At 35.7% G+C, this 102757-nt stretch carries 86 protein-coding genes; 33 read left to right on the top strand and 53 right to left on the bottom strand.

Annotated elements, in window-relative coordinates:
• Positions 1–258: 258 nt before the first annotated feature.
• From GQ594_RS07485 to murA, 6 genes are all read right to left on the bottom strand, one after another.
• Positions 259–1329, bottom strand: a complete 1071-nt coding sequence (locus GQ594_RS07485) for an acyltransferase (RefSeq protein ID WP_160411938.1) — start codon at positions 1327–1329, stop codon at positions 259–261.
• 147 nt (positions 1330–1476) lie between these two features.
• Positions 1477–1728 (bottom strand): GNAT family N-acetyltransferase, encoded by a 252-nt coding sequence (locus GQ594_RS07480; protein ID WP_160411939.1) that lies wholly within the window; start codon positions 1726–1728, stop codon positions 1477–1479.
• Positions 1729–1946: 218 nt separating this feature from the next.
• Positions 1947–2909: a 6-phosphofructokinase gene (pfkA, locus tag GQ594_RS07475; RefSeq protein WP_160400751.1), complete on the bottom strand. Its 963-nt coding sequence runs from the start codon at positions 2907–2909 to the stop codon at positions 1947–1949.
• A gap of 96 nt (positions 2910–3005) precedes the next feature.
• Positions 3006–3899, bottom strand: a complete 894-nt coding sequence (locus GQ594_RS07470; protein ID WP_160411940.1) for a cation diffusion facilitator family transporter — start codon at positions 3897–3899, stop codon at positions 3006–3008.
• Positions 3900–3910: 11 nt separating this feature from the next.
• Positions 3911–4486 (bottom strand): protein deglycase YajL, encoded by a 576-nt coding sequence (gene yajL / locus GQ594_RS07465; protein ID WP_160411941.1) that lies wholly within the window; start codon positions 4484–4486, stop codon positions 3911–3913.
• A gap of 51 nt (positions 4487–4537) precedes the next feature.
• On the bottom strand, positions 4538–5791 hold the full coding sequence (murA, locus tag GQ594_RS07460) for a UDP-N-acetylglucosamine 1-carboxyvinyltransferase (protein WP_160411942.1): 1254 nt from the start codon (positions 5789–5791) through the stop codon (positions 4538–4540).
• Positions 5792–6115: 324 nt separating this feature from the next.
• Between murA and GQ594_RS07455 the strand changes: the two genes are divergently transcribed.
• The 4 genes from GQ594_RS07455 (at position 6116) to can (ending at position 9321) form a co-directional block, all read left to right on the top strand.
• On the top strand, positions 6116–6313 hold the full coding sequence (locus GQ594_RS07455; RefSeq protein WP_160400755.1) for a YbdD/YjiX family protein: 198 nt from the start codon (positions 6116–6118) through the stop codon (positions 6311–6313).
• A gap of 17 nt (positions 6314–6330) precedes the next feature.
• Positions 6331–7365, top strand: coding sequence for a CobW family GTP-binding protein (locus tag GQ594_RS07450; RefSeq protein WP_160411943.1), 1035 nt, complete (start codon positions 6331–6333; stop codon positions 7363–7365).
• A gap of 163 nt (positions 7366–7528) precedes the next feature.
• Positions 7529–8590, top strand: a complete 1062-nt coding sequence (locus GQ594_RS07445; RefSeq protein ID WP_160411944.1) for an FAD-binding protein — start codon at positions 7529–7531, stop codon at positions 8588–8590.
• A 71-nt stretch (positions 8591–8661) separates the two neighbouring features.
• The gene (gene can / locus GQ594_RS07440) at positions 8662–9321 is read left to right on the top strand and encodes a carbonate dehydratase (RefSeq protein WP_160411945.1); all 660 of its coding nucleotides are present in this window, start codon (positions 8662–8664) and stop codon (positions 9319–9321) included.
• Between the two features lie 13 nt (positions 9322–9334).
• Here the strand turns inward: can and nrdG are convergent, their stop codons facing one another.
• From nrdG to trxA, 5 genes are all read right to left on the bottom strand, one after another.
• Positions 9335–9799, bottom strand: a complete 465-nt coding sequence (gene nrdG, locus GQ594_RS07435; RefSeq protein ID WP_160411946.1) for an anaerobic ribonucleoside-triphosphate reductase-activating protein — start codon at positions 9797–9799, stop codon at positions 9335–9337.
• Positions 9800–9812: 13 nt separating this feature from the next.
• Positions 9813–11948 carry an anaerobic ribonucleoside-triphosphate reductase gene (nrdD, locus tag GQ594_RS07430; protein WP_160411947.1) on the bottom strand — a complete coding sequence of 712 codons (2136 nt, stop codon included), beginning with the start codon at positions 11946–11948 and terminating at the stop codon, positions 9813–9815.
• Between the two features lie 325 nt (positions 11949–12273).
• Positions 12274–13689 (bottom strand): NADP-dependent phosphogluconate dehydrogenase, encoded by a 1416-nt coding sequence (gndA, locus tag GQ594_RS07425; protein ID WP_160411948.1) that lies wholly within the window; start codon positions 13687–13689, stop codon positions 12274–12276.
• Between the two features lie 172 nt (positions 13690–13861).
• The gene (gene rho / locus GQ594_RS07420) at positions 13862–15124 is read right to left on the bottom strand and encodes a transcription termination factor Rho (RefSeq protein WP_160400762.1); all 1263 of its coding nucleotides are present in this window, start codon (positions 15122–15124) and stop codon (positions 13862–13864) included.
• A 389-nt stretch (positions 15125–15513) separates the two neighbouring features.
• Positions 15514–15840 carry a thioredoxin TrxA gene (gene trxA / locus GQ594_RS07415; protein ID WP_160411949.1) on the bottom strand — a complete coding sequence of 109 codons (327 nt, stop codon included), beginning with the start codon at positions 15838–15840 and terminating at the stop codon, positions 15514–15516.
• 153 nt (positions 15841–15993) lie between these two features.
• On the opposite strand from trxA, the gene rhlB reads away from it, so the two are divergent.
• On the top strand, positions 15994–17223 hold the full coding sequence (rhlB, locus tag GQ594_RS07410) for an ATP-dependent RNA helicase RhlB (protein WP_160400764.1): 1230 nt from the start codon (positions 15994–15996) through the stop codon (positions 17221–17223).
• Between the two features lie 114 nt (positions 17224–17337).
• On the opposite strand, the gene GQ594_RS07405 is transcribed toward rhlB, so the two are convergent.
• On the bottom strand, positions 17338–17964 hold the full coding sequence (locus tag GQ594_RS07405) for a TfoX/Sxy family DNA transformation protein (protein ID WP_160400765.1): 627 nt from the start codon (positions 17962–17964) through the stop codon (positions 17338–17340).
• Between the two features lie 321 nt (positions 17965–18285).
• Between GQ594_RS07405 and GQ594_RS07400 the strand changes: the two genes are divergently transcribed.
• Positions 18286–18927, top strand: a complete 642-nt coding sequence (locus tag GQ594_RS07400) for a hypothetical protein (RefSeq protein ID WP_160411950.1) — start codon at positions 18286–18288, stop codon at positions 18925–18927.
• A 7-nt stretch (positions 18928–18934) separates the two neighbouring features.
• Here the strand turns inward: GQ594_RS07400 and glnB are convergent, their stop codons facing one another.
• Together glnB and GQ594_RS07390 are read right to left on the bottom strand one after the other, a co-directional pair.
• Complete coding sequence (gene glnB / locus GQ594_RS07395) at positions 18935–19273, bottom strand: nitrogen regulatory protein P-II (RefSeq protein ID WP_160400767.1); 339 nt, start codon at positions 19271–19273, stop codon at positions 18935–18937.
• A 23-nt stretch (positions 19274–19296) separates the two neighbouring features.
• On the bottom strand, positions 19297–20901 hold the full coding sequence (locus GQ594_RS07390; protein WP_202112512.1) for an NAD+ synthase: 1605 nt from the start codon (positions 20899–20901) through the stop codon (positions 19297–19299).
• 120 nt (positions 20902–21021) lie between these two features.
• On the opposite strand from GQ594_RS07390, the gene aroB reads away from it, so the two are divergent.
• Both aroB and GQ594_RS07380 read left to right on the top strand, forming a co-directional pair.
• Entirely contained in the window at positions 21022–22101 is a 1080-nt protein-coding gene (gene aroB, locus GQ594_RS07385; RefSeq protein ID WP_160411951.1) for a 3-dehydroquinate synthase, read from the top strand.
• A gap of 312 nt (positions 22102–22413) precedes the next feature.
• Positions 22414–23499: a 3-deoxy-7-phosphoheptulonate synthase gene (locus GQ594_RS07380; protein ID WP_160411952.1), complete on the top strand. Its 1086-nt coding sequence runs from the start codon at positions 22414–22416 to the stop codon at positions 23497–23499.
• A gap of 54 nt (positions 23500–23553) precedes the next feature.
• Here GQ594_RS07380 and purL read toward each other — a convergent pair whose 3' ends face one another.
• The gene (purL, locus tag GQ594_RS07375) at positions 23554–27456 is read right to left on the bottom strand and encodes a phosphoribosylformylglycinamidine synthase (protein ID WP_160411953.1); all 3903 of its coding nucleotides are present in this window, start codon (positions 27454–27456) and stop codon (positions 23554–23556) included.
• Positions 27457–27814: 358 nt separating this feature from the next.
• Here purL and GQ594_RS07370 point away from each other — a divergent pair, with 358 nt between their 5' ends.
• From GQ594_RS07370 to GQ594_RS07360, 3 genes are all read left to right on the top strand, one after another.
• Positions 27815–30871, top strand: a complete 3057-nt coding sequence (locus GQ594_RS07370; protein WP_160411954.1) for a DUF2339 domain-containing protein — start codon at positions 27815–27817, stop codon at positions 30869–30871.
• Between the two features lie 78 nt (positions 30872–30949).
• Positions 30950–32350 carry a DUF3999 family protein gene (locus GQ594_RS07365; RefSeq protein ID WP_160411955.1) on the top strand — a complete coding sequence of 467 codons (1401 nt, stop codon included), beginning with the start codon at positions 30950–30952 and terminating at the stop codon, positions 32348–32350.
• Positions 32351–32379: 29 nt separating this feature from the next.
• Complete coding sequence (locus tag GQ594_RS07360) at positions 32380–32898, top strand: endonuclease V (protein ID WP_202112513.1); 519 nt, start codon at positions 32380–32382, stop codon at positions 32896–32898.
• A gap of 89 nt (positions 32899–32987) precedes the next feature.
• On the opposite strand, the gene glnS is transcribed toward GQ594_RS07360, so the two are convergent.
• From glnS to GQ594_RS07345, 3 genes are all read right to left on the bottom strand, one after another.
• Positions 32988–34664: a glutamine--tRNA ligase gene (gene glnS / locus GQ594_RS07355; RefSeq protein WP_160411957.1), complete on the bottom strand. Its 1677-nt coding sequence runs from the start codon at positions 34662–34664 to the stop codon at positions 32988–32990.
• A gap of 271 nt (positions 34665–34935) precedes the next feature.
• Positions 34936–36279, bottom strand: a complete 1344-nt coding sequence (locus GQ594_RS07350) for an ATP-binding protein (RefSeq protein ID WP_160400776.1) — start codon at positions 36277–36279, stop codon at positions 34936–34938.
• Entirely contained in the window at positions 36276–37004 is a 729-nt protein-coding gene (locus tag GQ594_RS07345) for a winged helix-turn-helix domain-containing protein (protein WP_160400777.1), read from the bottom strand. Before GQ594_RS07345 ends, GQ594_RS07350 begins: the two co-directional genes overlap by 4 nt.
• A gap of 159 nt (positions 37005–37163) precedes the next feature.
• On the opposite strand from GQ594_RS07345, the gene GQ594_RS07340 reads away from it, so the two are divergent.
• From GQ594_RS07340 to GQ594_RS07325, 4 genes are read left to right on the top strand one after another with little or no spacing between them, the layout of a single operon-like run.
• Positions 37164–37895, top strand: a complete 732-nt coding sequence (locus GQ594_RS07340; RefSeq protein WP_160400778.1) for an MtnX-like HAD-IB family phosphatase — start codon at positions 37164–37166, stop codon at positions 37893–37895.
• A 9-nt stretch (positions 37896–37904) separates the two neighbouring features.
• Positions 37905–38738: an alpha/beta hydrolase gene (locus tag GQ594_RS07335; RefSeq protein WP_160411958.1), complete on the top strand. Its 834-nt coding sequence runs from the start codon at positions 37905–37907 to the stop codon at positions 38736–38738.
• Complete coding sequence (locus GQ594_RS07330; protein WP_065635406.1) at positions 38738–39094, top strand: EamA family transporter; 357 nt, start codon at positions 38738–38740, stop codon at positions 39092–39094. Before GQ594_RS07335 ends, GQ594_RS07330 begins: the two co-directional genes overlap by 1 nt.
• A gap of 1 nt (position 39095) precedes the next feature.
• On the top strand, positions 39096–39497 hold the full coding sequence (locus GQ594_RS07325) for a DMT family transporter (protein WP_160411959.1): 402 nt from the start codon (positions 39096–39098) through the stop codon (positions 39495–39497).
• A 74-nt stretch (positions 39498–39571) separates the two neighbouring features.
• Here GQ594_RS07325 and GQ594_RS07320 read toward each other — a convergent pair whose 3' ends face one another.
• From GQ594_RS07320 to GQ594_RS07310, 3 genes are all read right to left on the bottom strand, one after another.
• Positions 39572–40444 carry an arginase family protein gene (locus GQ594_RS07320; RefSeq protein WP_160411960.1) on the bottom strand — a complete coding sequence of 291 codons (873 nt, stop codon included), beginning with the start codon at positions 40442–40444 and terminating at the stop codon, positions 39572–39574.
• Positions 40441–41490 (bottom strand): GNAT family N-acetyltransferase, encoded by a 1050-nt coding sequence (locus GQ594_RS07315; protein ID WP_160411961.1) that lies wholly within the window; start codon positions 41488–41490, stop codon positions 40441–40443. Before GQ594_RS07315 ends, GQ594_RS07320 begins: the two co-directional genes overlap by 4 nt.
• Positions 41491–41559: 69 nt before the next feature.
• Positions 41560–42969 carry an aspartate aminotransferase family protein gene (locus tag GQ594_RS07310; RefSeq protein WP_237397814.1) on the bottom strand — a complete coding sequence of 470 codons (1410 nt, stop codon included), beginning with the start codon at positions 42967–42969 and terminating at the stop codon, positions 41560–41562.
• 168 nt (positions 42970–43137) lie between these two features.
• Here GQ594_RS07310 and GQ594_RS07305 point away from each other — a divergent pair, with 168 nt between their 5' ends.
• The 7 genes from GQ594_RS07305 to gyrB all read left to right on the top strand — a co-directional run bounded on the left by GQ594_RS07305 (position 43138) and on the right by gyrB (position 52436).
• Positions 43138–43887 carry a MipA/OmpV family protein gene (locus GQ594_RS07305; RefSeq protein ID WP_160411962.1) on the top strand — a complete coding sequence of 250 codons (750 nt, stop codon included), beginning with the start codon at positions 43138–43140 and terminating at the stop codon, positions 43885–43887.
• Positions 43888–44011: 124 nt separating this feature from the next.
• Positions 44012–44920 carry a recombination-associated protein RdgC gene (locus GQ594_RS07300; protein ID WP_160411963.1) on the top strand — a complete coding sequence of 303 codons (909 nt, stop codon included), beginning with the start codon at positions 44012–44014 and terminating at the stop codon, positions 44918–44920.
• A gap of 201 nt (positions 44921–45121) precedes the next feature.
• The gene (ompA, locus tag GQ594_RS07295; protein WP_160411964.1) at positions 45122–46216 is read left to right on the top strand and encodes a porin OmpA; all 1095 of its coding nucleotides are present in this window, start codon (positions 45122–45124) and stop codon (positions 46214–46216) included.
• A gap of 167 nt (positions 46217–46383) precedes the next feature.
• On the top strand, positions 46384–47742 hold the full coding sequence (dnaA, locus tag GQ594_RS07290) for a chromosomal replication initiator protein DnaA (RefSeq protein WP_160411965.1): 1359 nt from the start codon (positions 46384–46386) through the stop codon (positions 47740–47742).
• Positions 47743–47756: 14 nt separating this feature from the next.
• Positions 47757–48860, top strand: a complete 1104-nt coding sequence (gene dnaN, locus GQ594_RS07285) for a DNA polymerase III subunit beta (protein WP_160411966.1) — start codon at positions 47757–47759, stop codon at positions 48858–48860.
• A 48-nt stretch (positions 48861–48908) separates the two neighbouring features.
• Positions 48909–49982: a DNA replication/repair protein RecF gene (gene recF, locus GQ594_RS07280; RefSeq protein ID WP_160400788.1), complete on the top strand. Its 1074-nt coding sequence runs from the start codon at positions 48909–48911 to the stop codon at positions 49980–49982.
• 42 nt (positions 49983–50024) lie between these two features.
• Positions 50025–52436 (top strand): DNA topoisomerase (ATP-hydrolyzing) subunit B, encoded by a 2412-nt coding sequence (gyrB, locus tag GQ594_RS07275; RefSeq protein WP_160411967.1) that lies wholly within the window; start codon positions 50025–50027, stop codon positions 52434–52436.
• Positions 52437–52706: 270 nt separating this feature from the next.
• Here gyrB and GQ594_RS07270 read toward each other — a convergent pair whose 3' ends face one another.
• From GQ594_RS07270 to gss, 13 genes are all read right to left on the bottom strand, one after another.
• A complete protein-coding gene (locus GQ594_RS07270; protein WP_160411968.1) occupies positions 52707–54164 on the bottom strand; it encodes a VWA domain-containing protein in 1458 nt (485 codons plus the stop codon).
• A 117-nt stretch (positions 54165–54281) separates the two neighbouring features.
• Positions 54282–55658, bottom strand: a complete 1377-nt coding sequence (locus GQ594_RS07265; protein ID WP_160411969.1) for a VWA domain-containing protein — start codon at positions 55656–55658, stop codon at positions 54282–54284.
• A gap of 85 nt (positions 55659–55743) precedes the next feature.
• Complete coding sequence (locus tag GQ594_RS07260; protein ID WP_160411970.1) at positions 55744–56226, bottom strand: hypothetical protein; 483 nt, start codon at positions 56224–56226, stop codon at positions 55744–55746.
• Between the two features lie 2 nt (positions 56227–56228).
• A complete protein-coding gene (locus tag GQ594_RS07255; protein WP_160411971.1) occupies positions 56229–56918 on the bottom strand; it encodes a hypothetical protein in 690 nt (229 codons plus the stop codon).
• Positions 56918–58501, bottom strand: a complete 1584-nt coding sequence (locus GQ594_RS07250; RefSeq protein ID WP_202112602.1) for an SUMF1/EgtB/PvdO family nonheme iron enzyme — start codon at positions 58499–58501, stop codon at positions 56918–56920. The genes GQ594_RS07255 and GQ594_RS07250 overlap by 1 nt, the downstream gene beginning before the upstream one ends.
• A complete protein-coding gene (locus tag GQ594_RS07245) occupies positions 58491–59711 on the bottom strand; it encodes an ABC transporter permease (RefSeq protein WP_160411972.1) in 1221 nt (406 codons plus the stop codon). Before GQ594_RS07245 ends, GQ594_RS07250 begins: the two co-directional genes overlap by 11 nt.
• Positions 59712–59714: 3 nt before the next feature.
• Complete coding sequence (locus tag GQ594_RS07240) at positions 59715–60431, bottom strand: ABC transporter ATP-binding protein (protein WP_160400832.1); 717 nt, start codon at positions 60429–60431, stop codon at positions 59715–59717.
• Between the two features lie 19 nt (positions 60432–60450).
• Positions 60451–62415: a vWA domain-containing protein gene (locus GQ594_RS07235; RefSeq protein ID WP_160400795.1), complete on the bottom strand. Its 1965-nt coding sequence runs from the start codon at positions 62413–62415 to the stop codon at positions 60451–60453.
• A gap of 12 nt (positions 62416–62427) precedes the next feature.
• Positions 62428–63429 (bottom strand): hypothetical protein, encoded by a 1002-nt coding sequence (locus tag GQ594_RS07230; protein WP_160411973.1) that lies wholly within the window; start codon positions 63427–63429, stop codon positions 62428–62430.
• A 132-nt stretch (positions 63430–63561) separates the two neighbouring features.
• Positions 63562–66234, bottom strand: coding sequence for a putative virulence factor (locus tag GQ594_RS07225; protein ID WP_160411974.1), 2673 nt, complete (start codon positions 66232–66234; stop codon positions 63562–63564).
• A complete protein-coding gene (locus GQ594_RS07220) occupies positions 66231–69257 on the bottom strand; it encodes a virulence factor SrfB (protein WP_160411975.1) in 3027 nt (1008 codons plus the stop codon). Before GQ594_RS07220 ends, GQ594_RS07225 begins: the two co-directional genes overlap by 4 nt.
• Before the next feature lie 9 nt (positions 69258–69266).
• Positions 69267–70817: an SrfA family protein gene (locus GQ594_RS07215; protein ID WP_160411976.1), complete on the bottom strand. Its 1551-nt coding sequence runs from the start codon at positions 70815–70817 to the stop codon at positions 69267–69269.
• Between the two features lie 196 nt (positions 70818–71013).
• Complete coding sequence (gene gss / locus GQ594_RS07210; RefSeq protein ID WP_160411977.1) at positions 71014–72888, bottom strand: bifunctional glutathionylspermidine amidase/synthase; 1875 nt, start codon at positions 72886–72888, stop codon at positions 71014–71016.
• A gap of 192 nt (positions 72889–73080) precedes the next feature.
• Between gss and ybeD the strand changes: the two genes are divergently transcribed.
• The gene (gene ybeD, locus GQ594_RS07205) at positions 73081–73347 is read left to right on the top strand and encodes a DUF493 family protein YbeD (RefSeq protein ID WP_085247195.1); all 267 of its coding nucleotides are present in this window, start codon (positions 73081–73083) and stop codon (positions 73345–73347) included.
• A 310-nt stretch (positions 73348–73657) separates the two neighbouring features.
• Here the strand turns inward: ybeD and adk are convergent, their stop codons facing one another.
• From adk to putP, 11 genes are all read right to left on the bottom strand, one after another.
• Positions 73658–74302: an adenylate kinase gene (adk, locus tag GQ594_RS07200; RefSeq protein WP_160400801.1), complete on the bottom strand. Its 645-nt coding sequence runs from the start codon at positions 74300–74302 to the stop codon at positions 73658–73660.
• Between the two features lie 39 nt (positions 74303–74341).
• The gene (locus tag GQ594_RS07195; RefSeq protein WP_160400802.1) at positions 74342–74596 is read right to left on the bottom strand and encodes a YfgJ family double zinc ribbon protein; all 255 of its coding nucleotides are present in this window, start codon (positions 74594–74596) and stop codon (positions 74342–74344) included.
• 3 nt (positions 74597–74599) lie between these two features.
• Positions 74600–76069 carry a ribosome biogenesis GTPase Der gene (gene der / locus GQ594_RS07190; protein WP_160411978.1) on the bottom strand — a complete coding sequence of 490 codons (1470 nt, stop codon included), beginning with the start codon at positions 76067–76069 and terminating at the stop codon, positions 74600–74602.
• Positions 76070–76101: 32 nt separating this feature from the next.
• Positions 76102–77274 carry an outer membrane protein assembly factor BamB gene (gene bamB / locus GQ594_RS07185; RefSeq protein ID WP_160411979.1) on the bottom strand — a complete coding sequence of 391 codons (1173 nt, stop codon included), beginning with the start codon at positions 77272–77274 and terminating at the stop codon, positions 76102–76104.
• A gap of 26 nt (positions 77275–77300) precedes the next feature.
• Complete coding sequence (locus tag GQ594_RS07180) at positions 77301–78023, bottom strand: tetratricopeptide repeat protein (protein WP_160411980.1); 723 nt, start codon at positions 78021–78023, stop codon at positions 77301–77303.
• Positions 78024–78039: 16 nt separating this feature from the next.
• On the bottom strand, positions 78040–79317 hold the full coding sequence (gene hisS / locus GQ594_RS07175; RefSeq protein ID WP_160400806.1) for a histidine--tRNA ligase: 1278 nt from the start codon (positions 79315–79317) through the stop codon (positions 78040–78042).
• 24 nt (positions 79318–79341) lie between these two features.
• Entirely contained in the window at positions 79342–80451 is a 1110-nt protein-coding gene (gene ispG / locus GQ594_RS07170) for a flavodoxin-dependent (E)-4-hydroxy-3-methylbut-2-enyl-diphosphate synthase (RefSeq protein WP_160411981.1), read from the bottom strand.
• 86 nt (positions 80452–80537) lie between these two features.
• On the bottom strand, positions 80538–80978 hold the full coding sequence (locus tag GQ594_RS07165; protein WP_160400808.1) for a helix-turn-helix domain-containing protein: 441 nt from the start codon (positions 80976–80978) through the stop codon (positions 80538–80540).
• A 69-nt stretch (positions 80979–81047) separates the two neighbouring features.
• Entirely contained in the window at positions 81048–81914 is an 867-nt protein-coding gene (pdxY, locus tag GQ594_RS07160; RefSeq protein WP_160400809.1) for a pyridoxal kinase PdxY, read from the bottom strand.
• A 4-nt stretch (positions 81915–81918) separates the two neighbouring features.
• Entirely contained in the window at positions 81919–83190 is a 1272-nt protein-coding gene (gene tyrS, locus GQ594_RS07155; protein WP_202112517.1) for a tyrosine--tRNA ligase, read from the bottom strand.
• A gap of 56 nt (positions 83191–83246) precedes the next feature.
• Positions 83247–84734: a sodium/proline symporter PutP gene (putP, locus tag GQ594_RS07150; protein ID WP_160400810.1), complete on the bottom strand. Its 1488-nt coding sequence runs from the start codon at positions 84732–84734 to the stop codon at positions 83247–83249.
• A 265-nt stretch (positions 84735–84999) separates the two neighbouring features.
• On the opposite strand from putP, the gene nth reads away from it, so the two are divergent.
• Together nth and smrB are read left to right on the top strand one after the other, a co-directional pair.
• Positions 85000–85638 (top strand): endonuclease III, encoded by a 639-nt coding sequence (nth, locus tag GQ594_RS07145; protein WP_160411982.1) that lies wholly within the window; start codon positions 85000–85002, stop codon positions 85636–85638.
• Positions 85639–85644: 6 nt separating this feature from the next.
• The gene (gene smrB, locus GQ594_RS07140; RefSeq protein WP_160400812.1) at positions 85645–86187 is read left to right on the top strand and encodes an endonuclease SmrB; all 543 of its coding nucleotides are present in this window, start codon (positions 85645–85647) and stop codon (positions 86185–86187) included.
• A 355-nt stretch (positions 86188–86542) separates the two neighbouring features.
• Here the strand turns inward: smrB and cgtA are convergent, their stop codons facing one another.
• From cgtA to rplU, 4 genes are all read right to left on the bottom strand, one after another.
• Positions 86543–87709, bottom strand: coding sequence for an Obg family GTPase CgtA (gene cgtA, locus GQ594_RS07130; RefSeq protein ID WP_160411984.1), 1167 nt, complete (start codon positions 87707–87709; stop codon positions 86543–86545).
• Positions 87709–88674 carry a DMT family transporter gene (locus GQ594_RS07125; RefSeq protein ID WP_160400815.1) on the bottom strand — a complete coding sequence of 322 codons (966 nt, stop codon included), beginning with the start codon at positions 88672–88674 and terminating at the stop codon, positions 87709–87711. The genes cgtA and GQ594_RS07125 overlap by 1 nt, the downstream gene beginning before the upstream one ends.
• 83 nt (positions 88675–88757) lie before the next feature.
• A complete protein-coding gene (gene rpmA / locus GQ594_RS07120; RefSeq protein ID WP_025314437.1) occupies positions 88758–89018 on the bottom strand; it encodes a 50S ribosomal protein L27 in 261 nt (86 codons plus the stop codon).
• Between the two features lie 15 nt (positions 89019–89033).
• Positions 89034–89342, bottom strand: coding sequence for a 50S ribosomal protein L21 (gene rplU / locus GQ594_RS07115; protein WP_065636425.1), 309 nt, complete (start codon positions 89340–89342; stop codon positions 89034–89036).
• A 232-nt stretch (positions 89343–89574) separates the two neighbouring features.
• Between rplU and narX the strand changes: the two genes are divergently transcribed.
• The 3 genes from narX (at position 89575) to GQ594_RS07100 (ending at position 93321) form a co-directional block, all read left to right on the top strand.
• Complete coding sequence (gene narX / locus GQ594_RS07110; RefSeq protein ID WP_160411985.1) at positions 89575–91404, top strand: nitrate/nitrite two-component system sensor histidine kinase NarX; 1830 nt, start codon at positions 89575–89577, stop codon at positions 91402–91404.
• Entirely contained in the window at positions 91388–92041 is a 654-nt protein-coding gene (gene narL / locus GQ594_RS07105; protein ID WP_160411986.1) for a two-component system response regulator NarL, read from the top strand. Before narX ends, narL begins: the two co-directional genes overlap by 17 nt.
• A 257-nt stretch (positions 92042–92298) precedes the next feature.
• Complete coding sequence (locus tag GQ594_RS07100; protein ID WP_160411987.1) at positions 92299–93321, top strand: DUF4272 domain-containing protein; 1023 nt, start codon at positions 92299–92301, stop codon at positions 93319–93321.
• A gap of 147 nt (positions 93322–93468) precedes the next feature.
• On the opposite strand, the gene cysG is transcribed toward GQ594_RS07100, so the two are convergent.
• The 4 genes from cysG to nirB are packed head-to-tail and all read right to left on the bottom strand — an operon-like array spanning position 93469 to position 98531.
• Positions 93469–94842, bottom strand: coding sequence for a siroheme synthase CysG (gene cysG / locus GQ594_RS07095; RefSeq protein WP_160411988.1), 1374 nt, complete (start codon positions 94840–94842; stop codon positions 93469–93471).
• A gap of 37 nt (positions 94843–94879) precedes the next feature.
• On the bottom strand, positions 94880–95647 hold the full coding sequence (nirC, locus tag GQ594_RS07090; protein WP_160411989.1) for a nitrite transporter NirC: 768 nt from the start codon (positions 95645–95647) through the stop codon (positions 94880–94882).
• Between the two features lie 26 nt (positions 95648–95673).
• Entirely contained in the window at positions 95674–96006 is a 333-nt protein-coding gene (gene nirD, locus GQ594_RS07085; protein WP_160411990.1) for a nitrite reductase small subunit NirD, read from the bottom strand.
• Positions 96003–98531, bottom strand: coding sequence for a nitrite reductase large subunit NirB (gene nirB, locus GQ594_RS07080; RefSeq protein ID WP_160411991.1), 2529 nt, complete (start codon positions 98529–98531; stop codon positions 96003–96005). Before nirB ends, nirD begins: the two co-directional genes overlap by 4 nt.
• Before the next feature lie 288 nt (positions 98532–98819).
• Here nirB and GQ594_RS07075 point away from each other — a divergent pair, with 288 nt between their 5' ends.
• The 5 genes from GQ594_RS07075 (at position 98820) to GQ594_RS07055 (ending at position 102550) form a co-directional block, all read left to right on the top strand.
• Positions 98820–99317 carry a MarR family winged helix-turn-helix transcriptional regulator gene (locus tag GQ594_RS07075; RefSeq protein ID WP_160411992.1) on the top strand — a complete coding sequence of 166 codons (498 nt, stop codon included), beginning with the start codon at positions 98820–98822 and terminating at the stop codon, positions 99315–99317.
• Positions 99318–99391: 74 nt separating this feature from the next.
• On the top strand, positions 99392–100525 hold the full coding sequence (locus GQ594_RS07070) for an HlyD family secretion protein (RefSeq protein ID WP_202112518.1): 1134 nt from the start codon (positions 99392–99394) through the stop codon (positions 100523–100525).
• Positions 100522–101679 (top strand): ABC transporter permease, encoded by a 1158-nt coding sequence (locus tag GQ594_RS07065; RefSeq protein WP_202112519.1) that lies wholly within the window; start codon positions 100522–100524, stop codon positions 101677–101679. The genes GQ594_RS07070 and GQ594_RS07065 overlap by 4 nt, the downstream gene beginning before the upstream one ends.
• Positions 101680–102110: 431 nt before the next feature.
• Complete coding sequence (locus GQ594_RS12475; protein ID WP_160411993.1) at positions 102111–102275, top strand: HTH domain-containing protein; 165 nt, start codon at positions 102111–102113, stop codon at positions 102273–102275.
• Positions 102276–102316: 41 nt separating this feature from the next.
• Entirely contained in the window at positions 102317–102550 is a 234-nt protein-coding gene (locus GQ594_RS07055) for a transposase family protein (protein WP_160411994.1), read from the top strand.
• Positions 102551–102757: the final 207 nt, after the last annotated feature.

The raw sequence follows: 102757 nt of genomic DNA, 5'->3' as shown, positions 1-102757 counted from the left end.
TTTTAAAATTTTTGACCTTGTTCACTAACCTTATTCGCCGACTGCTTTATGCTGACTGCGTGTCAGTGGCTGCGCATTATAGGGATTTAAAAAAATCATGCAACTATTAATTTCAATTTTCTTTCTGTCTGTTTCTTATTTATTCAAATACTTTAATTATGTGGACAAAATAAAGGTTATTATCCTTTGGAAAATTATATATTTTTTAAAAAAGAAAGCCCTTAAAAAAATACAAATGAAAATATGAATGGAAATAGTTTAACGAATGCTACCAATAAGATATTGTGATTTATTTTTAAAAATCCATTTTATAATATTAGCAATAATAACACTTAAAACTAAAGTAGATATCAAAAAAAATACTGCGCCTAATGACGCTAACCACCCATTATCCGTTTTGATTACATTGTTTAGTGGAGACATATATAATAGCCGTTCAAGTTCAAACACAATAATTTCATGAATAAAATAAATAGGAAAACTAATATTTGCCATATAAGACAAAAACTTATAAGTTCGCCCATCATTAATTTTATGATTCAATTTATCTAAAAAGTAAAGTGCTAATATAAATAGAACAATTTTTTGTAATGTATCGTAATAAAGTTTCTCAACAATTAAGTGATCCATATAACGATAAGCAAATGGAATCCAAAAACATAAACAAAAAAGGAACATGACCAAAAATAAATTACTTTTTACGGATTTCATAATAATTTGATAATTTTGTTTTATCATCATACCCGTTAAATAGACAGGACCATAATGCAATAAATTTAAAAGAGGTCGAGTGAAATCAGGCTTAGTAAACATAACTACCCAAAACATAGAAACCAAACCAGTTATAATTAAACTCTTTTTTGATAAAGAATATAATAAAGGAGCCATTAAATAAATAATGATAATCATCGGTATAAACCATAATGGCAATAGCTGTGTTCCTGTCAACATCATTTTAGTTATTACACTAATTATGCTATTTTCAGTTGACGAATACCAAGGTAAACTAGATAAATATTGGTAATGATAAAATATAAAACAGAAAATTGATATTGAAATATAAGGACATACAACTGTCTTAAATTTTGATAAATAGTATGTTTTAGTATCAAATTTATATGTTAGATGTTGAAATAAAAAACCGGCAATTAATACAAAAAACGTCGTAAAATTAAATGCAAATAAATTCAAAAAAGAAAATAAATAACTGTTAGCAATTAAGTTAGTATTTTTAAACACACCTAAGCAGTGGCTGAAAACAATCATAATAATTGCAACACCGCGTAAAACATGAATCGAATGAATCTTTTGCTGTTTTTCTGTTACCATTTTGGAGATTGTGGATCAATACAAACACATTTAATGTACATTATTACATATTCATGTAGTTAGAACTATCATTTATTAAAAATAAAAATCCAAACAAATATTGGTGTTATATATAACTATAAGTCAATAGACAAAAACTCAATTTAATTATTTTACCAATCTATTAACAGCAAACGAACAAATAGGAATAATATCACGTTCTTCTTGCTGTAATCGTTTTACTACGATATCTAATAAATTATTAGCAATTCCTTGTCCTCGATAGTCCGGATCAACATAAGTATGATTAATCGTAGCTTTATCTTTTCCTAACCTTGTAAACGTCATTTCAGCTATTTTTTTATTATTTTCATCACAAACATAAAAACGATCATTAGCCTCTAAAAAATGTAGCGACATAAAACTACCTATATATCATAATAGTTAATTTATTATAGTCATATCATTCTTGATAAATTCCAAAATTGTTTTATTTTGAATCTAATATCAACATCGACTAATTTTAATAACATTAAAAAATAGGTGGTTATTGTTAACATTTCATTTCCAACAACTCACCTATAATAAAACAATTAAATCTTTATCAATTCAGATTATACTTTAATCACAATTAATATTTAAAATAATCGTTTAGCAGTATTGTATAGTTCCATATCAAACGAACGCTTCATGTTATTGATAGCTTCGATGATATCGTGGTGTACTAATTTACCATTTTGTACACCAACACTTCTACCAGCATGACCTTCAAGTAATAATTGAACGGCATAAGCCCCCATGCGTGACCCTAAAATACGATCATAAGGCACTGGTGAACCACCTCGTTGAACATGGCCTAAAATTGTTGCACGTGTTTCGTGATGGACTGCAGCTTCAATATCAGCGGCTAGTTTATTTACATCACACATATGCTCTGTAACTGCTACAATTGCATGTTTTTTACCTTTTGCAAAACCAAGTTTAATTTCTTCGATTAAATCTTCTTTAGTATAAGAAACCTCAGGAATAATCATAAACTCACAACCACCAGCAATAGCAGCATTTAAAGTTAAATCACCACAATCTCGCCCCATAATCTCAATAACTGATATACGGTTATGCGAAGAACAAGTATCACGTAATCTATCAATTGCTTCAACAGCCGTACTAAGTGCAGTAAAATAACCAATAGTATAATCGGTACCACGGATATCATTATCAATAGTCCCTGGTAAGCCGATACATGGAAAACCTTCTTCAGTTAACCTCATTGCCCCCATATATGAACCATCACCACCGATAACTACTAAAGCATCAATTTCATGTTTTTTCAAATTATCGATAGCTTTTTGTCTTACAGTTTTATCTTTAAACTCTGGAAATCTAGCTGAGCCAAGAAATGTACCACCACGGGTAATGATATCAGATACACTTGAACGCTCTAGTCTAACGATACGATCTTCACAAAGCCCCATATAGCCATCATAAACACCAAAAACGTCCAATCCTTCTGTTAAGGCTGTTCTTACCACACCTCTAATAGCAGCGTTCATCCCTGGAGCATCACCACCACTTGTTAAAATACCTATTTTTTTTATCATATAAAATAACTCCAAATTATTAACTTTTAGTTATTATAGAACCTTAACAGATATCTAACAATAGAAGATTAATTGCCATTTTGATGTTTTTTTATGCTACATCATTTCGATTGGGACAACAGAGATAGGATCCTGATGAATAATGACATTTGCAGGTGAAAACTGTGTTGAAATTCGTTTTTCAATAGAATCAGCAATAGCATGAGCTTTAATTAAAGGCATATTATCATCAAGTTCTATATGCAATTGGATGAATTTAACGGGACCTGACTGCCTAGTTTTTAAATCATGAAAGCCATAAACCTCTGGATACTGACTAATAATTTCTGCAATCGATATATTATCACTTTCAGGTAATGCCCTATCAAGTAAATCTTGAATAGAACTATAGGCAATACAATAGGCATTATAACAAATATATAAAGCAATAAAGAATGCAAATGTTGCATCAGCATAGGTAATACCATACCAACTAAAACAAAGAGCAACTACAACAGTAATATTTAGTAATAGATCAGAAGAATAATGTAACATATCAGCTTGAATAGCATTACTTTTAGTGATGTTAATAACACGCCTTTGGTATAAAACAAGGATAAATGTAATTACAGCAGAAATTGTCGAAATAGTTATTCCTAATAAAGGAATCTGTAGTGGATTTGGGTGAATAAAAGATCGAATACTAGAAAATAATAAAATTATCGCTGAACCAATAATAAATGCACTCTGTAATAATGCCGCTAAGGATTCGGCTTTACCATGACCAAAGGTATGATCATCATCCGCGGGTTTTAGCGCATAACGGACTAAAAAATAATTCAACCCAGAAGAAATTAAATCGATGCTTGAATCCAATAATGAAGCAAGTAAACTTATAGAGCCTGTTAACCAATAAGTAATAAATTTAATTAAAATTAGAAAAACGGAAATTAAAACAGCACTTAACGTTGCTCTTTTAACTAATTTTTCATACAAATGTGAATTTGACATTTAGTACCTATTTATTGATAGGTTTCAATCCCCGATGGAAGAATGAGCTGTGAAGCAACCTCAGCAGCCTTTGCTCGTCCTAGCAGCACTTCAATAATTTTTAAAGCAAAATCAATAGAAGTCGCGGGTCCTTGGCTAGTAAGGACCTTATTCTGCTCATCAAAATAAACTCTATCAGCTTTCCAATTTTTAAATGCCTCTTTAGTAGTTGGATAACCAGTCATATTAGCATTAGGGAATAAATTGTGATGTTGTAGAACAATGGCAGGTGAAGCACAGATTGCTGCAACAATACCACTAGTTTGATGTATTTGTTTTAATTTTTCAATCAACAATGGGCAATCACGAAAATTTTCAGCGCCTTTCAAACCACCAGGCAAAATAACAACTTTAAAATCAACATGTTGAACATCTGAAAGTGTTTTTTTAGCTAAAATTTTTACACCACGAGAACATTCAACTTCACGAGAGCTTGATATACTAGCAGTAGTAACATTAATACCAGCTCGAGTTAATAAATCGATTGTTGTTACCGCCTCTATTTCTTCGCAGCCATCTGATAAAAATACCAATGCTTGCTTTGTCATTACCACGTTCCTTTTAAACAAACAACTTAATCATTTTTAGTTTAATGAAGTCTATTTTACTCTTTCAATATTAGCACCTAAATTCCTTAATTTTGCCTCAATATTGTCATAACCACGATCAATATGATAAATACGATCAACAGTCGTTAAACCTTCAGCAATACAACCAGCTAAAACTAAACTTGCTGATGCACGCAAATCCGTTGCCATGACTTGTGTACCACTTAGCGTTTCAACACCATACGTAATTAAGGTATTGCCTTCAATTTCTGCCTTAGCACCCATCCGAATTAACTCTGGCACATGCATAAATCGATTTTCAAAAATTGTTTCTTTAATAATTCCTGTACCTTCAGCAACCATATTTAATAATGAAAATTGAGCTTGCATATCAGTAGGGAATCCAGGGTGCGGAGCCGTATGAATATTGACAGCTTTTGCTCTTTTTCCTTGCATATCTAAACAAACCCAATCTTCGCCGACTTCAATTTTAGCTCCTGCTTCCTTTAATTTTGAAAGCACAGCATCGAGCAAAGTTGGATCAGTTTTTCGACAAGTGATTTTACCTTTAGATATAGCCGCAGCAACTAAAAAAGTCCCCGTTTCAATACGATCAGAAACAATCTCATGAATACCACCACCTAAACGCTCAACCCCTTCAATCTCAATACGCATTGTACCTGCACCTGTAATTTTAGCGCCTAGCATATTTAAAAATTTAGCTGTATCAACAATTTCAGGTTCACAAGCTGCGTTTTCGATTACAGTTTTACCCTCAGCTAAAGTTGCAGCAGACATAATGGTAACGGTAGCACCAACACTGACTTTATCCATCACAATATGAGCACCTTTAAGCCGCCCATTTACCGTTGCTTTAACATACCCTTCATTTAGTGTAATTGTCGCACCTAATTGCTCAAGACCAGTAATATGAAGATCAACAGGTCTTGCACCAATAGCACAGCCACCAGGTAATGAAACTTGCCCTTGCCCAAAACGAGCAACAAGTGGACCTAAAGCCCAAATTGAAGCTCGCATGGTTTTAACTAGCTCATAAGGTGCACAATAGTTATTAAGTTGACTTGCATCAAGGTGAATAAAAACATTTTTTTCACATTTTACGCCTAACTGGCTTAGCAATTCTAATGTTGTGTCAATATCTTTCAACTTGGGAACATTTCGAAGCTCTACGGGTTTTTCGGCCAAAATTGCAGCAAATAAAATTGGTAGCGCAGCATTTTTTGCACCAGAAATAACCACTTCGCCATTTAGTGCAGTTGAACCTGTTACATGAAACTTTTCCATTATTAACTCTTATAAATTATTATGCTTGATAAATTGTCGAATATTATAGAAGTTATTTATCAATAGATAAATGAATTTCATGAAAAAATAGCAATATGGTTTTCCACTAAAACCAAATAAAAACCAACATAATCAGGTGCTGTCAGAAATTATTTCTTATTTTCTAATTCTAGAATAATTACTCTCAATCAATGATTGACTCGGACAAATTAGCGCCTTATATTTAAATATACTAAATTTTAAATATAATTTACGCTACGTGATTAAACTATAAATTTTTTATATTTCATCACAATATGATAATTTTCACTCAAGAGAAATAATATGTTTGATTCACTCTCTAAAGCAGGAAAATACCTTGGTCAAGCAGCCAAGCTAATGATTGGTATTCCTGATTATGATAATTATGTTCAACATATGAAGCTTACTCACCCTGAAAAAACACCTATGTCTTATGAAGAATTTTTTAAAGAGCGACAAGAAGCTAAATATAGCGGCAAAGGTGGATTCAAATGTTGCTAATACTTAAGAGATCATAAATGACAGATTCAACACCGATTTCATTATTACCTGTAACCTTATTAACTGGATTTCTTGGTTCTGGAAAAACAACACTCATTAATTATTTACTAAAAAATAACCATAACGAAAAAGTAATTATTATTGAAAATGAATTTGGTCCTGTAAACATTGATAGCAATTTATTAAACATCAGCACTGATACTCAAATCATAGAAATGACTAATGGCTGTATTTGTTGTACAGTACAAGGAGAATTAACAGAATCTCTACATAAATTACTATTAAAACGTTCAACGGGTGAATTACAATTTGATCGGTTGATTATTGAAACAACTGGACTTGCAGATCCTGCACCTATTGTTCAAACCTTTTTTGTCGATAATTTACTTCGTGAAAAAATTCAACTTGATGCTGTTATTACGCTTGTTGATGCTCAACATATTTTAAAACACCTTAATGAACACCGCGTAGCTCTTTCACAAATTGGTTTTGCAGACCGTATTATTTTAACTAAAACCGACTGTGTTAATAATGAACAAAAATTTGAAATAATTAACCGAATCCATAAAATCAACCATAAAGCGACTATCTTTGAAACAATAAAAGGACAAATACCTAAATCTAAATGGCTTGATATAAAAGCATTTGAATTAAGTGATGAACTCACTATAAATCAAGGCTTTTTTGTTATAAACCCGACCCAAAAGCTTGAAGTTGGATTTAGATCATTGCCATTACAAAAACAAACGTCATCCTGGAATGATAATATTTGTTCTTATCTTTTTGAAGCAGGTGAACTCGATTTAAAAAAAATAGGTTCCTTTATGGAAAGCTTAGTTGAACGATATGGCAACGACATGTTACGCTACAAAGGAGTTTTAGCTATTAAGGGCAATGACCAACGCTTAATCGTGCAAGGTATACATAAAATCGTAGGATTTGATTATGGATCCCCTTGGAAAACGCCAGCAGAGAGAATATCTAGATTGGTAATAATTAGCCGATCATTACCATTTAATGAGTTAAATCAAGAATTTTTAAAGACATCGTAAAACTAATAATAAAAGTTAACCTCTAGAAAAATAAATTTGTATTTTTTATAAACCATAGTTACAAGTTGGTAGTCATAAATAAACTTCATATCTAATAGCCACATCTAATATAATTTGCTAACATAGGGCACTTTTAAAAGTGATAAGCTAATAATACAATAACATGGATTACGATATCGCAATCATAGGTCTTGGACCTGCTGGTAGTACGCTAGCTCGTTTACTTAGCCCTTCTTTTAAAGTCATCGCGTTAGATAAAAAACACGCAGTAGAAAATGAAGGTTTTCATAAGCCTTGTGGTGGATTATTGGCCAATGATGCACAAAAAGCTTTTATTAGACAAAAATTAAACTTACCAAAAGATATCTTAACTGATCCACAAATTTTTAGTGTCAAAACCATAGATTTACAAACCAAAATTGTTCGTAATTATCAAAGAAGTTACGTAAGTTTTGATCGGCATAAATTTGATCTTTGGTTAAAATCATTGATACCCGCCACGGTTACCGTTCTACATAATACACTTTGCAAAGAAGTTAGACGTATTATTGATGGCTATCAAATCACTTATATCGATAAAAATAAGACCGAACACAATATTACAACCCAATACGTTGTCGGTGCTGATGGCGCCAATTCTCTCGTCAGAAGAATGCGGTACCCTAACCATACAATAAGGCAATATGTAGCCATACAACAATGGTTTACAGAGCAACATCCAGATCCATTTTATTCATGTATATTCGATAATAAATCCACAAATTGTTATGCTTGGAGTATTTCAAAAGATGGTTATTTCATCTTTGGTGGAGCCTTCCCCAAAAAAGTAGCAAATCAAAATTTTGAAAAATTAAAAGAAAAATTATCAACTCAAAAATTTATTTTGGGAAAATCTATCAAAACAGAAAAATGTTTAGTTGTTTACCCAAATCGGTTCCGGGATTTCTATACAGGTAATGAAAACATCTTTCTGATTGGTGAAGCTGCCGGCTTTATTAGCGCAAGTTCTTTAGAAGGGATAAGCTATGCGCTAGATAGTGCTGAGATTTTAAGTAAAATTTTAAATAGTGGTAAACCAAATCCAAATAAGTGTTACTATCAAAACACAATCCCACTACGCTTAAAACTTTATAGTAAAATTGTTAAAACAAAAATATTGACTACACCACTATGGCGCAAGTTAATTATGAAAAGCAAAATCCAACATACTAAACAAATTGAGTAAAATTATAATGGCTATTTTAAATAATAAACTTACTCCAATAATAGCAATGAAATATAAAGGAAATATAAATTATGTTTGATGTAAACGATTTAATTCGTTTTAATCACGAATGGTCAGAAAAAATAGAACAAGAAGATCCAGAATTTTTTAAGCAACTTGCTATTGAACAAAATCCTAAATTTCTATGGATCGGTTGTTCGGATAGTCGTGTTTCTGCAGAAAAACTTATTAAGTTAAAGCCTGGTGAATTGTTTGTACATCGTAACGTTGGCAATCTTGTAATTCACACTGACTTAAACTGCTTATCAGTTGTGCAATATGCTGTAGATGTACTTAAAATTGAAGATATTATTGTTTGTGGTCATTTAGGCTGTGGTGGAATTCGGGATGCAGTTGAAAACCCTGATTTAGGGTTAATTAATAACTGGCTATTACATATTCGCGATCTATGGTTTCGAAACAGCTCACTGCTAGGTGAATTCCCGCCAGAGATCCGTTTAGATATTTTATGTGAGCTTAATGTAATTGAACAAGTTTACAACCTTGGACACTCAACAATTATTCAATCTGCATGGCAACGAGGTCAAAAAGTTAACTTACATGGTTGGGTATATGGTATTGATAATGGAAAAATTACAGATTTACATATTACTTCATCAAGTAGCGAAAATTTAGAAATTAATTATCGTGAAGCAATTTCCTACCTGCTAAATCTTCATAAATCGCAATAATAACTTTATATTTTTATTTAAAATGGTAAATAACTTGGTTGCTGCTTCCTCTCCATAATAGCTTTGGATCAGCAAGTTCTTGAACAAATTTACCATCAATTAGCACATCAATATAGGAAATAACGGCTTGCTGCTCCTCGGTTAATTCATCTAATTTATACCCAGTCCAAAGCCAGATATCTTTGTTATCACACTCAAACTTAACACGTTGAACCAGCTTTAATATTGCTGGTACATTTTTAGGATGCAACGGATCACCACCAGAAAGCGATAATCCTTGACGCTTTATTTCAGTATCTTGTAAATCTTTAATGATTTGATCTTCAAGTGATTGTGTAAAAGGCAATCCAGAATCGAGGGACCACGTACTTTTATTATAGCAACCACGGCATTGATGAACGCAACCTGCAACAAAAAGAGTACATCGAGTCCCCTCACCATTTACAACATCAACTGAATAATAGCGATGATAATTCATAACCTATTAATTATTATCCAATTTGACCATTATTTAAATGTTTAACTCGGCGTTTAACTTCTTCTTGCTTTCCTGCATTAAATGGACGTGCATCAGGACTACCTAAGTATCCACAAACACGACGGGTAACAGAGACTTTTGATGAATCATGGTTACCACAACTTGGACAAACAAAGCCTTTGCTGGTACAAGAAAATTCACCGGTATAACCACATTCATAGCATTCATCAATCGGTGTGTTAGTACCATAATAAGGAACACGACTATAACTATAATCCCAAACATCCTCTAATGCTTTAACATTATTGATCATATTTGGATATTCGCCGTAACAAATAAACCCACCATTTGCAACTGGAGGATAAGATTTTTCAAATTCGATTTTTTCGTACGGATTAACCTTTTTCTCAACATCAAGATGAAAACTGTTTGTATAATAACCTTTGTCTGTAACACCTGAAATAACGCCAAATTCAGCCGTATCAAGCCGACAAAATCGATCACATAAATTTTCACTTGGTGTACTATATAAACTAAAACCGTAACCAGTTTCTTCCTTCCATTGATCCACCGCTTTACGTAAACGATTAACAATAGTTATCCCTTTTTCACGTAATTCATTACTATCAAATGGATGTATTTGATCCCCGTAAAGTGCATTTAATGTTTCATGAAGACCGATATAACCTAAAGAAATCGACGCGCGTCCATTTTTGAAAATTTCAGAAACACTATCATCTTCATTCAGTCTAACGCCACAGGCACCTTCCATATATAAAATAGGTGCAACACGTGCTTTTACATCATCAAGTCGAGCAATTCGTGTCATTAATGCTTTTTTACAAAGTTCTAAACGCTTATCTAAAATTTCCCAAAAACGCCTTTCATCACCTTTGGCTTCAATAGCTATACGAGGTAAATTTAGACTAATTACACCTAAATTATTACGTCCATCATGAATTAATTGCCCATCTTCTTCATAAACGCCTAAAAAGCTTCGGCAACCCATTGGTGTTTTAAATGAGCCAGTTACTTCAACAACTTTATCGTAATTCAAAATATCTGGGTACATACGTTTACTTGCACATTCAAGTGCAAGCTGCTTAATATCATAATTTGCATCACCTTGTTTATGATTAATACCATCTTTGATGGCAAATACCAGTTTTGGGAAAACCGCTGTTTTATGATTTTTACCTAAACCTTTAATACGAACTTTTAAAATTGACTCTTGAATTAAACGTGATTCCCAACTGGTTCCTAAACCAAAACCAAAAGTAACAAACGGAGTTTGTCCATTAGCTGTGTGTAAGGTATTTACTTCATATTCAAGCGATTGAAACGCATCATAACACTCTTTTTCTGTACGGCTTTGAGCATAAGCCTCTGGATTTGGAATACACCACTCTTCAGCTACTTGCTTATGTTTATTGTAACTGATAGTAACAAATTTAGATAAAATTTCATCAATACGATTAATAGTCGTACCACCATAAATATGGCTTGCTACTTGAGCAATAATTTGCGCGGTAACAGCTGTTGCGGTTGCGATTGACTTCGGTGGCTCAATTTCAGCATTCCCCATTTTAAAACCATTAGTTAGCATGCCATCTAAATCAATTAACATACAGTTAAACATCGGAAAGAATGGTGCATAATCTAAGTCATGATAATGTATTTCACCACAGTCATGAGCACGAGAAATATCTTTAGGTAATAAATACTGCTTTGCATAATGCCTTGCCACAATGCCGGCTAGTAAATCACGTTGAGTAGGTATCACTTTACTATCTTTATTGGCATTTTCATTTAGAATAGCAACATTACTTTGCTCAATTAGTCCTCGAATATCTTGATTTAACCTACTACCTCGTTCACGAGCACGATCACGATCATGACGATACTCAATATAAGTTCTTGCCAATTTTTTATAAGGACCTGACATCAACTGATTTTCAACTGCATTCTGAATTTCGTTGATATCAACACTTTCGCATTCACTCATTTGTTTAGTAACAACACTGGCAACCTTTGCACAATAATCAGGGTCATGAACATTCGCTGCAACAGCTGCTTTGATAATCGCATCTTTGATTCGAGCCTCATTAAATGCAGTTTGACAGCCATCACGTTTAATTACTACAGGCATATATACTCCTCAATATCCATTAATATTTAGCACTTGCCATAGGTTTTATATCAACATTCATATTCGTTGTTGTTATTCATTTCTTATCAAATCACAAGTTATTATGACAAAAAACCGAGTTTGCACATTGCTTAATTACTACTATATATAGTAAACAGGTGTGAATTATACACCATATATAGTGTTTTTCTAGATTTTTTAATAAATGAAATTACTTGACAAACTTAAAGCCAATAATGACAAGCATTTATGAAATATTGAAAAATAAAAAGTGCAAAATAAATTTGCACTTTTATATACAAAAATGAGATTACAACTAAAAATACTATGATTCAGTATTTAACCAATCAGTATGGAACACACCCTCTTTATCAATACGTTGATAAGTATGTGCGCCAAAATAATCTCGCTGCGCTTGAATTAAATTAGCTGGTAATACTTCTGAACGATAGCTATCATAATAAGCAATTGCCGCTGAAAGTGTCGGAACAGCAATACCTTGTTGCACGGCTAAAGACACGACATCACGTAATGATTGTTGGTACGCTTCGACCGTTTTATTAAAATAAGGAGCTAACAATAAATTATCGATCTCGTTATTTTCGGCATAAGCGTCAGTAATTTTTTGTAAAAATTGCGCCCGAATAATACAACCTGCTCTAAAAATTTTGGCAATTTCGCCATAATTTAAATCCCATTGATACTTATGAGATGCAGCTTTTAACTGTGCAAAACCTTGAGCATACGAAATGATTTTCCCCATATAAAGCGCTTTACGGACTTTTTCTATAAGTTCATTCTTATCGCCACTGTAAGACTCTTTTTTAGGACCTTTCAACACTTTTGATGCAGCAACTCGCTGATCTTTAATTGCGGATAAATAACGAGCAAATACAGACTCAGTGATTAATGACAAAGGTTCACCCAAATCTAAAGCACTTTGGCTAGTCCATTTACCTGTACCTTTATTGCCTGCGGCATCTAAAATAACATCAATTAAATAATTACCATTTTCATCCTTATGCTTAAAGATATCAGCAGTAATTTCAATCAAATAACTATCTAATTCGCCTTTATTCCAATCAGAAAACACGTCAGCAAGTTCATCATTAGTTAAGCCAACAGCATGTTTTAATACCGAATAGCTTTCTGCTATCAGTTGCATATCGCCATACTCAATACCGTTATGTGCCATTTTTACATAATGGCCGGCGCCATTAGGACCTATATAAGCAACACAAGGCTCGTCATTAGCTTTAGCGGCTATTTTTTCTAATATAGGAGCAACTAATTCATAAGCCTCTTTTTGTCCACCAGGCATAATTGATGGCCCTTTTAACGCTCCCTCTTCACCACCAGAAACACCAGTTCCAATAAAATTAAATCCTTCTGCTGATAGTGTTTTGTTACGACGAATTGTATCTTCAAAATAAGCATTCCCACCATCGATGATAATATCGCCTTTATCTAAAAGTGGACGCAACTCATCAATTACAGCATCGGTACCTTTACCTGCTTGCACCATAATAAGAATACGGCGAGGCTTCTCTAAAGAATTAACGAAATCTTCAATCGTAAAGTAAGGAACCAATTGTTTATCAGAATGTTCAGCCATAACTTGTTCAGTTTTATCTTTAGAACGATTATAAATAGCAACAGAAAACCCACGACTTTCAATATTGAGCGCAAGATTTCTCCCCATAACTGCCATTCCAATAACACCGATTTGTTGTTTTGACATGATTTGGCTCCTTTATTAAACCTTTATAACCTTAACCATAAGGTTTTTAAAAACATCTAAAACTTAATTAAGTTTTATAAACTACACTATATTTTTACATAAAAAAACCGTATCAGAATACAATACGGCTCTTTTTCATTACTTTAATGATATTTATTATCAATTGAATAAATCATGACCGTTTCATCATTTCGAAAAATTCATCATTGGTTTTGGTCATAGCAAGTTTGTCGATCAAAAATTCCATTGCATCAGTCTCACCCATTGGGTTAAGAATTTTGCGTAAGATCCACATTTTTTGTAGTTCATCTGGCGAAGTCATTAAATCTTCTTTACGTGTACCTGAACGATTAAAGTCAATTGCTGGGAACACACGACGTTCAGCAATTTTACGCGATAAATGAACTTCCATATTACCCGTACCCTTAAACTCTTCGTAGATAACTTCATCCATTTTAGAACCAGTATCAATCAATGCGGTTGCAATAATAGTTAAACTACCACCTTCTTCGACATTACGAGCAGCACCAAAAAAACGTTTTGGACGGTGTAACGCATTTGCATCCACACCACCGGTTAATACTTTACCTGATGAAGGAACAACTGTATTGTATGCTCGCGCCAAACGTGTGATCGAGTCTAATAAAATAATCACATCTTTTTTATGTTCAACTAAACGTTTTGCACGTTCAATAACCATTTCAGCGACTTGAACGTGTCTTGCTGCTGGTTCATCAAATGTTGACGCTACCACTTCACCTTTAACTAGACGTTGCATTTCGGTAACTTCTTCTGGACGTTCATCAATCATCAATACGACTAATTCACATTCAGGATGATTAACAGCCAAACTTTGTGCAATATTTTGCAAAAGCATTGTTTTACCCGCTTTAGGCGGAGCAACAATCAAACCACGTTGCCCTTTACCAATTGGGGATGCTAAATCAAGTACTCTTGCAGTGATATCTTCTGTTGAACCATTACCTCGTTCCATACGTAAACGGGAATTGGGGTGGAGTGGAGTTAAGTTTTCAAAAAGGATCTTATTGCGGGCATTTTCAGGTTTATCGTGATTAACTTCATTGACTTTTAACAAAGCAAAATAACGTTCACCTTCTTTTGGTGGGCGAATTTTACCTGCAATGGTATCACCAGTCCTTAAATTAAACCGTCGAATCTGGCTTGGTGACACATAAATATCATCAGGTCCAGCTAAATAAGAGCTGTCTGCTGAACGTAAAAATCCAAATCCATCTTGCAAAATTTCGAGTACACCATCGCCAAAAATATCTTCACCACTTTTAGCATGTTGTTTTAAGATTGCAAAAATGATGTCTTGTTTTCTAAGACGGGCAAGATTTTCAAGGCCCATTTGTTTTTCACCAAGCGTGACAAGCTCAGAGACAGAAGTGTTTTTTAATTCAGTTAAATTCATAATTTTAAAAATTCTTGAGGATAAAATTGATATGTTTGCAATTAATATTCTTTTTGTCTATTTGTTTCATTTACTTATAAAAATCTCCTTCCCTTACAACGCATAAATTCAATCGATTGCTAAGCTTTTGGTGATAATTGAAGATCTGAATATAGAATTTCATCACTTTACCAATAAAACAATGAATTTTAGAAAGGAATATTTGTAAGAGGCTAGCAATTTACACTAAAAACATTAGCATGTCTATATTTAATTAAACCAAACACTTTATACTGATGAATAAAACCCAAAAAATAAAGCAAAGAGCAATGAATAACTCACCACTCTCTTAACTATGTTTATTAAATACCAGTTTATTAAATACCAGCTTATTAAATATAAGATATTTATTATAATTGAGGATCGATAAAGTTTTTAAGTTGAGCCTTAGATAACGCACCCACTTGAGTTGCAACAACTTCCCCATTTTTAAAAATCAATAAAGTAGGAATACCTCGAATACCAAATTTAGGCGCTACATTAGCGTTTTCCTCAACATTTAATTTAGCAACAATAATTTTATCATCATATTCTTGAGCGATTTCTTCCAAAATCGGAGCAACCATTTTACAAGGTCCACACCATGGAGCCCAAAAATCAACAAGCACAGGTTTTGTTGATTCACTAATTGTTTTATCAAATGTAACTTCTGATAACTGAACGATATTATTACTCATTTTATTCTCCAACATATTGCAAATTTTATTCAATAATAGATTACTTCACTTTCCTCTACTAGTAATTAGTATAATAGGATATAATTATTAGTGATGTCACTGTGTTTAGTATGTTATAATGCCGTAATTCTGATAATTATATTCGCAACCACAATGATTCAATCATATCTTACCAAAACAACTTTTAGCCAATTTCCTCTTCATCCTTTAGTGTTAAAAGCACTTGAGAAAAATGAATTTGTTTATTGTACTCCTATTCAAGAAAAGACATTACCGCTAACCTCTAAAGGAATAGATATTGCTGGGCAAGGGCAAACAGGAACGGGCAAAACCATGGCGTTTTTGGCATCAACATTTAATTACTTGTTGAATCATGAACCGTTACCTGATCACCAAACTAATCAACCAAGAGCTATCATTATTGCCCCAACACGCGAATTAGTTGTGCAAATATACCATGACGCTGAACGTTTATCAGAAGAAACAGGGCTTAAACTGGGTCTTGCTTTTGGTGGTGATGGCTATGATAAGCAATTAAAAATGCTCTCTACTGGCGTCGATATTTTAATTGCAACAACGGGAAGGTTAATTGATTATGCGAAACAAAATTACATTAATCTAGAAGCAATTCAAGTTGTAGTCTTAGACGAAGCAGATCGTATGTTTGATTTAGGATTTATCCGCGATATCCGTTGGATTTTCAAACATATGACGCCTCCACAAAAAAGACTAACTATGTTATTTTCTGCAACGTTGACCCATAATGTGCGCGAATTAGCTTTTGAATATATGAACAACCCAGAATATGTAGAAGTTGAGCCAGAACAAAAAATTGGTCACCGCATAAAAGAAGAACTATTTTTCCCATCGAATGAAGATAAATTAGCTCTTTTACAGACCCTTATTGAAGAAGAGTGGCCTGACCGTTGTATTGTATTTGCTAACACCAAAGTCACTTGTGAAAAAATTTGGCGACATCTTATTGCCGATGGACACCGTGTTGGACTACTAACTGGCGACATTGCTCAGAAAAAACGACTTTCTATTTTAGAGCAATTTACACAAGGTAATCTTGACATCTTAGTTGCCACCGACGTCGCGGCACGAGGATTACATATACCTAACGTTACTCACGTCTTCAATTATGATCTGCCGGATGATTGCGATGATTATCGACATCGAATTGGACGAACCGGACGTGCTGGCGCAGATGGTTACTCAATTTCACTAGCTTGCGAACGTTATTCACAAAATTTACCTGCAATTGAAAAAGCAATTGAGCATACTATTCCAGTTAGCCAGTATGATCCTTCTGCGCTATTGGTTGATCTACCAACTCCAAAGCCTTTCAGACGTCCACCGCGAAGAAAACCAACAAACTAGTTAACTAAATAATAATAGCAATTAAAAGCTATCTGAAAATGCAATAAATAATAGTTACTCTTGAGTACCATTATCAGATAGCGAATACACGTTAATCGGTACTACACACAAAAGTTATTTTTTATGCGAATTATTATCAACTTGATTTACAAAACATTGATATTCAAGTTCAATTTCTTTTTTAGTTTCGTTAGATAATGTAGCAACATGAAATTTATGTAACGAACTATATAAAGCAAACAGTATATTAATTGAAATCGTCTCTTTTTTTTGTTTTATTTTATAATATGCATTTAAATAACCTACTTCTTGTAGTGTTTTAACATCCTTGATTCCGACACTGCACAATAATCTTTCCAATGACAAAGTCATATTTGGCAACTCTTTTATTCGTTTTGCTTTAATTTCACTTTTTTCATATTGCTCTTTTTTCGTATACTCAATCACCATTTTTACCATAGCAAGTAACTTTTCATGATCCTTAAAAAGCGCATCACCAACTCTATAGTAATCAAGTAATTTAGTTGACATACCCATTGTTATGCTTAACGGCTGCATACCTAAATCAACAAAAAGTGAACGATAATCGGAATGACCTCTTAAATAAAAGTTTTTTTGGGTAATCCAGCCAAACATGATATCTTCACTATTAACGCTAAATCCACCAAAAAATGTTTTAATTGAAATATCTTTAACATCAGAAAGCTCTGTTAAAATTCGATTTGCAAATGTTGAACACATAATCAATTTCCATTTTTAACTTTATTAAGCAACCAAAATAACTTACTAATTAATCTAAATTATAGTTGTTTTATATTCAAACAATTTCTAAATAAATTCAGAATTATGCGATCTATCTTCCATATATAGAGATAAAATGCATTATTACTTGATAAATTATATTTTTATGAAATTAAATTAACTTTTGTAAAAAACACCCTCAAACAAACAGCAAATCTTAACAATTTTTAACAATACTTAAAAAGAAAAACCGCATTAACATTGTTATTATGTTGTAATAATTATACAATCGGAAGCATTTAACTCAATGGTACTTAATTTTTGTCAAATCCAATCAAAATGATAAAAAAATTTATTGCTCTATTTGTTATATTTTACTCTTTTACTGCATCTGCCGATACATTACCGTTAATTGACTCATTAATACAATGTACCCCTGATTTTTTTAAAGTTGTTTACACCAATAAAGAAGATTTAGAAAAACACACAAGCATTAAAATTTTTGAAAAAAATCAAGCTTATATATCCATTGAAAATCGCTCCAATGCAGACAAAAACTATGTCTATTTCAAAACGCCAATAACTTACAAAGACCTAACAATCACAGGTTATTATGATAGTTCTATGGATCTTGGCAAAATAGGGAAATATTATTTTTGGGGATTTATCATTGACAATGATATTAATCAAATAAAAGAAACATTAAACGGAGTAGATTGGAAAAACATGGAAGACAACCTTCTTTATATTGGAAATCCAATGATTCGCAGTATTAATGACGACATTCAAGTTTGGCATAAAAATACCGGTACGGTTGTTGGTGTCAAAACCATTCCTGCACCGGATACGACCGAAAAGCTATTATTACTTGAAAAAGGACCAAATATGAACCTTCTTGTTTGTTCTATTCAAGGTATTGTAACACCAACATTATTAAAACAAGAACGACCAGATATTCAATAATATTAATCTAAATCGCCGATTCATCCATTTCGCCAGTACGAATACGGATCACTTGCTCAACATTATAAACAAAAATCTTACCATCACCGATTTTACCAGTTTGTGCTGTTTTCATAATAGTTTCAATACACATTTCTAAAATATCGTCAGGTACAATAAGTTCAATTTTTACTTTTGGTAAGAAATCAACCATATATTCGGCACCTCGATAAAGCTCAGTATGCCCTTTTTGACGCCCAAAGCCTTTAACTTCGGTAACTGTCATACCGGTAATACCTTGTTCGGCAAGTGCTTCGCGAATATCATCTAATTTGAATGGCTTGATGATTGCTTCAATTTTTTTCATATCTAGTTTCCTTTAATTCAAGATTACCAATTTTTAAATCCAAAAGCTGAAGTAATAGGATATCGTCGACCTTTACCAAAATTACGAGCTGTAATTTTAGGACCAATTGCAGATTGACGACGTTTATACTCATTGATATCAACCAACTTAATAACCCGCCTTATTGTCACTTCATCATAACCTTGTGCAACAAGTTGTTCAATGGAAAGATCAAGTTCAACATACCCTTTCAAAATTCCATCTAAAACATCATATGGCGGTAAACTGTCTTCATCTTTCTGATCGGGTGCTAGCTCTGCTGAAGGTGGCCGAGTGATTACCCGTTCAGGAATCACATAAGAACGCGTATTTCGATATTTTGATAATGCAAATACCATAGTTTTAGGCACATCTTTAAGCACATCAAAACCACCCGCCATATCGCCATAAAGCGTTGCATAACCGACTGACATTTCGCTTTTATTCCCTGTTGTCAGTACCAGTCTTCGACGTTTGTTGGAGAGTGCCATTAAAATCACACCTCGACAGCGTGCTTGCAAGTTTTCCTCTGTGGTATCTTTTGCAGAGCCTAAAAACAGCGGAGTTAACGATGACATAAACGCATCAAACATCGACTCAATAGAAACAATATCAAATTCGACCCCTAATATTTCTGCTTCTTCCTTAGCGTCAGCAATACTTATATCAGCAGTATAACGAAACGGCATCATCACAGCTTGCACTTTATCTTTACCTAAAGCATCGACAGCAATTGCTAGTGTTAGAGCAGAATCAATTCCGCCTGAAAGACCTAAAACAGCACCTTCAAAGCCATTTTTAGTAATATAATCTCGCGTTGCTAGCACTAACGCATCATAGACTGAAGCTAAAATAGCTTCTTCTAATTTTGGTTTTGGGGTTATTACATTATGAGCTTTTGTAAAATCTAAAATAGCTATATCTTCTTGAAATGCTTGAAGTTGACAAATAACCTCACCTTGTTTATTACAAGCAAAAGAACATCCATCAAAAACCAACTCATCTTGCCCCCCAATTTGGTTGACATAAACAATGGGTAAACTTGTGCGTTTAGCATGGTATTTAACCAAATCATATCGTTGTTGCTGTTTTTCATAATCATAAGGCGAAGCATTAATTGCAACTACAAAATCAGCTTGAGCACGTTTAATATCATCAATTGGCTGGTTTTGCCAAAGATCTTCACAAATTAACAAGCCAATCTTTTGACCTTTAAAGTTCACAACACACGTTTGGTTACCTGCAGTAAAATAACGCTTCTCATCAAAGACATCATAATTAGGTAGTAACTGTTTATGATAGCAAGCTAGCAATTTCCCATCACAAAAAAACGACAGTGCATTATAAAGTAGCTCATCTTGCCAATGTGGATGTCCAACAATAACCGCACAATGCTTACTGGCTTGCTCAATTAAAGCTAAAGCCTTTTGACAACGATCTTTAAAATCAGTGCGATAAACTAAATCTTCAGGGGGATAACCACACAAAGCAAGTTCTGAAAAAATAAGAAGATCATCGGATGAGTGATGGCGAGTCAGTTCCATTATCTGCTTAGCGTTACCTTCTATATCGCCCAAGCGCCAATTTTTCTGTACTAAAACAATAGACATATAAAATTCAATATCACAAATCAAAATTGTTGATAAGTTTAAATGATTCTAAGTTGCACTGCCACTGTTTTATCGCTAACATGCAACAATAAATCAGCTTAGACTTGTCTGGAAATTAATATGCAAAAAATATTAAATGTGGCGTTAGCAAAACGTAGTTATCCGATCGCAATTGGTGAAAATCTCATTACTGAATTCGAACATTTTAAACTTCAAACAGGTCAACGCGTACTCATCGCAACAAATGAAACGATCGCCCCACTTTATTTGCAGACAGTGATTAATATGCTTGAAAAGCAAGGTGTAAAGACGGATTCTGTCGTTGTTCCCGATGGTGAACAGTATAAAACTATGGAAACATGGAACACCATTCTTACGGCTCTACTTGCTAATAACCATACTCGTAGCTCAATTCTTATTGCTCTTGGTGGAGGCGTCATCGGGGATATTGCTGGATTTGCTGCCTCCGCTTACCAACGTGGAATTAAATTTATTCAAGTACCAACCACGCTACTTTCCCAAGTTGACTCATCGGTTGGCGGTAAAACAGCAATTAATCATCCGCTTGGTAAAAATATGATTGGAGCCTTTTACCAACCTCAAGCGGTGGTTATTGACCTCAACTGCTTAAAAACCTTACCACAAAGAGAACTGTCAGCAGGACTTGCCGAAGTCATAAAATATGGCATTATTTTAGATACTGAATTCTTCAATTGGTTAGAACAGCATATTGAAGATTTACTCAACCTAGACAGTAATGCGCTTAGTTACTGTATTTATCGCTGTTGCGAACTAAAAGCAAAAGTGGTTGCTGCCGACGAAACAGAACAAAACATGCGTGCGATTTTAAATCTTGGTCACACTTATGGTCATGCCATAGAAGCAGAGTTAGGCTATGGAAACTGGCTACATGGCGAAGCTGTCAGTGTGGGAATGTTAATGGCTGCTCAAACTGCCAAATTACTCGGTAAACTAACACAAGCAGATCTTGATCGAATCAAAAACTTGCTAATACGTGCTAAACTACCTGTTAACAGACCAGAAAAAATGCCGATTGAATCTTACCTTCCACACATGTTACGAGACAAAAAAGTACTATCTGGACAATTACGACTCGTTGTACCCACTAAAATTGGGCATGTTGAGGTGATGGATGGCATTGATAAAAGTATCGTATTAGCGTCTATTGCTAACGTTTAATATTCACCATAATCTCAAGTATACTAGCCATCAATAAACCACTTTATTATCGTTAAGCTAAGGCAACCTAGCTTAAAGATAAGCGCCTCAATATAAAACACGTATGCAATCAAAACACATAAACTTCCACATCATTAAAATGTAAATTTAAATTTACAACAAACAACTAAATAACAACAAACCTAATGAAAGCTGATTAATAATTGAAAATTTGATTTACTATCATGTAATTTTGTGTTTACATTATACACGTTTATGTAATTAATATTTTACATATAAAATAATAAAATGATTTTAACAAGGAAAGCAAAAATGTTAAAAGATACACTAAATAATATCCGAATTAGAGATGAACACATGCTAGTTACCCCCGAAGAGATAAAAAAACTTTATCCGCTATCTCATGAACTTGAAAACCAAATTGCTTCATCAAGACAAACCATTGTCGATATTTTAGAACGCCGAGATCACCGTTTACTAATTGTTTGTGGTCCTTGCTCTATTCACGATCCTATTGCGGCGATTGAATATGCCCATAAATTAAAAAAACTATCAGATGAAGTCAAAGACCACCTATTTATTGTTATGCGCGTTTACTTCGAAAAACCACGCACAACTGTCGGCTGGAAAGGCATGATTAACGACCCTCACATGGATAGTTCATTTGACATTGAACACGGACTTAAAAAAGCACGTAAATTATTACTCGACATCACCAAAATTGGATTACCAATTGCAACAGAAGCATTAGATCCAAACACGCCACAATATATTGGTGATTTAATCAGTTGGGCAGCCATTGGCGCAAGAACCACTGAATCGCAAACACATAGAGAAATGGCATCAGGTCTATCAATGCCAGTCGGCTTTAAAAATGGCACCGATGGCTGTTTAGATGTTGCTATTAACGCCATGAAATCAGCATCAATGGCGCATCGCTTTGTGGGCATCAACCAACAAGGACAAGTAACCGTTTTACAAACTTTAGGCAACCCACACGGACATGTTATTTTGCGTGGTGGAAAAACACCTAACTATGATGCACAAAGCGTATCATTATGTGAAGAGCAAATGCAAAAAGCAGGATTATTACCTAACTTAATGATTGACTGTAGCCACGCAAACTCCAATAAAGATTACCGTAATCAACCAATTGTTGCCGACTCAATTATTAAGCAAATCGAAAAAGGTAATAATTCGATTATTGGAGTGATGATTGAAAGTAACTTATTTGAAGGCAATCAATCGTCTGAACAACCACAAGAAAACTTCAAATATGGCGTATCAGTAACGGATGCTTGTATCAATTGGGAAACAACCGAACAACTACTACAAAAAATGAATAGCCAATTAGCAAACCCACTTACTCAAAGAAAACCGCAATCAGCTAAAGCTTAAACAGCCTCAACGCTGATGACAAAATCGCCGACAAAACGTCGGCGATTTTTTTATTTAACCTAACTGCTTACGAGCATTACGGAACATTCTCATCCACGGACTATCTTCGCCCCAATTATCTGGGTGCCATGAATTACTTACCGTTCTAAATACACGCTCAGGGTGAGGCATCATAATAGTTGCTCGCCCATCTTGAGATGTCACTGCTGTAATGCCGTTTGGTGAACCATTTGGATTAGCAGGATATTGTTGAGTTACTTTACCAAAATGGTCAATATAACGAACAGCAACTAATCCCGAGGTTTCTAAATTGCTCAAATGCGCATCATCAGCAACTTCAACACGTCCTTCTCCATGTGAAACCGCAATTGGCATATAAGACCCCACCATATCAGTAAACAGCAAAGATGGACTTGGTTGGATTTGCACTAAACTAAAACGAGCCTCAAAGCGTTCTGACAAATTACGAACAAACCGTGGCCACAAATCGGCCCCCGGAATCAGATCCTTCAAGTTTGACATCATTTGACAACCGTTACAAACGCCTAACGATAAAGTATCTTGACGATGAAAGAATCGTTCAAATTCATCACGAACTTGTTCATTAAATAAAATCGATTTTGCCCAACCTTCTCCCGCACCTAACACATCACCATAAGAAAAACCACCACAAGCAACAAGCGTACTAAATGGATCAAGTGTAACTCGCCCAGAAAGCAGATCTGTCATATGCACATCAATGGCTTGAAAACCTGCTCTATCAAATGCAGCAGCCATCTCGACATGCGAGTTAACACCTTGCTCACGCAAAATGGCCACTTTAGGTTTTGTACCTTTGGCAATATAAGGGGCGGCAATATCCACACTAGGATCAAAGGTTAAATGTACATTTAAACCAGGATCATCGTCATTTTGTTTTGCTTGATGTTCTTGATCAGCACATTCTGGATTATCTCGCAAACGCTGCATCTGCCATGTTGTTTGCGCCCACCATGTTCTTAAGGTTAAGCGTGATTCGCTATAAACAATCGCTGATTGGTTACGCACAATAAATTGCTGACCAGTTTTAGCACTACCAAGCACATGAATTGTATGAGATAAACCAAACTGCTTAAAGCATGCCATCACATCATCTAAACGATTATTAGCTACTTGAATAACTGCGCCTAATTCTTCATTAAATAACGAAGCAATCACATCATGGCCTAACGAGGCAATATCTACATCAACACCACAATGCCCAGCAAAAGCCATTTCAGCTAATGTCACAAACAGCCCACCATCAGAACGATCATGATAAGCAAGCAACGCATTTTGGCTTACTAAAGCCTGAATCGCATTATAAAAAGCAGCTAACTCCTTAGGATCATGGACATCTGCGGTTTTTTGCCCTAAATGACGATACACTTGCGCAAGTGCGGTTGCGCCTAACGCTTGGTGACCTTTAGATAAATCAACCAGTAACAACGTATTATCCTGATCAGTACGCAATTGAGGTGTTACGGTTTTACGCACGTCTTCAACACGCGCAAATGCCGAAATCACCAGCGACAATGGCGAAGTCATGGTCTTTTGCTCACCCTCTTGTTGCCAAGTGGTTTTCATCGACATTGAATCTTTACCAACTGGAATGGCTAGCCCTAAAGCTGGGCATAACTCTTCACCAATTGCCTTAACGGCTTGGTAAAGACCCGCATCCTCACCAGGGTGACCTGCTGCAGCCATCCAGTTAGCCGAAAGCTTAATGCGTTTGATATCACCGATATTGGTTGCGGCAATATTAGTAATGGCTTCACCAACTGCAAGCCTTGCTGATGCGGCAAAGTTAAGTAGTGCAACGGGTGCTCGCTCGCCGATTGACATGGCTTCGCCATAATAGCTATCTAAACTTGCTGTAGTCACCGCACAATCAGCCACTGGCACTTGCCATGGACCGACCATTTGATCGCGCGATACCATCCCCGTTACAGAGCGATCGCCAATGGTAATTAAAAAAGTCTTTTCCGCAACGGTTGGCAAATGTAAAACTCGCTTAACTGCATCATATAAATTAATATCAGAGGTTGAAAAACTATCACCGTGCGCTTGGTGAGTTTTAACATCTCGTTGCATTTTAGGCGTTTTACCAAGTAGCACATCTAATGGCAGATCGATGGGATTATTATTAAAATGCTCATCATGCAAGGTAACCGCTTTATTGGCAATTGCCTCACCAATCACCGCATAAGGTGCACGCTCACGTTGACAAAGCGCATCAAATAGCGCCAATTTATCAGAGTGAATAGCAAGCACATAACGCTCTTGTGATTCGTTACACCAAATTTCTAGTGGTGACATCCCTGGTTCATCGTTGAGTATCTTTCGCAACTCAAATTGCCCACCACAGCCACCATCGCTAACAAGCTCAGGCATCGCATTAGACAAACCACCTGCACCAACATCATGAATAAACAAAATAGGATTATCTTCACCAAGTTGCCAACAACGATCGATAACTTCCTGACAACGGCGCTCCATTTCAGGGTTATCACGCTGAACAGAAGCAAAATCCAAATCGGCATCAGACTGCCCCGATGCCATGGACGAAGCCGCCCCACCACCTAAACCAATATTCATCGCAGGGCCACCTAACACAATCAGCTTAGAGCCAGCAGGGAACTCACCTTTTTGAATATGTTCACGACGAATATTCCCCATACCACCAGCTAGCATAATTGGCTTATGATAACCACGCAGCTCCTCGCCATTATGGCTATTAACCTTTTCTTCATAAGTACGGAAATACCCCAACAAAGCTGGACGACCAAATTCATTATTAAACGCTGCCCCACCTAAAGGACCATCCATCATAATATCAAACGCACTAACAATACGTTCTGGCTTACCAAAATCTTGCTCCCAAGGTTGTTCAAAATGAGGGATCCGCAAATTAGAAACCGAAAACCCAACTAAACCAGCTTTCGGTTTAGCGCCACGCCCTGTTGCGCCCTCGTCACGAATTTCACCACCACTCCCTGTGGCGGCTCCCGGCCAAGGCGATATTGCTGTTGGGTGATTATGTGTTTCAACTTTCATTAAAATATCAGCATATTCTTGATGATAGCTGTAGGTTTTATCTTCGCTATCGGCAAAAAAGCGCCCAACGATTGAACCATCCATCACCGCGGCATTATCCTTATAAGCAGACGAAACATAATCAGGCGTATGCTCAAAGGTATTTTTAATCATCTTAAATAACGATTTAGGTTGCTTTTTACCGTCAATAATCCAATCGGCATTAAAAATCTTGTGGCGACAATGCTCAGAGTTTGCTTGTGCAAACATATAAAGCTCAACATCGGTTGGGTTACGTTTTAGCTTTTGAAAATTTTCAACCAAATAATCGATCTCATCAGGCGCCAATGCCAAACCTAATTTTAGGTTAGCGTCTTGTAATGCCTTGCGCCCTTCGCCTAATAAATTAATGGTTGTCACAGGCGCAGGAGAATCAATATGAAACAACAGTTCAACTTGCTCAAGATTGCTAAAAACCGTTTCCATCATGCGATCATGAATTAAGGATAAAAAATCATTTTTTTGTGAATCGGTTAATGCTGAACTCACTTGCACATAATAAGCAATTCCCCGCTCAATACGGCGGACCTGTGACAAGCCGCAATTGTGTGCAATATCGGTTGCTTTCGACGACCAAGGCGAAATTGTTCCCGCCCTTGGTGTCACTAAAAAGAGTTGCTTGCTAGCTGTTTGATCGACATTGATTTGTGCACTTTTTGGACCGTATTGTAATAATTTATCTAGCGTTAACGTTTGTTCAGCCGTCAATTCGCCTGCCAAATCAACAAAATGCAGGTATTGGGCTTCAATATTGATAACAGGGATGGATTTTTCACAACAAGTAGATAAGATTTTACTAATACGAAATGAAGATAACGCAGAGCAGCCAGCTAAAATTTTCATAAAAATTACTCTTTTTAAGCCAAAAATAGGGAAAAAATAGAACAATATTATAAAAGAAAGCGCGCTGTGTGGCTATATGAAATGCAGTTAATCGAGTGATAGAGAGGGGGAGAAGCTTGGTTTTTGTTAAAAACACAAACAAAAACTTTAATAAAATCAATAATCTTCCTGAGTGATTTTTGTTTTTTTTTGGGGACGGCATAGATTGGGCGTGAGGATAAAAAATATTGATTTATTGAATAATTACTGGTTTACTGCATAGAAAGATAAAAATAATAACTTATTATTTATTGATATTAACCATAAGAATAATAAAAATAATTAACGATTGTTCATGAGAATGTAAGGGTAAATTAGCATGGAGTTTCTTTTTTATTTACTCATTATTGTTATGCTAATAGTAGTGTTTGTTAATTTTTCTAGCTTAGGAAATCAAATTTCTGCTTTGAGGCATCAGTTAACAGAGTTACAAAAAAGTGTTTTATCGCTTTCAGAGCATCTTTATCAGCAAAAAAGTAGTTCGTCAGGTTCTGATACGGTTCAAGAAACTACCGACCAAACTTTGGATGAGTTAACCATACAGAGCAAACAACATGATAGTGATACTGAAAATACCAATCAACAATTTGACTATCAAACCCATGCTGTCACTCAAGAATCCGAAGATGCTGATCTATTAATAACCGAACCTCCACCCCAAATTCCTTGTGCTGCTAATAATTACAATTTAAACGCCGATTGTTTGCAACTCAATGACCAAAATAAGCCGGTCTTATTCACTCAATCCGACCAATTTGCTCACAATCCACTTGACGATAAAAACGTTGATTTCGATACGTTAACGCAGGCACATACGTCATATGAAGAAGTCGCAACAGAACAAGAAGCACAAACTTGTGCCAGTGAATCGGTATCCGATGAGGGTACCGAGCCTGAAATAACAAGCTCAGCAGAATTAGTATCACCAACATTAGATCCATTTGATTCTGCATATAAAAAAGTGACTACTACAAGCACTGGTCCTAATTTGTGGGCACTTGCGTTTAATTGGTTTGTTAAAGGCAATGTTCTTGCCAAAATTGCCATTGCAATACTATTTTTAGGGTTAACGTATCTGTTTAAATATAGCGTTGAACATGATGTACTTTCACCTGAGTTGAGGGTATTAGGTGCGTTAGTCTTGGGCGTTGCTTTATTGGCAGTGGGTTGGAAATTAAAAGATAAGCGCAAAATTTATGCCTTAATTTTGCAAGGTGGTGGATTTGCAACTTTGTACCTAACCATTTTTGCCGCTTATAGGTTGTATGAGCTAGTACCTATGTTACTGGCTTTTGCTATTTTATTCGTGATTTGCTCAACAAGTGTTGTATTTGCCGTTGCACAAAGGGCAATGAGTTTGGCTATTATTGCTTGTGTTGGTGGCTATTTAACCCCCATTTTATTATCTAATGACTCGGGTAACCATGTTGCGTTATTTAGTTATTATTTAATGGTTTCTAGTGCTATTTTGGTGATCAGTATTTCACAATCTTGGCGAGTTCTGAATCTATTAGGATTTTTATTTACCTTTGTTGTATCGCTATTATGGGGAATGAGTGATTTCCTACCTGAGTTTTATATTGAATGCCAAATATTCATCGTCGCTAATATGCTAATTTATGGGATTTTGGCGGTGTTATTGTCAATTCGCAGTAATAATAAAGAACCTTATCAAAATGTGATTGATCGCATTTTGCTATTTGGAACGCCATTATCAGGATTTGGATTGCAATATGCGATCACTCAGCAATGGGAATTTGGTCCTGCGTTTTCTTCATTAGGTTTTGGTTTATTTTATCTGATTGGTTCTTATATTATTTTACGCTTGTGGACAACAACAGCTAAAAAAATTGCGCTTTTGGGACTGGCTATTGGTATAGCATTTAGTACGTTATCCATTCCGCTTGCCTTTAGTGCTAATTTGACTGCGACACTTTGGTTATTTGAGGGAACAGCATTAAGTTGGATTATGCTTTCTCAAAAATATTATCGCGTAGCATTACTTGGTGTAGCCATTACTGTATTGGGGATGATTTCTACCTGTATATCTTTAGAATATGATCACTTAACCACAGCATCATTTATATCACTTTTAGGTATCACCAGTATTATTTTATTTATCAATGCATGTTTATGGCACTGTTATGACCGCAATGATGATATTGATAAACTGACTAAAACATTATTTATGGTCATCGCTTCTATTGCTTGGATACTGTGGATTTCAGTATGTATTCCACTCATGCTTGATGAAAATACACCAAATGTAGCTCCAATTTTATTGGGCTTTACGGTATCGACTTGGTTATGGTACGCCGTTGGTCAAAAAATAAAGTGGAATATAATCCGTTATGCAGTGTTAGCACTATGGTTAGTGATACCTTTGTCATTGCTTAGAGCACATACTGGATATTACTATTTATCAAGCTTCGGCGTTTGGAACTTAGTTTGGGTACTTGCGTTTGTTAGTTGCTATTATTATTTGCATGTTGCCTACAACCTTATCAAAAACAATCACATTAAAATAGATGGAAAAACAATCTGTCCGTTATCTATTGTATTGCATATTAGTTTATTCTGGATGATTCTTTGCTGGTTAATTCGTGAAACCGTTCATTGGTTTGATTCATTACCGTGGGGTTACGAAGTCGTAAAATGGAGTATTGCTACAACCATAGCAAGCAGTATTATTTTATTATTCTACTTCTTGATTAAGCGTCAAATAATGACCTCGTTGCCATTAATCAAATCTTATTGGATGACAGGACTAATACCTATTGTGCTTTATATTAGCTATTATTTAATTGTTGGACTTGCTATGAGTGGACAAATTATTTACTGGCAATATATTCCGATTCTCAATCCGTTAGAAGAAAGTGCCATTTTTGCCTTAATCATGTTAACGGTCTGGTTAAAATTTGCCATCAGTTATTCACACATTGGCAACAAAATTATCAATACTTCTTATTTTAATATACCGTTACCAAATATGGTTTTAGTGCTATTAATCACACTAACCTTTTTATGGTCAAATAGCATAGTATTACGCTACTTAAGCCAGACATTTGATATATCTTGGATGGCTTATTCTTTGTGGCACAACAATATTGTTCAAATGACTGCCTCGTTGCTTTGGATGTTAACATCGGTAATATTAATCACTATCGGACATCGTTATTCACTTCGAAAAGTATGGTACAGTGGTGAAATTATTCAAATGATCGTTATTATAAAATTAATCTTTGTCGATATCCGTGAGCTTGATGGATTACTGCGTGCATTTGCCTTTATTGGTGTCGCATTATTAATGTTATTAATCGCCTATTTAGCGCCATTACCTCCAAAACAAGATAATAATAAGCAAATTTTGGCATAATTAGAGAAGATGATTAATTTCAGTTTTCAGTATAGAAATAAAGCCTAAGTGCTATTGAATTTTATGGATAAATGAATTATGAAAAAATTGTTATTAAGTGCTTTAATGCTAATCAGTGGGTTTAGTCAAGCAACAGACAAAACCAACCAATATGCCTATGGTGCAATGATTGAAACTAGCAATGATTCAAGTATGTATAGCCGTATAGATCTAACGAGCGATGTGTATACACAAGCGCTTTCAAGTCGTTTAGATGATATTCGTGTATTTAATCATAAAGGACAACCTGTGCCTTATGCATTAGTTAATGTTTACCAACGAGACGACATCAATCAAATGTTTCAGGTCACTATCTATGATTTAAATAAAAACCAAGAACACCGCCAAGAAAATCAAAGTAAGGAAGGCACTGAACAATATAATATTAATATCAATAATAAAGATGTTCTAATTTACCTAGATTATACCAATAGTCAGGAACAATACTATGCAACTTATTTATTACAAGTTCCTAACGAAATCAAACTAGAAAAAGCAATTAGTCGCTTATCAATCGATTTTGATACCGCTGAAAGTGAAAATTGGCAAGCTACTGCTAAACTACTTTATAGCCAAGATTTAAGCAATTGGCAAACCGCACTAAATAACGTGCCAGTGATGTCTTTGGTTGATAACAATAATGAGCAATCGCTTAAAGTCAATGTAATTGATATCCCATCCAATACCAATTACAAAGCTAAATATTGGATTTTACAATTAAAATCAAAACAACAAATGCTCCCAACTATTAAAAAAGTTGAGTTTATTTCTAGAAAGGCGCCCCCAAAAATTGCGCTTTACCCAATTAATTTTGAACTTGCATCTTCTGATCAGCAAGAGGCAATTTATCAGTTACCAACCCCACAGCCAGTTAAAGAATTATCGATATCACTGCAAAACTCACGCACGGTATTGCCAATTAGCCTTTATTATAAAAGCAATGATAAAGATCAAATCTGGCATAAGCTTGACGATTACATTATTCGACGCGTTACAGATATCGATCAAAGCCCAAACATTAAAATAAACGACCCCGATTTACAAATAAAACAGCTTAAAATAAAAGCTAACAACGCTAGCTTTGACCAAGCCCCTCAAGTAGTTGCTTACCGTAATCGTATGAACTTGATTTTTAATAGTGGTAATAATGGACCATTTATTTTGGCTTGGGGTTCGGCTAAAGCAAAATCAGCGGCATTAAATGAAAAAGAACTATTGTCTGATTCGCTGTCGATACAAGATCTTCCTAAAGCTTATATTGGTGAAGATATTAAACTTTCAGGTAAAAAAGCATTAACCCAAAGCGTTAACGATAGCAATACAGCAACGAGTTCATCTTTACCTAAATGGTTAATTTGGATCTGTTTAATTGCTGGTGCGTTATTTTTGACTTTTTTAGGTCTAATGCTCCTGAAAGAAGCCAAAAAGTCAGCATCATAAATCACACTGTAAAAAAGAAGTTATTTAAAATGATACTGGCAATTGATGTTTATTACATTGATAACCGCGCCAAATCCGTTGGTGTGTTATTTCGTGATTGGACAAGCATAAAATCGGAAATTGATTCGGTTATTACCGATTATCAAGATCATGTTGCGCCCTATCAATCAGGTCAGTTTTATCAACGTGAATTACCTTGCATTATGTCACTGCTTGATAAAATTGATTTAAGTAACATTACCTGCATTGTGATTGATGGTTATGTGTATTTGGATGAAGGTAAGATAGGGCTAGGGGGGCATTTGTATCATGCATTAAATAAAACCATCCCTGTTATTGGTGTTGCTAAAAAGCCGTTTTCAGGTAATAGCGAGTATTTGATCGAAGTGCTACGTGGTCAAAGTAAGCACCCACTATATGTTACCTCGATAGGCATACCGCTAATAAATGCTGCCAATAGTGTGCAATCAATGGCAGGCAAACACCGAATGCCTGATTTGCTGAGCTATTTAGATCAACAAACAAAATTGTTTAAACACGAACAATAACGGATTAGATTGAATTTGGCTAGGATGAATTAAATTACTGTAATGCGGACATTCGCCGACCCAATAAGTCGGCGAATGGTTGAGTTAAATTATGCTTCGTTCCAGCTATCTCTTAAACCAACGGTTCGGTTAAACACTAGCTTATCGTCGGTTGCATATTTGCTATCTAAACAGAAGTAGCCTTCACGTTCAAATTGATAAGCCATTCCAACCTCGGCATTTTGTAAGCTTGCTTCAACAAAGCCTTGTTTAATGATTAAAGATGTTGGATTGATGGTTGCTAAGAAGTCCTCGGCAGCACCTGGATTTGGTGTGTTAAATAGACGATCATATAAGCGAATTTCAGCAGATTTTGCAAACTTAGCCGAAACCCAATGAATTACGCCTTTTACTTTACGTCCATCTTCTGGGTTTTTATTTAATGTAGCCGGATCGTAGCTACAATAGATTGTTTGGATATTGCCTTCGGCGTCTTTTTCAACACGATCAGCACGAATTACATAGGCATTACGCAAACGCACTTCTTTACCAAGTACTAGGCGCTTGTAGTTTTTGTTGGCTTCTTCTCTAAAATCGGCTCGGTCGATATAGATTTCACGGGTGAAGGTCGCTTCACGCGTGCCTAATTCAGGACGATTTGGGTGGTTTGGCATGCTAAGTATTTCATCAATATTATCTGAAAAGTTTTCAATCACGACCTTAACAGGATCGAGCACCGCCATTGCACGTGGTGCATTTTCGTTCAGGTCTTCACGAATGCAAAACTCAAGCGTGCTCATTTCAACGGTGTTTTCTTGCTTGGTAACACCAATTCGGCGACAAAATTCCCGAATCGAAGCTGGTGTGTAGCCACGGCGACGCAGTCCCGAGATGGTTGGCATGCGTGGATCGTCCCAACCATCGACAATTTTTTCTGATACTAATAGGTTTAATTTACGTTTAGAGGTAATGGCATACTCTAAATTTAATCTTGAAAATTCATACTGGTGTGGACGTGCTTCGATAGTGATATTATCTAATACCCAATCATATAAACGACGGTTGTCTTGGAATTCAAGCGTACAGAGTGAATGTGTGATGTTTTCGATCGCATCAGAAATGCAATGTGTAAAGTCATACATTGGGTAAATGCACCATTTGTTACCTGTTTGGTGGTGCTCAGCAAACTTAATACGGTATATCACAGGATCACGCATCACGATAAATGGTGAAGCCATGTCAATTTTAGCTCTTAGGCAGGCTTTTCCTTCAGCAAATTTACCTGCTTTCATTTGCTCAAACAGTGCTAAGTTTTCGTCAATAGGACGATCACGATAAGGGCTGTTTTTACCAGGTTGAGTTAATGTGCCCCGATATTCGCGAATTTCATCAGTAGATAACTCGTCAACATAGGCAAGTCCTTTTTTGATAAGCTCAATGGCATATTCATATAATCGGTCAAAATAATCAGACGAATAGCAAATGTCGCCATCCCATTCAAATCCTAACCAATGAACATCTTGTTTGATCGATTCAACATATTCAACATCTTCTTTAGCTGGATTGGTATCATCAAAACGTAAATTACATTTGCCCTGATAGTCTTGTGCAATGCCAAAATTTAAACAGATTGATTTAGCATGGCCAATATGTAAATAACCGTTTGGCTCAGGCGGAAAACGGGTATGCGTTGTTTTATATTTGCCAGCAGCAAGATCCGCATCAATAATTTGACGGATAAAGTTAGTTGGACGAGTTTCAGTCTCTGTCGGTAGTGAACCGCTCATAAAAAAACCTCTGATGATATATTTATTAATAACAAATTAAGAATATTTGCTTGCCATTACTTTTTGTGTTGGTGGATGAATATAACAAATTTTTGTTATTTCTGAAACGGAAAACAGGTTATTTGTATCGACAAAATTGGCTTTTGTTTAAACAATGCCGTTTTTTAATAAAATAACCAATGTGTTAACTAAAAAAACACAAATAAAAACTTCAATAAAATCAATACCTTTACTGACAACTTTTTGACACATTAACCTATCAATCCAGTCGCTATTCATCACCTGATTTTAATGAAACCACAAATCTTGCGCCACCTAATGGACTTGTAACAACAAACGCTTTGCCATCATGAAATTCAGCCATTAATTTTACATAAGCTAAACCTAGTCCGTATCCGCCTGTTGAGCGGGTGCGACTGGTATCGAGTCTAGCAAAAGGCATGAAGATCTTTTCTCGTGCTTCAAAGGGGATGCCCGTACCATCATCATCAATTTCAATAATGACGCGATTTTCTTGTTTACTAATGTTTAATACGGCTTTATGCGTGGCATATTTAAAGGCATTGAGCAATAGATTTTTGACGATCGTTTCGGCTAAATTGGTGTCAATGTTTGCTTGAATATTTTGGCTATTGCAAGTAAGTTCAAAGTCTTTGGGTTTAAATAATATTAACGATTGACAGATCCTTTCTCCCCACTGTTTTAGCGATACACGCGTTAAGTTGAGTTCAATATTACTTTGTTGCATTTTAAAGTAATTTAGACTGGCATTGATTAATGTTTCAAGTTCGTTAATATCATCACCCATGCCTTTTTGTAGCAATAATCGTTCTTGTTCGTCGTGAGATTCTTCAAGCATGCTTAGTTCAAATCGCATTCGAGCCAGTGGTGTACGCAGTTCATGAGCCATTGCGTGGGATATGGTTTGATTGGTGCTGACTAAGTGTTCAATGTGCATCCCCATGTTGTTGAGTACGTTGGCAAGTGGCTTAAATAACCAGCCTTTTACGTTTACTGTCCGTGCTTTTAAATTACCTTGCCCTAGCTGTTCAGCTGTCTGTCTGATATTGACTAAATCTTTCCAAACAGCACTAAAAGCCATATAAATTAAAATAAAAAAGATAATCGCGCTGAATAAAGCCCAGATAATTAAAAACACAGATAATGACATTGTATTGGATTTTAAAATATCTCGCATCACCATTGGACCTAATTGCAACAAATGACCGTCTTTTAGACCAATATAGATGACCTCTTCATCACTATCATATGAAAATCCTAATTTTTCTAATTCTTTGTTCACCGTGTTGGGTAGTGGCGTGTTAGTCGGTAGAATGGTGATAGGATAGCCAAAATAGGGCTGTAATTCGTCAACAACATCTTGTAGAGGACGATCTTTGTTTTCATCAATGCGCATGCGAATCAAGTTAACCGTGCCCCGTTGCGATTCACGAAAAACAATATGATCATCGGGCATATCAGTTAATGATGAAGGTAGCGAATCAAATACCAGTAATGCACCATAGGCAATAATACATTGCAATGATAGTAAAATAACGAGGTAAAAGACAATTCGGCGATTAAAAAATAGCGGCTTAGCAAGTAATTGTCTCAATGGTTTTCCCCTTCTCGCATAAATAAATAGCCTTTGCCTCGAACGGTTTTGATACGTGATGGATTATCGGGATCATCAAGTAATTTACGTCGAAGTCTTGAAACTCGCGCATCAATTGAACGATCACTACCATCAAAATCAATACCGCGAACTTGTGAAAAAATATCATCTCGAGACAAAATGTTCCCTGCGTTAATGGCTAATAGCCAAAGCAGATCAAATTCAGCGGTGGTTAAATCAATCTCGTGTTCTTGCAATAGGACTTTGCGATTTTCGCCATCGATGGCTAATTGGTCAAAGATTAGTGTTTTATTATTCTGAGGTATGACAAGTTCTTTAGTGTTATCTTTGTCGGTTTCTATTTGTTTTCGTCGTAATAGTGCTCGAATTCGGGCAAGCAGTAGTCTTGGTTCAACAGGCTTTGCCAAGTAGTCATCTGCCCCTAATTCAAGCCCTACAATTTCATCAATATTATCTTCGCTAGCAGTCATAATTAGGATATAGTTAGTAAACCATGCACGAATATCTCGGCAGATATCAAAACCCGATTTTTCAGGTAGCATGACATCTAATATGACTAAATCAGGATTTAGTTGTTGGATCTTTTCTTCAGCGCCAGCACCACTATTATGCCACTCAACAAGATAGCCTTGTCGAATAAGATAAACTTGAATTAAGTTGGCTAACCGTTGATCATCCTCGATGATTAATATACGTTCACTCATTATCTGTTTTTAGTTACCACCGCTTGTTCTGAAGATACGCCATTATACAGACAATTTATCCCCCGTTACAAAATATATACAAAGAGCCTACAAAGTTTATTGTCACTCTATGAGAGAATTTGCGCCAATATCTATAATTAGACTGTTTTTATATCAAACATGAATACTTTTTCATCTATAACAAACACTATTTTTCATCCCTCTTATACACAACATCAAACACCAATTGTTTTGTGTGATTTCGATGGTACGATTAGTGTAAAAGATGTGACTGACACATTACTTAGCCATTTTGGTCAAGAAGGTTGTGATGAGCTTGAAGAATTATGGGTTAATGGCAAAATTGGCTCTCAAGAGTGTATGAGCAAACAAATTGCTTTAATGGACGCCAGCTTAGAGGAGCTTAATTGCGTTTTATCACAAATTGAAATTGATCCTGATTTTAAAGCGTTTATCAATTACGCCGAAAAAAATAGCATTCCCGTTCACGTAGTGAGTGATGGATTGGATTATGCCATTGATTTTATTTTAAAGCGTCATGGTATTGAGAATTTACCTATTTTTGCCAATAAACTGATGCATAATAATGTTCGTAGTTGGCGCCTAGAGTTCCCTTATGCGAATAAAGGTTGTATCAAGCAAAGTGGTAACTGCAAATGTAACCATGTCAAAAAACAACAGCATTTTACGCAGATTCTTTATGTTGGCGATGGTACGTCAGACTATTGTGTATCACACAATGTTGATTTTGTTTTTGCCAAAGATAAGCTCGTTAATTATTGTGAAAAAAATAAAATAGTACACCGTAAAATCACCAGCTTTGCAGATGTAACCGATGCATTAAAACAAGCCCGACAAACGGTTATTCCTGTCATGATGGTAAAAGAATAAGGGATTTTAATGAGCAAAATTGAAGATTTATCTTACTTTCTACCCGGTAATAAAAACGGTGTGCTATTGATTCATGGCTTAACTGGCACCCCCAATGAAATGCGAATTTTAGCCAATGGTTTAAATAAAGCAGGGTTTACCGTTTATGCCATTCAATTAGCTGGTCATTGCGGCACCGAAGAAGATCTATGTAAAACAACTTGGCAAGATTGGTATAAAAGCGTGCAAGATGGGGCTGATTATTTAGCACAGCATGTAGAGAATCTATTTGTAGCAGGTTTATCAATGGGGGCATTACTGGCACTAAAGTTGGCTGCAGACAGACCTGCACAAATTAAAGGTGTTGGCGTATTAGCACCAACATTTTGTTATGATGGTTGGAGCATGCCATTTTGGGCAAAAAAACTGTTTTTCTTACTGGTTTATTTTAAGAAATTGGGTATTTTCCAAAAGAAAGTGTTTATTGAAAAACCACCTTACGGGCTTAAAGACGAGCGTATTCGAGCTGTGGTTTCTGAAAGTATGTTAAGTGGCGATGCGGCATCAGCAGGGCTTGCTGGTAACCCGTTCCCTGCACTTGCCGAAATGCAATTACTGGCAAAAGAGATGCGTAAGCAATTACCTAAGGTGACTTCACCCTGTTTAATTATGCATTCTGGTAACGATGATATCGCTAATATAGAAACCAATGCCAAATTAGTTGAAAAATCGGTATCAGCACCAACAAAATTAGTGGTATTAAATGATAGTTACCATTTAATTACTATTGATAGCCAACGCCGTGAAGTAATCAAAGAATGTGCATCATTCTTTGATAAGATTGCAGAGGAAATCAAAGCATAATGTCACCATTAGTTATCATTCTTTGGGTTAGTAATATCTGTTTTGATACATTAGGGCAAGTCGCTTTTAAATTTGCTGCCATTGCACCCAATAACCGCGATGGTTGGTACTATTGGTTAGATTTAGCTAAAAATAAGTGGATTTGGGTTGGCATTATCGCTTATGTGGCTGAATTTTTATTATGGTTAGCCTTTTTAACGTTAGTACCGCTTTCGCAGGGCGTATTACTTGCTTCATTTAATATCATTACTATTATGCTAGTAGGTCGAGTGATTTTTAAGGAATTACTGACCATCTATCGCTTAATTGGTATGTTATTAATCACCGCAGGCGTTATTTTTGTAGGGATGTCTTAATATGGCCAGATTTTATATAATTGGATTCACTGTCTTGCTGTTTTTTGACACCATTGCGCAATGTAGTTTTAAATTAACTGCAATGCATGCAGAACCATTAGCAATGAGTGTTGATTGGCTAATTCGTGTATTTACTAATCCGTGGATTTATATCTCAATAGCTGGGTATATTTTAACTTTTTTTACTTGGATGACACTACTAAAAAAAGCGCCTGTAGGGCCTGCTTTTGCGGCATCTCACTTTGAAGTTGTAACCGTTATGGTGGTTTCAATCTGGTTATTTCATGAACCAATTACATTATTTAAATTAATTGGTACAATTTTAATTGTTTCAGGCATTCTCTTTTTAGCGTTAGCAGAAAGTAAATTATCTAAACAAGAGTCAGACAATATTCAACGTTAAATTCCAATATAGCAAGGAAAGTAGGTGATTTTTATACTTAAACGCGTACTTTCCTGAAAATTTTTTACAAAAATTTATACTGCTAATGCCTTTAATAACGTCAAATTAAGCTGATGTTGCTCTTGTTGCCAATTGATAAGGTTATTTGGTGATATAGTAGGTTGTTTATCAAGCGAACTAAGTAAACGTTTAAACCAATTTGATGGCTGCCATATTGATAGTTCCCCCGTAATATCGCTACCGATAATTCTAGATTTAATTGACGAAATGGTATCAAGTAGGTGATAAGTTTGTAATTTACCTTGATCCCAGTTAGTGTGAATCACCTCTTCACTTAATACATCTTTATCAATCGAAACATAAACAGGCTGTGCGCTGTGATATTGTTCCGATAGGAAGTTAGCAATAAGATCATCTGGTGTAGCAAAATGCCGAAAGCTATGCCCTAAGCCTATTTTTTTAGCCCATGCAACATTGACATCTAAACTCCAATAGGTCAACTTTTTATGAAACAGTGGTGCCCATCGGTTTTCCCAGAAATGAGTAATCCCAATATCATGAGAGGTAATGCCAAGCACATGTACATGGCTAACAAAAGGTAAATTCGCCACATAACTTACCCATGATCCACAATGAATACCAAACAAATAACGCATATTGTCTGGGTGATTATCAAAAATCACCACTTGAATTGGATTATCGGCAGAATATTGCTGTGCTAAACGTTCAATAAGCAATAATGAAATATGATGAAAATCACCGCTACCCATTAGTACTGTACCATGACTTTCAGGTAAAAATTGCTGTAACACATTGTTAAATTGGTTAAACGTCTTTTTAGTACAGCCAAAACGAATTGCGTCTTGCCACTGAGTAACATCAATTGTATTAGCATGATCGATTTTACCAACACTTTGATCAAAGTTGAGAATAATAGGACATGTCATGCTACTTTCTCCTTGTCACTTTCAAAATGACCAATCAATCTTCGTAATACAGCTCTTAATAATCGATTGCGGATATAAACTAAATGCTTTGTAAAGGTAAATTTTGCACCTAATGAGGCTTTAACTTCAGGATCTGTCCAACCTGCAATATAGTGACTAAAACCTTGTTGCAAAGCATATTCAAGATTAACAAACCAACTGACAAAATAAAGATTGAGTTCTCTTGCCTGTGGATAAACCATGCCGATATATTTATCAACTAACATATTATTAACCACAAAACAAATATTATACCCAACCAATTTATCATCATGAGAATAAGTCACAATATGTGCATTTTGGGTTTTATTTTGTAATAGCTGAGTAAAAAAAGATTTAGTCAATAAATCAAAATGTATTTCGCTTTGCTCATAAACATTAAGATAAAGTTGGTAATACTCATCTATAACCGTTTGCTGATAAAAACAATCATCACCACTATGCAAAATATGAATAGTTAGTTTGTCACGTGCTTTTAGTTTTCGTCTAAAGTTTTTACGTCGACTATACGAAAAACGGGAAAAGACTTCATTTATATCACTAAAATCAATCGGTACCCAAGCCAATGCTTGCCCTTCAACTTCAATAAAACCTTGCGCTTTTAGTGATGAAATAAAGCGCAATGAATAGTCGTTGTCTTTTTCACTTAATAAAGGCGATGAAACAGGAATATCTTTAACAATCAAGAAAGGATATTGTTTAGCATAAGCCGTTTTTAGGTTTTCAGATAATTGATTTTCATCAATTTTATCATTTAATAACGTATATTCAGAAACAGTTGCTCCAACAAAGCAGGTATTGGGTTTTAAGTAGCGTTGCCATTTATGATAAAAAGGCAGCTTCTGAATTTTATGTCTAAAATCATCATCAGCCGTAGTCAAAAGATCAAACTTTGCTGAAAAAACAGGCACACCATCTTCACTAAGCCATGCAGAAAAGTCTTGCGGGGGATGCTCTAGAAAATTGTCTATTAATTCATTGGGTTCTAACTGATTGATGTATTTCATAACGTTCATATGATTGACTGTAACACGCAAGCCCGCCAATAGATATTGGCGGGGATTTAAAATGAATGATTAAAGTTCTTTTTTAGCTCGTGTAATTAATTGATCAAGAAGTTCAATACCTTGATCAATCTCTTGACGAGAAATATGTAACGATGGCGCAAAAGTAATTACATTTTTATAGTAACCACCAATATCAAGTACTAAGCCCATTTTGGTACCTTTCCAATCGAGATCACCTGACATACCAATATCAACCATTTTGTCAACAAGTGCTTTATTGGCTGTAAAACCATCTTCTGTACAGATTTCTGCACGAAGTGCTAAGCCTAAACCATCAACTTCGCCAATCTCCTTGTGTTTCTTCTCAAGTGTTTTTAAGCCTTCAAGGAAGTAAGCACCACTATCCATAACCATTTTTTCGTAATCAGTTTCAGAAGTCATTTTTAATACTTCAAGACCAACTGCCGTACCTAATGGATTTGATGCAAATGTTGAATGTGTTGAACCAACTGGGAACACCTCAGGATTAATTAATTCTTCACGCGCCCATAAACCACCAAGCGGGTTAAGACCATTAGTTAATGCTTTAGCAAAAACTACAACATCTGGCTTAACATCAAAGTGTTCAATTGACCAGAGTTTACCTGTGCGATAAAAGCCCATTTGGATTTCATCAACGACTAATAAAATACCATACTGATCTAAAACTTTTTTAAGACCTTTAAAGTAATTACGAGGAGGAACAATATAACCACCCGTTGCTTGTAAAGGTTCAGCATAAAATGCAGCGTATTCTGCTTGTCCAACTTTTGGATCCCAAACACCGTGGTATTCGGTTTCAAATAGGCGTGCAAACTCAGCCACTAAATGTTCACCATATTCTTCTGCTGTCATACCTTTAGGACGACGGAATGGATAAGGGAATGGAACAAACATCGCACGATCACCAAAATGACCATAACGACGACGATAACGATAACTTGATGTAATTGAAGAAGCGCCAAGTGTACGACCATGGTATCCGCCTTGGAAAGCAAACATTAGCGATTTACCGCCCGTTGCATTACGTACTACTTTTAACGAATCTTCAATACATTGAGAACCACCAACATTGAAATGTACTCGTCCTTCATAACCAAATCGTTTTTCCATACCTTGGGCAATGGTTTTGGCTAATTCAATTTTTGTAGGATGTAAATATTGACTAGCACATTGTGGTAACGTGTCGATTTGCTTTTTAAGAACATTGTTTAAACGTTCATTAGCATAACCAAAGTTACATGCAGAATACCACATTTGTAAATCAAGGAAAGCTTTACCTTCTTTGTCATACATGTAGCTACCTTCACAACCATCAAAGATTTTTGGCGGTTCAACATAATGCACGGTATCACCAAAAGAGCAATATTTAGCTTCGTCAGCTAACAATGTAGCATCATCAGGACGACTGTTAGTCATTTCTAAAGTTGGTTTACTCATAATTTATCTCACTAATCCATATTCAAACACGATAAAATGTGGCATTATTATTCAAGAAATTTGTTTGTTACAATGTACAGTTAATGTATGGATTTTGTGACGATTAGCTAACCAATTAAATCTGGGTAATTTACTAATAAACATTCACCTTTTAGATAGGCATAAAAAATGAAAAAAATACTTTGTGGGCTGTCTATTTTATCTGTAATCACTTTAGGAACAGCCCAGTTTGCTTTAGCAGAGCCATCTTCTCTCGGTTTAGGCATTGGTTGGACAAATTCACCTTATAAAAATTATAGCGATAATTATTATCCTATTCCTCATATCGATTATGATAATGAGCTATTTTTTATCGATGATTTATCGGCTGGAGTTTATGCTTATAATGCTGATAACCAAAGTGTCTCAATTGGTGCTCGCTACTTATCTAACGAATTTAAACCACATAATTCAGATAATCACCAATTAAAGCAACTTAATAGCCGTCACTCAACATTGCTAGCAGAAGTAGAATATTCTATTGTGACCAATTGGGGAGGGTTTTCTAGTAGTATCGGCGCCGATGTATTAAACAAAAGTAATAGTATTTTAGTTAATGCCGATTATACTGTCCCTTATATGCAGGATAATTTGGTTATAGCACCGTCTATTGGTATAAACTGGGCTAATAGTAAACATAATGATTATTATTATGGTGTTTCGCATAAAGAATCATCCCGTTCAAAATTACGATACTTTAATGCAGATAATTCATTAACACCTTACGCCGAAATAGCAGCACAATATTCATTAACCCCAAATATAGCGACTTTTGGCGGTATTCATATCGACAAATTAACTGGCGATGCAGCAGACAGTCCTATGGTTGACAATAGCACTATCACTTCAGTTTATATGGGGTTATCTTATAACTTTTAACTAATGTTGATTTATACCCAATAACAAAATGATAACAATAACCTCTTGCCATAATCAGTGGTTGCTGTTTAATGTTTAGGTAAAATAAATTCCCTATCACAAAAAATTCAGGAAATAGAAAAGTATGCTCTGGTTTAAAAATGCCATCATTTATCAACTCAATAACGATACATTACTTAATAAAGAAGCGATTGAAAACGCACTCAAATCACATCCTTTTATACCATGCGGTAATTTAGATACCACAAAAATGGGGTGGGTTTCGCCTTATCATGATAATAATCAAGATGATTTTATTATTGATATGCAAGGACATTTATTATTACGCATCAAAAAAGAGACAAAAATATTGCCCTCTCCTGTAATCAAACAAGCTTTATTAGAAAAAATTGATAAACAAGAACAAGCGCTAAGTAGAAAGTTGACCAAAAACGAAAAAGCCACCTTAAAAGATGAAGTTATGATTGACCTAATGCCAAGGGCTTTTAGTAAATATAACCACTATTGGTTATGGGTAGACACCAATAATAAACGTATTATTGTTGATTGCAGTAGCTTTAAACAAGCCGAAGATATCTTAGCTATTTTACGCAAAGAGCTTGGTTCGCTTGCATTAACACCTTTATCGATTGACAAACCACTCGAACAAATCATGACCACATGGACGAATGAAAACCTAAATTTTCCACCGTTTTTATTGGGCGATCAAGCCGAGCTTAAAGATCCACTTGAAGGTAATGGCATTATTAGTTGTAAAAATCAAGAAATCACAAGTGAAGAAATGCGAGTTCATTTCGATTCTGGCAAATGGATCACTAAAATTAAAATTATTGATGAAAGAGGTGTTAGCTTTATTGTTAATAGCGATTTAACCTTTAAACGAATTAAATTTGATTCGATTATTTTGGATGAAAACGAAGATATAGGATCTGATGAGTTTGATAAAAAACTCGAAGCTGACTTTTTTATTATGGCTAATTCATTAGCCAATACCATTAATGACTTTTATATGACGATTAATAAAATAATTTAACAAAACTATTTAAATATTTTTTCATTGCACTATCATTATCTATAGATTTGCCTATTACATGTGCTATACTAGCAACAGATTATGTGCAACATAATTATATAAAAATAAGTAATTGTTATTTTATTTAGTAATTGAAGTAAATTATTAAGCAATAAACAAACTAAACATCGTCTATAACAACATATAAGTTGAGGCAATAAAATGAAAAAAACTACTCTAGCTCTAGCAATCGCAGTTGCAAGTTTAACAGCTACTGCAGCTAATGCAGCATATGATGACAACTCTATTTATGTAGGTGCTAAATTAGGTTGGTCAGAGCTTTATCGTTTAGATGCAAATAAAGTTCGCGTATGGGATAACGTTGGAATCAGTACTTCAAATCGCAGCAATGTCGCGGGTGGTGCATTCCTTGGTTTTCAGGCAAATCCTTATTTAGCATTTGAATTGGGTTACGACTGGTTAGGCTCTGCTAAATACAAAAGATCTTTCCACTATGAAGGTAAAAACTATGACGTAGGTCACAGTAAAGTTTCCGCTCAAGGAGTTTCTTTAACTGGTAAATTAAGCTACCCTATCGTTGACGGGTTAGATATCTATGGTCGTGCTGGTGGTATGGTCACTATCGCTAAATGGAAAAATGGCGGTTTAGTGAAAAAATATGAAAAACTTGATCATGGTACAGAAACCGACTTATCTCCTGTTTATGCATTAGGTGTCGATTATCGTTTAAGTGACGATTTATCAACTCGTTTAGAGTATCAATATGTTCAACATATTCACACTAAAACTGGTGCATCTCCAGATGCAGGTACTGTAAGCTTAGGTATTACTTACCGTTTAGCAACATTAAATACACCTGCTCCAGTTGAATTAAAAACTGAAGTAAAACGTTATGTATTAAATGAAGACGTACTATTTGCTTATGCAAAAGCTGACTTAAAAGCTGAAGGTCGTCAAGCATTAGATAACTTATTAACAAACCTTGTTAAAATCAATCCAACTGAAAGCGCTGTAGTGGTAATTGGTCATACTGACCGTATTGGTTCAGATAGCTATAACCAAAAATTATCAGAACAACGTGCTAACTCAGTAATGAAATATTTAGTTTCTAAAGGTGTTCCTGCTGATTTAATCAGTGCACGTGGTGTAGGTAAATCTCAACCAGTTACAGGAACTAAATGTAATGCGCTTCGTGGTGCTAACTTAAAAGCATGTTTAGCTCCAGATCGTCGTGTTGAAATTGAAGTTAAAGCACGTAACGTTCAAGAAGTTCAAGTAACTGATTCAACAAAATAATCTTTGTTTTTTTTAGTTATTCATTAAGACCCGGTTAAAAACCGGGTTTTTTTATCTTCTTTTTTGTTAACAACTAAATTATATATTGGCTTAGATCTACAAATTATCCACAAAAGAGATTATAATGCTTCTCGGTATTGTTAGTAAGAAAAGTTGAAGGAGTTGCCGTGCCTACCGCAATTTGGCAAGATTGCCTTTCTCAGTTACAAGAAGAAATCCCTACAACGGAATTCAACTTATGGATTCGCCCGTTGCAAGCGGAGATGGTCGATAATAAACTCTATATTTATGCACCAAATAGATTTGTGTTAGATTGGGTAAAAAATAAGTATTTAGCTACGATATCCCAATTACTAAATAAGCTTTTTAATGATGACTCTTTGAAACTATTTCTTGAAGTTGGTTCAACCGTATCTAAAGATAAAAAAACACAAAATAGCCAACGTAAAGCAGACGTTTTACCTGCTTGGCAAACAACAAAAGAAACAAATCACAATCATATCTATCGCTCGGGTATTAATCATAAACACACTTTTAATAGTTTTGTAGAAGGTAAATCAAATCAACTAGGTGTTGCGGCAGCCAAACAAGTGGCCAAAAACCCAGGCAAAGCTTATAACCCTTTATTTTTATATGGTTCTACAGGTTTAGGTAAAACGCATTTATTACACGCAGTTGGCAATCAAATAATGGAAGAAAAGGCCAACGCAAAAGTTGTCTACATGCATTCAGAACGCTTTGTCCAAGATATGGTCAAAGCACTACAAAATAATGCTATTGAAGAGTTCAAAAATTATTATCGCTCTGTTGATGCCTTGCTTATTGATGATATTCAATTTTTTGCCAATAAAGAGCGCTCCCAAGAAGAGTTTTTTCACACATTTAATTCGTTATTAGAAGGCAATCAACAAATTATTTTAACATCAGATCGTTACCCTAAAGAAATTGATGGCGTTGAAGATCGTCTAAAATCCCGTTTTGGTTGGGGATTAACCATTGCAATCGAACCCCCCGAACTTGAAACACGGGTTGCGATTTTAATGAAAAAAGCCGAAGAAAATCATATTAAATTACCTGAAGAAGTCGCTTTTTTTATCGCTAAACGACTACGTTCGAATGTTCGTGAGTTGGAAGGCGCACTTAATCGAGTTATTGCTAACGCTAATTTTACGGGTAAAGCCATTACCATAGATTTTGTTAAAGACGCTTTAAAAGATTTACTGGCTTTACAAGAAAAACTAGTCACTATTGAAAATATACAAAAAACAGTTGCAGAATATTATAAAATTAAAGTATCAGATTTACTTTCTAAACGCCGTTCTCGTTCAGTTGCAAGACCACGACAAGTCGCAATGGCGCTCGCCAAGGAACTGACGAACAAAAGCCTGCCTGAAATTGGCGACGGCTTTGGTGGACGAGACCACACTACCGTATTACATGCGTGCAGAAAGATTGCCGAATTAAAAAAAGAGAGCAATGCAATTAAAGAAGATTACTCCAATTTAATTAGAACATTATCAACTTAAAAAGAATCAATACTATGAAATTTATTATAGATCGTGAAAAACTGATAAAACCATTGCAACTTGTCAGCGCCCCACTGAGTAATCGTCCGACGTTACCCATTTTGGGGAATTTATTATTACAAGTTAATGACAACACACTATCAATGACGGGAACGGATCTTGAAATAGAGATGATCTCTCATTTACCCTTAGTCGAACCAAGCGAACCTGGCGCAACTACGGTACCGGCAAGAAAGTTTCTTGATATCTGCCGAAACCTGCCTAGCGACGCCAAAATTTCGATAAGCGTTGACGATAACCGATTAATGATTCAATCTGGCCGTAGTAAATTTTCTTTAGCAACACTCCCTGCTAACGATTTTCCTAATTTAGAAAATTGGCAAAGTGATGTTGATCTTTCAGTACCACAAAGAACCATAAAACGACTTATTGATGCGGTACAATTTTCAATGGCAAATCAAGATGTCAGATATTACTTAAATGGCATGTTATTTGAAATTGAAGATGGCCTACTAAAAACTGTAGCAACCGATGGACACCGACTAGCGTTATGTGCTCAACCCATTGAGCAAAATACAAAAGCCACCCATGCGGTCATTTTACCAAGAAAAGGCGTACTTGAACTGGCAAAATTGGTTAACGATAACGATGAACTTATCACAATGCAAATTGGTCATAACAACTTACGCGTTAATCTTGGTGATTTCACTTTTACATCAAAACTTATTGACGGTAGATTTCCTGACTATAAACGGGTATTACCTCGCAATCCAGATAAACCACTTGAAGTCTCCTGCGAAGAGCTAAGAAATGCCCTATCACGAGTTGCTATCTTATCTAATGAAAAATTTCGTGGAATTCGACTTCATGCTCATAACAACCAACTAAAAATTACGGCAAACAACCCTGAACAAGAAGAAGCAGAAGAAGTTGTTGATGTAAAATATGAATCATCAGAGCTTGAAATTGGCTTTAATGTTACTTATTTACTCGACATATTAAATACATTGAAATGTGATAGCGTACAACTATTACTCACTGATTCGGTATCAAGTGTACAAATTGAAGATATCAACAATCAATCTGCCACTTATGTTGTTATGCCGATGCGCTTATAATCAAATCTTATTTAATTTTCCGGCTTCGGCCGGAATAATTGACAGTATATGACGCTATCAACCATCAACGTTCATCGTTTTCGTAATATTGATTACGCAGAACTCACTTTATCACCGCATTTCAACTTCATTGTTGGTGATAATGGCAGTGGCAAAACCAGTCTACTTGAAGCCATCTATATGCTTGGACACGGACGAGCATTTAGACATGCCCAATCAAATCGAATAATTCAACATGAACAACCCGAGCTTATATTATTTAGTGAAATAAAAAGTACCAATCAGCAAGTCCATTCAATTGGTCTTGCAAAATCACGAAATAACGAAAATAAAATAAAAATAGACGGAGATGAAGGCTTTCGATTGGCCGATTTAGCCAAATTATTACCGATACAATTAATAACCCCTGAGGGGTTTGATTTATTAAGTGGAGGTCCCAAATATCGCCGTGCATTTATCGATTGGGGATGTTTTCATCATCACCCTGAGTTTGTTCATTTATGGAACAATTTAAAACGTCTATTTAAACAACGTAATGCACTCCTAAAACAAGCTCATAGTTATAATCAATTATTACCTTGGGACAAAGAGATCGCCCCAATTGCCGAAAAAATCAGCCAAATTAGAACCGACTACTTACAACATATTTTTCCTGAAATTATTCAGACTTGCCGTGATTTTTTACCTGAATATCAACTTAATTGCCAATATTATCAAGGTTGGGAGCATGGAATTAATTACTCCGAACAGCTACAAAAACAGTACGATCGCGATAAGCTGCTTAATTACACCACTTTGGGACCACATAAAGCAGATATAAAATTACGTATCGATAATATCCCTGTTGAAGATCTTTTATCCCGAGGTCAACTAAAACTAATGATGTGTGCTTTACGGTTATCTCAAGGTGAATATTATTCAAAACAACACTCACAATCTTGTATTTACTTGATTGATGATTTTGCTTCAGAACTAGATCACAATAAACGTGATTTGCTAGCAAAACGATTAAAATTAGCAAATTCTCAAGTATTTATTACCGCAGTTAGTCAAGATCAAATTAGCCATATGATCGATGAAAATGATAAGATTTTTCACATAAAATCTGGTATAATTTTGTAAATATACAGAATGATATAAACAATCAATTAAGTCGAGAAATCCATGTCTAATTCTTATGATTCTTCTAGCATTAAAGTACTCAAAGGGCTTGATGCAGTCCGTAAACGTCCAGGTATGTATATTGGAGATACCGATGATGGAACAGGACTTCACCATATGGTTTTCGAAGTGGTCGATAATGCCATTGATGAAGCATTAGCTGGTTATTGCCACCATATTGAAGTAACCATTCACCCTGATAACTCAGTTTCTGTACGTGATGATGGTCGCGGAATTCCAACCGGTATTCACGAAGAAGAAGGTATTTCAGCGGCAGAGGTTATCATGACCGTATTACATGCGGGTGGTAAATTCGATGACAACTCATATAAAGTTTCTGGTGGCTTGCATGGCGTTGGGGTTTCAGTTGTTAATGCCTTATCAGATAAATTAGAACTCATCATTTATCGTGATGGCAAAATTCACCAACAAATTTACAACTTAGGAGTACCACAAGCACCACTTAACATCATTGGTGAAACCACAGAATCAGGCACATACGTTCGCTTTTGGCCAAGTCCTGACACATTTACTAATATTGAATTTGTTTACGAAATACTTGCTAAACGACTTCGTGAACTCTCTTTCCTCAACTCAGGAGTATCAATCAAGTTACTTGATGAACGCACAGGAAAAAGTGAGCATTATCATTATGAAGGTGGAATTCAAGCTTTTGTTGAATATCTTAATAAAAACAAAAATCCAATTCATCCTAAAATTTTTTACTTCAGCACCGAAAAAGACGATATTGGTGTCGAAGTAGCATTACAGTGGAACGATGGTTATCAAGAGAATATCTATTGCTTTACTAACAACATACCTCAGCGCGATGGTGGAACACATTTAGCTGGTTTTCGCGGTGCTATGACTCGCACATTAAACAATTACATGGAAGCTGAAGGATACAGCAAAAAGGCCAAAATTAGTGCTACTGGTGACGATGCCCGTGAAGGTTTAATTGCGGTTGTATCAGTCAAAGTCCCAGATCCTAAATTCTCGTCACAAACCAAAGACAAATTAGTCTCATCAGAAGTCAAATCAGCCGTTGAATCTGTTATGGGCGAAAAATTAACCGAATACCTACTTGAAAATCCATCTGATGCAAAAATTGTAGTCGGCAAAATTATCGACGCAGCCAGAGCACGTGAAGCGGCACGCAAAGCGCGCGAAATGACACGACGCAAAGGTGCATTAGACTTAGGTGGCTTGCCAGGTAAACTCGCTGACTGCCAAGAAAAAGATCCCGCACTATCCGAACTTTACTTAGTGGAAGGGGACTCTGCTGGAGGCTCAGCAAAACAAGGGCGCAACCGCAAAAACCAAGCGATATTACCACTAAAAGGTAAAATCCTTAATGTTGAAAAAGCCCGCTTTGACAAAATGCTCTCATCACAAGAAGTCGGAACATTAATTACGGCTCTTGGTTGTGGAATTGGTCGTGACGAATATAACCCAGACAAAATGCGCTACCATAGCATCATCATCATGACCGATGCCGATGTCGATGGTTCGCACATTCGTACCTTATTATTAACATTCTTTTATCGCCAAATGCCCGAAATTATCGAACGTGGCTATGTTTATATTGCCCAACCGCCTTTATACAAAGTCAAAAAAGGCAAGCAAGAACAATACATTAAAGATGATGATGCCATGACGCAATTCCAAATCGCCCTAGCGCTTGAAGATGCCTCGTTACACGTTAACGACCATGCCCCTGCACTTGCTGGTGAAGCATTAGAACGACTGATTGCAGAATATCAAAAAGTTGAAAAACTTATCACTAAAATGGAGCGTCGCTACCCGAAAGCATTGCTTTGTGAATTGGTTTATCATGGTGTCTTAAACGAAAGTATTTTACAAAATCAACAACAAGCTGAAAGTTGGGCAAAAACACTTGTTGAAAAACTAACAAACAAAGAACAACATGGCAGCAGTTACCACTATGCAACTGACTACAGCGAAAAGACCCAGCTACACCAACCTGTAATAAAAATCAAAACGCATGGCGTTGACACTAATTACACGCTGGATCAAGCGTTTATTCACAGCAATGAATACCGCAACATATGCCACCTTGGTGCACAGCTTAAAGACTTACTAGAAGACAGCGCATTTATTCAACGTGGTGAACGCAAACAGCCAGTTAGCTCTTTTGACGAAGCTGTCGATTGGTTAATTAAAGAGTCTCGCCGAGGCTTGACGATCCAACGCTATAAAGGTCTTGGTGAAATGAATCCAGAACAATTATGGGAAACAACAATGGATCCGACTAGCCGTCGTATGTTACAAGTCACTATAAAAGATGCCATTGAAGCGGATCAATTATTTACCACATTAATGGGCGATGAAGTTGAACCACGCCGACTATTTATTGAAGAAAACGCCCTTAAAGCGGCAAATTTAGATTTCTAAATGTTACAGTGATAAAAAAATAAAAAGCCAGACACCATGTCTGGTTTTTTATTGGGAATAAGGATTGTGGCGGAGTTGATTTTCGTAAAAAAACACCAAAAAAAACTTAAATAAAATCAATAATTTTTCTGACTGTTTTTTGATAAAAAATAATCCTTTTTTAGGAAGAATGAAATGTTTTTATTGTTTTTAAACATTCCGAATGTTCAAATTTGTAAACCACAAAGCCAATTAATGCACCAAATAAAAGGATTTGGCGCGTTTGCTTTTTTATTGGCATGTTGGTCTGTTGATTTTTAAACTTGATACTGCTTTGTTCATCTGTTTTATCATATCTTTAGGGCTTTGGGCTATGTAAACCTTGCCACCTGTGGCGTTAGCAATGCAATCAATTTTATGTTCACCAGCAATATCAACAATATTAATTTTTAACCGTGGCTTTTGTGACGCTATGTAATTAGCTAGTGTACAGATATTATTTTTTGAACAGTTATCTTCGCCATCGCTGATTATGAGAATATAATCATCACGTTTTACACCATCAAGCATTTGACTAGCCTTTTGCAAACCGCTGTATAAAGGCGTTCCACCACCACCTGCCGCTGTTGGTGTTAGTCGTTTTATTTTTCGTTTTAGCGTTCCTCGATTTGTATAATTATAAAATGGCGAAACATCTGCCGCTGGACAACTTGTTAAGGTGACAAGCGAAATATCGATATTTTGTTGTATTTTATCAATACTCGAGGTTGCCACATTCTTACTACTTGATAAACGAGTTGGTAAACGTGTCATGCGTTTTTCATAAGCAATTCTGTCTTGTTCTGACATATTCCGACCATAACCATAGGACATATATTGGAAGTATTTTTCAACCTCTTGTGGGGGTTCATTTAAGGTCACGGTCATCGATAATGAGTTATCAAACACCATAACCATTTTAGAAGGATTAGAATCTTTTTTCATCTCTTCTTTGGTTATGCAGTTAGGCGGATTTTTTACCTTCGGTACAGGTACAGGTGCTGGCGTTGGCGTTGGTGCTGGTTCAGATTTTGCAATAGGCTCAGGCACCACAGTTGGCTCAGGCTCTTGTGGTTTTGTTGCAGGAACTGGCGCAGGTTCAGGCTGTTTTTCTTCAACAGGTGCCGAAATAACAGGCGTCGATACTGGCTCAGCAGGCACAATTTTAGGTTTTGCAAGTGGGCAAAATAAGTACCAGAGTAAGCCAAGCAGTCCAACTAAAAATAAGGCTAAAAGTAAAAAATGCCACCAACGCCAAAATGGTGTTGGCGCAACAATTGGTGCAGGTTCAGGTTGCACATCCTCTTGAAAGGTATTAACAATGACAGGTTCATCATTGATGACATAAATTAAGTTGCTTGAGCTTTTAATTTTAGGAAGCCACATTGAAACTAAATTTTGCTCTTCGTTACTTAGTGGCATAAGGTTTATTGCTGTTTCAATGTCATTAAGGCGAGTTTGTAATGTTTGGATAATCTCGCCTTTTTGCGACTGGTTGACAATGTTATCAAGTAAAAGCGGTTGCCCTTCAAGATCAGTATACCAACCTACATATTGCTGATTATCAATTAGCTTTGGTGTGGCTAAAATTGAGAAAGTACGTTCAGTTAAATGTGGTTTTAATAATAAAAGTAAGGAATGATATTGTTCTAACTGAGAAATGATATCTGGATTATTGGAATCGAAGGCTATCCTTGTTATTCGTTGCATGGTCTTTTTATTCCTTATACTGTATTATTTTGACGATTAAAAACATCTCTTATTACCATTTTTTATATAAATGGCGATAAATTAGATATTTGCTTGTGGCAAATTATTTAAAAGCCATTATTCGCATATTGGTTTGCTGATCTTCATCGTTGAAAGGGCATTATTCATTTGTTCAACAATAGCAGTTGGGCTTTGAGCTATATAGACTTTACCGCCTGTTTTTTCAGCAACGCAGTCAATTTTGTGTTGCCCCGCAATATCGACAATATTTATTTTGAGGCGTGGCTGTTGGGTGGCAATTTTGTTTGCTAAGGTGCAAATATTGGCTTTGGTACAGTTATCTTCGCCGTCGCTAATGACTAAAATATAATCATCACGATTGACGCCGTCAAGCATTTTGCTGGCTTGTTTTATACCATTATATAAAGGCGTTGCACTGTTGTACTCTAATGGTTTTAATCTGTTAATTTTGTTTTTTAATTTATCTCTATTTTCATAACTATAAAACGATGTCTTGTGTGCCGCAGGGCAAGACGTGAGTGTTACTAAGGCGATGTTGACTTCTGGTTGTATTTTATCAATGGCCGATAACGCGACTTTTTTACTGCTTGATAAGCGGTTAGGTAAACGAGTCATGCGCTTTTCATAGGCATCAGCTTGTTTTTGTGTCATTGAATAAAAGTTGGCATTCAAGAATTTTTTTATCGCTGCTTGGGATTCCATTAAAGTGATCGTCATGGATGCAGAGTTGTCAAATACCATAACCATTTTGGAATAATCGGTTATATTGGCGATCTCTTCACGCGTAATACACTGTTTAGTGGTGTTTTCCAGTGTTGTTGATTCAGGTTCTAATTTTACCGTAGGATCGTTTTTTGTCGGCGGTACAATAGGTTCTGCAACAGTTGACTCAGGCGTAGTTTGTTCAACAGGCTGAGTGATGACAGGTTTTGCAAATGGGCAAAATAGATACCAAAGTAAGCCCAATAGCCCTATTAGGAATAAAGCTAACAATAAAAAGTGCCACCAGCGCCAAAATGATGTTGGTATAATGGCAGGAACTGGCGTGGTAACAGGCAATACAGGATCTTCAAAAGTATTAACGATAACGGGATCATCATTAATGACATAAATAGAGTTACCTAAACTTTTTAGCCTAGATAACCATGATGAAATAAGTGCTTGCTGTTGATCAGTAATAGGAATTAATTTAACCGCTTGTTCAATATCGTTGAGCCGATTTTGTAGTTTTTTTACAACTTTATTTTTATGTGATTCATTATTGATATCACTCAATAAAATAGGTTGCCCTTCTAAATCAGTGTGCCAAGCAATATATTGATTATCATCAATTAATCTTGGTATAGCTAAAATTGAAAACGTACGCTCAGTTAAATGCGGCTTTAGCAATGCTAACAAAGTATGATATTGATCTAATAAAGACTTTTTTTCGGTATTATTATGATCAAATATAATTCTTGTTATTCGTTGCATTGCCAATGCTTTTCCTTTTACTTAGGTGCTTATTTAACTTTTGTTTCTGTTTGTCTTTTAGCTTTTATTAAATAAGCAAATATAGTTATATATTAAGTGCTTTTTGTAATTGTTGAAGCTTCTTATTTAACTTGTCTAACTCAACTTGTTTTTCAAGCTCCGAACTATTTGAACTGTTCACTTTTTTAAGTTGTTGCTCAATATCGACTACTTGAGCTTGTAGGTCATTACGACCTTTAGCTTTTTGTTTAATTTCGTTAGTGAGTTTAGTTAAATCAGTTTTCAGTTTTTGTTGTTGTGCTTGTTTTTGTTTAATACTTAATGCACTATCATTTTTTTGTTTTTCAATAGCGGCATAAATTTCTTTAAACTGCTGATTGGCTCTTTTTTCATTTTCAAGAATTTGTTGTTTATGATCAACACGAGCTTGGTAATTACCTGAATAATTACAACTAATTTTATCCATAATACCAATATCTGTATTTTTTGGATCGCACTGTTCGAGTGTTGTTGAACAACCCGCTAAAAAAACAAGTGGGCTGAGTAATAAAAGATATCTTTTTTTCATAATTAGCTAACCTTAACTGCTGAACGTTGTTTTGTAACAAGAGTAATTTGATTTTCAAGTACTGCAATTTGTTTATGTAATTGATTTATTTGTTGGTCAAGTTTTGATACTCTAACACCTGATTGTTGTTCTTGAGATGATATTGAAATCCAATCATTTTCAACTTTCTTCATGCTTTGTAGCTTATCCGTCAAATAGGCAATATTGGCATCAATTTGTGCTAAATCATTTCGAGCCTGTTTCTTATTTAATGTATCTTTTTTGATTTGATTATCTAATACTTTAAGTGTCGCTAAGTTCTTATCTAATACAGCTTTAGCTGTTTCGGTCACTGCTTGTACTTCGTAGGTGTTTCTTTGAATATCTTGGATATAAACATCAAGACGTGTTTCGGCATCGGCATACTCGGCACGTTTAGAATCAAGATAATAGTTTGCTCCCATCAACACACCACAACCAACCGCAGCTGATGCAAGACACACCCCAGTTTTTCCACCGGCTAACATACAACCAATACCACCTAAACCAGCACCAATAGCACAAGATTGCCATGCTGACTTGCTGAAAAATTTAGCAGAATTGCTTTTAGTTAATGCTGGATCGACGTTTCTAGAGCTTGCGCCCCCAGCACCCTGACAACCAGTTAAAACCAACGATAAACATAAAGCAAGGGTTACTATAATCTTATTCATCATTTCTTTCCTTTTATTTCATTACATGTTTGTAGCCAAGCTGTTCGTTCGATTTTTCCTGATTCCACATATTGATTAATATGTTTGAAATAAAGTTTCAGGTAATCGCTCATATTAGCTTTGCCACTGTTTTCTAGAATAAATTGTGTTGATTTAGCTTGATCATTAATTGTATTTTTTTCGTAATTTGATGCGGTGCTAACAATGGTATCGGAATAATATTTTAATATAAAATCCCGTGCACTTTTAGACTCATCAACCACGTGTTTCAAATTATCTAGCTTCACTTTTGAACACATGTTGTCGTCATCTAGTGTGTCTGTTTCTTCTAGCTCACACACATCATTAACCATTGTTTTATATAAGTTGTCATTATATTCAAACTTGCTATTTAAATCTGAAACATTAGCACACAAAAATGCGCCTAATTGTAATGCTGATTGTATGGAGCGATCGCGTTGTTCGTCACGCGCTTGGTTAGCGCTACGTAAAAGTGTATTGAGTTGATTTAACTCTTTTTTGGTTTTTTCATCTTCAACTTGTTTGGTGATTTTTTCAAGTTCACCAACAACATTGCTACTTTTTGTGCTGTCTGTTTCGTTGCCTAATGCACTCCACTCTTTGTCCAGTTCCTTGATTTTGTCATTAGAATTTATAACTTCTGTGGTGTAAATTAAACGAAATCCAACATCTTTACTTTTATAAGCACCTTTATCATCATAAAAAGGCTTTTCAGTACGAAAGGCACTGTTGGTTGAGGATTCAGGCGTTAAATAACTCCCTCCTCGAACAATCATGCCACCTTGTTGACCATGATAGCGATCAAGTTTATTCATTCTAAATGAGTCAAACATCATTTCACTAGCGTTACCTAAAATATCATAAAGGTCTAGTGGATTTGGTTCTAATCTTCCAATAAGCTGTAATTTACCATTAGCTGACTTAGCGCCAGAAAACCACGCATAGCTTTCAAGATTACCCGTCATAGGGAATCGCAATTCACGGAACTCCGATTCAGTTACTTTTGCCCCGCCTCGTGCTGCATATTCCCATTCCGTATTATTAGGTAAACGAATATATCCTTTAGGAATGGAATTTGATTTTATTTTTGCCTTATTTTCAATTAACCAACGGTTATATTTATCAGTAAATGCAATAGCATCAAACCAACTAATATCAGTTACAGGAAAAGAAAGATTTAATTTAGCTGTCGGGCAAGTGTCATTCATGACCGCTTGGTATTGCAGTGCAGTAATTTCATATTTACCTATTAGGTAATACCTTTCATTTCCCGAATCAGAAAAGCTACCAGAAATATAATTTGGCGTTGCATATTCGGCAAAACCAAGCTCTTTTTGGTTACTACCTAAAATAATTTTGACATCATCAAGTGGCTTATTAGTCGGCGTGAAAACCTTTTTCATTACTAAACTGCCATCACACGGCATAGGTAAAATAACGTCATCTTGTGCTGGTTTTGGGTTATAAAATTTACTATCCCATGGTTCTGCAAAACTTAACGATGGATTTAAGCAGATCGCTACCAATCCCAAATATGCTAATTGAATATAATTACGCTTCACGCAAGCTTTCTGCTGGTTGGATCTTAGTAGCACGTCGACCTCCTATGGCTACAACTAGCGCCGAAATAAATAGGGTGAGCATAAATGCAGTAATAAAATGGTAAAATTGTAATCGACTTACAATGGGTTGTGAAACTAAATTTTTACCTAAAATTGTATTAAACGCATAATTTCCTAAAAAAAATAACGCAAAAGAGACAAAAAATGCCAAGCAACTTAATATAACCGCTTGGTTGACTAGATAAAGCATAATTTCTTTAGATTGAAAACCAATTAGTCGCATAAAAGCAATATCCTTGCGCTTACGTTCAATATTGGATAAAAATGAGCCAGAAAATGATAAAATACAGCCCACCCCTGCGGTAATCGCAATAACGCTAAAAATAAAATTAAGTACACGATCGATTGCTTTTACGTTTTCAATCGCTTTAGACTGCGTTCGGGTTTCGATGTGTTTTTCTCGCAATTTAAAGGCTAATGGCGCAACATTATCCAATTCGTTGGCATAAATACGAGCACGAGCAAATGATGTGTGGTTAGGTGGATTTAGTTGTCCTGTCGAGGTAGGAAAGATGTCACTTTGGTAACCGTCGTAGAAATCCTCCATCGCGATAAGTAAATCTAAAGAAACAAAAGCTGCCACACGGCTATAGCGCGTTTCAGGGATGATACCAACAACATCTAATTCGGTGATACCTTTTTCGAGCTTTCCATCAAGCTGCCTAGTAATTGCCATTTTTATATGGCTGCCAATGGTAGCTTGCATTTTTTCTGCCGATAGTGAACTTAATAAGATCTGCTTTTTAGTCAGTAATGGCAAGGTGTCTGTTATTGGATCCCCTTTCGCCGTGGGGATGATTTCGGCATTATTGACAAAATGGCTAGCGTCTTTAATTAAGTCTGCTTGCGTATTTAATGAGCGAGTAAGTGGAATCATAAAAGCGGTTTCAGGTTGCTTTTTTATCCAATTAAACATTTCGTCATTAAGTTGTAAATTACCGATAACTTTGACTTCTAAATTTTGTGGATCATTAACTAATTGCTCTCGAAGTTGCGAAACGATGCCATATTTTAAGCTAAATAGTAATAATAATGGTGTAATCACTGAGATCACTGAGGCAATAATACAAAATGAAACTTTTCTGTCATACCATAAATCAGCTAAAGATAAGCGAGTGATAAGTAACCATTTTGATAGTGCTTTAGTCATCCTTTACACCTTATCTTGTTGTGGTAAAAATTCTGATGATTGTGGTGAAGTTAGCTTAGCAGATAAAGTAAATAAGCCTTTATTAGCTATACGTTGCCAGTCATGGGTGACTATCATCGCTGCAATATTATCTTGCTTGGCTTGTTCAATTATTAAATCAAACAATAAATTCGCATTATAAGGATCCAATGCCGAAGTTGGTTCATCGGCAAGTAATAATGCAGGTTTATGAATAATCGAGCGGATAAAAGAAGCTCGCTGCCTTTCACCAATTGATAGCTGTTTGGGGTATTTATTGATTAAATGCGCTATATTAAGTTTCTGCACTAAATAATCAAACCGATTGTTATCGACTTTTTTTTGTAATAACTTTAATGATAATAAAATGTTGTCACGAACGGTCAAAAATGGCAATAATCCACCTGTTTGTAGCATGAAACCTAAATATTGGGCTCGAATATTAGCCAATTGGTCGATTTTATTTTGTTGAATTAGCATTGCAATATCAATATCACAATGCTCTACCGTAATGTTATAGCTACCAATTTTATCTGGTTTTAAAATCAGCCCTATCATTTCAAGCAAGGTGCTTTTACCTGCACCGCTATCGCCTTGAATAACAACCACTTCACCCGTTTTTACAGTTAACTTTGGCAGGCAAACACTAAAAAAGGATTTGCCTGTTGAGCGCGAAATAGTAAGTTGATTGATAGTTAACATGTTTTCTAACAACATAACTTTATGGCAACATTTCTAATGGGATAGGATACACGTTTTCACGAGGATCACTACCTTCGGCCAACGAAATCCAACGGTCAACATCAGCATTACATTTTTGGTAATAACGAATTTTACTGTTTAAATTACGGATGAACTTTTCTTGCTCAAGCCCACTCATACTTTTCCATGTATCCTGATCAAGTCCCGTTACATCGCTTTTATATGGGATATTATCTAAATATTCACCAAGCAAACCTAAATCAGCAATTTTTGTGACAGAGTCTGATTTTAATTTACTTGGGTCTTGCCCCATTGCAGCGGCAACAGAACGAAGTTGTGAAAACATATCATCGGCAGAAATCAATCCATCATTAGCTGCATTAGCTATCTTACTAACGATATCGCTTAGATCACTTAATTGAGACTTAGTTAATAAAATGCGCGGTTCAGCCGTTGGTATAGTAGGTTTGACAAAATCTTTATCAGCAATCCAAGCTTTAAAAACTGACGGTGCTTTAGTACCGTTAACATCACCCAAATAGGCAAGCTGCATTGCTTTACCTAGTAGTAATGCATCTTTCAACATGTCTGTATCACTATCTTTTGCATTAAGCGCATTACCAACAGACGCTTCGCCTTGATAAGCAAGTTTAACTTGCTCAGATAGTGCTTTTGCCAATGAATCCACTTTTCGACCAAATTCATTCACATCACCTGCGTTAACAGGGTAATAAAGTGATTTGTGAATAAAATCGTTATAAGTGAGATCTGAATATTGTGTTGCTGCAATTTGGTGATCTTTACCACCACTTGGCGTTTTTAGATGTAACGCATAAATGGCGACACCTTTATGCTGAGCTTCAAGTCTCAACTGAGCAGCATCCATACCTGTACTTGATAACTTATCATCTCCTGGAATGGCACTAGCATCAGTAATTAAAATCATATAACGAGCCCCAAAGCTATTCCAATTAATGTCATTTAATGCTTGAGCGACACCCGCATAAGAGTCTTCAGCAAAATACGATGTAGAAACAGAAGCTTGTTTAAGCGAAGCACTTAGTTTTTTGAAATCTTCTTTATCTTTGACTTTGTTGGGATCAGCAAAAACTTTAGTGACAAATTCAAGTTTATCCGATGCTTTTAAGCTAGAACGGAATGAAATCAATCCAAATTTAACTTGCCCTTGTAAGTTTTCTTTTTCTATATGCTGATAAACACGCTCTACCGCCTCTTTAGTTCTTGAAATATAAGGATCCATAGAGATAGTCGAGTCGATAACAAACACAATGGCAGCTTTAAATGGGACAACTTGATTAGTACTGTCATCTGTCGTTTGGTTTGTGGTTGATTTTGTGTTGTTTTTTATTAAAGCATCTTGTTTGCTTACTGAGGCAATTTCTAACACACGTTCATAAAATCCTTGCCCATTCATGACTTCTTCACCTTGCAAAATAGGCAACAAATAGAAGTTACTTTTAAAATCAACAAACTCTTTAGGCTCTTGAGCAACCACCTCTACCACTGGTTTATTAACTTTTAAGGCATCACGAATCGGTTTTAATAAGGCTTCGGGTTTATCTGTATCAACTATCTTGGTTAATGCGGTTTTATCTTTGAAAAATAATAAAGGATCACGATCAACGGGGTTGGTAAACACTAATGTCATTTGCATATTCCAAGCAATTGCACACGAGTTGTTAATCCAACCTATTGTTTTACCATAAGAGTCTGGACCTACTTTAAGCCACTCTTGATTATTATTATTTTTGCGCTCATAAACATAATAACGTGAAAAAGCAGGAACTGATTTACCCTTAGAATCGGTGATATTAGTTTTTAATTCACATGTTGGTGTACTTAATACACGTTGATATAAGGTTGTTTTACCTGCTTGTTTTAGTGGCTCGATAGCAAACCCCATCAAAGGCAAACATGTTAGACTTATCAACGAAATGAGTTTTGAGACAGCTAGTTTATTCATTCTTGCTCCTCACTAATTTTGTAATTGTGTTAAACGATCTTTAACAAAGGCATTATTGGGATCTTTGGTTAACGATGTTTCATACCAATAAATAGCGGTTTCTTTATCTACTTTAAAACAGTTATTGGCTTTATAAAATTTGTCGTCATACTCTTTTGCATAGAGTTCAGCAATTTTAGCATCTGTTTGTGCCTGATTTGCATATAATCGCTGAGCAATGTTGCATTTTTCTGCTTTTTTAGCTTCCATGATAACTTGAATAATTTCGTCTGATTTGGGTTTGGTTTGTAGGCATTGTTGAATAAAAGTTAAGTCATCGGTATTCGCATTAATGACACTACATTGTCCATTAGTTTGTACTAATGGAATTTGCGGTGATTGATTTTTGAAAAATAAAAAATACCACACAGCAATACCCAATCCAATTAACATCATCAACGCAATCACAATCGCCAAAATTAACCCAAGACGGCTTTTGGGTTTAACGACTTCTTCTGTTTCTATAGCTTTAAGTTCAGGGGCTGTGTTGTTTTCGATAGGTTCGTCTAATGTCGCAGGTTCAGCATCAAGGTTAGGTTCTTCAATTAATGGTGAGATCTCTTGAACCTCTGGCTCAATTATAGGTTCTGCTTGTTGAACATTTGGTTGGGCTGTTTGTGTACTTAATGCGATGGAAGGAAGCACATCAGCAGCAATACTGACAACACCACCATCAACATAACTTAGATTTTGCTTATCACGAATTTGTATAAGAAATCGGAGCTGACTTTCTTGTGTCACTAAAGAATCAACCAACCATTCACCAACATGCCCCGTTAATTGTTCATTTTCAACTAACATGTTTTCGATGGTGTGCCAACTTTTTTCAGGCCCCCATTGATTAATACCAGATAAATAATAACCATCTTGATTACGTTGTATAAGTATATCAATATCGGAACTACCGCTCCATTTTTGAGCTAAAAACTTCGCAATACCGGGTTTATAACTACTTAATTCAATTCTTAATGCCATGATATCCTCTATTTTTATACTCAAATATGTGAGTATCTTTCATGCAATCTATTACTATTAAGCAGGGGTTTCATTTATACCAATATACCAAACGGCTTTCCTGCTATGTTTTCTTGTTTAGTGACGCTATTTTTAATTAATCCGCGATTGTTTGAAAGAAGCCAGAATCTCGCCTAATCGGCTATTTTGTTCTTGGCTAATTTCTCGCCCTGCATGATGTCCAACATTTTCTTGCGCCAGTGTTGCAAACGCAATAAACCAATCAAATATCGCATACTGAGAATAATTTTTAGTGTGATCGTTCAGTTTTGGTAATGAATGCGATGATTGGGCATTAAATTCACTTAATGGTGAAGAAAATATCGGCTTACCTTGATTAACTCGACTCATTGGTATATCACCCGCTTGTCCTTCAATAAAACCAAGCCAAGCAATAAAGTCTGTTAGTAAAGTATGAATGGAACTGAGTTGTCTAGACTCAAGATCATCACGTTTACTCCCTATATTTTCATTATTTAAAATATGCTTAGTTAAATTTTCTTCCAATTTCATTCGATTTGCAGCAGTAATAATCTCTTCTATAATAAAAGAAAGTGACTTTTGATTGATGCCAAAAAATTGCAAAATATGCTTATCTAGCACAATATTTCTTAAATGCTCTAGCCATGCCGAAAAGACCGTTGTTGCAAATTTTGATTCTGTCTGTAATACGTCTGTTGATTTAGTCGTTAGCGATGAACTTGAATCAGAAAACAATTCAAAATCAGCATTTAAACCAAAATCATTTGATAAATTATCTAATAAATTATCATTGCCATCTTGAGCTGTTTCATTATCGATAGAGCTAGAATGGTAAAGAGCTCTAATGGTTTGGTCTGGTAATTCAAGAGTTTTGAGTAACTCTCCTAACAATAAGGCTTTACTCTGTAACTCTTTAACAACATCTGCAATGACTTGTTTTTTCTTAGCTAGCGCCTCATCATTATCCGATTGATACCAAGTATCAAATCGCATATTGATGATATACTCAATTTTTTCGTTAAGTTGTTCAACAATTCGTTGTTGTTTAACTTCTGTGATAGCAACTTGTTCTAGGTATTGGCTAATTCGTCCGATACCTCCATCATTCAGTTTTAACATGGCATTCCATGCATCTTCCGGCTGGGAAACATATTCATTGATATCGCTGTTTTGAACAAATGTATTTCTTAATACATCCATTTTTGCTTGATAATTTTCATTATAAGCCAGTTCTTGACTAGTGCTTGGATCAACATTTAAAAATGGCACATCAAATCCAGGTTTACGGACTAAAAAGACATTATTAAATTTATGATCGTTTGACCAGTTACTTAACCAATCATAACTACCAAATCGTTCTAAAATTGTTTGCTGTAATAACCCACCTTTACCCCAGCTATTTTTAAGATTATCTTCAGATAGCGTTAACGATGTACCAATGCGTTTATCAAACATGGTAATTGCCCACAATAACCCTGCTTTTTTAGTGGCTCTTTTTTCAGCCGTTTCGCCTTGTGTTTTATCGATCCAGCGTTCAAGTACAGGACCTACATCATTAACATCAGATTGTTTATCTGATGGTGTACAGACAACAAGTACGTTCATTTCTTGGCTATCAGTGTATTTTTCAAATAGATAAGCAACTTTACCACGTAATAAAAGTTGAGCAATTGGGTTACCTTCTTTAACATCTGAAATCGATATCAAATTTAAACGCCCTCGATATCCAGGAAAATCAAGTAAATCCACATTTTCAAACGTTGGTACTCTAGTTTTATTGACTAATGGAAAGATTAATTCAGCAGTTAAAAAAGCAAGTTGTGCTAAAGAGATTGCAACGGGTTCGCCATTTAATGGTGTTATGGTGACTGATGAATCTTTGTCGGTATTCAATCGTTCAAGAATATCAACATTCATAATGCTATCGATTTGTGACTTAGTACCATTATTATCTTTGATTAAGACAGAAAGTGGTGCGTATACTGTTTCAGCATAACCTAAATTTGATAAAGTTGACGCTAATTGAGTATAAATATTGGTGAGTTCAGCAATTCCACCCCATAAAACCGAAAACAGCTCACCTCTATCAGCTGTTGTTAGATAAGGCAGAAGGTGAATGGTTTTATCCCAATAACCGCCTTTTAATTCTTCAAGCGAGTTGCCAAAGTTTTCAGATAAATAATCGTATAGGTCAACAATGTCATCTTTACTAACACCACCAACATAGTGAGCTTGTTTTTTGTTTTCTAAACGTTGGATCAACTGGTTTAACTGTGAAAAGTCGACTTTATTGGAGACTTTCTGCTGATCGAAATCTTTAAAATAAGCATTAATTAAGATTTTAACGATTTCAATCTCGTTAAACAATTTTAACTCTAACGGATAATTTGGAATACCACCTTTAGCAATGCGACTAAAACGTGTCACCAGTCCTGTCGCTTCTTTACCACTGCCGACTGGATTAACATGGTCAATAAAATCTAATACTTCGTTATCGACAACTGTTTCTAGTTTACCGTTTTCGCCTGCAGCAAGTGCTGAAATAAGGTAAGATTTACCCGCTTGTGATAAACCAAAAAAACCAACCGCAACAGATTTAGTTGATACATCGCCCAATCGTTTTGCACTGTTTCGTAAACGGCGTAAATCTAAAATTAAATTATCCGCTTCACTATCTAAACGTTTAGATGAATGGCGTGTTTGATTCACCCAATCAATGGCCTCTTCGGATGCTTGATAGACCTGATCCCAAGATTTAGGTAGTTGTTCGTTTAAGTTTTTCATCGTTTTATCATTCCACTATCAAGCCAATATTGCGTGCTAATTAAACCAGAGTTAACCATGGTATTTAAGCTTAGTTTAATATCCTGATTCTTATTACAAGCTCGCCCATCCGAGGCTTTTACATCTTTAATATAAAAATTTTCAACCGTTTTTTGTTTATTTTTAATACCTAATGTGACCTCTAAAATCACACCGTCAGCACTTAATCGCTTAGCTACTTCACTGCTTTCAATAGTTAAAATATAGATAGGTGATGCAGGCCAACGCTCGATCTCTAGCTGTCTAAATCCTAGCCTTGTCGTCCCCCTAATTTCGAACGAATGCTCAGGAAAGTCATAATCAGGATTATCCAGATCAATATCTTGATAATAGATATTTTCTTTTTTAATCATATTAAGATTATCTAAAAGTCCAATGTACTTAACGGTTGAATATAAATCTATATTTGAGGATCTAAAATAGAAATTATGTAACCGTAAATTTTTGCTTAAAAAGCACAACATTGCCCCTACTGCTGCGGTTGTTTTAGGATCATCAATGCGTTCTTGCTTATGGAAAGGATACCAGCCACCAGTATAATAACCATGCAATGGCAAAATTCGCCCTGCAGGCATTGATAAGCGTGATCGGAAATAACTTTGAATACCCGGTAAACGAGAAGGACGACCGGTTAACAACAGCACATCACACTGATAGCAGCTAATAATTTCAGATAGCGCATCAAATGTTTTACAAATATTATAATAATCGCCACGAATAAACAGATAATGAATGCGCTTTAAATTAATTTCGATATCTAAATCAAGTACCGAAAAATCAGAATTATTCAATGCTCGTCTAATAGGATCATTAATAAAGTTAAGGACATGCTCTGTCATGACATTATGTTGTAACAATGCTTTAAACGTCGAACGATAAACATGTTGATCTGCATGTAACGGATCATAAACTTCATAGGACTTTAATATTTGTAAGCCCACTGGCATAAATAACTGTAAGGTAAGTTGCTGGCGCAATACCGCATCTTGAATGGACAATTGCTGAGAGCCAATAATGGTCGACAAAATTGGGTTAGGATCAGCAATGCCAGCTTGTTTTAAACCGTTTGTTAAAGCGGTTAACACAGTATCTTGAATGATATCAAGTAAAATATCGTCCCCTGCGACTTTAAATCCATCACGAAAACGCTGCGTTGGTACAATATAGGCATTACTACTATTGGCTTGTCCATTTGCGCTGTACTCTAATTGATAATCGTTAATCACTAAATCCGTCGTGCCACCACCAATATCAACAGTGGCAATAGTTAGCTTCTGTTTATCTGCTTTGCTAGGACGTACCATTGAAGCAATAAACTCCTCACAACGACCATTATAATTGTTTTGTGTTTCATTAAATAAGTAAACTACTTGACCACAAGTTGCTTCATCCCATTGAATGTGCACTTCTGGAATATTTGGCCACACACTTTTAAGCTGTTCTGGGTTATTAAAATCAATATTATCATCTAAACCATCCCAACCAAGGCTTTTCCAAACTAAGCCAATAGCTTGATATACACAACTTTTAAATATAGCCTGCTCTGGCTTTGGCATGGCTGGCGGAATAGTTAAAATAATTGAGCGTAAATTACGTGGCGTTTTAGCGTGTTCCAGTTTATTACGCTGAGCAACACTGTTTATTTGCATTAATGCATGCATTAACACTTCGCATAGCATAAATGTCATCAATGAGCTTCGTGAGTATTTAGGATGAAAAACCGGCATCTTGCGGTCATACTCTTCTTGAATATCATTACTAAGAATGTGTAATGCTTCACCATATTCATTAATTAAACTTGAAAACGGTTCAGCCGTTGCAAAAGGTTCATGGTCGCTTTTTACGTAATGAGAATTAAAACGCCAACCTTGTTCGTATTTATCTTGGTCCCACAGATAACGTTTTGGGCTTGAAAGCCCTGTTGCTCCTTCATTACCTTCACGCCGACTGGCTAGCCTGCTAGCTTCTTGTCCTACTCGAACAATACTTGGCCAACGAAACGTGTCACGGCGTCCGCTTTGTAGCGAAAAGTGTTCCTTACCAAAAAAGGTTTGAGCAAATTCGACACGGCTTTCAAATGGTTCATTATAGATATGCTCTGGCTGAGTTAAATCACGAATTTCAAGCTCATAACGATGATTTAAACTATCTTTATCTTGGGCATGATCTTCAATTAAAATGCCACAAGTTCGAGAATTTCCCACATCTAAAATCATATCAACAGGAATTGATTTAACAATATCATCTTTATTATTTGACACAATCTTAATTGTTGGCAATTGCAACGAATCAGCAAGTAAATGGATAATGTTTAGGTAATGTCCATAGTAAGTTTTATTTTTTATTTCTTGATTAATATCATCTTTATGAATCTTTAAGCGCTCAGGTTGTGGCGCCAACTCTTGAAAGAGATCAATTAACCAACTGGTTATCCATTTAAGTTCTAAAAACCATGACACGTGATCGGAACGATGTGCTAAACTAAACACAGCACCAGTCATTACATCGTTTTCGGTTGGGGCAAGGTAGGCAACATCTTGTAAATTCGCAAATACTTTTGTATCAAATGCAAACGTGATTCGGTGTGTATTGCCGTTAGGATCTTCCCCTTCGGGAATATTAACAATTCGAACTCGGCTCCAGTTATGTGGACCTTTATCAAAACGTTCAGGAGGAATTGAGCGTAAAACAGGAACCGGTAACCAAATACCATCAAATAATTTTAATGATTGATCAACGCTAATTTCTTGTGTTGGATTAACCGCAAATGTGCGGTTATCAGGTGTAAAAAATTGACCACTGTCGACATCTTCAATCAATCTAATTAGTGCACCACTTTCTGATGGATCAATAAAACACCCATTAACTTTACTGCGCCATTGATTATCTTTCCAATCGATTCTAAGTGCAAAATCAAGAAACTGAATACCACTGTTCATAATAAGTGTGACTTCTTGACCATAATTGCGTAATTCTGGAAGCATATATAACCTTTATTGTTTTTTCATCGTTATTGGGAATGAAGTCCCATTATTATAAATTCCTTGGCAATTAGCTTTATTATTGTTGCCCGGTGTACATTGAATGCTTGGTAGTTGATATTTGCTATTATCACTACAAATAGCTTCATTGTTACCCGCAATAGCTAAATTAGCATCTTTAATATTTGTACCAACCTTACCGACACATTTCACACCGTCACTACGTGTTACTGTAACCTCGCCATTTCCATCATTAAAATTATAACTTAACTGTAATGGTTTACCTGTGGTTTTGTCTTGAATACCGCCGTTGACAGACCATTGACCATTTAAGAATTTTGTTGACCCCTGCGTTATTGCATCAGCAGGTAGCGCTAAATTATTTGTTTGATCAACAGCCGGAGTGGTAGTATCTTTATCTGATGGTATAGATGTTGGATTCGTGCTGTTTTGCTCATTTTTTCCATCTACATTATCTTTTGTATTATCAGATTGTGGCGATTTTTCATCTTTATTATCAGAATTACCGACATCAGGAGATGCCATTTGCTCGTTTTTATTATCTTGAGCATCAGGAGTTGGCGTATCATTACCTTTATCGCTATTATGTCCATTGTCAGAAGTTGCTGAATGATCAACTGCGTCACCTGCGGTATTAGTACTATTAGCAATCGCATTAGCATCAACTGGAATTGTACCATTTACTATGCCATTACCTGCAACACCCAAATGATTATCTACCTCAGCCTTTAACTCTCTTTCTGGTTCTTTTTCATCGTGTTTTTCGCCATTAACAACAGGCATACTAACATCACCATTACCTGATAACGATAATGAAGGATTAACCGTTATTTTTGGAGTTAACCAACAGCCTCGTAGTAAAAAAAGAGCTAAAAGAAGCAATAACAAAGGTAACAAGCCTAATAACCATACCCACCAACATTTCCACCATGGTCTGGTTTTGAGCGGTTCAGGTATCGGTGGTGGGGTAACAACGGTTGCTGGAGTGACTTTTTTTACTGGTTCTAAACAATAGAATGGAGAATTGGCTTGAGGTGTTTGTGGATGCAAGAATCCCCAAAAAGTAATGACAGGTTGACCATTAACAATGTAAACAAACTGATTGCTTGGAAAACGGATTGCCATCAAATTAGACTCAGCATTATCAACGCTATTTTTGGGATCATAAATAAGTCGACTAAAAAGCAGTTGATCACCATCTAAATTTGGGTTACTAGCTAATTGCTTACCTAAATTTATGACTTTATGTTCAAATTCTTTAAGTAAAATCAGTGCTGATTCCTGCTCTGATTCGCTGGCAGATGTCCAAGGAATAATATCATATTGACCATCGGGGAGATTTGAATCAAAAGGAATATACCAATCAATAATATTACCTTGATCATTCCGTTGAGGAATAGCTAAATAATCAGCATACTGCTTACCCAGTTTAACTCTAAACATTTCACGAATCTGAGTCGCTACTAAATAAGCTGCTTTACCATCATATCCCAACATTTTGAAATCTTTGATATCGCCACTTCTAAGTAATGTATTTGCCATATATTCCTTTCTATTTTCTTATATTATTTTTATTTCTTATCATTTTTTTACAGTAAAAACAAGTTTAACAGAAAACGCCATTATTGTAATTGATGTCAATATGCGTATTATAAATTTTTAATCATATTTCTTGCTAATTTTTAACAAACATATCGACAATGATAAAAAGCGGTTTTCCTATATATTTTTGACAATTTTATTTTAAAAACTCATCATCTGTTAATACTCGCAACGGTTGCATATCACTTTCACCTTTTATTACTAAAGAAGGATCAGAGCGTAAACATGTACCTCCATAGTGCCCACCCACCGTAAAGGTACATAGCTGTAGATAACGATCTTCGACTTTTGGTAAGCACCATAGTTCTTGATAAATATTTTCTTGTTTAGCAAAACGTCCAACTGTTTTATCAAGGATCTGCTCTTGATGACTTACTAATTGGATATCACTTCCACGACGTCCTGCTATTGGTTTAGCCGCGTACCCCTTTTTAATTAAGCTTTCATTGAGTTCAAATGTGGATTCTAATAAATAACGGTGATTTGGAAACAATGACCATAATACAGGTAAGATAGTTTTATTACTTGGAATTACCGTCCATAGTGGCTCGAAAACCGAGATTTCTGGTCGCAATAAGACATCAATTAACCTAACTGTATTGTCAGGATGCCAAGTGCGAATTGGTAAACCTGCAATTTGTGCTTCACTTTCCTCACGAAGCTGTTCTAATACCGTTTCCCAAGCCCACGTTTTCCAAACACAGGTAACTTGGCGATCGTCATCATCCACAAGTTGACCACGTTTATCCCATCTTAATCCATTGAGTCCCCGCAAGATTTTGCTATCAAATCCGGCCTGAGTAAGCGCCGTTTGCATAAATAACGCATGGTAATTTTCTTCACTATCATTATCTTGCATGATATGGACAAAAGGTTGAGCATCACTATGTCGCCAACAGTCAGCCAAAGAATTGAGTAAACCACTACTCGGGTTAGTTCCTCGATTTAATCCAGCTTGAATAGCCCATTTTTGTAAAATATAGCCCGCTTCAGTATGGCATGAGGCGGAATCGGCGTTATATTCATACACTTTTAAGCCTCTTTCATCCATACAGAAATCTAATCGACCCGTTATCATTTGGTAACGGCGTTGCTGCCATGAAAGCCTCAATCTTGGCCAAAGTATTTCGGGAATATTAAAATTCTTTAATAAATCATTATTTTTTAAAACTTTGTCGGTCGCATGTAAATACATTAAATGCAATTCATTGGTGGCTCGAATTAATTCTTGTTCAGCACTTTCGGAAATCATGAAATAACGATAATGATCATCATGGCTAATCGCATGACCTGCTGCTAATACATAGGCGTTGTCTAAGGGATCTGATTCATTCAACCACTTTTTATCAAATTGCCCTTCATTTTTAAGGTGAGCACTATGAATAGTCAGTAATGGATTTGCGACGGTTGGTTGTGGCAAGCTATATGCAGTGTCATCTGTTTGGATCATCCATCCTAAAATTTTAGTATCATCAAACGTATCATGTAATTGATAACCTTCGTTTGTCACGCTCATCTTAAGTTCGCGTGTCCATTGTTGCCCAATAGGTAGTCGCACATGGATGACATTTTGCTCTGCCACTCGGACTTTGTCTTCAAATACTTCGGTTATAACCGCAACATGACCTGTACGATCAAACACGCCACCATCATCCCATATCAATAACGAGCCCGCCTCGGGCATTTTTTTGCTGCCATTAGCATATGCTTGCAAAGGTAAAATCGCCTCATTAACAACTTGCCTTAAAAAACGAAGTGAAAAAATTTCATGCGCCATTCCCACATCAGTAAAGACAATGCCATAATTTAAAAATAAAAATCGTCTTGCAAATTCAACGCATTGCCATTTGTACCCCATATATTCATATCCACAATAACTACGAAATGAGGCATCATTTGGGTATTGATTTTTATCTAATGTTTCATAATCAGATGAATAAATAGCAACACCACCCGGTGCATAACCTAATAATGTACCGAAAGGTTCTTTATGATTGGAATTAGATGACATGATGTTTTAGCCTTATAGATAAATAGCAAGATACGTTTATTTCACTATGTTAGAATTTTCTTATCATAGCTCAAAATATATACTTTAAAAAGCGATGTTTATTGTTCGTTACTTGAAGAACGCTAAACCGCCTATATATACTAATGATTCTTGATATGGATACATCGAACCAGTAACTGAGAAAATAAGATTATGCAACCAACAAAATTAAATGAATTATTAGAGTTTCCATGTTCTTTTACCTATAAAGTCATGGGAGAAGCCAAACCAGAGCTTGTCGACAAAGTGGTATCTGTCATTCAGCGTCATGCTCCAGGTGATTATACGCCATCAATTAAACCGAGTAGTAAAGGTAATTATCATTCAGTTTCAATTACCATCAATGCAACACATATTGATCAGATCGAGAATCTTTATAAAGAATTGGGCGAAATTGATATTGTAAGAATGGTTTTATAGCGTTTTGCTTTTCTATTCAAAATGGCGTTTTATTGTTATTGATAAGGCGCTATTTTGAGTAATATCACCAAACTAAAAACTCCAATAAAATCAATACTTTTTCTGACTGATTTTTGAATAAATTTTTCACTTCTATAAAGAAAAACACGTCAAAAAAAATCGAATAAAATCAATAACTTTCCTGAACGTTTTTTGGCAGTATTGGTTATGACTTCGCTTTTGTTTTTGCTATATAAGCAACAATATTAACCAACTTGAAAGAGAAAGAGCAAGATAGTTCACTGCCTTGCTCTTTTAATTGATAAACAAATTATCCTAAAATGTTAGCTAACTCTTTGGTTACATCAGCAACAGCTTGCGTGCCATCAATTCGGAAATATTGTGTTCGCCCTTCTTTGGCTTCATGCTGATAATAACTAATAAGTGGTTTAGTTAGATCGTGATATTCAACAAGGCGTTTACGAACAATTTCTTCGTTATCATCTTTACGAATTGTCAGCGGTTCGCCTGTAACATCATCAATATTTTCAACTTTAGGTGGATTATGACGAACATGATAAACCCGACCAGAAGGTGCATGAATTCGACGTCCACTCATGCGATCAATAATCACTGCATCGGGTACATCAAACTCAAGTACATAGTCAACATTAATACCCGCAGCTTTCATGGCATCAGCCTGTGGCACGGTGCGAGGAAATCCATCTAACAAAAAGCCATTGACGCAATCACTCTGTGCAATACGCTCTTTGACTAACGCAATCACTAATTCGTCGGTAACAAGTTTACCTGCATCCATGAGTTCTTTAGCTTGTAAACCTAGCGGCGTACCGGCTTTTACTGCTGCGCGTAACATATCACCGGTTGAAATTTGGGGGACCCCATATTTTTGCATAATAAATTGTGCTTGCGTTCCCTTGCCTGCTCCTGGTGCTCCTAATAAAATAATTCGCATAAAATAACCTCTTATGGCCTTTAATATAAATAAAGTCTTCTATTCTGGTAAATAATGAAATATCACTTTACTGCTGGAAATCAAACCATCAGTATGACAAATATAGTTAACTGCCCCACAGCCTTTAATTATTTGAGCCTGTTGTTGACAAATAGGGCAAATGTATTGTTCAAGATAATGCTGCTGACATTGAGAGCATTGATAATGTTGCGGTGAGGTAATTGTCATTTTATGATGACATTTTGGACAAATGCCTTCTTGTCCGCTTTCGACCGCTATTTGTTGTTTTGACATAAATTATTTTCGCCCTCTTACATGTTTCATCAATCGGCGTCGTTTGCGCTGTTGTGAGGCAGTTAAGCTGTTTTTTCTACCCTCAAATGGATTGTTGCCTTCTTTAAATTGAATTCGAATAGGTGAACCCATAATTTTTAACGAACGTCTAAAATAGTTCATCAAATAACGCTTATAAGAATCTGGTAGATCTTCAACTTGGTTACCATGAATTACAACAATGGGTGGGTTATAACCACCTGCATGAGCATATTTTAATTTAACTCGACGTCCTTTTACCAATGGTGGTTGGTGATCATCTTGTGCCATTTGCATAATTTTGGTTAATAATGCCGTATTGATTCGTCGAGTTGCACAATCATAGGCTTCTTGAATTGAGTCAAATAAGTTACCTACACCACTACCATGAAGAGCAGAGATAAAGTGCACACGCGCAAAATCAATAAAATCAAGTCGATCATCAAGTGTTGCTTTAACTTGTTCTTTGATATCTTGAGACAAACCATCCCATTTATTAACCGCAATAACCAGTGAGCGCCCACTATTGATAATAAAACCCAGTAACGATAAGTCTTGATCCGAAACGCCTTCTCTGGCATCAATCACTAAAATTACCACATTAGCATCTTCAATTGCTTGTAACGTTTTAATGACGGAAAATTTTTCAACCGTTTCGGTGACTTTTCCACGTTTACGCACACCAGCCGTGTCAATCAAGATATATTCACGCTCATCCCGCGTCATTGGTATGTAAATACTGTCGCGCGTTGTGCCGGGCAAGTCATAAACAACGACTCGCTCTTCTCCTAAAATACGGTTAGTTAGTGTAGACTTACCAACATTTGGTCGTCCAACTATCGCTACTTTGATTGGTTGGTTGATTAATGATTCTGTATTATTAAACTCGGAATCATCATAAGACAGCGCTAAGTCGTTAGATTGTTCGTCGTCATCAAAATCACTATTTTGTTCATCATCAAACTGAAAAATAGGATCTAATACAGTTTCAATCAATACGCTGACCCCACGACCGTGACTGGCCGCTATTGGGTAAATTTCGCCTAATCCTAAACCATAAAAATCAGAAATTGCGCTATCAGCGTCGATTCCGTCAATTTTATTGGCAACTAAAAAAGTAGCTTTTTGGCGAGAACGCAAGTGCTTAGCAATAGCATGATCCGCAGGCATTGCTCCCGCTCTAGCATCAACTAAAAAAAGAACGATATCAGCTTCTTCTATGGCTTGTAGGGATTGTTCAGCCATAAAGCTTTCAACCCCATCTTCAGTGCCATCAATACCACCCGTATCAATCAAGATATACTCATGGCCCTTAATTTCTGCTCGCCCATACTTACGATCACGTGTTAATCCAGGAAAGTCCGCTACTAATGCATCTCGGGTTCTCGTTAACCGATTAAATAAAGTCGACTTTCCAACATTTGGACGACCAACAAGTGCTACAACAGGTACCATGTTTCTTCTCTAAATTGCTTTAATCTTGTATATTAATTTTTTGTAAAAGCGTAAATATCACCATTTTTAGCTTGAACAATGACTTTATTGTCTACCACTAATGGTTTAGATATTAATCCACTACTACTCACTTGTGTTTTTGCGACAAGTTCACCATTTTCTGTATTTAGCCAGTATAGGTAACCTTCAAAATCACCAAACACAATATAATTTTGGTAAAGAACAGGATCAGTTAACTGACGATGACTAAGATCTGATTTGGTCCAAAGCACTGCACCACCATTTTTAGTAATAGCTTGAACGTTATCGTTTTGATCAATAACAAATAATCGATTGGTATCAACAGCAAAGCTGTGAATAGAACCAAGCTCTTTACGCCAAACTGGTTGTCCGTCACTTAAATCAAGTGCAACAATACTACCATTATAACCAACTGAATAAACTAAATTACCTTCAACAACGGGGGTTGAATCAACATCATTTAATTTTGCAATTTCAGTAGAGCCTGATGGTTGCGAAATACGTTGCTGCCAAATTAATTGACCATCATTAATATAGTAAGCATTTACTCGCCCATTATCATCGCCAAAAATAGCTGCACCATGAGCAATTGTTGGCGTCGAGTTACCTCTTAGCGACAATGCCGGAACTTCTAAGGATACATCCCACAAATTATCACCCGTATCACGATTTAGGCCTTGAAGAATGCCACTTGCGGTATGAATGATTAATTTGTCTTCAGAAGATACAGGACGAGCAAGAACTTCGCCCTTTACTGGTTTTTCCCATACTACTTTTCCGTCTTGACGATCTAATGCATACACAATAGCTCGCTCACTGCCCACATAGACATATTTATCATCAGCACTTACGCCTCCTGAAAATAATGCAGTTTTGCTACTAAAAAGTGTACTTTTTGATAGATTTACATCCCACAATGTTTTACCGTTTGATAATTCAATAGCTTTAACTTGCCCACTACGACTAGCTACATAAATAACATTATCATAATTAATCGGACCTAATAATGAATAAATATGAGTATTGCCTGCAGTGCTATTTTTCCATACTTGCTGAATAGGAAATTGATTGTTTATCGTTGGTGACGGTGAAACTTGAACAATATCTTCTTCTTTACCGAATAAAGAGCATCCAACGAGTGAAAACATAAAAACACCAGTAAAAAAATATTTAGATAACTTCATTGTATAGACCCTTATAGCAGGATAAATTAATTTTTACTTTCTTCTGTTGCTTGCTTTTCTTTAGCCTCTTGTTCGGCTTTTTCTTTAGCCGCTTGGGCTTCTTGTTCAACTTGTTGCTTTGCTTTTAAATATTCGGCTTGATTCAGCTTCATTTTAATGATTTCTTCTAAATCTGGGGTTGGTGAAGAGGTTAGCGCAACGTTGTAAGCATCGACAGCATCAGCATAATGTGTCATTTTAACAAAGACATCGCCACGAAGATCGTTAATTACTGCTCCCCAGCTTTCATTATTAATATGGCTTAACGAAGTTAAACTTTCTTGATATTGACCTTGTTGATATTGTAATCGCGCAATACGAATATTAATAATCGTTTTAATCGGTTCTGAGTCAGTTTTCTTTAATGCATCAACTAATAATTCTTGCGCGCCGTGGTAGTCTTTTAAAACTTCAACATAAAATTTAGCCGCACGCAAACTAGCAAATACACCGTAAATAGTATCGTTGTCTTTAGCAAAAGAGACCAATTCATTAACAGAATCTGTCTTAGCATCATCTAACTCAGCAATTAGCTGCTCGTACTTATCTGAATATTCAATTGCCTTTTCAGTTTTATATGATTGCCAATAGCGCCAACCATAAAAAGCCAATAATCCGATCACCACAATGGCAACCATAATTTTCCATCTTTTAGCAAAAAAGCTTTTTATTTTTTCAAGTTGTTCTTCACTCGATAATTGATGACTCACGTTTTTCTCCTATTCTTTACTTAATCGCTAAACAAGTTTGGACAACTTCTTTTTGTGCTACTTCAACTTGTTCGCCTGTTTGTAAATTTTTAATCATTACAGACTGATTAGTTAGTTCATTTTCACCAATAATAATCGCTATTTTAGCACCTAATTTATCAGCCTTGGCAAATTGTTTTTTAAAATTACTACTACCATAATTTGTCATAATTCGCCAATTAGGTAGGCTATCGCGTAATAACTCAGCAATATTTTGTGCAACTGAAATTGTCTTTTCATCGCCCGATGAGATCATGTACACGTCAATTGAATTATCACAATTGAATGATGGATTAACAGCTTGAACTAATAATACTAAACGCTCAACCCCCATTGCAAACCCAACTGCTGGTGTCGGTTGCCCACCAAGTTGGCTAACTAACCCATCATAACGACCACCACCACAAACAGTACCTTGTGCACCTAAACTAGTGGTTACCCATTCAAATACAGTACGGTTATAGTAATCTAAACCACGAACTAATCGCTGATTAATATTATATTTTATCCCTGCATTATCCAGTAGACGACATAACCCTTCAAAATGTTGTTTCGATTCTTCGTCTAAATAATCAAACAATTTTGGCGCCTGATTAAGTAGCTCCTGCACAACTGGATTTTTTGAGTCAAGGACTCGTAATGGATTAGTATACATTCTACGTAAACAGTCTTCATCCAATTTGTCTTTATATTGCTCAAGAAAAGCAACAAGTGCATTTCGATAATTGGCTCTTGCTTCAAGTGATCCAATTGAATTGAGTTCTAAGGACGTATGATTTTCCAGACCTAACGCTTTCCAAAAGCGTGCAGTTAAAAGAATAAGCTCTGCATCAATGTTTGGTCCTTCAAGCCCAAAGACTTCAACACCAAACTGATGAAATTGACGATAACGTCCTTTTTGTGGTTTTTCGTAACGAAAAGCGGGTCCTAAATACCAAAGGCGTTGTTCTTGATTATAAAAAAGTCCGTGTTCAATACCTGCACGAACACAACCCGCAGTAATTTCAGGGCGTAGAGTGATGCTTTCATCATTACGATCATTGAAAGTATACATCTCTTTCTCAACAATATCGGTGACCTCGCCCACAGCTCGCTTAAATAGTGCGGTATCTTCAACTATTGGTGTTCTTATTTCATTATAGCCATAGCTATTTAATACACCTTTAACAATTTTTTCAATCTGTTGCCAACTTGCGCTATCTGTAGGAAGTAAATCATTCATCCCACGTATAGATTGGATTTTTTTTTCTGTCATTCGTTCATTCGCTATTAAATAAAATTATAATTCCGTTGCTACAATTCGATTTTTCAAAATTAATGCTTTAGCTCGAATTTTAGCTTCTAATTCATCAATCATTCTTTCGTTATCAATACGACCGATACGCACACCATCTTCATAAAAGCCACTTTTATTATGACCACCAGCAACGCCCATCGTTGAAGCTAAAGCCTCACCAGGACCGTTAACCACACAACCAATAATAGATACATCCATCGGTATAATGATGTCTTCTAACCGTTGTTCTAATGCGTTGACTGTACTAATGACATCAAACTCTTGGCGAGAACAGGTTGGACACGCAATAAAGTTAATGCCACGAGATCGTATACGTAGTGATTTTAAAATATCAAATCCTACTTTCACTTCTTCAGTTGGATCGGCTGCTAAAGATACGCGAAGTGTATCACCAATCCCTTCTGATAATAATAATCCTAATCCTATTGCTGATTTAACTGCACCACTACGAACACCACCAGCTTCGGTAATACCTAAATGCAATGGTTGCTTAATTTGCTTAGCCAATAAGCGATAAGCATCAACAGCAGTAAACACATCTGATGCTTTTACACTCACTTTAAATTGTTCGAAATTAAATCGATCAAGTATATCCACGTGGCGCATTGCTGAGTCAACAATCGCTTGTGGTGTTGGTTCACCATATTTTTCTTGAATATCTTTTTCAAGTGATCCCGAATTAACACCAATGCGTATGGGAATATTTTTGTCTCTGGCACAATCAACAACAGCACGGATCCTTGATTCATTCCCTATATTTCCGGGATTAATTCTTAAACAATCAACACCATATTCCGCTACTTTCAAAGCGATACGATAATCAAAATGAATATCAGCAATAAGTGGAACGTTAGTTTGCTGTTTAATTAATTTAAATGCCTCAGCTGCATCCATCGTTGGAACGGATACTCGCACAATATCAACACCTACACGTTCAAGTGCTCGAATTTGAGCAACAGTCTTTTCAACATCCGTTGTACGAGTATTTGTCATCGATTGAACAGCGATAGGAGCACCACCACCTATCGGCACACTACCGACATAAATTCGGGTAGATTCTCGTCTAATAATAGGTGAATCAGGATGACTCATAACATGCCTAATGATATTACAAAATAACCAGCTAACAATCTTAACAAGATTTAAAGCAAATGTCTGTATGAGAATAACAAAATTTGCTAACTATTAACATGGTTAAAAGAAGATGGGGAAACATAATGACTGACTTCAACAAAATGACTTTTATCATCTTTATTAATAAAATATAAAGCCACACCAAGAACACAAAGAAGAATAAATATACCCATAAAAATAAAAGGTGCTTTACTTCTTTTTTTAACTATAAGCGTTTTGATTTGAATTTTCTTTTGTTGAGATTTAGACTGCTTGGTTAATTCATCGATGTAAGGCTGATACTGCTCAGCTGATAAGCCAACGATTTCGGCATAAGAACGAATATAGCCTTTTACAAAAACGAAAGGGGCATGGGGTAATTGGTCTTTTTCTATATCGTCAATTACAGTTTTTCTCACATGAATTTTATTGGCAATATCATCTTGAGTTAACCCCATTTGTTCTCGTAAATCTGCGAGCATGACTCCTAATGAAATATTGTCCATTATCCCCTCATAAATTTCATACTAACCATTAGCTAACATAATTTTACATACTTTTACGTATTTTTACAATTAAGCAATTTTTTTCGCACTAAACCACTGTGTCGGCTTTTCTATTTCATTTTGGGCTGCAACTAATTGTAGTTCATATTCATCTTGTTTTAAGGTTTCAAGCATAACAGCATACACGGCAGAAGTCGTGTGTTCAAAAGCCTCAACCAACGATTTACCAAGCAAAATATTTGCTAAAAACAGTCCACTAGTCATATCACCAACACCAACTGGCTGCCTTACACCAAAATCAACAAGTGGGCGATCTATATGCCACGCTTCGTTTTGAGTCACAAGCAACATTTCAAAACGATCATTTTTATATCCTGCACGGCTTAAATGTTTGACTAAGATTGCTTTAGGACCTTTTTTACATAATTGCCTACAAGCTAATATTGCTTCGTCAACATTATTGATACGTTGTTTACCATTTAGTTCTTCAAGTTCTAAAATATTCGGTGCCATCATATCAGCCACAGGCAAAGCGGTATTACATAAAAACTCTGATACACCAGGTGCAACAAAACAACCTTTTTCAGGATGACCCATTACAGGATCACAAAGATAAATCGCATTTGGATTAACAGCTTTTACCTTTTTAACAATCTCGATAATAGCATTGCCTTGCTCTGGTGATCCCATATAGCCACTTAATACCGCATCACAACGTTTCAATTCATCAATTTCATGAATTCCATCGGCAATCTCTGTTAAATGAGATGCTGACATTACCGTTCCAGTCCATTGGCGATATTGAGTATGGTTAGAAAATTGTACGGTGTTTAACGGCCAAACATTAACACCTAATCGACGAATAGGAAATTCAGCTGCGCTATTTCCTGCATGACCAAAAACAACATGTGACTGAATCGATAAAATATTTTTCATGAGATTAACTCCAAATTAACAAGCAATAATATTTTTTGCCACGACGAAGTAAAGTATAACGATTAAAAAGCTTATCGCTATCAGTAAAACGATAATCTGTTGTAGTATTACGTTCACCATTAATTGAAATAGCATTGGATTCGATCATCGTTCTAGCCTGACCTCTTGACGGAGCAAACTGTGCATTAACGATAGCTTGTTGTAAATCAACATCACTTTCAACAGCTAATGTTGGCATACCATCTTGAGCTAATTGCTCAAAATCAGCTTCAGATAGATCAGTTAATTTACCTGAAAACAGGCTTTCTGTAATGCGTTTTGCTGCAACAAGCCCATCTTCACCATGGACTAAGCGAGTAACTTGTTCAGCAAGTACGTATTGCGCGCGAGGTGCAACACCACTATTTTTATCCTCTTCCTCTAATGCGTCAATTTCACTTAACGGCATAAAGGTAAAGAATTTTAAGAAGCGATAAACATCTGCATCAGCAGTATTGATCCAAAACTGATAGAATTTATATGGGCTAGTCTTTTTAGGATCAAGCCATACTGCACCACTTTCAGTTTTACCAAATTTAGTACCATCTGATTTAGTGATTAACGGCACGGTCAAACCATAAACTTGTTTTTGATGTAAGCGACGAGTTAAATCAATACCAGCAGTAATGTTACCCCACTGATCCGAACCACCAATTTGTAAAACAACATCATGCGATTTGTTCAAACAAGCAAAATCATACGACTGTAACAAACTATAAGAAAATTCGGTAAATGAAATTCCTACTTCATCACGATCAATACGCTGTTTCACTGACTCTTTATTAATCATTGAATTAACTGAAAAATACTTACCAACATCACGCAAAAAAGTTAGCACATTCATACCGCTAAACCAATCGTAGTTATTAGCAACAATCGCTGCATTTTCACCGCAATTAAAATCCAAAAACGGAGAAACTTGTTGCTTAATTTTTTCGCTCCACTCAACTACGGTCTCTTCAGTATTGAGTTTGCGTTCAACTGCTTTAAAACTCGGATCACCAATTAGACCAGTTGCACCACCAACCAAAGCAATCGGTTTATGCCCAGCTAATTGAAAACGCTTCAAACAAAGTAATGGTACTAAATGACCAAGATGCAAACTATCGGCAGTAGGATCAAAACCACAATAAAGCGCAATAGGATTTTGTTCTATTAGTTCTATTAGAGCTTTTTCATCAGTAAGCTGAGCAATCAGCCCACGCTCTTGCAGTTGTTTGATCACATTTTTTGTCATGATATTTACCTATTAAATTTTTTACGTTTATATTCTACTTTACTTTAAAATAAGATTTATTCTGTTTTGTTATGATAACGTTTATACGCTTGTTTAAAATGATCTTCCACTATTTCATTAGGCTTTTTGTCAAAAAGGCTAAAAACCACAATCGCAATAGAAGCAAATAAAAAGCCAGGAATAAGGGAATAAAGATTAAACCAATTAAAATTAATCCAAAGCAATACAGTTGCAGCTCCAACAATCATACCAGCTAATGCACCGTTACGTGTCATTCGAGACCAAAATACTGAAAAAACAATAATTGGACCAAACGCGGCACCAAAACCAGCCCATGCATGACTCACCAAATCAAGTACACTATTATTGGGATTTATCGCCAATAAAATAGCAATAACTGAAACCAATAACACCATAATACGCCCAACCCAAACCAGTTCTTTTTGTTGTGCTTTTGGTCTAAAAAATGCGCGATAAAAATCTTCGGTTAGCGCACTTGAACAAACAAGTAATTGACAGCTTAATGTACTCATTACTGCCGCTAAAATGGCGGCCAACAAAACACCTGCAATCCAAGGATTAAAGAGTAATTTTGATAATTCAATAAAAATACGCTCATGTTTACCATCATTAATCAAGTAAGCCAAATCGGGATGATGAGCAAAAAAAGCAATACCAAAAAAACCAACCGTGATTGCACCAACTAAACATAGAATCATCCAAGTCATACTAATTCTACGGGCATTTTTCATTACATCATGTGAATCAGCGGCCATAAACCGAGCTAAAATATGCGGTTGACCAAAATAGCCAAGTCCCCAACCTAATAGTGAAATAATTGCAATAAAATCCATATGGGAAAATAAATTGGTGTAATCAGAATTAAGTGATTCAATATAAATCATTGCATCAGAAAATCCTCCAGCATTCACCATAACCATAATTGGCGTTAAAATAAGGGCAAACATCATCAAACTAGCTTGAATGGTATCAGTCCAACTTACAGCCAAAAATCCACCAATAAAGGTATAAATAATTGTTGCTCCAGCTCCGGCTAACATTGCCCAGCCATAACTCATACCAAATGTGCTTTCAAATAATTTAGCGCCAGCAACAACCCCAGATGCACAATAAATAGTAAAAAAGATAAGAATAATCACCGCTGAAATAATACGCAATAAAGAGCTTTTATCGTCAAATCGGCGAGCAAAATAGTCTGGCAATGTTAAAGAGTTATGATTAATTTCAGTAAAAACACGTAATCGTCCTGCTATAAGTAACCAATTAAGATAAGCACCGATTATCAAACCAATAGCAATCCAACTTTGTGAAACACCAAATAAAAAAACAGCACCAGGTAGCCCCATTAATAACCAACCACTCATATCTGAAGCACCAGCTGAAAGCGCAGTCACGACACTACCGATACGGCGCCCACCTAAAATATAGTCACCAAAATTCTGCGTTGATCGAAACGCAAAATAGCCAATAGCAATCATGCCTAAAATGTACACAGCAAAGGTGACAATCATTGGTAAGGACATATCTAAAAAAACCTTGTTTGATGAAATTAAAAAATAGTTGGCTAGCTTATCATAAAATCACCATGCTAAAAAGTCGATGATTAGGAATGTAAATACACAAATATCTAAAATTTGTACAACGTTTAAAATAAATGTCATTGACAATTTATAATGGTTGCTGATGTATTTTGTTGCCAAGCGTATATAAAAACTAAATATGAGCTACAGATAAATAGTAAATAAAAGTATATAATATGTAGCATGCTATTTTTAATATAATAACTTTGTGAAACAATCGACCAGAATACAAATTCTACAAAAATTAAAGGATCATATTAAAGATCCTACAACAGAACTAGTTTATCAAACACCTTTTGAACTACTAATCGCGGTAGTTCTTTCGGCACAAGCAACAGATGTCAGCGTAAATAAAGCTACAAAACCATTATTTGCTATTGCAAATACTGCTGAACAAATTCTAGCTCTTGGTGTTGATAATTTAAAAAACTATATTCGTACAATTGGGCTTTACAATAGTAAAGCTGAAAACATAATAAAAACGTGCCAAATTTTAGTTGATAAGTATCAAGGCGAAGTACCCGAAGATTTTAACGCACTGATTGAGTTACCTGGCGTTGGACGTAAAACAGCAAATGTCGTATTAAATACGGCTTTTGGTTGGCCGACTATCGCCGTTGATACTCACATATTTAGAGTAAGTAACCGTACAGGCTTTGCACCAGGAAAAACTGTTGAAGCCGTTGAACAAAAATTGCTTAAAGTAGTGCCGGAAGAATACAAAATAAATTGCCACCATTGGTTCATTTTACATGGTCGTTATATCTGTATTGCCAGAAAACCCCGATGCGGTGCTTGTGTTATTGAAGACTTATGCGAATTTAAACAAAAAGTTTACCCAGAGTGAAAATCAATGCAAAACAAATTTAATTTAGACCAAGATGATATAAACTTATTTAAAAGTAGCATTGGTAATACAAAAAAGCTTAAGCAAGATACCGTTATTCACAAACCATTAAAACGGTCTCAAAAAATAATTGCTACAGAAAAACTACAACATGAAAAAACTCATGCTGAGTTTTATTTTTCCGATGATTATCAGCCACTATTGCAAGAAGATCCTATTCGCTATAGTCGAGAAAACGCCGATCCATACGAAGTAAAAAAACTAGGTCGTGGATTTTATGAACCTGAGTTTTTTTTAGATCTACATGGATTAACCCAAAAAGAAGCCAAAAAAGAGATCGCTGCACTTATTGCTGCTTGTTTACGAGAAAACGCACATTGTGCGTGCATCATGTATGGACATGGAAAAAACATTTTAAAAAAACAGACACCTATGTGGTTAGCTCAACATCCGAATATTGTCTGTTTTCATCAAGCACCTAAAGAATATGGTGGTAGCGCAGCATTACTTGTTTTATTTGATATCAATAATGAATTAGCAAATAGCTAGTATTTGAAAGTTAGAATAATGATGAATCGCACAAAAATAAAAAAGCCAGCTTAACAAATGCTAGGCTGGCAAACATTGGAAGCAATGTGAGCAATGTCATACTTTTTCAGAAGTCTTTCGAGCTCCAATAAAGTACATTTAAATGATAATGATTATTATTACCAAAATCAAGCATTATTTTCCTTTTCTTGAAATAAAAAAATAATCTTAAAATCAATAAAATTTTAATTTAACTATAAAAAATAAGAAATGACAAAAAAGCAGGGAAGGCTCCATGCTTTTTTAATAAATTCAATCAATTATTTGAGATAACATGAATTAGGAAAAGATGCCACAATAGCATTACCGCTACTGATTATTTTTGATAAATAAACTCAACACCCTCTTCATCGCTTTCGTCCCAATCATCAAAATCATCGTCATCATCAAAAGCGTCATCCATGGCTTGTTGATGATAATCATCCCACATAAATTCAACTTTTTCAGGTGATGATTCTTCTTGTTCCTCTTCCCGAGGGTGTGCGTTAATATATTCCATTAAGTCCCAACATAACGGTTTTACCCCCTCATGATTAAACGCTGAAATGACATAATATTTGTCATCCCAATCAAGTGCTTTAGCAATTTCTGCAGCGCGTTTAGCACTTTCTTCTTCACCTAAAACATCCATTTTATTAAATACTAACCAGCGTGGTTTATTTGCTAGTTTTTCACTATATTGATGAAGTTCTTGAATAATCACTTTAGCATTTTCAATTGGGTCTGATCCATCAATTGGAGCAATATCAATCAAATGAACTAAAACACGACAACGTTCCAGATGTTTCAGAAAACGGATACCAAGCCCTGCACCATCTGATGCTCCTTCGATTAATCCTGGAATATCAGCAACCACAAAACTTTGTTCATTATCCATTCTAACAACGCCTAAACTCGGTACTAACGTCGTAAAAGGGTAGTCTGCTACTTTAGGTTTTGCAGCTGATACAGAACGAATAAAAGTTGATTTACCAGCATTTGGTAATCCTAACATACCAACATCGGCAAGCAATAATAATTCTAACAAAACATCACGTTTTTCACCCGGTGTACCATCTGTTTTTTGTCTTGGTGCTCGATTAACCGATGACTTAAATCGTGCATTTCCAAGTCCATGAAATCCACCTTTCGCAACTAACACTTTTTGCTGATGATGGGTTAAATCGCCAATAATTTCACCTGTATATTTGTCAGTAATTCTTGTTCCAACAGGAACCTTAACGGTAATATCTTTCCCTCTTTTACCAGTACAATCTGAACCTTGCCCATTTTGACCACGTTCGGCTCGATAATTCTTTTCAAACTGGAAATCAACCAATGTATTGAGATTTTCATCAGCGATAAAAAATACATCACCACCATCACCACCATCACCACCGTCAGGGCCACCTTTTGGAATGTACTTTTCTCGACGAAAACCGACACAACCATTACCACCATCACCAGCTTCGACCCGGATTGAAGCTTCATCTACAAATTTCATTATTCTTCCTCTTTCTTCTGGTTAATCAGCCAGCCTTTTCTTGGATGCCATAAATAATGCCCAATTGTTGCAAACATTGCACCAGCAACTACAGAAACTGCACCAATATAACCTAAAATATTTAAATACTGCATGGCAAACTTTTCTGGCCAAATCACAGCAAACAGATCTGAAAAAATTAAGGCAAACAACGGTGTTAGTGTTGTAATAGCACTAACCTGTGCAGCTTGCCAACGTTCCATTGCCATAACTAACGCACCATAAGCAATAATGGTATTTAAACCACAAAAAATAATGGCAAACAATTGAGTTGGATCGGCATTGGCTATTTTCGTTGGCGATGCAAATGGCCATAAAAATACAGTACAAATAAGATAAATTAACCAAAGTAGCTGTTCTGCAGCTAATTTACGTAATAACACTTTTTGAGCCAATGCATAAGCAGCCCATGAAATTGAGGCAAGTAACGCAAGCCAAACACCAATGCCATAAGTAGACATATTAGCAAAAAGAACAGTAATATTTTTATTAAAAAATAGTCCTAGACCCATTAACAATACAGAAATACCAATTATCTGTGTCGGTCTCAACCGCTCTTTAAAAACAAAAGCGCTTGAAATCATAAATATCACAATCCCCATTTGACCAACAACTTGAGAAGTTGTTGCAGAAAGGTACTGGACAGCATTTGCAAATAACGCAAAATTGCCGAGTAAACCAAATCCGGCAATCATCAGTAAGATAAAACGTCGACGTTTTTTAAACATCAATAAATTAGGAAACTGCTTTTTATAGGCTAGCCATATCGTGATACCAACTGCGGAAATTGCCAAACGTGACCAAGCCAAAGTTAATGGATCAATAACCACTAATGCATATTTCATTGCGATCGGTACTAATCCCCACAAAATTGCGGTTAACATGGCTAACGCAAAACCTAATTTAACATTTTGCTGTTTTATCATAATAAATAATATTATATAAATTTAAGAAATGAAAAAAGCCCCACAATGACTGTGAGGCTTCCATAACTTTTAAACCGTTTTAATTAACTATTAGCAATAACGCTAACATAACGACGGTTTTTAGGTCCTTTAACTTCGAATTTTACTTGTCCATCAATTAAAGCAAATAAGGTATGGTCACGACCACAACCTACATTAGTACCTGGGTGAAATTGAGTTCCACGTTGACGAACTAAAATATTACCAGCAAGAACTTCTTGAGAACCATAACGTTTAACACCTAAACGTTTACTCTGGGAATCACGACCATTACGTGATGAACCACCAGCCTTCTTATGTGCCATTGTTCGATACTCCTATTAAGCGATTGCAGTGATCTTCACATCAGTAAACCACTGACGGTGACCTTGTTGTTTACGATAGTGTTTACGACGACGGAATTTAACAATTTTCACTTTATCGCCACGACCATGCTCAACAATTTCTGCTTTAACTGTTGCACCTTCAACAAACGGAGCACCAACCTTGATGTCTTCACCATTTGCTACCATTAAAACTTTATCGAAAACGATTTCTGAACCAGTTTCGACTTCAATTTTTTCCAAGCGAACGACTTGACCTTCGCTAACTCGGTGTTGTTTACCACCACTTTGGAAAACTGCGTACATACTTAACTCCGCAATAAAAAGCAGACGATTACTTGATTAAACATATATGTCTGCGAGATTAATCTTATAGGGCGTGAATTTTACGCAAAATTTATCCTTGTTGCAAGCGCTGTTTACTAAAAGATCGCAAAAAGTGACAAAAAAGATCAGATACATACTGTTTTCACGTTACAATAAAACATAAATTATTATTTGTTCCACAAGCATTCATTATAGAAATCTGAACATCAATATGCCAAAAAGAAAAATTCACTATACAGCGTCAATTATTAATCGCCTAACGTTATTAATTTTTTTTTGGGGGATCACTGTTTTATTAGCACTATCGTTTTCAACTCAGGTAGCCAATGATACAAAAGGTGGTGCATATATGGTTAATCAGTTGGGTTTATTGAGAATGAAAAACTACCAACTGCTTAGCATGATTCCCCTCAACAAAAAAGAGTATGACCGTTTAAATATTTTTATTGATATTTCTTCATCACAGCAGCATTTAATGATTTTGAAACGTTACGGATTAATAAATGAATTTAATCAGTTAGAAAATGACTGGCGCACTCAACTTGCACCTAAAATTCGACAGGCAAAAAAAATTAATGATATAAAAGCAGACGTAGAAAACTATGTAATTCGTATCAATCACCTAGTACAAAAAATTGATCAAAAAACCGAAAACAAAATTTATTATATTTCTCAGTTACAACAATTATTTATTGTTATCATCATATGCTTTTTGATTATTCAAATTTATTACTTACGTTACTATCTCCTTACTCCGTGGAAAAAACTTATTGAAATGGCTGAGGCAATAACTAATCACGATTTTAGCCAACGTTTTAATATTAAATTGAAAAAAAACGAGTTTGATCTATTAGGACATGCTTTCAATAAAATGTCAGCTCAAATTGAATCACAATATTTATTACTAGAAAAGCAAGTTGCAGAAAAAACAGCTAGATTACAGCAAACCAATAAAATGATTTCGTTCCAATATCAAGCCACCAAGAAATTATATACTTCAGCGCCATTATGTGAACGTTGTTTAAAAATCCTGCGAGAACTAGAAGAATTAGTCCCATTAACACAATTTCAAATACGCTTTTATGAATCAGATGATCCTAAAAATTATCAACAAATTAGTTACGATAATGAACAAAAATTACCTTATTGCCAAAACCTCAAATGTAATGCATGTTTGAGCCCATCAAAAGCTAATTCCCCAAAAGGAGTTCAGCGTTATTGGTATCTTCAAGAAAACGAACAAAAATACGGGATATTATTTGCTTTTCAGCCAACTGAAATAATACTGACTGATGAACAAGAAAACTTAATTATGGGGCTTATTGAGCAAATCACTACCGCAATAAAACTAGATAGACAAATAGAACAACAAAAACAATATCTATTAATGAAAGAACGCTCTGCAATGGCTAGAGAACTACATGATTCCATTGCTCAATCACTATCCTGCTTAAAAATACACCTTAGCTGTTTACAAATGCAATCTGACTTAACCTCACAAAACAGTATTGAGTTACTCACAATGATGCGCAAAGAAGTCAATATTACCTATTCTCAACTAAGAGAGCTGATTACTTCATTTCATTTACGTTTAAGCCAAACAGGGTTTTATTCCAATTTAATGGAATTAATTGAAGAATTTAATGAAAAATTACCATTCAATATTCAGCTTGAATACCAATTGCCTCTAAATATTATCAATAGTAAATATACCTTTCATTTACTACAAATTATTCGCGAAGCGCTTAATAATATATATAAACACGCTAAAGCTACACAGGCTATTGTCAGTTTGCAAATGGATGAAGATAATATTATTACTATTCACATAGAGGATAATGGTGTTGGTTTACAAAATGACATTAAACAAGATAACCATTATGGATTGATTATTATGCGAGACAGAGTTGAAATACTAAATGGTAATTTAATAATAAATAGCTTTCCTCACAAAGGAACACAAATTGTGATAACATTTAAGGCTAATAAAACCATTCCATTTCAGATAATAGAGACAATAAAAAATGGAGCAAATGACTAGTTCAATACTTATTATTGATGATCATCCTATGTTAAGAAATGGCGTAAAACAGTTAATAAATACAGTAAGCCATTTTCAAATCGTAGGAGAAACAGGCTCGGGAATAGAGGGCATTAAATTAGCAGAAGAACTTGATCCAGATATCATTTTACTTGACATCAATATGCAGGATGTTAATGGATTGGAAATATTACGTTATTTGCGAGAAAAAAACCTATCTAGTCGCATCATTATGTTCACTGTATCAGATGCAAAAGAAGATATTATCACTGCACTAAAAACTGGTGCGGATGGATATTTACTAAAAGATATGGAACCAGAAGATTTTCTCATATCATTAAAAGAAATTTCGATTGGAAAAGTTATTATGGATGATGCTATTTCACACATTATCCTCAATTATTTACGTTATGGAGAAGAATTAACCCAAAAAAAAATCCATGATGTAAGTTTATTAACACCAAGAGAGAATGAAATTTTCAACTTATTAGTTCAAGGCTTATCAAACAAATTGATTGCAAAAGAACTTGGCATCGTTGAAAGTACCGTAAAAGTACACATTAAAAGCATATTTAAAAAACTCAATTTTAAATCACGAATGGAAATGACCGTATGGTATCTACAAAGTAAGGAATAATCTTATCCACTGAAAAATAAAAATAGATAAATCTTTATGCGTTACCTTATAGGGCAAAACGATGTATAACACCAAATCTTCTTGTTCGGCGATTTGGTAAATAACATTATTTATTCAAAAAAATAACAAGCATCATAAAAAATGAAACAGAGCATTGAAAACTAGAAAGGTACGATAACTTATAATAGAATTGCACAAACAAATAGCCGCTATTTATAGCCATAAAACACACAAAATCTGAAATAGGAATGTTTGAAATGCCAATATTGATTAATGCTTATTCTACAGTCACTCATCCACCAGCCATTGATTTCCCTTGTGAACGTTTATATCATCGCGGATTAGATGATTCTGAATTGATGAAACACCTTGATGGTTTTATCGGTTATGTCATGCAAGCAGGAGATGGGCAGATGAATTCACGTCGTTATGCTTTGTATCGCCATATCCAACGAGTTAAACATCAATTTACCTTTGAGATTGAAGAAGATAATTTCAGTGAGTTTACCACTTGGGGCTGGCAGGCAAATGCCATTATATTGATGCCGGATGGAACTATTCGTAATCCTGATGGAGATGTATTGCAATATCCCGATGGTGATATTGATTTAGATGCAGTTATCCCTTACCCACCAGAAGCATTAAAGCGCAAAACAAAAACTGAGCAGTATTTAGCCAAATTGGGATTGCATACGCCGACACATTTACCACCGGTTATTGCTGAATCCGAAGTAATACTTAGAACACCTGAAGAAGTAGCTAAACGTGCTTTAGCGATAATGTTAACAGGCATTCAAGCCGAAAGCTTTCGAGAAAATGATCCGATTAATCCGATGGAATTTAAAGAACGTTGCCCAACAGGGTTTGCGGCTTTATCAAATAATGAACGTGACTTTATTTATAGCGGGCAGCCAACAGAGCAAGATGTGATCGATATGTCTTGGAAATACGAAGCACTATTACCTTTACAATGGGCGATCAATTGGCAATCTGAGCTCCCTTTTGCTGATACTATCTGTAATGTTTCATCGTTAGTTGATGAAGGAATGCAACATAGTGATCAAGATATTTCTACTGTAACCCTAAGACCTGTTAGTGAATTGCTAGATGCTTTAGATTTGCATTACCGCTTACATTGGATAACCAGAGATTTTCAAATGGAAGATAAGCAACCTCCTGCGTCAATTATAAGTGATGTTATTCAAGAGCGTCACTATGCTTTAAATTGGTTAACTAACTTTGAAAATGCAGATTGGGATGATGTAGATACTCCAACTTGATAATCTTTATTTTTTCTTCATGGTAACATTATGATAATATCAAATTAATAAATTCTATATTAATTAACCAACAAATCATTTTGTTACCTATTCTTTTAATTTTTTAGTTATTCTTTAACTATTTTCTAAAATAATAACTCCTTTAGATTAATGCTCAGAAAACCAATTCAGCTTTTCACGTAACGCAACAACAGGGCCAATAACAATTAAGCTTGGACTGCGAGCTTGTAATGATAGTTGTGTCAAATTGCTTAATACCCCCGATATCACTTTTTGTTTCGTTGTGGTACCCTCTTCAACAATCGCAACTGGGGTATTTGCATTCATTCCATGCTTAATTAACTGCCTTTCAATGTTTTCTGCTTGAGATAACCCCATATAAAAAACTAATGTTTGTTTTTCTGCTGCTAAACTTTGCCAATCAAGATGACTACCATCTTTTAAATGTCCCGTAATCAAACGTACACTATGAGCATAATCTCGATGTGTTAATGGAATTCCGCTATAGGCAGAACATCCCGAAGCCGCAGTAATACCCGGCACAACAGAAAATGGAATATCTGCATTAAATAAGGTTTCAAGCTCTTCCCCACCACGACCAAAAATAAACGGATCTCCCCCTTTTAAGCGAACAACACGCTTACCTTTCTTCGCTTGCTGTAAAAGAATTTGGTTTATTTGTTCTTGAGGAACACAATGAAATCCAGCTCGTTTACCAACAAAGATACGCTGAGCGTCTCGCCTAGCAAGATTCATAATTTCATCTGATACTAATCTATCATACACAATAATGTCTGCTTGCTGGATTTGCTGCAATCCCTTTATGGTCAGCAATCCCGCATCGCCAGGCCCTGCTCCAACTAAAACAACTTCACCTTGATAATCAAGCGATAAATCAAATAGCTCATTGGTCAGCCTTTCAACGCGATCTGAGTCATTATTTGCGATCGCCTGAGCTAATCTATCATGAGAAAACAATCGCTCCCAAAAGCGACGACGGGCAGCCATGGTTTTATAGGTTATTTTAACTTTATTGCGTAAATAGCCTGCATATTTAGCTAATTTACCTAAATGCTGAGGTAAAATAGACTCTAATTTTTCTCGTAGTAATCTAGCCAAGACTGGAGCATGTCCTTCTGAAGAAACTGCTACCATAATAGGGGAACGATCAATAATTGAGGGCATTATAAAGCTTCCCTCTTTTGCTGAATCAACAACATTGCAAAAAACGCATCGTTTTTCAGCCTCAATACTTACTGTTTTATTCGTATCTGGGTTGTTTGTTGCAGCAATGACTAGCCACTTATTATCAAGTAATTGAGCATCAAATTTACCTTGCTGTAAAACTAACTTTTTTTGCTCCTGCCAGCATAAGAATTGTTCATTAAACTCAAGTGCATTAACTGTTAACTTCGTGCCAGCATCAAGCAATAGCCGAGCTTTCCGCTCGGCGATTTCACCACCACCAACTAGCAAGCAGTTGCGGTTTTCTAACTTACAAAATAGTGGAAAATAATCCATAAAGCCTCAATACTTATCATTCATAATTATACCAAAATTATGGTCTCTCAGCTTTAGGTGTAGCATACCAATATCCTAATCCCATAAAAATGGCACCAGAAACAATATTACCCAACGAGACCCAAAGTAAATTATGGCCAATTCCAGCTAATGTAAAAGCATCACTATGGTGACCAAACCAAGAAAGTGAAAAAAGTGTCATGTTCGCAACGGAGTGTTCATAACCACAAGCAATAAATGCTAACAAACACCACCAAATAGCGATAAACTTTGCAGAACCTTCAACTCGATTAGCCATCCAAATCGCTAAACAAACTAACCAGTTACATAAAATACCCCTAAAAAATAATGCTGAAGCTGAAGCAGACGTTTTTGCCAAAGCTGCTGCATGAACCAAACTAGTATCAGTTGATAATAGAGGTGTTGCAGCATAAAAATACAATGCAGCAACAAAAATTGAACCTAATAAATTTCCTAACCATGTTTGCGGCAATACTGTCCACATTTGGGTATGAGTAATTTTTTTACATTTTACTCCTAGAGTTAAAAACATGGTATGCCCTGTAAATAACTCAGAACCTGCAATTACAACCAACGTTAAAGCAATGCCAAACGTTGCCCCCATAAGTAAAGGTCTTATTGATGGATCAACAAGGTTTCCTAAAGTAAAAATTAAAATAATTCCTAGTCCTACATAAGCGCCAGCCATAGCAGAGCTTAACCAAAAACCAAAAGAGTTATTTTTTGCCAAACTAACAATACGCGCAGCATTTGCTGCACATTTATTAACCGTATCGGTATACATAGATATTTATCCTTTTTAAAATATAGTCATTGTGCTCTTACTTGCACTGTACCATCTTCACTAACGTTTACATCATAATGAGTGACAGAATATTGCTCATCATCCAGACAATAACCATCTTTTAAGCGAAAACGTTGTTTTTTTAGAGGACTTGCCACCCATAACTCATTTTCATGTTCTGCAATAATGCCACGAGATAAAACACTTGCCTTAGCAAACGGATCAATATTACTAATTGCATAAATTTCAGTATTATTATAAGGACGAAAAATAGCCACATGATCATTACCAACTAAAGCACAAACACCTGTGCCAGGTAAAATGTCATCAAGCTTACAAACTGTTATCCATTGACTCATATTATCCCCCTATACATTACTTTTCGTTCTTCTGCGGTAGCTGGGCGATGTTGATCACGCTCAGGTACAATTTGGACATTATCATCACGATTGCTACTGTTAATAAAATGAGCAAACCGACTTTTGTTTTCAGGATTTTCAACAGTTTTTTTCCATTCGCATACCATTAATTTGCGTAACCGTGCCATTTCATTTTCTAGTTCTGCATTAATGCCGAGTTTATCGTCAATAATAATACTGCGTAAATAATCAATGCCGCCTTCAAGATTTTCAAGCCAAACCGATGTGCGTTGTAACTTATCGGCTGTACGAATGTAAAACATAAGGAAACGATCTATATATTGAATAAGTGTATTTTTATCAAGATCAGCAGCAAGTAAATCGGCGTGACGAGGTTTCATACCCCCATTACCACAAACGTAAAGGTTCCAACCTTTTTCTGTGGCAATAACACCAATATCTTTACCTTGAGCCTCAGCACATTCACGCGTACAACCCGATACACCTAGCTTAAATTTATGTGGTGCACGAATACCTTTATAGCGATTTTCAAGCTCAACACCCAAACCAACACTATCGCCGACACCAAATCGACACCAAGTATTACCAACACAAGTTTTTGCCATTCGTAATGCTTTGGCATAAGCATAACCGCTCTCGAAACCAGCATCAATAAGTTCCTTCCAAATAGCAGGAAGATCATCTTTTTGTGCACCAAATAAACCAATACGTTGTGAGCCAGTAATTTTAGAATAAAGATTATATTTTTTAGCTATTTGACCAACAGCAATTAATCCTTCTGGCGTGATTTCACCACCTGCACTGCGTGGAATTACCGAATAAGTCCCATTTTTTTGTATATTGCCTAAGAAAATATCATTACTATCTTGCAAAGGAATTAAATTATCTTTAAGAATATAATCATTCCAGCATGATGCTAATAACGAACCAACTGTTGGCTTACAAACTTCACAGCCATAACCTTGTCCATGTTTTTTAATCACTTGCTCAAAGGACGTTAAGCCCTCAACACGGATTAAATGATACAATTCTTGACGAGAATATTTAAAATGTTTACATAATGCGTTGCTAACTTCGATCCCTTGCTTAGCTAACTCCAAGTTCAGAATTTGGGTAACTAATGGAATACAACCACCACACCCTGTTCCTGCTTTCGTTTCAGCTTTTATTGCGGCAACGGTATGGCAACCGGCATTAATGGCATGAATAATTTTTTCTTTTGTCACATCAAAACATGAACAAATTTGAGCAGAATCAGGAAGCGCATCAACGCCCATCGTTGGTTTTGCACCTGCATGTGCTGGCAGTATTAACGTGTCTGGATGTTCGGGTAGCTCCATATCATTAAGCATTAATTGTAGTAAATTGCTATAATCTGATGTGTCGCCAACTAATACTGCACCTAAAAGCTTTTTATTGTCGTTAGAAACAACTAACTTCTTATAAACTGATGCGATTTCATCTGAATAAACATAACTACGGCTACCAATTGTTTTTGCTTTGGCATCACCAATACTTCCAACATCTACACCCATCAGTTTCAATTTAGCACTCATATCTGCACCTTCAAATTTAGCAGATTCACCCATTAAATGAGCTAATGCAATCTGAGCCATTTTATAGCCAGGTGCAACTAAACCAAAAACCTTGTTTTGCCAACAAGCACATTCACCTATAGCATAAATATCGGGATCGGATGTTTGACAATAATCATTAATCACAATTCCGCCACGAGATCCAATTTCCAGCTCACATTCTTGCGCTAATTTATCGTTTGCCCGAATCCCTGTCGAAAAAACAATAAAATCAACTTCAAGTGTTGAACCATCTGCAAATTGCATGATTTTACCATCAGGGCTATGAATAATTTCTTGAGTATTCTTACTGGTGTGGACACCAACGCCCATCTCTTCGATTTTTCGGCGTAATTGCTCTCCACCCATAGCATCAAGCTGTTCTGCCATAAGCACTGGAGCAAATTCAACCACATGCGTTTGCATACCTAAGTTTTTCAACGCACCAGCCGCTTCAAGCCCTAATAATCCACCACCTACAACAGCACCTTTTTTACTGCGAGTTGCACATTCCTGAATAGCATCAAGATCTTCAATCGTACGATAAACAAAACAATCCGAACCATCAGCGCCTTTAATCGGTGGAACCCAAGGATAAGAGCCTGTCGCAATAATTAATTTATCATAAGCAACAATTCGCCCTTGTTGAGAGTGAATCTCCTTACGCTGACGATTAATTAAAATAGCCCGTTCATTAAGTAAGACTTTAATATTATTCTCTTCGTATAAACCTTCACGAACTAAAGAAAGCGCTTCTGCTGTGTGGCCAGAAAAATAAGAAGAAAGGTGCACCCGATCATAGGCAAGTCGTGGTTCTTCACAAAATATAGTAATATTAAACTGATTAGGCTGTGCTTTATCGATTAATTCTTCAACAAAACGATGCCCAACCATCCCATTACCAATAATAACGAGATTGGTTTTACTCATACAAAACTCCAATTTTATTTTAATTTAATGATTTAATTTTATTTTGATAACATTGTATGAAACTTTGTACAGATTATAACTACCCTCAAGGATTACCACTTTAGTGGTAAGAATAATAATTTAAAAAAATATCCCATGAATTACGCTTACTTAACAATAACTAAAAATGGACAATATTGATAAAAATATCCTACTAAATTACTTAACTCCTCCATAAAAAACTAAAAAACTTGCCAAGTATTATTAAATTTATATAATTAGCCGACTAACTAAATTGAGTAATGACAATTGAATTATAATTCAAGAATACTGCCTTCTCGTGAAACCTTAGCACGAGCACAAAGATTTAACGATGATATTGTTGAGGTATCGGGTGTTGATCTGGTATTAAGTTTAATCACAACGGCCGATTTAATTCGTTCTAATATTTACGCACAATTAGATAAAGATTATGGTGTGTCTGAAGGTAAGTTTGCCTTACTGATGTCATTGTTTTCAGAGGGTGAAACTTGCGCTAGCGATTTAGCACTGCGTATAGGTGTTACACCCGCTACGGTATCTGTTATGGTTAAAAGAATGTTATCGGCATCTGAACCATTAATTTCAATGTCAAAAAATGATGATGACGGTCGTTCACGCCTAATCGCATTAACAAATGCGGGTGAAAGACTAATTCAAGATGCATTACCCAATCACCTAAAAGCAATCCGCGCTTTTGCGCAGGTACTAGATTCGCAAGAACAAGAATCCTTAATATTAATGTTACGAAAATTATTACGAAAATAGCCATCTTAAAAGACTTAACGGTTATTTTTTATTTAAATAATTAGCTGACTAAATAAATGGAAAATAAGCTATCTATGAATATGAAAAATGTAGAGATGAAAAAAAACATCAAAATCCCACTTATCTTTTTGCTCCTTTTAGTTTTTGGATCATTCTTAATTTTCCTTGGTTCAAGAAATGATGCCGTAACAGTTGCTAAAAGCATCAAATCTGGAGTATTAACCGCTGATGAAATTAATATTGCCTTTCAAAATGTCGGCGGAAAAGTCACCAAACGATTTGTGCAAGAATCACAAATGGTAAAAAAAGGTGATCCACTTATGCAGTTAGAAGATACTGATACTAAGCTAGCTATCGATCGCATGCAAGCACTTGTTGATAGTCAAAAAGCAGCCGTTAATCAAGAACAAACTGCTATCAAAATTACAGAGAATGAAACTAACCTTTCAGAATTATCAACTTGGCGCAAGATTGAAGAAATGCAAGCCAATTTAGAAGCCGCAAAATCTGCTCAATATTTAGCTAACATTGAATTTGACCGCCAAACACAATTACGCAAAACAGGTGGCAATTCTCAATCGCAACTAGATAACGCCCGTCATGCCTTTACTGCCGCCAAAATGCTAGTTGTTCAAATCGAAAGTCAATTATCGACTTTAATGATTGGCGCAACACCTGAGCAAATTAGCCAATTTAGGCAAACAAAAAATGCAACAGGCATGACAATACAATCTATCACTATTGCACGGCAAAAACTCGAAAACCGCAAAAATCAACTTGCTCAAATACAAGCACAACTTGCACAAGGCGAAGCCGAATTAAAACAATTACAACTCAATAACGAACGGTTAACATTAAAAGCGCCTGAAGATGGCAAAGTATTAAAACTCCTGTTCGAAGATGGTGAAATGGTACCCAATGGTGCACCAGCCGTATTATTAGAAACCGAACGCAAATATATCGACATTTATGTAAATGAAAAAATGGTTAATGATTACCAACCAGACACAACTGTTACAGCGAATGTGATTGCGCTTAATAAAGAAGTAAAAGGAAAAGTCCGTTTTGCCACAGCAGCACCATCTTTTGCTGATTTACGAATGACACGAGAACGAGGACAAGCTGATTTAACCTCTTATCAAGTCAGAATTTATATCGAACCAATCCCAAAACTATTAACAGGCATGACACTTGAGGTTGAAAAATGATGCAAAACATCATTAAATCCATTCTTGAAGAACTCGACGCCATGCTGTCAGGTCACTTTATTCCTTATTATAAAGTCTCGATTGGCTTAGCGGCTATTGTCTCGCTCATATTTTCAATTGTATTAAGCCACGGCGCTGTTTTTGAAGGAAAAATTGCAGTTATTGATCTTGATGGCTCTCATTATTCGACTGAATTAATTAGCAAAGTTAACACATCGCCTTATATTGAAGTGACAGAAGTGATCCGAGCACCCGTAAACCCAATCACTTTAGTGTCCCACGACCGTAATTTAGGTGTTTTATATATTCCCAAAGGTTTAGAAAAAAGCTTAAAAAAAGGCGACAAAACCGTTCGCTTAGGTTATTTTGCTGATGATACTAATGACGCACAAAATGCCAAGGTATTACAAAGCTTAAATGAGTACATTCCTGAATTAGGTGCCGAACTCAGTATTGGTAAAGTCTCCACATTAGGGCTTGGTCATGATGGTATCGAAGCAACTTTATCACCAATGCAGCTTAAAACACGCTACATGTTTAACCCAGCAAGCTCCTCAACCATATCGACAATTATCTATTTCGTTTACTTTTTCTCATCACTGACTTATGGGTTAACCTCATTAATGATAGTTGGGCGCTTAAAAGTCACTGGCATGTGGCAAACCGCAATAGAAAGAGGATTTGTTTCATTATTAGCAAGAACAGTTCCTTATGCACTATTTTATACTACCGCATTAACCCTCATTACGGCCGTACTGGTCATATTCGGACAATTACGCTTTGATGGTAATTATTTTGCATTTTTGCCAAGTGTATTTATGACAGGACTGGCATTTGGTTGGTTAGGATTTTTACTTTCTTGGACAACCAATAACCCAGGCGAAGGAGCTAGCAGAATGATTTTTTTAGTTCCACCGGGGTTTATCATGGGCGGTTCAACAATGGCAGTAGGTATTATGCCGATATGGACATATTACGTTAGCCATGCATTCCCATTAGTTTGGTTATTTCGCTTCTTCCGAGATTTTGCTATGCGAGGACGTTCATTGATTGATATGTTTGCTACTTATGGCGCTTTCATTATCTACTTAACGGTCATTGCTTTTGTTGTAATGATATTTGTTGAACGAACAAAAAAGACAGCAAAAAACTAATTTTGTTAAAAATTTCAGGTAATCCCTATGTTTCAGTAAAAACTTGATATAACATCACATCTTTTTTACACCCTTTGGTGAATTTTCACCTAGGGTGAAATTTATTATTGGTTCCTCCTTTTATTTTGGAGTATCACAACAATGACTTTATAAAGCTGATGCTCATTAAAGTAACTTTTCCAATCCCAAAATTCAAATAACCGTGCCCAATAAAATACTATTCACACAACAACTCAAATCACTTCCCCACAAAAACTACCTTTAAGTTATCATCTAAACGATTCAAACCAAATTTCATCAAATTCTTCTTGATAACGTTGTATTTTGGAATAGGGAGGAATACAAACTACAATCATCGATAAAAAAGTACTTAAAATGATTATTTGTAGAAATTCCTCGTGTTGTTTACAGTAATTTGAGAAACTACTGTAATGAATATACATAAAAAAACAAAACTAACGCCTTATCACAGACAAGAGATATGGCGCTTATATCATAAAGAAAAAATAACGGTCACTGATTTGGCAAAACACTTTATGGTCAGTCGTCCTACCATTTATAACATACTAAAGAAAGCCCGATTGAAGATAAATTAAGACGGCAAGCTAAATGCGATAACAAAACCTATCCGGGTGAAATGCGACACGTTGATACCAAACGTTTATCTTTACTTAAAAATGAAACAAAACAGCAAACGAGAGAATATTTATTTGTTGGCTTTGATGATTTTTCACGTGAGCTTTATGCCGGTATTTATCCTGATAAATCCCAATTTTGCTCGGCACAATTTTTACTAAACGATGTGTTAGCACAGTGTCCTTATACTATTACATGTATTTATTCCGATAATGGACGTAAATATCAAGTGTAACTATCCCCTAAAATAGTACAGCAAAAAAGTAGAAAATTCTCTATGATAAAAGAAAAGGGGATTTAATTATGAAAAAAAATGACTGAACATCAAATCGTCGCTATTTTAAAAGAAGCTGAAGCGGTATTCCGGTTAAAGAACTGTGCCGTAAATAGGGCATGGGTAATTCAACTTTCTATAAATGGCGGGAAAAATACGGCGGAATGG

It is taken from the genome of Gilliamella sp. Pra-s52 (genome assembly GCF_009795805.1).
In the GTDB taxonomy this organism is placed as follows: Bacteria; Pseudomonadota; Gammaproteobacteria; order Enterobacterales; family Orbaceae; genus Gilliamella.
This window is presented reverse-complemented; position numbering and strand designations above follow the sequence as displayed.

What these genes read in the sequence shown, in the direction of transcription:
- GQ594_RS07485 (WP_160411938.1), bottom strand. Translation starts at nt 1,329, where the DNA reads ATGGTAACAGAAAAACAGCAAAAGATTCATTCGATTCATGTTTTACGC.
- GQ594_RS07480 (WP_160411939.1), bottom strand. Translation starts at nt 1,728, where the DNA reads ATGTCGCTACATTTTTTAGAGGCTAATGATCGTTTTTATGTTTGTGAT.
- pfkA (WP_160400751.1), bottom strand. Translation starts at nt 2,909, where the DNA reads ATGATAAAAAAAATAGGTATTTTAACAAGTGGTGGTGATGCTCCAGGG.
- GQ594_RS07470 (WP_160411940.1), bottom strand. Translation starts at nt 3,899, where the DNA reads ATGTCAAATTCACATTTGTATGAAAAATTAGTTAAAAGAGCAACGTTA.
- yajL (WP_160411941.1), bottom strand. Translation starts at nt 4,486, where the DNA reads ATGACAAAGCAAGCATTGGTATTTTTATCAGATGGCTGCGAAGAAATA.
- murA (WP_160411942.1), bottom strand. Translation starts at nt 5,791, where the DNA reads ATGGAAAAGTTTCATGTAACAGGTTCAACTGCACTAAATGGCGAAGTG.
- GQ594_RS07455 (WP_160400755.1), top strand. Translation starts at nt 6,116, where the DNA reads ATGTTTGATTCACTCTCTAAAGCAGGAAAATACCTTGGTCAAGCAGCC.
- GQ594_RS07450 (WP_160411943.1), top strand. Translation starts at nt 6,331, where the DNA reads ATGACAGATTCAACACCGATTTCATTATTACCTGTAACCTTATTAACT.
- GQ594_RS07445 (WP_160411944.1), top strand. Translation starts at nt 7,529, where the DNA reads ATGGATTACGATATCGCAATCATAGGTCTTGGACCTGCTGGTAGTACG.
- can (WP_160411945.1), top strand. Translation starts at nt 8,662, where the DNA reads ATGTTTGATGTAAACGATTTAATTCGTTTTAATCACGAATGGTCAGAA.
- nrdG (WP_160411946.1), bottom strand. Translation starts at nt 9,799, where the DNA reads ATGAATTATCATCGCTATTATTCAGTTGATGTTGTAAATGGTGAGGGG.
- nrdD (WP_160411947.1), bottom strand. Translation starts at nt 11,948, where the DNA reads ATGCCTGTAGTAATTAAACGTGATGGCTGTCAAACTGCATTTAATGAG.
- gndA (WP_160411948.1), bottom strand. Translation starts at nt 13,689, where the DNA reads ATGTCAAAACAACAAATCGGTGTTATTGGAATGGCAGTTATGGGGAGA.
- rho (WP_160400762.1), bottom strand. Translation starts at nt 15,124, where the DNA reads ATGAATTTAACTGAATTAAAAAACACTTCTGTCTCTGAGCTTGTCACG.
- trxA (WP_160411949.1), bottom strand. Translation starts at nt 15,840, where the DNA reads ATGAGTAATAATATCGTTCAGTTATCAGAAGTTACATTTGATAAAACA.
- rhlB (WP_160400764.1), top strand. Translation starts at nt 15,994, where the DNA reads ATGATTCAATCATATCTTACCAAAACAACTTTTAGCCAATTTCCTCTT.
- GQ594_RS07405 (WP_160400765.1), bottom strand. Translation starts at nt 17,964, where the DNA reads ATGTGTTCAACATTTGCAAATCGAATTTTAACAGAGCTTTCTGATGTT.
- glnB (WP_160400767.1), bottom strand. Translation starts at nt 19,273, where the DNA reads ATGAAAAAAATTGAAGCAATCATCAAGCCATTCAAATTAGATGATATT.
- GQ594_RS07390 (WP_202112512.1), bottom strand. Translation starts at nt 20,901, where the DNA reads ATGTCTATTGTTTTAGTACAGAAAAATTGGCGCTTGGGCGATATAGAA.
- aroB (WP_160411951.1), top strand. Translation starts at nt 21,022, where the DNA reads ATGCAAAAAATATTAAATGTGGCGTTAGCAAAACGTAGTTATCCGATC.
- GQ594_RS07380 (WP_160411952.1), top strand. Translation starts at nt 22,414, where the DNA reads ATGTTAAAAGATACACTAAATAATATCCGAATTAGAGATGAACACATG.
- purL (WP_160411953.1), bottom strand. Translation starts at nt 27,456, where the DNA reads ATGAAAATTTTAGCTGGCTGCTCTGCGTTATCTTCATTTCGTATTAGT.
- GQ594_RS07370 (WP_160411954.1), top strand. Translation starts at nt 27,815, where the DNA reads ATGGAGTTTCTTTTTTATTTACTCATTATTGTTATGCTAATAGTAGTG.
- GQ594_RS07365 (WP_160411955.1), top strand. Translation starts at nt 30,950, where the DNA reads ATGAAAAAATTGTTATTAAGTGCTTTAATGCTAATCAGTGGGTTTAGT.
- GQ594_RS07360 (WP_202112513.1), top strand. Translation starts at nt 32,380, where the DNA reads ATGATACTGGCAATTGATGTTTATTACATTGATAACCGCGCCAAATCC.
- glnS (WP_160411957.1), bottom strand. Translation starts at nt 34,664, where the DNA reads ATGAGCGGTTCACTACCGACAGAGACTGAAACTCGTCCAACTAACTTT.
- GQ594_RS07345 (WP_160400777.1), bottom strand. Translation starts at nt 37,004, where the DNA reads ATGAGTGAACGTATATTAATCATCGAGGATGATCAACGGTTAGCCAAC.
- GQ594_RS07340 (WP_160400778.1), top strand. Translation starts at nt 37,164, where the DNA reads ATGAATACTTTTTCATCTATAACAAACACTATTTTTCATCCCTCTTAT.
- GQ594_RS07335 (WP_160411958.1), top strand. Translation starts at nt 37,905, where the DNA reads ATGAGCAAAATTGAAGATTTATCTTACTTTCTACCCGGTAATAAAAAC.
- GQ594_RS07330 (WP_065635406.1), top strand. Translation starts at nt 38,738, where the DNA reads ATGTCACCATTAGTTATCATTCTTTGGGTTAGTAATATCTGTTTTGAT.
- GQ594_RS07325 (WP_160411959.1), top strand. Translation starts at nt 39,096, where the DNA reads ATGGCCAGATTTTATATAATTGGATTCACTGTCTTGCTGTTTTTTGAC.
- GQ594_RS07320 (WP_160411960.1), bottom strand. Translation starts at nt 40,444, where the DNA reads ATGACATGTCCTATTATTCTCAACTTTGATCAAAGTGTTGGTAAAATC.
- GQ594_RS07315 (WP_160411961.1), bottom strand. Translation starts at nt 41,490, where the DNA reads ATGAAATACATCAATCAGTTAGAACCCAATGAATTAATAGACAATTTT.
- GQ594_RS07310 (WP_237397814.1), bottom strand. Translation starts at nt 42,969, where the DNA reads ATGAGTAAACCAACTTTAGAAATGACTAACAGTCGTCCTGATGATGCT.
- GQ594_RS07305 (WP_160411962.1), top strand. Translation starts at nt 43,138, where the DNA reads ATGAAAAAAATACTTTGTGGGCTGTCTATTTTATCTGTAATCACTTTA.
- GQ594_RS07300 (WP_160411963.1), top strand. Translation starts at nt 44,012, where the DNA reads ATGCTCTGGTTTAAAAATGCCATCATTTATCAACTCAATAACGATACA.
- ompA (WP_160411964.1), top strand. Translation starts at nt 45,122, where the DNA reads ATGAAAAAAACTACTCTAGCTCTAGCAATCGCAGTTGCAAGTTTAACA.
- dnaN (WP_160411966.1), top strand. Translation starts at nt 47,757, where the DNA reads ATGAAATTTATTATAGATCGTGAAAAACTGATAAAACCATTGCAACTT.
- recF (WP_160400788.1), top strand. Translation starts at nt 48,909, where the DNA reads ATGACGCTATCAACCATCAACGTTCATCGTTTTCGTAATATTGATTAC.
- gyrB (WP_160411967.1), top strand. Translation starts at nt 50,025, where the DNA reads ATGTCTAATTCTTATGATTCTTCTAGCATTAAAGTACTCAAAGGGCTT.
- GQ594_RS07270 (WP_160411968.1), bottom strand. Translation starts at nt 54,164, where the DNA reads ATGCAACGAATAACAAGGATAGCCTTCGATTCCAATAATCCAGATATC.
- GQ594_RS07265 (WP_160411969.1), bottom strand. Translation starts at nt 55,658, where the DNA reads ATGCAACGAATAACAAGAATTATATTTGATCATAATAATACCGAAAAA.
- GQ594_RS07260 (WP_160411970.1), bottom strand. Translation starts at nt 56,226, where the DNA reads ATGAAAAAAAGATATCTTTTATTACTCAGCCCACTTGTTTTTTTAGCG.
- GQ594_RS07255 (WP_160411971.1), bottom strand. Translation starts at nt 56,918, where the DNA reads ATGAATAAGATTATAGTAACCCTTGCTTTATGTTTATCGTTGGTTTTA.
- GQ594_RS07245 (WP_160411972.1), bottom strand. Translation starts at nt 59,711, where the DNA reads ATGACTAAAGCACTATCAAAATGGTTACTTATCACTCGCTTATCTTTA.
- GQ594_RS07240 (WP_160400832.1), bottom strand. Translation starts at nt 60,431, where the DNA reads ATGTTAACTATCAATCAACTTACTATTTCGCGCTCAACAGGCAAATCC.
- GQ594_RS07235 (WP_160400795.1), bottom strand. Translation starts at nt 62,415, where the DNA reads ATGAATAAACTAGCTGTCTCAAAACTCATTTCGTTGATAAGTCTAACA.
- GQ594_RS07230 (WP_160411973.1), bottom strand. Translation starts at nt 63,429, where the DNA reads ATGGCATTAAGAATTGAATTAAGTAGTTATAAACCCGGTATTGCGAAG.
- GQ594_RS07225 (WP_160411974.1), bottom strand. Translation starts at nt 66,234, where the DNA reads ATGAAAAACTTAAACGAACAACTACCTAAATCTTGGGATCAGGTCTAT.
- GQ594_RS07220 (WP_160411975.1), bottom strand. Translation starts at nt 69,257, where the DNA reads ATGCTTCCAGAATTACGCAATTATGGTCAAGAAGTCACACTTATTATG.
- GQ594_RS07215 (WP_160411976.1), bottom strand. Translation starts at nt 70,817, where the DNA reads ATGGCAAATACATTACTTAGAAGTGGCGATATCAAAGATTTCAAAATG.
- gss (WP_160411977.1), bottom strand. Translation starts at nt 72,888, where the DNA reads ATGTCATCTAATTCCAATCATAAAGAACCTTTCGGTACATTATTAGGT.
- ybeD (WP_085247195.1), top strand. Translation starts at nt 73,081, where the DNA reads ATGCAACCAACAAAATTAAATGAATTATTAGAGTTTCCATGTTCTTTT.
- adk (WP_160400801.1), bottom strand. Translation starts at nt 74,302, where the DNA reads ATGCGAATTATTTTATTAGGAGCACCAGGAGCAGGCAAGGGAACGCAA.
- GQ594_RS07195 (WP_160400802.1), bottom strand. Translation starts at nt 74,596, where the DNA reads ATGTCAAAACAACAAATAGCGGTCGAAAGCGGACAAGAAGGCATTTGT.
- der (WP_160411978.1), bottom strand. Translation starts at nt 76,069, where the DNA reads ATGGTACCTGTTGTAGCACTTGTTGGTCGTCCAAATGTTGGAAAGTCG.
- bamB (WP_160411979.1), bottom strand. Translation starts at nt 77,274, where the DNA reads ATGAAGTTATCTAAATATTTTTTTACTGGTGTTTTTATGTTTTCACTC.
- hisS (WP_160400806.1), bottom strand. Translation starts at nt 79,317, where the DNA reads ATGACAGAAAAAAAAATCCAATCTATACGTGGGATGAATGATTTACTT.
- ispG (WP_160411981.1), bottom strand. Translation starts at nt 80,451, where the DNA reads ATGAGTCATCCTGATTCACCTATTATTAGACGAGAATCTACCCGAATT.
- GQ594_RS07165 (WP_160400808.1), bottom strand. Translation starts at nt 80,978, where the DNA reads ATGGACAATATTTCATTAGGAGTCATGCTCGCAGATTTACGAGAACAA.
- pdxY (WP_160400809.1), bottom strand. Translation starts at nt 81,914, where the DNA reads ATGAAAAATATTTTATCGATTCAGTCACATGTTGTTTTTGGTCATGCA.
- tyrS (WP_202112517.1), bottom strand. Translation starts at nt 83,190, where the DNA reads ATGACAAAAAATGTGATCAAACAACTGCAAGAGCGTGGGCTGATTGCT.
- putP (WP_160400810.1), bottom strand. Translation starts at nt 84,734, where the DNA reads ATGTCCTTACCAATGATTGTCACCTTTGCTGTGTACATTTTAGGCATG.
- smrB (WP_160400812.1), top strand. Translation starts at nt 85,645, where the DNA reads ATGCAAAACAAATTTAATTTAGACCAAGATGATATAAACTTATTTAAA.
- cgtA (WP_160411984.1), bottom strand. Translation starts at nt 87,709, where the DNA reads ATGAAATTTGTAGATGAAGCTTCAATCCGGGTCGAAGCTGGTGATGGT.
- GQ594_RS07125 (WP_160400815.1), bottom strand. Translation starts at nt 88,674, where the DNA reads ATGATAAAACAGCAAAATGTTAAATTAGGTTTTGCGTTAGCCATGTTA.
- rpmA (WP_025314437.1), bottom strand. Translation starts at nt 89,018, where the DNA reads ATGGCACATAAGAAGGCTGGTGGTTCATCACGTAATGGTCGTGATTCC.
- rplU (WP_065636425.1), bottom strand. Translation starts at nt 89,342, where the DNA reads ATGTACGCAGTTTTCCAAAGTGGTGGTAAACAACACCGAGTTAGCGAA.
- narX (WP_160411985.1), top strand. Translation starts at nt 89,575, where the DNA reads ATGCCAAAAAGAAAAATTCACTATACAGCGTCAATTATTAATCGCCTA.
- narL (WP_160411986.1), top strand. Translation starts at nt 91,388, where the DNA reads ATGGAGCAAATGACTAGTTCAATACTTATTATTGATGATCATCCTATG.
- GQ594_RS07100 (WP_160411987.1), top strand. Translation starts at nt 92,299, where the DNA reads ATGCCAATATTGATTAATGCTTATTCTACAGTCACTCATCCACCAGCC.
- cysG (WP_160411988.1), bottom strand. Translation starts at nt 94,842, where the DNA reads ATGGATTATTTTCCACTATTTTGTAAGTTAGAAAACCGCAACTGCTTG.
- nirC (WP_160411989.1), bottom strand. Translation starts at nt 95,647, where the DNA reads ATGTATACCGATACGGTTAATAAATGTGCAGCAAATGCTGCGCGTATT.
- nirD (WP_160411990.1), bottom strand. Translation starts at nt 96,006, where the DNA reads ATGAGTCAATGGATAACAGTTTGTAAGCTTGATGACATTTTACCTGGC.
- nirB (WP_160411991.1), bottom strand. Translation starts at nt 98,531, where the DNA reads ATGAGTAAAACCAATCTCGTTATTATTGGTAATGGGATGGTTGGGCAT.
- GQ594_RS07070 (WP_202112518.1), top strand. Translation starts at nt 99,392, where the DNA reads ATGAATATGAAAAATGTAGAGATGAAAAAAAACATCAAAATCCCACTT.
- GQ594_RS07065 (WP_202112519.1), top strand. Translation starts at nt 100,522, where the DNA reads ATGATGCAAAACATCATTAAATCCATTCTTGAAGAACTCGACGCCATG.
- GQ594_RS12475 (WP_160411993.1), top strand. Translation starts at nt 102,111, where the DNA reads ATGAATATACATAAAAAAACAAAACTAACGCCTTATCACAGACAAGAG.
- GQ594_RS07055 (WP_160411994.1), top strand. Translation starts at nt 102,317, where the DNA reads ATGCGACACGTTGATACCAAACGTTTATCTTTACTTAAAAATGAAACA.